At 72.2% G+C, this 115,343-nt stretch carries 85 protein-coding genes, 1 tRNA gene and 1 pseudogene (2 of these 87 running past the window's edge); 34 read left to right on the forward strand and 53 right to left on the reverse strand.

Features of this window, described 5'->3' with window-relative positions; all coding sequences use genetic code 11:
- Positions 1 to 666 carry the end of a sugar transferase gene (locus tag ACGFYP_RS02120; protein ID WP_393485372.1) on the forward strand. It extends 810 nt beyond the left edge of the window, so the window shows 666 of its 1,476 coding nt (coding positions 811-1,476); its start codon lies beyond the left edge, outside the window; the stop codon is at positions 664 to 666.
- A 21-nt stretch (positions 667 to 687) separates the two neighbouring features.
- Here ACGFYP_RS02120 and ACGFYP_RS02125 read toward each other — a convergent pair whose 3' ends face one another.
- The gene (locus tag ACGFYP_RS02125) at positions 688 to 1,656 is read right to left on the reverse strand and encodes a GDP-L-fucose synthase family protein (RefSeq protein ID WP_393485374.1); all 969 of its coding nucleotides are present in this window, start codon (positions 1,654 to 1,656) and stop codon (positions 688 to 690) included.
- Positions 1,657 to 1,781: 125 nt separating this feature from the next.
- Between ACGFYP_RS02125 and gmd the strand changes: the two genes are divergently transcribed.
- The 3 genes from gmd to ACGFYP_RS02140 all read left to right on the forward strand — a co-directional run bounded on the left by gmd (position 1,782) and on the right by ACGFYP_RS02140 (position 6,465).
- Positions 1,782 to 2,795: a GDP-mannose 4,6-dehydratase gene (gene gmd / locus ACGFYP_RS02130; RefSeq protein WP_393485376.1), complete on the forward strand. Its 1,014-nt coding sequence runs from the start codon at positions 1,782 to 1,784 to the stop codon at positions 2,793 to 2,795.
- A 186-nt stretch (positions 2,796 to 2,981) separates the two neighbouring features.
- Positions 2,982 to 5,693, forward strand: a complete 2,712-nt coding sequence (locus ACGFYP_RS02135; RefSeq protein WP_393485378.1) for a DNRLRE domain-containing protein — start codon at positions 2,982 to 2,984, stop codon at positions 5,691 to 5,693.
- A 79-nt stretch (positions 5,694 to 5,772) separates the two neighbouring features.
- Positions 5,773 to 6,465: a hypothetical protein gene (locus ACGFYP_RS02140; protein WP_393485380.1), complete on the forward strand. Its 693-nt coding sequence runs from the start codon at positions 5,773 to 5,775 to the stop codon at positions 6,463 to 6,465.
- A gap of 121 nt (positions 6,466 to 6,586) precedes the next feature.
- On the opposite strand, the gene ACGFYP_RS02145 is transcribed toward ACGFYP_RS02140, so the two are convergent.
- Positions 6,587 to 7,732 (reverse strand): glycosyltransferase, encoded by a 1,146-nt coding sequence (locus ACGFYP_RS02145; RefSeq protein WP_393485381.1) that lies wholly within the window; start codon positions 7,730 to 7,732, stop codon positions 6,587 to 6,589.
- Positions 7,729 to 8,265 (reverse strand): WcaF family extracellular polysaccharide biosynthesis acetyltransferase, encoded by a 537-nt coding sequence (locus tag ACGFYP_RS02150; protein WP_361965210.1) that lies wholly within the window; start codon positions 8,263 to 8,265, stop codon positions 7,729 to 7,731. Before ACGFYP_RS02150 ends, ACGFYP_RS02145 begins: the two co-directional genes overlap by 4 nt.
- Before the next feature lie 158 nt (positions 8,266 to 8,423).
- Between ACGFYP_RS02150 and ACGFYP_RS02155 the strand changes: the two genes are divergently transcribed.
- Positions 8,424 to 9,929, forward strand: coding sequence for a hypothetical protein (locus ACGFYP_RS02155; RefSeq protein ID WP_393485384.1), 1,506 nt, complete (start codon positions 8,424 to 8,426; stop codon positions 9,927 to 9,929).
- Here ACGFYP_RS02155 and ACGFYP_RS02160 read toward each other — a convergent pair.
- Genes ACGFYP_RS02160 through ACGFYP_RS02170 form a run of 3 tightly spaced genes read right to left on the reverse strand, consistent with a single transcriptional unit; the run spans position 9,902 to position 14,072 of the window.
- The gene (locus ACGFYP_RS02160) at positions 9,902 to 11,143 is read right to left on the reverse strand and encodes a hypothetical protein (RefSeq protein WP_393485386.1); all 1,242 of its coding nucleotides are present in this window, start codon (positions 11,141 to 11,143) and stop codon (positions 9,902 to 9,904) included. The genes ACGFYP_RS02155 and ACGFYP_RS02160 overlap by 28 nt on opposite strands.
- Complete coding sequence (locus ACGFYP_RS02165) at positions 11,140 to 12,870, reverse strand: lipopolysaccharide biosynthesis protein (protein WP_393485388.1); 1,731 nt, start codon at positions 12,868 to 12,870, stop codon at positions 11,140 to 11,142. The genes ACGFYP_RS02160 and ACGFYP_RS02165 overlap by 4 nt, the downstream gene beginning before the upstream one ends.
- Positions 12,867 to 14,072 carry a glycosyltransferase family 4 protein gene (locus ACGFYP_RS02170; protein WP_393486011.1) on the reverse strand — a complete coding sequence of 402 codons (1,206 nt, stop codon included), beginning with the start codon at positions 14,070 to 14,072 and terminating at the stop codon, positions 12,867 to 12,869. Before ACGFYP_RS02170 ends, ACGFYP_RS02165 begins: the two co-directional genes overlap by 4 nt.
- 197 nt (positions 14,073 to 14,269) lie before the next feature.
- Between ACGFYP_RS02170 and ACGFYP_RS02175 the strand changes: the two genes are divergently transcribed.
- On the forward strand, positions 14,270 to 14,782 hold the full coding sequence (locus ACGFYP_RS02175) for an adenylyltransferase/cytidyltransferase family protein (RefSeq protein WP_393485390.1): 513 nt from the start codon (positions 14,270 to 14,272) through the stop codon (positions 14,780 to 14,782).
- On the opposite strand, the gene ACGFYP_RS02180 is transcribed toward ACGFYP_RS02175, so the two are convergent.
- The 4 genes from ACGFYP_RS02180 to ACGFYP_RS02195 form a co-directional block, all read right to left on the reverse strand.
- Positions 14,763 to 15,491, reverse strand: a complete 729-nt coding sequence (locus tag ACGFYP_RS02180) for a CDP-alcohol phosphatidyltransferase family protein (protein ID WP_393485391.1) — start codon at positions 15,489 to 15,491, stop codon at positions 14,763 to 14,765. The genes ACGFYP_RS02175 and ACGFYP_RS02180 overlap by 20 nt on opposite strands.
- Positions 15,492 to 15,609: 118 nt before the next feature.
- Positions 15,610 to 16,308, reverse strand: a complete 699-nt coding sequence (locus ACGFYP_RS02185) for an ABC transporter ATP-binding protein (RefSeq protein WP_393485393.1) — start codon at positions 16,306 to 16,308, stop codon at positions 15,610 to 15,612.
- Positions 16,309 to 16,356: 48 nt separating this feature from the next.
- Positions 16,357 to 17,841 carry an ABC transporter permease gene (locus tag ACGFYP_RS02190; RefSeq protein ID WP_393485395.1) on the reverse strand — a complete coding sequence of 495 codons (1,485 nt, stop codon included), beginning with the start codon at positions 17,839 to 17,841 and terminating at the stop codon, positions 16,357 to 16,359.
- A 169-nt stretch (positions 17,842 to 18,010) separates the two neighbouring features.
- Positions 18,011 to 19,270 carry an ROK family protein gene (locus ACGFYP_RS02195; protein ID WP_393485397.1) on the reverse strand — a complete coding sequence of 420 codons (1,260 nt, stop codon included), beginning with the start codon at positions 19,268 to 19,270 and terminating at the stop codon, positions 18,011 to 18,013.
- A gap of 163 nt (positions 19,271 to 19,433) precedes the next feature.
- On the opposite strand from ACGFYP_RS02195, the gene ACGFYP_RS02200 reads away from it, so the two are divergent.
- Both ACGFYP_RS02200 and ACGFYP_RS02205 read left to right on the forward strand, forming a co-directional pair.
- Positions 19,434 to 19,997, forward strand: coding sequence for a winged helix-turn-helix transcriptional regulator (locus ACGFYP_RS02200; protein ID WP_393485399.1), 564 nt, complete (start codon positions 19,434 to 19,436; stop codon positions 19,995 to 19,997).
- Positions 19,994 to 20,920 carry a ketopantoate reductase family protein gene (locus tag ACGFYP_RS02205; protein WP_393485401.1) on the forward strand — a complete coding sequence of 309 codons (927 nt, stop codon included), beginning with the start codon at positions 19,994 to 19,996 and terminating at the stop codon, positions 20,918 to 20,920. Before ACGFYP_RS02200 ends, ACGFYP_RS02205 begins: the two co-directional genes overlap by 4 nt.
- A gap of 46 nt (positions 20,921 to 20,966) precedes the next feature.
- Here the strand turns inward: ACGFYP_RS02205 and ACGFYP_RS02210 are convergent, their stop codons facing one another.
- Positions 20,967 to 21,539, reverse strand: coding sequence for an antibiotic biosynthesis monooxygenase (locus ACGFYP_RS02210; RefSeq protein WP_361965188.1), 573 nt, complete (start codon positions 21,537 to 21,539; stop codon positions 20,967 to 20,969).
- Between the two features lie 324 nt (positions 21,540 to 21,863).
- Here ACGFYP_RS02210 and ACGFYP_RS02215 point away from each other — a divergent pair, with 324 nt between their 5' ends.
- Positions 21,864 to 22,865 (forward strand): LuxR C-terminal-related transcriptional regulator, encoded by a 1,002-nt coding sequence (locus ACGFYP_RS02215; RefSeq protein WP_393485404.1) that lies wholly within the window; start codon positions 21,864 to 21,866, stop codon positions 22,863 to 22,865.
- A gap of 55 nt (positions 22,866 to 22,920) precedes the next feature.
- On the opposite strand, the gene ACGFYP_RS02220 is transcribed toward ACGFYP_RS02215, so the two are convergent.
- The gene (locus ACGFYP_RS02220) at positions 22,921 to 23,181 is read right to left on the reverse strand and encodes a hypothetical protein (RefSeq protein WP_393485406.1); all 261 of its coding nucleotides are present in this window, start codon (positions 23,179 to 23,181) and stop codon (positions 22,921 to 22,923) included.
- Positions 23,178 to 24,410, reverse strand: coding sequence for an amidohydrolase (locus ACGFYP_RS02225; protein WP_393485408.1), 1,233 nt, complete (start codon positions 24,408 to 24,410; stop codon positions 23,178 to 23,180). Before ACGFYP_RS02225 ends, ACGFYP_RS02220 begins: the two co-directional genes overlap by 4 nt.
- A gap of 348 nt (positions 24,411 to 24,758) precedes the next feature.
- On the opposite strand from ACGFYP_RS02225, the gene ACGFYP_RS02230 reads away from it, so the two are divergent.
- Positions 24,759 to 24,935, forward strand: coding sequence for a thiazolylpeptide-type bacteriocin (locus ACGFYP_RS02230; RefSeq protein ID WP_015609023.1), 177 nt, complete (start codon positions 24,759 to 24,761; stop codon positions 24,933 to 24,935).
- A gap of 92 nt (positions 24,936 to 25,027) precedes the next feature.
- On the opposite strand, the gene ACGFYP_RS02235 is transcribed toward ACGFYP_RS02230, so the two are convergent.
- From ACGFYP_RS02235 to ACGFYP_RS02290, 12 genes are all read right to left on the reverse strand, one after another.
- A complete protein-coding gene (locus tag ACGFYP_RS02235) occupies positions 25,028 to 27,013 on the reverse strand; it encodes a TOMM precursor leader peptide-binding protein (RefSeq protein ID WP_393485411.1) in 1,986 nt (661 codons plus the stop codon).
- Positions 27,010 to 27,765: an ABC transporter permease gene (locus tag ACGFYP_RS02240; RefSeq protein ID WP_393485414.1), complete on the reverse strand. Its 756-nt coding sequence runs from the start codon at positions 27,763 to 27,765 to the stop codon at positions 27,010 to 27,012. The genes ACGFYP_RS02235 and ACGFYP_RS02240 overlap by 4 nt, the downstream gene beginning before the upstream one ends.
- Positions 27,766 to 27,829: 64 nt before the next feature.
- A complete protein-coding gene (locus tag ACGFYP_RS02245; protein ID WP_393485416.1) occupies positions 27,830 to 28,816 on the reverse strand; it encodes an ABC transporter ATP-binding protein in 987 nt (328 codons plus the stop codon).
- A 14-nt stretch (positions 28,817 to 28,830) separates the two neighbouring features.
- A complete protein-coding gene (locus tag ACGFYP_RS02250; RefSeq protein ID WP_393485418.1) occupies positions 28,831 to 29,949 on the reverse strand; it encodes a metalloprotease in 1,119 nt (372 codons plus the stop codon).
- The gene (locus tag ACGFYP_RS02255; protein WP_393485420.1) at positions 29,946 to 31,013 is read right to left on the reverse strand and encodes a lantibiotic dehydratase C-terminal domain-containing protein; all 1,068 of its coding nucleotides are present in this window, start codon (positions 31,011 to 31,013) and stop codon (positions 29,946 to 29,948) included. The genes ACGFYP_RS02250 and ACGFYP_RS02255 overlap by 4 nt, the downstream gene beginning before the upstream one ends.
- Positions 31,010 to 33,814 (reverse strand): lantibiotic dehydratase, encoded by a 2,805-nt coding sequence (locus ACGFYP_RS02260; RefSeq protein WP_393485422.1) that lies wholly within the window; start codon positions 33,812 to 33,814, stop codon positions 31,010 to 31,012. The genes ACGFYP_RS02255 and ACGFYP_RS02260 overlap by 4 nt, the downstream gene beginning before the upstream one ends.
- Before the next feature lie 13 nt (positions 33,815 to 33,827).
- Positions 33,828 to 35,423 carry a SagB family peptide dehydrogenase gene (locus tag ACGFYP_RS02265; protein ID WP_393485424.1) on the reverse strand — a complete coding sequence of 532 codons (1,596 nt, stop codon included), beginning with the start codon at positions 35,421 to 35,423 and terminating at the stop codon, positions 33,828 to 33,830.
- Positions 35,424 to 35,544: 121 nt separating this feature from the next.
- Positions 35,545 to 37,491 (reverse strand): TOMM precursor leader peptide-binding protein, encoded by a 1,947-nt coding sequence (locus ACGFYP_RS02270; RefSeq protein WP_393485426.1) that lies wholly within the window; start codon positions 37,489 to 37,491, stop codon positions 35,545 to 35,547.
- A complete protein-coding gene (locus ACGFYP_RS02275; RefSeq protein WP_393485429.1) occupies positions 37,478 to 39,880 on the reverse strand; it encodes a TOMM precursor leader peptide-binding protein in 2,403 nt (800 codons plus the stop codon). Before ACGFYP_RS02275 ends, ACGFYP_RS02270 begins: the two co-directional genes overlap by 14 nt.
- Before the next feature lie 5 nt (positions 39,881 to 39,885).
- On the reverse strand, positions 39,886 to 41,724 hold the full coding sequence (locus ACGFYP_RS02280) for a BTAD domain-containing putative transcriptional regulator (RefSeq protein WP_393486013.1): 1,839 nt from the start codon (positions 41,722 to 41,724) through the stop codon (positions 39,886 to 39,888).
- Between the two features lie 220 nt (positions 41,725 to 41,944).
- The gene (locus tag ACGFYP_RS02285; protein WP_393485431.1) at positions 41,945 to 42,286 is read right to left on the reverse strand and encodes a hypothetical protein; all 342 of its coding nucleotides are present in this window, start codon (positions 42,284 to 42,286) and stop codon (positions 41,945 to 41,947) included.
- 204 nt (positions 42,287 to 42,490) lie between these two features.
- Positions 42,491 to 44,311: an ABC transporter ATP-binding protein gene (locus ACGFYP_RS02290; RefSeq protein ID WP_393485433.1), complete on the reverse strand. Its 1,821-nt coding sequence runs from the start codon at positions 44,309 to 44,311 to the stop codon at positions 42,491 to 42,493.
- A gap of 280 nt (positions 44,312 to 44,591) precedes the next feature.
- Between ACGFYP_RS02290 and ACGFYP_RS02295 the strand changes: the two genes are divergently transcribed.
- The 3 genes from ACGFYP_RS02295 to ACGFYP_RS02305 are packed head-to-tail and all read left to right on the forward strand — an operon-like array spanning position 44,592 to position 53,650.
- The gene (locus ACGFYP_RS02295; protein ID WP_393485436.1) at positions 44,592 to 45,461 is read left to right on the forward strand and encodes an alpha/beta fold hydrolase; all 870 of its coding nucleotides are present in this window, start codon (positions 44,592 to 44,594) and stop codon (positions 45,459 to 45,461) included.
- Positions 45,458 to 48,610 carry a caspase family protein gene (locus ACGFYP_RS02300; protein ID WP_393485438.1) on the forward strand — a complete coding sequence of 1,051 codons (3,153 nt, stop codon included), beginning with the start codon at positions 45,458 to 45,460 and terminating at the stop codon, positions 48,608 to 48,610. The genes ACGFYP_RS02295 and ACGFYP_RS02300 overlap by 4 nt, the downstream gene beginning before the upstream one ends.
- 33 nt (positions 48,611 to 48,643) lie before the next feature.
- The gene (locus ACGFYP_RS02305; RefSeq protein ID WP_393485440.1) at positions 48,644 to 53,650 is read left to right on the forward strand and encodes a hypothetical protein; all 5,007 of its coding nucleotides are present in this window, start codon (positions 48,644 to 48,646) and stop codon (positions 53,648 to 53,650) included.
- A 54-nt stretch (positions 53,651 to 53,704) separates the two neighbouring features.
- On the opposite strand, the gene ACGFYP_RS02310 is transcribed toward ACGFYP_RS02305, so the two are convergent.
- On the reverse strand, positions 53,705 to 55,906 hold the full coding sequence (locus tag ACGFYP_RS02310; protein ID WP_393485442.1) for a discoidin domain-containing protein: 2,202 nt from the start codon (positions 55,904 to 55,906) through the stop codon (positions 53,705 to 53,707).
- A 224-nt stretch (positions 55,907 to 56,130) separates the two neighbouring features.
- On the reverse strand, positions 56,131 to 57,519 hold the full coding sequence (locus tag ACGFYP_RS02315) for a GH1 family beta-glucosidase (protein WP_393485444.1): 1,389 nt from the start codon (positions 57,517 to 57,519) through the stop codon (positions 56,131 to 56,133).
- Here ACGFYP_RS02315 and ACGFYP_RS02320 point away from each other — a divergent pair.
- On the forward strand, positions 57,488 to 57,664 hold the full coding sequence (locus ACGFYP_RS02320) for a hypothetical protein (RefSeq protein ID WP_393486045.1): 177 nt from the start codon (positions 57,488 to 57,490) through the stop codon (positions 57,662 to 57,664). The two genes, ACGFYP_RS02315 and ACGFYP_RS02320, sit on opposite strands and share 32 nt — an antisense overlap.
- Here the strand turns inward: ACGFYP_RS02320 and ACGFYP_RS02325 are convergent.
- From ACGFYP_RS02325 to ACGFYP_RS02335, 3 genes are read right to left on the reverse strand one after another with little or no spacing between them, the layout of a single operon-like run.
- Positions 57,657 to 58,556, reverse strand: a complete 900-nt coding sequence (locus ACGFYP_RS02325) for a carbohydrate ABC transporter permease (RefSeq protein WP_393485446.1) — start codon at positions 58,554 to 58,556, stop codon at positions 57,657 to 57,659. The two genes, ACGFYP_RS02320 and ACGFYP_RS02325, sit on opposite strands and share 8 nt — an antisense overlap.
- Complete coding sequence (locus tag ACGFYP_RS02330) at positions 58,549 to 59,547, reverse strand: carbohydrate ABC transporter permease (RefSeq protein ID WP_393485448.1); 999 nt, start codon at positions 59,545 to 59,547, stop codon at positions 58,549 to 58,551. Before ACGFYP_RS02330 ends, ACGFYP_RS02325 begins: the two co-directional genes overlap by 8 nt.
- A 13-nt stretch (positions 59,548 to 59,560) precedes the next feature.
- Positions 59,561 to 60,877 (reverse strand): extracellular solute-binding protein, encoded by a 1,317-nt coding sequence (locus ACGFYP_RS02335; protein ID WP_393485450.1) that lies wholly within the window; start codon positions 60,875 to 60,877, stop codon positions 59,561 to 59,563.
- A 186-nt stretch (positions 60,878 to 61,063) separates the two neighbouring features.
- On the opposite strand from ACGFYP_RS02335, the gene ACGFYP_RS02340 reads away from it, so the two are divergent.
- Both ACGFYP_RS02340 and ACGFYP_RS02345 read left to right on the forward strand, forming a co-directional pair.
- Positions 61,064 to 62,377, forward strand: a complete 1,314-nt coding sequence (locus ACGFYP_RS02340; protein WP_393485452.1) for an ROK family protein — start codon at positions 61,064 to 61,066, stop codon at positions 62,375 to 62,377.
- Positions 62,378 to 62,536: 159 nt separating this feature from the next.
- Positions 62,537 to 62,830, forward strand: a complete 294-nt coding sequence (locus ACGFYP_RS02345; RefSeq protein WP_361965164.1) for a DUF2188 domain-containing protein — start codon at positions 62,537 to 62,539, stop codon at positions 62,828 to 62,830.
- Between the two features lie 107 nt (positions 62,831 to 62,937).
- Here ACGFYP_RS02345 and ACGFYP_RS02350 read toward each other — a convergent pair whose 3' ends face one another.
- The 10 genes from ACGFYP_RS02350 to ACGFYP_RS02395 all read right to left on the reverse strand — a co-directional run bounded on the left by ACGFYP_RS02350 (position 62,938) and on the right by ACGFYP_RS02395 (position 73,966).
- Positions 62,938 to 64,050 (reverse strand): agmatine/peptidylarginine deiminase, encoded by a 1,113-nt coding sequence (locus tag ACGFYP_RS02350; RefSeq protein WP_393485455.1) that lies wholly within the window; start codon positions 64,048 to 64,050, stop codon positions 62,938 to 62,940.
- Entirely contained in the window at positions 64,047 to 64,880 is an 834-nt protein-coding gene (locus ACGFYP_RS02355; RefSeq protein WP_393485457.1) for an ABC transporter ATP-binding protein, read from the reverse strand. Before ACGFYP_RS02355 ends, ACGFYP_RS02350 begins: the two co-directional genes overlap by 4 nt.
- A complete protein-coding gene (locus ACGFYP_RS02360; RefSeq protein WP_393485459.1) occupies positions 64,873 to 65,898 on the reverse strand; it encodes an ABC transporter ATP-binding protein in 1,026 nt (341 codons plus the stop codon). Before ACGFYP_RS02360 ends, ACGFYP_RS02355 begins: the two co-directional genes overlap by 8 nt.
- Positions 65,895 to 66,755: an ABC transporter permease gene (locus ACGFYP_RS02365; RefSeq protein ID WP_393485461.1), complete on the reverse strand. Its 861-nt coding sequence runs from the start codon at positions 66,753 to 66,755 to the stop codon at positions 65,895 to 65,897. The genes ACGFYP_RS02360 and ACGFYP_RS02365 overlap by 4 nt, the downstream gene beginning before the upstream one ends.
- Positions 66,752 to 67,720, reverse strand: a complete 969-nt coding sequence (locus ACGFYP_RS02370; RefSeq protein ID WP_393485463.1) for an ABC transporter permease — start codon at positions 67,718 to 67,720, stop codon at positions 66,752 to 66,754. Before ACGFYP_RS02370 ends, ACGFYP_RS02365 begins: the two co-directional genes overlap by 4 nt.
- Positions 67,717 to 69,426 (reverse strand): ABC transporter substrate-binding protein, encoded by a 1,710-nt coding sequence (locus ACGFYP_RS02375; RefSeq protein ID WP_393485466.1) that lies wholly within the window; start codon positions 69,424 to 69,426, stop codon positions 67,717 to 67,719. The genes ACGFYP_RS02370 and ACGFYP_RS02375 overlap by 4 nt, the downstream gene beginning before the upstream one ends.
- A 77-nt stretch (positions 69,427 to 69,503) precedes the next feature.
- Positions 69,504 to 70,517, reverse strand: coding sequence for an agmatine/peptidylarginine deiminase (locus ACGFYP_RS02380; RefSeq protein WP_393485468.1), 1,014 nt, complete (start codon positions 70,515 to 70,517; stop codon positions 69,504 to 69,506).
- Positions 70,518 to 70,644: 127 nt separating this feature from the next.
- Positions 70,645 to 72,414: an urease subunit alpha gene (locus ACGFYP_RS02385; protein WP_393485470.1), complete on the reverse strand. Its 1,770-nt coding sequence runs from the start codon at positions 72,412 to 72,414 to the stop codon at positions 70,645 to 70,647.
- Positions 72,411 to 73,127: an urease subunit gamma gene (gene ureA, locus ACGFYP_RS02390; protein ID WP_393485473.1), complete on the reverse strand. Its 717-nt coding sequence runs from the start codon at positions 73,125 to 73,127 to the stop codon at positions 72,411 to 72,413. The genes ACGFYP_RS02385 and ureA overlap by 4 nt, the downstream gene beginning before the upstream one ends.
- Positions 73,128 to 73,381: 254 nt before the next feature.
- Positions 73,382 to 73,966 (reverse strand): TetR/AcrR family transcriptional regulator, encoded by a 585-nt coding sequence (locus tag ACGFYP_RS02395; RefSeq protein WP_393485475.1) that lies wholly within the window; start codon positions 73,964 to 73,966, stop codon positions 73,382 to 73,384.
- A 111-nt stretch (positions 73,967 to 74,077) separates the two neighbouring features.
- Between ACGFYP_RS02395 and ACGFYP_RS02400 the strand changes: the two genes are divergently transcribed.
- Both ACGFYP_RS02400 and ACGFYP_RS02405 read left to right on the forward strand, forming a co-directional pair.
- The gene (locus ACGFYP_RS02400) at positions 74,078 to 74,740 is read left to right on the forward strand and encodes a TetR/AcrR family transcriptional regulator (RefSeq protein ID WP_393485477.1); all 663 of its coding nucleotides are present in this window, start codon (positions 74,078 to 74,080) and stop codon (positions 74,738 to 74,740) included.
- Between the two features lie 252 nt (positions 74,741 to 74,992).
- Complete coding sequence (locus ACGFYP_RS02405; RefSeq protein WP_393485479.1) at positions 74,993 to 76,156, forward strand: agmatine deiminase family protein; 1,164 nt, start codon at positions 74,993 to 74,995, stop codon at positions 76,154 to 76,156.
- 96 nt (positions 76,157 to 76,252) lie between these two features.
- Here the strand turns inward: ACGFYP_RS02405 and ACGFYP_RS02410 are convergent, their stop codons facing one another.
- The 3 genes from ACGFYP_RS02410 to ACGFYP_RS02420 form a co-directional block, all read right to left on the reverse strand.
- Complete coding sequence (locus ACGFYP_RS02410) at positions 76,253 to 76,690, reverse strand: hypothetical protein (protein WP_393485481.1); 438 nt, start codon at positions 76,688 to 76,690, stop codon at positions 76,253 to 76,255.
- A 16-nt stretch (positions 76,691 to 76,706) separates the two neighbouring features.
- Positions 76,707 to 83,540 (reverse strand): RHS repeat-associated core domain-containing protein, encoded by a 6,834-nt coding sequence (locus tag ACGFYP_RS02415; RefSeq protein ID WP_393485483.1) that lies wholly within the window; start codon positions 83,538 to 83,540, stop codon positions 76,707 to 76,709.
- Between the two features lie 112 nt (positions 83,541 to 83,652).
- Entirely contained in the window at positions 83,653 to 83,850 is a 198-nt protein-coding gene (locus tag ACGFYP_RS02420) for a hypothetical protein (protein ID WP_393485485.1), read from the reverse strand.
- 226 nt (positions 83,851 to 84,076) lie between these two features.
- Between ACGFYP_RS02420 and ACGFYP_RS02425 the strand changes: the two genes are divergently transcribed.
- Together ACGFYP_RS02425 and ACGFYP_RS02430 are read left to right on the forward strand one after the other, a co-directional pair.
- Positions 84,077 to 87,649, forward strand: coding sequence for a DNRLRE domain-containing protein (locus ACGFYP_RS02425; RefSeq protein ID WP_393485487.1), 3,573 nt, complete (start codon positions 84,077 to 84,079; stop codon positions 87,647 to 87,649).
- Between the two features lie 98 nt (positions 87,650 to 87,747).
- A complete protein-coding gene (locus ACGFYP_RS02430; RefSeq protein WP_393485489.1) occupies positions 87,748 to 88,086 on the forward strand; it encodes a thioredoxin family protein in 339 nt (112 codons plus the stop codon).
- A 64-nt stretch (positions 88,087 to 88,150) separates the two neighbouring features.
- On the opposite strand, the gene ACGFYP_RS02435 is transcribed toward ACGFYP_RS02430, so the two are convergent.
- From ACGFYP_RS02435 to ACGFYP_RS02450, 4 genes and pseudogenes are all read right to left on the reverse strand, one after another.
- The gene (locus tag ACGFYP_RS02435; RefSeq protein ID WP_393486047.1) at positions 88,151 to 88,282 is read right to left on the reverse strand and encodes a hypothetical protein; all 132 of its coding nucleotides are present in this window, start codon (positions 88,280 to 88,282) and stop codon (positions 88,151 to 88,153) included.
- Positions 88,283 to 88,370: 88 nt separating this feature from the next.
- A pseudogene (locus ACGFYP_RS02440) lies at positions 88,371 to 88,508 on the reverse strand (cytochrome P450); the annotation flags it as partial.
- A complete protein-coding gene (locus ACGFYP_RS02445) occupies positions 88,487 to 88,648 on the reverse strand; it encodes a hypothetical protein (RefSeq protein ID WP_393485491.1) in 162 nt (53 codons plus the stop codon). The gene ACGFYP_RS02445 and the pseudogene ACGFYP_RS02440, both read right to left, overlap by 22 nt.
- Before the next feature lie 139 nt (positions 88,649 to 88,787).
- A tRNA-Pro gene (locus ACGFYP_RS02450) sits at positions 88,788 to 88,861 on the reverse strand.
- Between the two features lie 131 nt (positions 88,862 to 88,992).
- Between ACGFYP_RS02450 and ACGFYP_RS02455 the strand changes: the two genes are divergently transcribed.
- The gene (locus tag ACGFYP_RS02455; RefSeq protein WP_361968581.1) at positions 88,993 to 89,472 is read left to right on the forward strand and encodes a DUF309 domain-containing protein; all 480 of its coding nucleotides are present in this window, start codon (positions 88,993 to 88,995) and stop codon (positions 89,470 to 89,472) included.
- A gap of 21 nt (positions 89,473 to 89,493) precedes the next feature.
- Here the strand turns inward: ACGFYP_RS02455 and ACGFYP_RS02460 are convergent, their stop codons facing one another.
- The 3 genes from ACGFYP_RS02460 to ACGFYP_RS02470 all read right to left on the reverse strand — a co-directional run bounded on the left by ACGFYP_RS02460 (position 89,494) and on the right by ACGFYP_RS02470 (position 91,912).
- Positions 89,494 to 90,789, reverse strand: a complete 1,296-nt coding sequence (locus ACGFYP_RS02460; RefSeq protein ID WP_393485494.1) for a cytochrome P450 — start codon at positions 90,787 to 90,789, stop codon at positions 89,494 to 89,496.
- 89 nt (positions 90,790 to 90,878) lie between these two features.
- Entirely contained in the window at positions 90,879 to 91,265 is a 387-nt protein-coding gene (locus ACGFYP_RS02465; protein ID WP_393485496.1) for a DUF488 domain-containing protein, read from the reverse strand.
- A 29-nt stretch (positions 91,266 to 91,294) separates the two neighbouring features.
- Positions 91,295 to 91,912, reverse strand: coding sequence for a TetR/AcrR family transcriptional regulator (locus tag ACGFYP_RS02470; protein WP_393485498.1), 618 nt, complete (start codon positions 91,910 to 91,912; stop codon positions 91,295 to 91,297).
- A 146-nt stretch (positions 91,913 to 92,058) separates the two neighbouring features.
- On the opposite strand from ACGFYP_RS02470, the gene ACGFYP_RS02475 reads away from it, so the two are divergent.
- Together ACGFYP_RS02475 and ACGFYP_RS02480 are read left to right on the forward strand one after the other, a co-directional pair.
- The gene (locus tag ACGFYP_RS02475) at positions 92,059 to 93,018 is read left to right on the forward strand and encodes a phosphatase PAP2 family protein (RefSeq protein WP_393485500.1); all 960 of its coding nucleotides are present in this window, start codon (positions 92,059 to 92,061) and stop codon (positions 93,016 to 93,018) included.
- Entirely contained in the window at positions 93,015 to 94,070 is a 1,056-nt protein-coding gene (locus ACGFYP_RS02480; protein ID WP_393485502.1) for a DMT family transporter, read from the forward strand. The genes ACGFYP_RS02475 and ACGFYP_RS02480 overlap by 4 nt, the downstream gene beginning before the upstream one ends.
- 21 nt (positions 94,071 to 94,091) lie before the next feature.
- Here the strand turns inward: ACGFYP_RS02480 and ACGFYP_RS02485 are convergent, their stop codons facing one another.
- Positions 94,092 to 94,943, reverse strand: a complete 852-nt coding sequence (locus ACGFYP_RS02485; RefSeq protein ID WP_393485504.1) for an MBL fold metallo-hydrolase — start codon at positions 94,941 to 94,943, stop codon at positions 94,092 to 94,094.
- 211 nt (positions 94,944 to 95,154) lie between these two features.
- Between ACGFYP_RS02485 and ACGFYP_RS02490 the strand changes: the two genes are divergently transcribed.
- The 7 genes from ACGFYP_RS02490 to ACGFYP_RS02520 all read left to right on the forward strand — a co-directional run bounded on the left by ACGFYP_RS02490 (position 95,155) and on the right by ACGFYP_RS02520 (position 105,147).
- Entirely contained in the window at positions 95,155 to 95,814 is a 660-nt protein-coding gene (locus tag ACGFYP_RS02490) for a MerR family transcriptional regulator (protein WP_393485506.1), read from the forward strand.
- A 52-nt stretch (positions 95,815 to 95,866) separates the two neighbouring features.
- On the forward strand, positions 95,867 to 96,874 hold the full coding sequence (locus ACGFYP_RS02495; RefSeq protein ID WP_393485508.1) for an SPFH domain-containing protein: 1,008 nt from the start codon (positions 95,867 to 95,869) through the stop codon (positions 96,872 to 96,874).
- Positions 96,871 to 97,776 carry a hypothetical protein gene (locus tag ACGFYP_RS02500; protein ID WP_393485510.1) on the forward strand — a complete coding sequence of 302 codons (906 nt, stop codon included), beginning with the start codon at positions 96,871 to 96,873 and terminating at the stop codon, positions 97,774 to 97,776. The genes ACGFYP_RS02495 and ACGFYP_RS02500 overlap by 4 nt, the downstream gene beginning before the upstream one ends.
- Positions 97,777 to 98,027: 251 nt before the next feature.
- Positions 98,028 to 98,993 (forward strand): GNAT family N-acetyltransferase, encoded by a 966-nt coding sequence (locus tag ACGFYP_RS02505; RefSeq protein WP_393485513.1) that lies wholly within the window; start codon positions 98,028 to 98,030, stop codon positions 98,991 to 98,993.
- A 76-nt stretch (positions 98,994 to 99,069) separates the two neighbouring features.
- Positions 99,070 to 99,834 carry a 2-phosphosulfolactate phosphatase gene (locus ACGFYP_RS02510; RefSeq protein WP_393485515.1) on the forward strand — a complete coding sequence of 255 codons (765 nt, stop codon included), beginning with the start codon at positions 99,070 to 99,072 and terminating at the stop codon, positions 99,832 to 99,834.
- Between the two features lie 527 nt (positions 99,835 to 100,361).
- Positions 100,362 to 102,059 carry a S8 family serine peptidase gene (locus tag ACGFYP_RS02515; RefSeq protein WP_393486015.1) on the forward strand — a complete coding sequence of 566 codons (1,698 nt, stop codon included), beginning with the start codon at positions 100,362 to 100,364 and terminating at the stop codon, positions 102,057 to 102,059.
- A 202-nt stretch (positions 102,060 to 102,261) separates the two neighbouring features.
- The gene (locus ACGFYP_RS02520) at positions 102,262 to 105,147 is read left to right on the forward strand and encodes an AAA family ATPase (protein WP_393485518.1); all 2,886 of its coding nucleotides are present in this window, start codon (positions 102,262 to 102,264) and stop codon (positions 105,145 to 105,147) included.
- A 118-nt stretch (positions 105,148 to 105,265) separates the two neighbouring features.
- On the opposite strand, the gene ACGFYP_RS02525 is transcribed toward ACGFYP_RS02520, so the two are convergent.
- Complete coding sequence (locus ACGFYP_RS02525; RefSeq protein ID WP_393485520.1) at positions 105,266 to 106,078, reverse strand: caspase domain-containing protein; 813 nt, start codon at positions 106,076 to 106,078, stop codon at positions 105,266 to 105,268.
- A 107-nt stretch (positions 106,079 to 106,185) separates the two neighbouring features.
- Between ACGFYP_RS02525 and ACGFYP_RS02530 the strand changes: the two genes are divergently transcribed.
- From ACGFYP_RS02530 to ACGFYP_RS02540, 3 genes are all read left to right on the forward strand, one after another.
- A complete protein-coding gene (locus ACGFYP_RS02530; RefSeq protein WP_393485522.1) occupies positions 106,186 to 107,082 on the forward strand; it encodes a DNA/RNA non-specific endonuclease in 897 nt (298 codons plus the stop codon).
- Positions 107,083 to 107,207: 125 nt separating this feature from the next.
- A complete protein-coding gene (locus ACGFYP_RS02535; protein WP_393485524.1) occupies positions 107,208 to 112,670 on the forward strand; it encodes a trypsin-like peptidase domain-containing protein in 5,463 nt (1,820 codons plus the stop codon).
- Between the two features lie 92 nt (positions 112,671 to 112,762).
- Complete coding sequence (locus tag ACGFYP_RS02540) at positions 112,763 to 113,833, forward strand: trypsin-like serine peptidase (RefSeq protein ID WP_393485526.1); 1,071 nt, start codon at positions 112,763 to 112,765, stop codon at positions 113,831 to 113,833.
- Here the strand turns inward: ACGFYP_RS02540 and ACGFYP_RS02545 are convergent.
- Positions 113,820 to 113,972, reverse strand: a complete 153-nt coding sequence (locus tag ACGFYP_RS02545) for a hypothetical protein (protein ID WP_393485528.1) — start codon at positions 113,970 to 113,972, stop codon at positions 113,820 to 113,822. The genes ACGFYP_RS02540 and ACGFYP_RS02545 overlap by 14 nt on opposite strands.
- A 9-nt stretch (positions 113,973 to 113,981) precedes the next feature.
- Between ACGFYP_RS02545 and ACGFYP_RS02550 the strand changes: the two genes are divergently transcribed.
- Positions 113,982 to 115,343, forward strand: the 5' portion of a protein-coding gene (locus ACGFYP_RS02550; RefSeq protein WP_393485530.1) for an MFS transporter. It continues 264 nt past the right edge of the window; 1,362 of the gene's 1,626 nt are visible here — the first part of the coding sequence; it begins with the start codon at positions 113,982 to 113,984; its stop codon lies beyond the right edge, outside the window.

Raw genomic sequence — 115,343 nt, forward strand, 5'->3', positions numbered from 1 at the left:
CGTCTGGAGACCACGTCGGCGGCGGGGCTCGCGCTGCTCCGGGTCGCTCCGCCGCTGCGCAGCGGGGTCCAGCCCGTTCTGAAGTCCGTGATGGACCGGGCGGGCGCGGCGCTCGGCCTGCTTCTGCTCTCGCCGGTGTTCCTGGCGATCGGTGCCGCCGTGCGGCTCGGCTCGCGGGGTCCGGTCTTCTACCGGCAGGTGCGGGTCGGCCAGGGCCGGGTGCCGTTCGTGATGTGGAAGTTCCGCACGATGTTCCTGGACGCCGACGCCCGTAGGGCGGAGCTGGAGCGGGCCAACGAGCACGACGGGCTGATGTTCAAGATGCGCCGCGATCCGCGGGTGACCCGGGTGGGGCGGCTGCTGCGCCGCACCTCGCTCGACGAGCTGCCCCAGCTGATCAATGTGCTGCTCGGCTCGATGTCGCTGGTCGGGCCGCGCCCGCCGCTGCCGGAGGAGGTGGCGCGGTACGGGGACGTGGAGCTGCGGCGGCTTGCCGTGCGGCCGGGGATGACGGGGCTCTGGCAGATCAGCGGGCGTTCGGACCTGTCGTGGGACGAGACGGTCGAGCTCGATCTGCACTACGTGGACAACTGGTCCTTCACCAGCGATGTGGATGTCATGGCCCGTACGTTCCGCGCCGTCGTCGACGGTCGCGGAGCGTACTGACGGGCCGGCCGCCGCATGAGATCAGTGCTGTTCCCGCCACCAGGCGTAGGTGGCGGCGATCCCGTCCGACAGGGCGACAGCCGGCTTCCAGCCGAGGCCGGTCAGCCGGGACACGTCGAGGAGCTTGCGCGGGGTGCCGTCGGGCTTGCTCGTGTCCCAGGCGATTCTGCCCTGATAGCCCGTCACATCGGCGACGGTCTCGGCGAGTTCGCGGATGGTGAGGTCCTCGCCGCAGCCGATGTTGACCGGCTCGTCGCCGTCGTAGCCGCGCAGCAGGACGGCGCAGGCGGCGGCGAGGTCGTCGACGTGCAGGAACTCGCGGCGGGGGGTGCCGGAGCCCCAGAGTGTGATCTCCTCCCGGCCTTCCTCGCGGGCCTCGTGGAAGCGGCGGATCAGGGCGGGCAGGACGTGCGAGCTCTCCAGGTCGAAGTTGTCGCCGGGGCCGTAGAGGTTGGTCGGCATCGCGGAGACGTACTGCGCTGCGTACTGCTTGCGGTACGCCTGGATCTGCACGATCCCGGCGATCTTCGCAAGGGCGTAGGCCTCGTTGGTGGGCTCCAGCGGGCCCGTGAGGAGCGCGTCCTCGGTGATGGGCTGGGGGGCGAGCCGGGGGTAGATGCAGGAGGAGCCGAGGAAGAGCAGGCGGCGGACGCCTGCGGCGTGCGCGCCGGCGACGACGGCCAGCTGGATCCGGAGGTTCTCCTCCAGGAACTGCACCGGGTAGGTGCTGTTCGCCATGATCCCGCCGACCTTCGCGGCGGCGAGCACGACGGCGTCGGGACGGGTCTCGGCGAGGAAGGCGGCGGTCCGCTCGGCGTCGCGCAGATCGAGCTCGGCGCGGGTCCTGGTGATCACCTCGTGCCCGTCGGCGGTGAGCCGGCGGGCGATCGCGGAACCCACGAGACCGCGGTGTCCCGCGACGAATATCCGGGCCCGCTCGGGCAGGTACGACATCGATGCGCTCACGGAGGCGCTCGTCGACTGAGTCATGGCCCGGATCATGCCAGGCCGACGGCGACCGCAGTACAGCAGATCGGGAATTCAGGCCTGTAACACACCATATCCGCATGACACGGACCGGCTGAGGGCCGGTCCGTCAGGGAGGCGCAGCACGTATGGGCAAGACCGCACTCATCACCGGCGTCACCGGGCAGGACGGCTCGTACCTGGCTGAACTGCTGATGTCGAAGGGCTACACGGTGCACGGCCTGGTCCGCCGTTCGTCGAGCTTCAACACCGAGCGGATCGACCACATCTACCAGGACCCGCAGCAGGTGAACCGTTCGTTCGTCCTGCACCACGCGGATCTCTCGGACGGTGTGGCGCTGGTGAACCTGCTCCGCGACATCCGCCCCGACGAGGTCTACAACCTCGGCGCGCAGTCGCATGTGCGGGTCTCCTTCGACGCCCCGCTCTACACGGGTGATGTGACCGGCCTCGGTGCGCTGCGGCTCCTGGAGGCGATCCGGGCGAGCGGCATCGACACGCGGATCTACCAGGCGTCCTCCTCGGAGATGTTCGGCGCGACCCCGCCGCCGCAGAACGAACAGACCCCGTTCCACCCGCGCAGCCCGTACGGCGCCGCGAAGGTCTTCGCGTACTGGGCGACGGTCAACTACCGCGAGGCGTACGGGATGTTCGCCGTGAACGGGGTGCTGTTCAACCATGAGTCGCCGCGCCGGGGCGAGACCTTCGTGACCCGCAAGGTGACCAGGGCCGTCGCGCGGATCAAGGCGGGTCTGCAGGACCGGCTCTATCTGGGCAACCTCGACGCCGTACGCGACTGGGGATACGCCCCCGAGTACGTCGACGCGATGTGGCGGATGCTCCAGCGGGACGATCCGACCGACTACGTGGTGGCGACCGGAGTCCCGTCGACCGTACGGCAGTTCGTGGAGACGGCCTTCGCGCACGTGGGGCTCGACTGGGCCGAGTACGTCCGGTACGACCCCAAGTACGAGCGGCCCAGCGAGGTGGACGCGCTGATCGGCGACGCGAGCAGGGCGCGGGACCTGCTCGGCTGGAAACCCGCCGTCCAGGTGGAGGAGCTGGCCCGGATCATGGTCGACGCCGATGTCCGGCTCGTGGAGGACCAGTTGGCCGGCGCCACGGTGCGTATCGACCGCTGAGCTGCGGCTTCAGGACCGGCAGGGGCGCACGGGGCGGTGGCGACCCGGGCGGCTGTGGGGCCGGACGGTACGGGATTCACCAAGTGGCCTTTTCCGGTTGTCAGTTCGTCGTACAGTTCGCATTCATCAGATGGCAGTTGCACCACTTCACGCCACATTGACTGGGCTATCACGCCTGGGGGGAACATGCGTAGATCCTGGGGGCTCACCGCTGCCCTCGTCCTGACCGTCGCGGCCGGAGCCGGAGGCTCGTTGGCCCCGACGGCCGCGGCCCTGACGCCGCCGGTGGCCTTCACCGCGGACGATCTGCCGACCTGGCAGACCAACGGTGTCGTCTGGGCACTGGCCGAGACGAACGACACCGTCTTCGTCGGCGGCACCTTCTCCGAGGTGCGCCCGCCCGACGGCGTCACCGGCGCTCCGAAGAGCGCCGTCAACTTCGCGGCGATGGACGCGGCCACGGGCGCGCCCACCGACTGCACCCTCTCCTTCACCGTCGGCAGCGGCACCGCGACCGTGCGCACGCTCGTGGTCTCGCCGGACAAGAAGACGCTGTACGCCGGTGGCTACTTCGGTGCCGTGAACGGCACCCCGGTCTCCAGCCTCGCCGCGATCGACATCGCCACCTGCGCGCCGAGGCCCGCCTTCACCCCGAGCTTCCCCGCGACCGTGCGGGCGCTCGCCGTCACCGACACGACGATCTACGCGGGCGGCGACTTCGGGACGGTCGAGGGGCAGACGCGGCAGCGGTTCGCGGCCATCACCACGGCCGGTGAGCTGCTGCCGTTCACGGCCAACGCCGACGAGCCGGGCCGGGCCGTCGAGGTGACGCCGGACGGACAGCACGTCCTGCTCGGCGGCGACTTCTTCACCGTCAACGGTGCCAACTCGCACGCCCTGGCCGTGGTGAACGCCACGACCGGCGCCGTGACCAAGGCCTACCCCGGCTTCATCCAGACGAGCTCCGTCGTCAAGGACATCGAGACGGACGCCACCGGCTTCTACACCGCCAACGAGGGCACCGGCGGCTTCGACGGCCGCATCGCCCTGAACCTCTCGAACTTCGAGCAGCGCTGGCGCGACACCTGCCTGGGCGCCACCCAGGCCGTCCGCTCCTACCAGGGCGTGCTGTACAGCGCCTCGCACGCCCACGACTGCTCCAGCGTCGGCGAGTTCCCCGACGGGCGCCGCTACCACCTGCTCGCCCAGCCGACGACGTCGACCGGCAAGCTCGGCTGGCTCCCCGACACCAACGACGGCATCGGCGAGGGCATCGGCCCGCGCGTCTTCACCATCTCGGGCACCGGAGCCACCAAGTACCTCTGGGTGGGCGGTGAGTTCACCACCACCAACGGGGCCCCGGCGCAGGGTCTGACCCGCTTCGCCTCCGGCCCCGACACCGGCGCGCCGACCGTTCCGGTCGCGAGCGCCGCCGCCGTCGGCCCGAACGCGGTCCAGATCCGCTGGCGATCGAGCCTCGACCTGGACGACTCGAAGCTGACGTACAAGGTCTACCGCAACGGTGGCGCGACGCCGATCGCGACCGTCCAGGGCGACTCGCTGCACTGGTCGCGCCCCCAGGTGTCGTTCAAGGACACCGGCGTCACCCCGGGGCAGACCTACAGCTACCGGGTGACGGCCGAGGACGCGGTCGGCAACACCAGTGCCCTGTCCGCGAATTCCACCGTGACCGTGCCGACCTCGCCCGAGGCGTACGCCTCCCGCGTGATCGCCGACGGCGCCTCGCTGTACTGGCGCTTCGACGAGTCGACCACGCCGTACGCGGCCGACTCCTCCAACGGCGACAACAGCGGTCTGTACGTCAACGCCCCCGCGCTGCGCCAGACCCCGGGCGCCGTCTCCGGCGCCTCCACGGCCGTGGCTCTCAACGGCACGGACGAGCAGATCCACAGCGACCGGCGGCAGTCCGTCAGCGGCCCCTTCACCATCGAGACGTGGTTCAGGACGACCACGAACCGCGGCGGCAAACTCATCGGCTTCGGCAACAACACGACCCGTAACAGCACCAGTTACGACAAGCACCTCTACATGACCAACACCGGCAACATCGTGTTCGGCGTGTACACCGGGTCCACGCGCACCCTCACCTCCTTCGGCTCGTACAACAACGGCGCCTGGCACCACGCCGTGGGCACCCAGGGCCCGGAGGGCATGCGGCTGTACGTCGACGGCAAGCTGGTCGGCTCCAACAGCGTGACCACCAACCAGAGTTACGACGGCTACTGGCACGTCGGCGCCGACAGCCTCGGCAGCTGGCCCCTGCGCCCGACGAGCACCTTCTTCGCCGGCCAGCTCGACGAGGCCGCCGTCTACCCGTCGGCGCTCACCGGCACGCAGGTCGCCCAGCACCACAGCCTGGCCTCCGCCCCGGCCGACACGGTCACCACCGTCGCGGCCTCGGAGGACACGTACGCCAACGCGGGCGCGCCCGGCACGAACTACGGCACGTCCAGCTCGCTCGCGGTCCGGGGCACCTCGGCGTACGAGTCGTACCTGCGGTTCCCGCTGCCCGCCGCACCGGCGGGCAAGGTCCTCAAGAGCGCCCGGCTCGCGGTGAAGACGACCACGATGACCGGCGCGGGCTCGACCGACTCCGTGTCGGTCGTGCCGGTAACGGGGACATGGGCCGAGGACACGGTGACGTACAACAACCGGCCCGCCCTCGGCTCGGGTCCGATCGGGTCGCTGCAAGGCGCGGTGGACGGCTCGACCGTCTACTCCGCCACGCTGAACACCTCGGCGGTCTCGGCGGCGCTCGGCGGCTCGTACAGCCTGGCGCTGACCAGCGCCGGGACCGATCCGCTGTGGCTCTGGTCGTCCGAGGCGACGGCGGCGGAGGGCACTCCGCAGCTGGTGCTGACCTTCGGCGCGCCGTAATCGGTCACCGCCCCTCCACCACCGGATGCGGGGCCCGGCCGACCGGGCCCCGCATCCGACGTACCACGGGAGTTCCCTCATGCGTCGACCTCTTCACCGGCGCCGGGCAGCGGCGGCGGCCGTGTTCGCCGCGCTGCTCGCCCTGACCGCCTGCTCCTCCTCCGACGGCAAGGGCGGGGGCGCGGACGGGCCGCCGAAGGCCGCCGGTCCCTCCCGCTCCGCGACCGTGCCCGACCGGCAGGCCGAGGCGGCGGAGACCGCGGGTCCCACCGCCTCCCCGACCAAGGGGCCGGTCGTGCCCGACTCGGAGCTGAAGCCGGTCACGGGTTCGTTCACGGAGAAGGAGAAGAAGTACCTGAGCGGGCGGGTGCCGCAGAACACGGACCCGGCCGCCGTGCTCCAGACCGGGCAGGAGTCCTGCCAGCGCCTGGAGCGCACCGCCAAACGGGACAGGGACGCGGCCGTCGGCGCGATCATCGCCGGGGACGTCCCGGACGCCGAGGCCGTGATCGCCCACCTGTGCACCGCACAGAAGCCGCTCCTCACGACCGCGAAGACCGGCTTCGGCGAGGGGACCGTGAGCAGCCCGAAGCCCGGTGGCTACCGCGCCCTCACCACGAACCCCGCCTGCACGTGGCAGGCCCTCGGCGCGGACGGCACGGTCCTCGCCTCCGGCCCCGCGACCGGCTCCGAGGGCAAGGCGCGCGCCGACATCCCCGCGGGGACACGGGAGTTCACCTCCAGCGCGTGCTACGCCTGGCTGCCCGTCTAGGGCCTCTCGTTTGGATCATGCCGGGCCTGATCCAAACGAAAGACCTTAGCGCCCGTACGAGAGAGCCCGGTGTCGGTCCGACGACCGCACCGGGCTCTCCCCATGAGGAGCCTGAGCCGGGTCAGCGCACGTCCGACGCCCGCTCGTACACCCCGAGCAGCGTGTCCAGGACCGCGTCCATCGAGAACGCCTCCGTGGCCAGCTTCCGGGCCGCCGCCGACGCGGAGTCGTTCATGCCCGGCTCCAGGAGCGCGCGTACGGCCGGGGCCAGGCCCGCCGCGTCCTCGACCACCCTGCCGGCCCCCGCCTCCGCGATGTCCCGGGCGAGCCCGTTGGAGGTGGTGACGACGGCCGGCGTACCCACCGACAGGGCCTCCAGGACGGACATCGGGAAGGGCTCGTCGACCGAGGGCAGGACGTACACGTGCGCCCTGCGCAGCTCGTCGAGCATCCGCTCGGAGGTCAGCGGCCCCGGCAGGCTCACCCGGTCGCCGACGCCCAGCTCCGCGACGAGCGCGTCGACGGCCGCCCGCTCGCCCTCGTCGGGTCCCGCGAGGACGAAGGTCGCGTCCGGGTGGTGGCGCAGGATCTCCGGGACGGCCGCCACGAAGTCCGTCGGCCGTTTGCGGGACTGGAGCCGGGCCGCGTACAGGATGCGCGGCGGCCCCGTCGGTGCCGGGCGCGGCTCCTGGGCCGGTACGCCGTTGACCAGGCGTACGGCGCCGGTGAGCGGGCCGCCGACGACGGCGTCCAGGTCCCGGCGCTCGCGGTCCGTCAGGTACAGGACGGCGGAGGCTCCGCGCAGCACGCGCCGGACGGCGACCGCGTCGAGGAGCTTGGCGAGCGGCTTGTCGCTCGGGTCGACCATGCCGTGCGTCTGGAGCACCAGTGGGCGGCCCGCCCGGAGCGCGGCGAGGGCGACGGGCAGGGTCACGAGGTCGCGGGCGAGGTGGACGTGGACCACGTCGGCGTGTTCGACCAGTGCGCCGGCCCCGGCGAGCAGGGCGGGCGAGGTGATGCCGCTGAAGCCCAGCGGGAGGACGGAGCGGGCCCGGTAGAGCCGGGCGGGCACGCCGTCGACGTCGGTCGGCAGGGGGCCGGGGAAGCCGTCGCCGAGGGCGGTGAGCCGGACCTGGTGGCCGCGTGCGGCGAGCCCCCGGGCGAGGTTCACGGCGACCCTGACCGGTCCGCCGAAGGCGTGGGTGGGGCTGTGCAGCGTGACCGCGTGCAGGACCTTGAGGCCGCTCACGCCCCCGAGGCCGCTCACGCGGGCACCGGTACGGGGCGGCGGCCCTCGGCCGTGTGCAGGGTGAGCTCAGGGAGGTCCTTGTGGAGCGTCGTACCGGCGGCGACGACGGAGTGCCTGCCGACGGTGACTCCGGCGAGGACGGTGGCGCGGGCCGCGATCCAGGCGCCGTCCTCGACCGTGATCGGGGCGTTGCGGTAGCGGAAGTCGGCGGCCCGGTGGTCGTGGCTTCCGGTGCAGAGCAACGCCTCCTGGGAGACGCAGACATGGGCGCCGAGGGTGATGGGCTCCAGGTTGAGCAGCCAGGCTCCCTCGCCGATCCAGGTGTGGTCGCCGACGGTGAGCTTCCAGGGCCAAAGGACCCTGACCCGGTGCCGTACGAGCACGCCGTCGCCTATGGTCGCGCCGAAGGCCCGGAGCAGCGCGACCCGCAGCCGGGCCGGGCAGAACCACGCCATGAAGACCGTGTTCATGACCGCGAACCAGAGGGCCTGTACGAGTCTGCCGCGGCCCTTGTCGTATCCGGCCAGTGTGAAGGCCGGTAGATTCCGCATGAGTTCACCCCCACCGGCGCCTCCCCAGGCGCCCGGCGTTCAGACTAACGGTTGACGCGAGGTGAAAGGCGGGCGTCGGTAGACTGGCGTGAAGTGACGGTCAGGGGTGGGGACTTCGACGTCCGGGGAGCCGTGGCTCCCGGGCTTCAGGGGGTGCGATGACGACCGAGGTGCGCGGTACGGAAACCCCGGAGCGACCGAAACCCGCCGTGCCGGCGCCGCTGCTCCTCGCACCCGCCGTGTCTCCGCGCACGCTGCTGTCGCGGGCCCTGTCGATCCCGCTCGTGCTCGGTTTCACGGTGTTCCTGCCCCTGCTCGTGGCGATCCAGCCCGGCGCCGGCGTGCACGACGCCGCGTACTACCTCCAGATCGCGCTGACCATGTACGCCGGGGCGCGGCTCTCGGCGATGATCCTCACCAACCGACGTAAGTTGCTTCAGGGTTCGTTCTGGCTCTTCGTCTACATGGCGATGGGTGTGGCGCCGCTCGCCCAGGCCGTCCTGGGCCGGGTGCCGACGCCGGTGGTGGGTCCGCGCTCCGATCTGACGACGGCGGTGGCCCTGGTCCTGGTCGGCTGCGCCGCGTTCGACGTGGGTTCCCTGCTGGCCCGCGGCCGACCGGGGACGTCCCGACGGGCCGAGGGGCGACCGGCGTTGGTGCACCGGCGCCGGCTGTATCTGCTCGTGCTGCTCGCCTTCGCGTGCAGTGGTCTTTTCGTCATGAAGCTCGGCGGGCCCGCCGTGTTCTTCTCCAGCCGTCAGGAGATCATCGCGGGGATCGAGGAGGCGGGCGTCTCCCAGGCGGACTCGCAGGCCGGTCAGGCGTTCCTGCGCGGCTTCGGGACCGTGCCCGCGCTCTTCGCCCTCCTGGTGTACTGCCGGTGGCTGGTCACCTCGCGGCGGGCCCGGCGCCGCCCCACGGTGGTCGCCGTCTTCCTGGCCCTGGTGCTGCTCAACCTGGTGGTGAACAACCCCATTTCGAACCCGCGGTACTGGTTCCTGACGGTGATGTTCTCGCTGCTGTTCACCGCCTTCCCGGTGAGCGCCGCGATGTACCGCTCCGCGCTGAGCCTGGGAGTGGTCATGGCGCTGATCGTCTTCCCGTTCTCCGACCGTTTCCGGTACGACGAGAAGAACTACCGGCCGGTCGAGACGACGTCGGTCCTGGAGCCGCTGGCGCTCAAGGACTACGACCAGGTCGGCATGTTCGCCAACACCATCACGCTGGTGAACTCGGGCAGTCGGCACCGGTACGGCCGTCAGCTTGCCGGGTCCGTCTTCTTCGCGGTGCCGCGTTCGGTGTGGCCGGGCAAGCCGCGCGACACGGGGGTGATGGTCGGCCAGTGGATGGGGACGGTGAACACCAACCTCTCCTCCCCCGTCTGGGCCGAGCTGTGGATCGACTTCGGGGCCGTGGGCATGGCCGCCGGGATGACGGGCCTCGGCTACGCGGCGGCCAGGGGCGACGGGCGGTTCGCCCGCCGGGGCACGCGCAGGGCGCCGCCGGGCAGTCTGATCTCCCTGGTGGTGCCGCTGGTGGCGGGCTACTCCTTCATCCTGCTGCGCGGCCCGCTGCTCCAGGCCTCGGGCCGGGTGGCGATCGCGCTGATCTGCATCGCCCTGGTCACCACCTGGCGTCAGGACAAGGGCGCGGCGCTGCGCTGATCCTCCGGGCTCGTGGCCACGGGCTCCGGGCGGGTGCGCTTCACCCGGATCCATGCGGCCAAGGCCTTCAGCGCCGAGCCGGCGGCCAGGCCCCAGGCCGCCCCGGGGGCGCCGCCGAGGACGTATCCGACGAGCATGAGGGCGACGGAGAGCAGGGAGAAGACCACCTGTACGGAGAGGGTGGCGCGCGGGCTGAGGACGCGCAGGGTGACCAGGGCGCAGGTGCCCGCCGCCATCACCGCGTACTGGCTGCCGGTGGCGGGGAGCAGTTCGGCGGTGGACTGCCAGGTGGCGCCGAGGAGTTGGCGGCCGACGCGGTCCGGGAGCGCGTACAGGACGGCGGCCCAGCCGAGTGCGACGACGGCGAGGACGGCGGCGAGCGCGGCGGCGGCCCGTACCGTCGCGCGGCGGGAGCCTGCCCGGCCGAGCAGCGGCGGGCCGAAGGCGTTGACCGAGGTGAAGAGCGTGTTGAGCGGGCCGAAGAGGGTGGTCGCGCCGCGCAGCGCGCCGACGACGAGCGGGCTCGCGAGGAGCCCGAGGCCGAGGACGGCGAGCTGGCTGGAGCCGCTGCCGACGACGAACTCGACGACGAACCGCCGGCCTAGGTGCTCCCGGCGCAGATACCGGCGGGGCGACCAGGGCCGGTTGCGTACGTACGGGTGCAGCAGGGCCAGCCCGAGCAGGGTGGCGGGCAGCGCGGAGAGGCCCCAGACGAGGACGAGGCGGGCCGGTGAGCCGCCGTGCGGCTGGAGCAGCAGCGCCGGTACGACGCAGCCGAGCCGGAGCAGGTCGGCGGCGAGGGCCAGGTGGGGCCGGCGCAGCGCGGAGAAGCCGTAGCGCAGGCCGTCCTGGACGAGGACGACCGGGAGGACCGCGCCGAGGGCGAGCACGGCGAGGCCGGTGGGACCGCCGATGGCGGCGCCGGCGCCCAGGAGCAGGACTCCGGTGGCCGTGGAGGCGGCGGCGGTGAAGGTGACGGCGGCGCGGACCGCCGCGCCGACCTCGTGGTCCTCGCCCTTCTCCAGGACGACGCTCTGGCCGACGAAGGCCGCGCCGAGGCCGAGGAGCACGGTGAAGACGATGTACACCATGGAGAAGGCGGCGAAGCCGTCCGCGCTGGAGGCCCGTGCCGCGATCACCAGGACGGCGATGTTGGTGAGACTGGCCGCCGCCTGGTCGAGGACCGAGGCGGCGACGGTCACGGCACGTCTCAACGGTCGCCCGCGCGGATGTCGCCGGTGCGCAGGTCCTCCGGGCGGAGCGAGCGCAGGGCGACGGTGTCGGAGCCGTCGCCGAGGAGGATCTGTTCGGGTTCGGCGGCGAACTCCTCGGTCCTGGGCGGCGGCGCGTACCGTCTGCCTCCGCTCGACCCGCGACGGCCGTCCTGTTTGGACGCGCGGCGGCGCCGGCCCGAGGTGTGCACGACGGCGCCGAGGACGGTGCCGCCCGCGCCCGCTATCAGCTCCCGGATGCGCTGGAGGTCCGTACGGTGGACACCGCGCGGGTCGCAGACGACGAGGACGCCGTCGACGCGGTCGACGAGCGCGAGGGCGTCCGCGTAGTTGAGGACGGGCGGGGCGAGGACGACGACGGTCGCGTTCGGCGAGTCGGCCTCGGCGATGAGCCGGGAGACCCGGGGCCCTGTCAGGGCGCGCGCCACGTTCCGTACCCGCTCGCCGGGCACCAGGCCGAAGGAGCCCGACTCGCCTGCGTCGACGGAGAGTTGGCGCCTGCTGGGCCAGCCGCCCTCCTCGTTCTCCTTGTTCTCCACCGGGCTGCTCCAGCGGGGCGCGGCCGCCGCGTGGGCGCGCAGCCGCCCCTTGAGCGTGGGGTCGCGCAGGTCGGCCTCGATGAGCAGGACGTCCTTGCCGGTCTCCGCGAAGGAGGCGGCGAGGTGGGAGGCGACGGCGACGGCGGCCTCGTTCGAGCCGCGCGGGGCGACGACGAGGAGGCGCCGGCGGTCGGCGAACCGCTGGTCGTAGGCGAGCCGGAAGGCGACGGAGCGGTACTCCTCGGCGACCCGGGCGTCCGTGTGGTCGTCGGCGAGGAGGACGTCGGTGGCGCCTTTGGGCAGGGTGCCGAGGACGGGGGCGCGGACCGCGCGGGCCACGTCGCCCGCGGAGCGCGGCGCCGGATCGAAGACGAGCCGGACCCAGGCGGCGAGCAGGCCGAGCGCCACGCCGACGAGGGCGCCGAGGCCGATGCTCATGGGGAGCCCGGGGCCGTCGGAGTAGCCGGGGGCGGTGGCGACGCGGATGACGGTGCCGGGGGACATGTCGAGCGACTTGAGCTGGCTGATCCGGGCGTCGAGCTCGTTGATGCGGTTGAGCAGGTTGGTCTTGACGCCGTACTCGGCGTCGCGGGCCGCCCCGTCGGGCATCCGGTCGAGTTCCTTGGTCTTCTGGTCGTGCTTCTTGGCCACTTCGTCGAGCTGGCGCTGCTGCCCGGCGAGCATGGTGGCCCGCACATCGGTCCACTGCTTCTGCCGCAGGGCGAGATAGGCCTGGGTGACGGCGTTGGCGCGGTCGGCGGCGGCCTGGGGGGTGTCGGCGGTGTAGCTGAACTGGAGGACCTGGCTCTGGGGCGGGTTGGTGACCTGGAGGTCCTTCTGCAGCCGGCCGATGGTGCCGGTCCAGCCGAGTTTCTTCGCGGCCTGTTCGGCGACGCTGCTGCTGAGCGCGGTCTGCCGCTCCGACCCCATGTTGAGGGTCTTGTCCTGGGAGATGCTGGGGTTGAAGGGGTCGTTGACGGGGGCGCGCAGCACGACCTGGCTGGTGGCCACGTAGGTGTCGGCGTTGGACATCCCGAACCAGACGCCGCCGAGCAGTCCGATGCCGATGCCGGCCGTGATGATCGCGCGGTAGCGCAGGAGTTGTCGGAACTGGTCGCGCAGCAGCTCCGGTTCGTCGTCCTCCACCGCGGTGACGTGCGAGTGTGTCACGTGCTCGGACCCCCCAGAGCCTCGTCGATGAGTGCGTCGATCCGGGCGAGACCGGCCGCTCGGGTCAGATGGGCCTCGACGTGAAGGGGCCCCTGGGCGCCGAGCGCTTCGGCGGCGGTCGGATCCTCGCCGAGTCTACGGATTTCGGCCAGCAGCGCGTCGGGGTCTTCCGGAGGTACGAGCACTCCGGCGCCGGAGCGGAGCACTTCCTGGGCGGTGCCGCCCTCGGCGGCGACGGAGGCGAGGACGGGGCGTCCGGCGGCGAAGTACGAGGTCAGCTTGGACGGCACGCTCATGTCGAGGACCGAGGCGCGCTGGGTGACGGCGAGGACGTCGGCGGCGGCGAGGGTGTCGGGGAACGCGTCGTCGTCGACGGGTGCCATGAAGTCCAGGTTGGGGATTCCGCTGCCCAACTGCTCGAGATGGGCTCGCTGGTTGCCGTCGCCGAGGAGGACGATCCTGATCTTCGGGTCGCGCCGGGCCGCTTCGACGAGGACATCGAGCCCCTGCTTGAGCCCCATGTTGCCGGAGTGCAGGACGACGGTCTCGCCTTCGCCCCAGCCGAGCCGCTGCCGGGTCTCGTCGCGGGGCGCCGAAGGGCGCGGCACATGGGACCAGTTGGGGACGAGCCGGATGCGGTGTCGGTCGACGCCCATGGCGGCGACCTTGTCGACGAAGGTCTCGTGGATGACGCCGACGAGCACGGCGCGGCGGAGGGCGTACGTCTCCGCGCGGGCGGCGAGCGCGGCGGCGCGGTCACCGCCCCTGATCCCGCTCTGCGCGGCGGCCGCGCCCATCAGGTCCTGGACGACGGGAACGTACGGAACGCGCCAACGGGCCGCGAGGCGGGCGCCGATGACGCCGCCTGCGAGGCTGGGCATCTGGGCGAGGACGGCATGCGGCCGGGACATGCCGGGCGGGGCGAGGAGTCCGTGGGCGAGCACGCTCGCCTCGAACGCGGCGCGCTTCAGGGCGGTTTGGCGGGCCGGGACGGTGTGGCGTCGGCGGTGGACGACGACTCCGGCACGCTCCTCGGTACGGCGCCAGGCCCCGGCGTAGGCCGGGTCGAGGGACCAGGAGGGGTAGTGCGGCATTCCGGCGAGGACGTGGGTCTCGTGGCCGCTCGCCGCCCAGTGCTCGGCTATCTGGGTGGCGTAGGGGCCTATCCCGGCGTGTTCCGGGGCGTAGTTCGTGGACACCATCAGCAGGCGCCTGCGCGCGCCCGGCTTTCCCAAGTCGCCGCCCTCCGCCGTCACTTCGCCCACGCGACCGCCCCTCTCCCCCAGTGACGCGAACCGGACTTCACCCTAGTCGTTCACCCACTCTCAACGGAACGTGCACGCTATCGTCGGAACTCCTTCGCGCTGGGGAGCGCGAACGCACCTGGGGGGTTTCACATATGACCGCAGGAAGGCCGTACCGCGTCGGCTACGCACCAGGGGCCTACGACCTCTTCCACATCGGACACCTCAACATCCTTCGCCACGCGCGCAGTCAGTGCGACTACCTGGTGGCGGGGGTGGTCTCGGACGAGATGGCGGAGCTCGCCAAGGGCCGACGGCCGGTGATCCCGCTGGTCGAGCGGCTCGAGATCGTGCGCAACGTGAAGTACGTCGACGCGGCCTTCGTGGAGACGGTGCCGGACAAGCTGGAGACCTGGAAACAGGTCCGGTTCGACGTGCTGTTCAAGGGCGACGACTGGCGCGGTACGCCCAAGGGGGAGCGGCTGGAGCGGGACTTCGCGGGGGTGGGGGTGGAGATCGTCTACTTCCCGTACACCATGCACACCTCCAGTACCCAACTCCGGCGTGCGCTCGACCTCCTGACGCAGGAGGCCGAGCCGGGCACGGGCGCCGGAACGGGCGTGGGCGGGATCGGCGGGATCGGCGGCGTCAGCGAGGGGCTGCGCTGAGTTCCCGGAACCACTTGGCGAGGAAGGCGAGGAGGAACAGGGCGCTCGCGGCGCCGAGCGCGGTGTAGCTCCAACGGAACGCGGTTCCGCCGCCGAGGAGCAGGAAGACCAGGCAGAAGACGCCGTGGTCGACGGGGAGCAGGGCCACCGCGCGGAGCGTCGAGGGCTGCGCCGCCGGGGTTCCGGGCGCGGGGCGGGGCTTGAGCTTCTCGGTCAGCAGGCCGCCGAAGAAGGTGACCACGGCGGCGAGTTGGAAGCCGAGGGGGACCAGGAGCCAGCCGTCGGCGTCGGTACCGAAGTGGCCGGGGTGGCGGTAGAAGGCGATCAGTACCGCGAGGTGCAGCGCGGTGATCTTGGCGCAGTCCACGACGTGGTCGAGCCACTCTCCCGCCGGGCTGCCGCCGCCCCGCAGCCGGGCGAGCTGCCCGTCGGCGGAGTCGAAGGCGAAGCCCACGGCGAGACCGAGCCAGACCAGCAGGCCGAGCGTCCAGGACGGGGTGCCGAGGGCGAGGCCGGCGACGGCGGCGAAGCTGAACACCGCGCTGACCATGGTGACTTGATTGGGTGTCAGCCCGGCCGCGTACGAGCCGGCTGCGAGGAGGCGCCCCACCGGGCGGTTGACGAACCGCGAGTAGAGCGAGACCCCCTTCGCGGACTTCTGGGCCGATCTCAGCTCGGTCAGCGCGGTACCGATCGTTCCCGTTCCCACGAACCCCCCCGGGTCATGTTGCGTACGGTCGTTCGCCGCACACCTGTGCGTGCTGGTGGCGCACATCATGACAGGACCCGGGGGGCCGTGGTCCGCGACCGATCCGGTCAGGCCGGACTCAGGCCTGACCGACGTCCGCGTGGCGGTTCTCCTTGATCGTGATCCGGCCCTTGCGGATCGTCGCGAGGCGGGGGGCGCGGCGGGCGATGGCGCTGTCGTGGGTGACCATCACGAAGGTCAGGCCGTGCTCCTTCCAGAGCCCTTCGAGGAGGTCCACGATCTCGTCGCGCATCGACTCGTCGAGGTTGCCGGTCGGCTCGTCCGCGAGGAGCACCTTGGGCCGCTTCACCAGGGCGCGGGCGATCGCGACGCGCTGCTGCTGACCGCCGGAGAGCTCGGACGGCAGATGCGCCCGGCGCTCGCCGAGGCCGACGGACTCCAGCGCCTCCGCCGCCAGGCCGCGCCGCTCGCCCGCCTTGATGCCCAGGGGGACGAGCGCGGTCTCGACGTTCTCCTGGGCGGTGAGCGTAGGGATGAGGTTGAAGGACTGGAAGACGAAACCGATGTTCTGGCTGCGGACGGCCGTCAGCCGGCTCTCCGGCAGTTTGGCCAGATCGACACCGTCGAGGACCACGCTGCCGGAGGTGGGCCGGTCGAGGCCGCCCAACATCTGCAGCAGCGTGGACTTGCCGCCGCCGGTGGGCCCCTGGATGACCAGGCGGTCGCCCTCCCTGATGGTCAGGTCGATGCCGTCGAGCGCGTCGACTCTCTCCTGGCCCCTGCGGTACTGCTTGGTGACGCCGGTGAGTTCGTACATGGTGCAACTCCTGCGATACGTGAAGGGGTTCGGGCTGCCGGCCGGCGGCTACTCGACGCGGCGCAGCGCGTCCGCGGGGCGCAGGCGCGAGGCGCGCCAGGCGCCGAAGCCGCCCGCGACGAGCCCGCCGCCGAGGGCGAGCAGGACGGCGAGGCCGACGGTGGTGACGTTCACGGGTGCGGTGAGGGCGATGTCGAGGGTGTTGCCGCCCGCGGCGCCGTCACGGACCGCGCCCATGCCGGGTCCGCCGAGCATCCGCCCGCCGCCGGGGCCGCCGCTCGTCAGCGCGCCGCCGCCGAGTTCGGCGGTGAGGGTGGGGCTGACGGCGGTGACCAGGTACGCGCCCGCGAGGCCGACGGCGATGCCGAGGGCGCCTCCGATCAGGCCGTTGACGAGCGCCTCGCCCATGACCTGCCGGGTGACCCGGCCGCTCTTCCAGCCGAGCGCCTTGAGCGTGCCGAACTCCCGCACGCGGCGGCTGACGGCGGAGGAGGTGAGCAGTCCGGCGACGAGGACGGCGGCGACCAGGACGGCGTACGAGAGCCACTTGCCCACGTTGGTGGCCAGGTTGGCGGCGGTGTCGAGGGAGCCGGAGACGGTCTCGGCGAGGTCGGCGGATGTGGTGACCGTGGTGCCCGCGACGTTCTTCTGGATGGCGGCCTTGACGGCGTCGATCCGCGTCGAATCGGTCGCCTTGACGTAGACGGTGGTGATCTTGTCCTTGGAGTCGGACAGGGTCTGCGCCTGCTTGAGCGGCAGGTAGACCTGGGCGGCCGCCTGACCGCTGTCGGCGGTGGCGATGCCGATGACCTCGAACTTCACCGCCTTGACCGTGAGGGTCTCGCCGACGTCGAGGCCTTCCTGCTTGGCGTAGGCGCTGTCGACGACGACGGACTTGGCGTCGGTCTCGGTTGCATGGAAGGTACGGCCCTTGGAGATCGTGGAGGTGGTGAGGGGGCCGAGATCGGGGGCGGTGACGTCGGTCCCGTAGAGACTGAAGGAGTTGACGTCGAAGGCGGCGCCTCCGCCCTCGACACGGCCCCCGCCGCCGCTGTTGCCGCCGCCACCGCCGGCGCCGCCGTTGCCGCCGGGCTGGGCGGGCTGCGTCTGCTTGAACTCCCCGCGCTTGAACTCGCCGTCGATCTTGAGGTTGGTGAGGCTGAGGCCGCCGACGGCCTGGGCGACGCCGTCCTGCTTCGCGACGGTGGTGACGGTGGAGGCGGCCAGGGTCTGGAACCCCTGGACCATCAGGCGGTCGCTGCTCTGCTCCTCGCCGTCCTCGTTGGCGTCGAACTCGAACCGCGGCCGCTGCGCCTGCTGACCGGCCTGGGGCTCCTCGCGGGCCTTGGTGACGGTCAGATCGGTGCCGAGACCGTAGAGGGACTCCAGGACCTGGGTCTGGGCCTGCTTCATGCCGGCGGCCACTGAGTTGACGACGATGACCAACGCGATCCCGAGCGCGAGCCCGGAGGCGACGACGAGCGCCGCCTTTCTGCGACGGCGCAGCTCGCGCCGGAGGTAGGTGAAGAACATGTGCGCGAAGCTAGGGGCGCGCGGTGATGGCTGGATAAGGCCTACGTGAGAGTGGGATGAGAGTCGGGGCGGGCGCGGAACGGACGGCTACGGAGGCGGCGGGGACGGGGGCGGGGGCGAGAACGCGCCGGCGCCGTCGACTGCGTGTCGGCGGTCGGCCGGGAGGGCGTCAGGTCGTGTACGCGAGGGGATCCATCAGGACCTGGCGGATCACGTACGCGGCCGCGCCGCGCGACGCCGGGGTCGCGGGGGAGGCTGCGCGGAGGCGGCCCGCCGCCGGGGTCCAGAGGCCGGAGACCACGCGGCGGGCGAGTTCGGCGTCGACGGCCGGGCCGAGACGGGCCATCAGCCGGGGGTAGATCCCACCCAGGACGACAGCCTCGGGGTCGAGCAGGTTCACGGCGCCGGAGAGCGCGAGGCCGAGCATCCGGCCCGCCTCCTCGACGGCGGCCACCGCCCGGGGCTCCCCCGCGTCGGCGGCGCGCGCCAGTTCCTCGACCCCGGCGGCTCCCGATCCCCGCAGCAGCGCGGACTGGCCCGCGTACTGCTCCAGGCACCCGCGCGAGCCGCAGCGGCAGAGGGGGCCGTCGGCGTCCACGGGCAGGTGGCCGATCTCGCCTGCGAAGCCGTGGGCGCCGCGCAGCAGTTCGCCGTCCACGACGATCGCGCCGCCGACCCCGATCTCGCCGGTGAGGTACAGGAAGCTCCGTACCTCGGCGAGGGCGCCGAACCACAGCTCCGCCAGCGCGGCGGCGTTCGCCTCGTTGTCCGAGGCGACCGGGAGCTCGGGGGACGGCGCCCCGGCGGTGCCGGGCGCCCCCGTCATGCCTGGCGTCCCCGTCCGCCCCGCCCGCAGCGCGGTGAGTGCCTCGCCGAACAGACGGTCGGCGGGCACCCGGTTCCAGCCGAGGTTCGGGGCCTGGTGGACCGTCCCGTACGAGACGAGGCCCGGCAGGGCGAGCCGTACACCGGCCGGGCGCAGGTCCCGTTCCGCCGCGCTCCGCAGGGCCTCCGCCGCGAGCCCGGCGGCGCGCGCGAGCACCTCGGCCGGCTCGGCCGCACGGTTGTCGAGGGGTTCGGTGACCCGGACGCGGTCGGCTCCCGCGAGGTCGACGACGCAGACGGACACGTAATCGACGTTGATCTCGACCCCGAGCCCGGCCGGACCGGTGTCGGCAGGCTTCAGGACCGTCCCCGGCCGCCCCGCCTGCCCGCTGAAGGTCTTGCCCGACTCGACCAGGAAGCCCTGCTCCAGGAGCTGTTCGACCAAGGAGGAGACGGCGGCGCGGGTGAGGCCGACGTGCGCCGCGACGGCCGCGCGGGTCGTCTCGCCCGCGTCGTGGACGGTGCGCAGGACGAGGCTCAGGTTGTGCCGTCGCACGCTCGCCTTGTCGGCCTTGGGCTCCCGGGTCGGTGGAGTCGTCTTCATCGTGAGCCGAGCCTAATCCCCCGCCGCTCCCATCTCCTTCATCCCCCTCGCCCCTTCCGGCATCCCCACCTGCCCCTCCCTCCGGCATCCCCGTCCGCTGTCCCGCACCCCCTTTCCGGAAATCAGTTCAACCACCGAACTCTTTTGCGCTACCGTCTGCCGCATGCCACTCCCCCGTGACTACGGCGGCCAGACCTGCGCCCTCTCGCGCTCCATGGAGGTCGTCGGAGAGCGCTGGACCCTCCTGATCGTGCGGGACGCCTTCTTCGGGGTCCGTCGGTTCGGCGAGTTCGCCGCCCATCTCCGCCTCCCCCGCGCCGTGCTCGCCGACCGGCTCGCCATGCTCACGGAGTCCGGCGTCCTCACCCGGCTGCCGGACACCGGACGCCGCGAGGTCTACGCCCTGACCGCCAAGGGCGTCGCGCTCTGGCCCGCCGTCCGCGCGCTCACCTCCTGGGGCGACGCGTTCTACGGGGCGGGCGGCGGCCCGCGCCGCGTGTTCCGCCACGCCGACGACGACGCGCCGCTCGCCGAGGACGGCCGCTGTACGGGGTGCGGGGCCCCGGTCCCGATCGGCGACATCCTCGTGGCGCCCGGACCCGGCCTCGCCCCCGCGGCCGAGGACGACGACCCGGTGACGGCGGCCCTCGCCCGCCCGCACCGGCTGCTCCGCCCCCTGCTCGTACCGTCCACCACGCACCGTTCCCCGAGAGGTCCGCACTCATGAAGATCCTGGTCGTCGGCGCCGGAGCCACCGGAGGCTATTTCGGCGCCCTGCTGGCCCGTTCCGGACAGGACGTCACCTTCCTGGTCCGTCCGCGCCGCGCCGCCGTGCTTCGCGAGCGCGGTCTGCGTCTCGTCGGCCGGGGCGAGGAGTGGTCGTTCGCGCCCCGACTCGTCACGGCCGACGAGCTGACCACGCCGTACGACCTGGTCCTGCTCTCGGTGAAGTCCACCGCCCTGGAGCAGGCGGTGGAGGACGTCGCGCCGGCCGTCGGACCGGACACGGCGATCGTGCCGCTGCTCAACGGCCTGGCCCACATCGACGCCCTGAACGCCCGCTTCGGCGCCGCGCGGGTCCTCGGCGGCGTCGCCAAGGTGGTCACCACGCTCGACGACGACGGGGACATCGTCCGGCTCGCGCCGCTCGCCCATCTGACGATCGGTGAGCAGGACGGCGTCCCCACCGCGCGCGTGGAGAAGGTCCGGTCCGTGCTGACCGAGGCCGGCATCGACGTCCTGGTGCCGGAGGACGTGCTGACCTCCATGTGGCACAAGTGGGTGTTCATCACCACGTTCGGCGCGGTGACGAGCCTGATGCGCGGCACGGTCGGCGAGGTCAACGCCGTGCCCGGCGGCGTGGAGCTCGGCCCGGCCGTCCTCGCGGAGGCGGCGGCGGTGGCAGGCGCCGCGGGGCATCCCGTACCGGAGCCGGAGCGGGCGGCGACGCTGGGCATCGTGTCCGCGACCGGGTCGCCCATGGTGCCCTCGCTCTACCGGGACCTGGTCGCCGGACGGCCGACGGAGGTCGAGCACCTCTTCGGCGACCTGGTGGCACGCGCGCGTGCCCTGACCGTACCCACCCCACTCCTCGACCTGGCCACCCTCCACCTGCGCGTCCACCAGGCACGGGTCACGGACGCCGCCTGAACCCGGTGCCTCCGGCCCTGATCCGCCGGACGGCCCCACAGGCCGCTCAGCGGGTGAGCCAGCCCCTCAGGACTCTGCTGACGGCCGGCATCGCCACGTACGTCATCAGGACGTTGAAGACACAGGCGATGACCGCGCTGCTCAGCACGAGCGGCAGCGCGGTCAGCCGCGGCACCAGGAAGTAGCTGCCGAGGAGGGAGATCGGATAGATCGCGAGGGTCGCGCTGATCGCCATCTTCCACCGCGGCGGCGCGGGCCGCGTCGAGCCCGGCTTGGCGAACCAGGTCTCCATGCCGGTCAGTTTCCGCCGGGCGATCTCGGTGTGGTGATGCCCCTGGCAGTCGGCGAACCAGGCCGCGCGCTCCGGCGACTCCTGCCAGATCCTGCAGGCCTCCGCGTCCCGGAACCGGTGGACGAGGAACCAGGGGGCGTCGCCGCCGGACGAACGGAAGAGCCCGTACCCGAGGTGGCCGGGAAAGGCGGCCGCGCTCTCGAGAATGCCCTTCGCCCACCGCTCGAAGACGGCTTCGTGGCCGGGCTCCACCCGGCGCGCTATCAGCAGGGTCACCTCGCCGGTGTCGGCGGGGACGGTGGTGTGCTCAAGACTCACCGCGGTCACTCGTACTCCTCGTGATCACGCCGCGCCCGCCCCCACTGTACGCGGCGCCGGGACACGACCGGGTGGCCGGAGACGTCCTGGGCGGACTCCTGGTCGGACTCCTGGGCGGACTCCTGGTCGGCGTGGTCGCCGGCCCCGCCTCTCCGGCCCCACGGGGGTCCACAATGGTGGGAACCACCCACAATTCACCGACGCTTCGTACACGCTCCGGTCCGAGCCGGTCACGGTTCGCGGTGCGATCATCTAGTGTTCCCACGACCACACCGGTGGCCCGCGAGATCCGCACACCGCCACCGTGGATCAGCGACAGGGGGCGATGCGCACGTGGCCGAGAACGAGATGGCCGTGTTCGGAGTGTCGGCTCTGGAGGAAGAGCTGTACCGGCATTTCCTCCGCAACCCGGACACCCCCGCCGACGACGTCCATCTGCTGCTGCACACCGACCCGGACGAGACCCGCGCCTGCCTCGCGCGGCTGCGGGCCCTCGAACTGCTCCACCCCGAGCGGGCCGACGGACGGGTCTCCCCCGCCGAGCCCGAGGCGGCGCTGACCCGGCTGACCGACCGCCGGCTCACCGAGCTGCACCGGGAGTTGCAGCGGGTCACCCGATCCCGGCACGTCATCGACGGGTTACGCGCGGAGACCTCGGCCCGCACCGAGACCTCCGTCGGCATCGAGCAGTTGGACGGCCTGTCGAACATCCGCAACCGGATCGACGACCTCGCCTTCTTCGCCCGCGACGAGATCCTGGCCGTCGAGACGTCTCCGCGACTCTCCCCCGAGAACATCGCCCGCTCCCGGCCGCTCGACCTGCGGTGCCTGCGACGCGGCGTACGGATCCGCAACGTCGTCGTACGCGCCGCGCTCGACGACCGGCCGACGGCCGACTACCTCCGCGAACTGGCCGCCCACGGCGCCGAGATACGGGTCACCGGGGACACCGCCGAGCGGATGATCGTGTACGACCGCAGCACCGCGCTGGTGCCGCTCGATCCCCGCAACACCGCACGGGGCGCGCTGCTCGCCCACCAGAGCGGCCTGGTCACCAACATCATCGCGCTGTTCGAGAAGATCTGGGAGGGCGCCGACGACCTCGGCTCCTCCGCGGGCCCCGACGGCTCGGGACCGGGCGGCCAGGAGCTGACCGAGCGGGAGAGACAGGTGCTCGCGTTCATGTGCACCGGCGCCAAGGACGAGGCGGGAGCACGCGAGTTGGAGGTCTCGGTCCGCACCTACCGCCGCTATGTGGCCGAGCTGCTCCAGACCCTCGGCGCCAACAGCAGGGCCCAGGCCGCGCTGCTCGCGCGCGAGCGCGGCTGGATCTGACACCGGGGGCACCGCGTACGTCGGAAGGGCCGTCAGAGCCACGGTGCGTACGTCGTCAGCCCGGCACCGACCAGCCGTCCAGCGCGGCGTCCGCAAGAACGGCAACCACCGTCCCGTACACGGCCGTACGGTCGACGTCCTCGTCCAGGGTGATCCGCAGCCGGATGCGGTCGGCGGCCACCTCGGGGGCGCAGTGCCAGTGCCCCGGCAGCAGGCAGAGGAGGCGGACCACCGTCGTCGGTCCGGCGGGGGCCGTGCCGTCGTGGCGTACGGCCATGACGTCGACGAACCGGATCGCGTGGTCGGTCACGATCATGTCCCCTCTCCCACCGTGAGGACGTGCAGGGCGGCCGCCGCGAGGGCCGTGATGCCGGTCGGCAGGGCGGTCCGTACGTCGGGGGCGAACTCCGGCGCGTGGTTGGGCGGGACCGGCTCGCCCGACTCCACCGCCCGGCGCCACCGCGCCGCCCCGACCGTACCGAGCAGCCAGTACGCCAGCGGGACGCCGCCCGTGCCGAAGGCCGCGTAGTCCTCGGTCGCGGTGAGCGGTGGCGTGAGCGTCACCCGGCGCGCGCCGAGCGCCGCCTCGTGGACCCGACGCAGGGCGGCCGTCGCGGCCGCGTCGGGCACGAGGACGGGCGAGCGGGCGGTGACGCTGAACTCCGGTTCGCTCGGGCAGCCGGAGGCCGTGCACTCGGCGCGGACGATCCGTTCGACCGCCGCGTCGACCCGGGCGAGCGTCGCGTCCCTGAACGCCCGGGTGGAGACGCTCAGTTCGGCCCGGTCGGGGATGACGTTGGCGCGGTCCCCGGCCCGCAGGGAGCCGACGGTGAGGACGACCGGCTCGGCGGGCGCGGTCTCGCGGGCGACCACCGACTGGAGCCGTACGACGGTGGCGGCGGCGGTGAGCACGGGGTCGACGGACAGGTGCGGGGCTCCGGCGTGGCCCCCGCGTCCGTGGATGACGACCTCCAGGGAGGTGCTCGCGGGCATCAGCGGCCCGGGCCCGGCGTGCGCGACCGTCCCGGCGGGCAGCGGGGCCGCGTGCTGGGCGAGGACGAGGTCCGGGGTGCCGAACCGCTCGTACAGCCCGTCCGCGACCATCGCCCGCGCGCCCTGGAGGGTCTCCTCCGCGGGCTGGCCGACGACCAGGAGCGTGCCCCGCCAGGCGGTACGGGAGCGGGCGAGGCGGGCGAGCGCGCCGGCGGCCGCCGCCAGGTGCAGGTCGTGACCGCAGGCGTGCATCACACCGGGGACGGTGCTGGCGTACCGCAGGCCGGTGCGTTCGGTGACGGGCAGGGCGTCCAGTTCGGCGCGGAGCATCACGGTGGGTCCGGGGCCGTTGCGCAGGACGCCGACGACGCCGTGGCCCCGGCCCACACCCCGGGCGACGGTGCAGCCGTGGAGCTCCAGCCAGGTGGCGAAGCGGTCGGCGGTGCCTGCCTCGTGGCCGGAGAGCTCGGGGTGGGTGTGCAGGTCGAGGTAGAGCTCGAGCGCGGGCCGCAGCTCCTCCTCGGGCACCTCGGTGGCTGGCGTCGTGTCCATGTCTGTCTCCTGCCGGGGATGCGGACGGCCGGGCGTCCTGGTGCGGCTGGGTCTTCTCCTGCTGAGGCTCGATCTCCTGGTACGGCTGGCTCTTCCACTGCGGCTCGGTCTCGTGCTGCGGCCGGCTCCTCCACCGCGGCTCGGTCGCCCGCCGCGGCTGGGCGTGCCGCTCTTCGCGAGGGTGCGGTACGGGCCGGTCAGCGGGGCCTTCGGGGCGCTGTCACCGGGTGACAGCGAACTGACAGTGGCACGACGGCCGATCTGACAGCGGGCCCGGCTGGAATGAGGCATCGCAAGGGAGTGCCTCCGGATCGGCCGGCGGACCCCTGTGACGCGAAGGAGAACACCATGGCGCCCAAGACGGAGCTCGCGACCCTCGCCGACGAGATCCTGGAGCTGGAGTCGGAGACCTTCGAGATCTCGGACTACTCGGACGCGGTCGAGGTCGTCCTCGCCGGGTGCACCTCGTCCTCCTCGACCTCCACCTGCTCCAGCACCACCAGCACCACCTCCTGCAGCGCCTGATCTCGCGGATCCCGCGACCGGCAGCCCCCTCCCGGCGGAGAACTCCTCCCGGGTGGGGGCTGTCCCTCGTTCCGTGGCCGTACGGAGGCGGCTCACGGGAACGGGTGCGGCACGGCCTTGATCTCGTCCTCGCGCAGATCGGTCGCCCGTCTGCCGGACGTCCGCAGGGCGGTGCGGAGGCGGGGCATCAACAGGGCCCGCTGGCGGGTCCAGCCGAAGTCGAGGGGCAGCAGGCCGGGCACGATCGCGGCGACCGTGTGCAGGCCCATCCGGCGCTGCTCGGGGGTCGTCTGGTCGACGGCGATCACGTCGTGCCCGGCGCGGACCAGGTCGTCACGGAGCAGCCGCAGGTCGTCCATCAGGTCCCCGGTGCGGGGCCGCAGCGGCTCCCAGTCCCGGAACGCCTCGTCGAGCGACAGGACTCCGTCCGGCTCCAGGTACTCCCGGGCGTGGACGGTCATCGAGGGCAGCCCGTAGAGCTGGGCGTGGTCCTTGAGGTGGCGGACCTGGGTGAAGTCCCGTGCCATCTCCTCCAGTTCACCCTGGCGTTCGGCGACCTGGTAGGGCAGGTGCGGGATGTAGGTGAGGACCTCGGAGAGGGCGGAGTCCACGGTGCCCTCGGGGTCGAAGCCGGCCGCCGCGGCGAAGGAGAGCGCACCGGGGCCGCCGTCCCGGCGGACGGCGAGCGCGGTGACGACGGGGACGGCGAGGTCCATGCGGGTGTCGTACGCGTACACGTCGTAGCCGTGCAGCGCAGCCCGGTCGATCATCGAACGGATCGCGGGGGCACGGCAGGTGCCGAGGTCGATCCGGGTGAGCCGGGCGCGTCCGTACCAGGCGAGCAGGAAGGCATCCCGCTCGATCAGCTCCAACAGGCCGAAGAGGACGGCCTCTTCGAGACTCCCGCCCGTGGCACAGCCGTTGGAGCACTCGAAGACGAAGTTGTCGGCGTCGACGCCCGCGCTGTAGTGCGCCAGGCGGGCCGGTACGAGGACGGGCGCGTCGGAGCGCAGCGAGTGGCCCCACACCCAGGGGATGGCGCGGTCGGGGTCGAACGGGCTGACGAGGTGGTCGCGTTCGTACGTCTCCGGGGCGTAGAGGCCGCACTCGGCGGGGTCGAGGACGGGCGTGCCGGCCGCGACCAGTTCGTGGTACGAGGCGGAGACGGGCGCCGTGCCGCGTCGGCGGTGCGTGCCCGCGTAGCGCTCCAGGCCCTCCAGATGGGCCAGCGTGCGGCTGGTGCCGTAGCTGTTGGCCTGGCCGCTCCAGGTGACGTCGTTGAGGCCCGCGTAGCCCCGGACGAAGTGGGTGCCGGCCACCGGGGCGGTGGTGGTGGAGACCGGGTTGATCCAGACGTCGGAGCCGAGGGCGCCGCAGACCGGGTTGGCAAGGGCCGTGGTGGGCAGCGGGTACGAGCCGAGGGACCGCAGCCGGTACCCGGACGGGTCGGGCTTGGGTGCGGGGCCGAACGTCATCCGGGCCGACTCGGCGGTGTCGGGGCGCTCGCGCACGCAGGAGGGGCAGAGCGGTTCGGGCAGCAGCGGGAAGGTCGCGGTGGCGAGGGTTACGAGGTCGACCCGGGTGACCTGGGGCAGGTCGCCGTCGGGCGCGGACGCCGTGGGGCGGCCGCCGGGGAGCGTCGCCCGGTACGCGGCCCAGACGGCGTCCAGGGCGTAGTCGGTGAACACCGGCCAGGCGGCGGCCCCGTGGGGTTCGTGGCCGAGCTCGAGGGCTTCCCGCTCGGAGCGGCTGCGCAGCCGCTGCCAGCGCATGGCGAGGCACTGCCCGCAGGCCCGCGCCTCGCCCTTTTCGTCCGGGTCGCCCCGGCCGCCCCAGGGGCCGAGCAGCACGGCCCGTGAGGTGAGGTGGACGGTGGCCTCGGGCCGGATCCGGGCGTACGGGTCGGGGCGGCCGAAGCCGAGGGTGTCGGCGGCGCCGAGCGGAACGACCAGCGGCGCGGGCAGCCGCTCCTCCCCGGCGTTGCGGGCGGTCAGCGCGCGCTGGAGCAGCTCCCTGGCCGCTTCCAGCGGTGCGCCCGCGGGGGCGGCGGACTGTGTGCTCGGCGCCAGGGTCGTCATGACTTGTCGCTCCAGCGGAAGGTCTTCAACGCGACGGCGCCGAGGACGACGGCGACCCCGGCGAGGACGGCGCACGCCACGGCGATGTCGCCGCCCGAGCCGCTGCCGGTGAGCGCGGCGGAGACGCCGTCGTTGAGGTAGAAGAGCGGCAGGGCGTGGGCGAGGCTCTGCATCCACTCGGGCATCGCGTCCAGCGGGAAGAAGGAGCCGGACAGGAACGCCATGGGAATCATCAGGCAGTTGGCGACCGCCGCGACCGCCTCGGGCGTCTTGGCGAACGAGCCGACGATGACGCCCAGCGCCAGGAACGCGGTGATGCCGAGGACGAGGACCGGCAGCACGAGCGGCCAGGACCCGGCCGGCTTCAGCCCGAACCAGGGCAGCAGTGCCACGCCGACGAACAGCGCGGTCTGCACGATGCCGATGGCGACGGCGAGCCAGTAGCGGGAGGCGAGCACGGCGGGCAGCCGGACGGGTGTCATCCGGATGAGCCGCAGGATGTCGTCGCGGCGCCACTGCATGAGGACGAAGCCCACCCCGAAGACGGCCGCGTTGGCGACGCCCCAGGACAGCACGCCGGGGGCGATGTAGTTGATGTACGGCTGGCCGCTCTGCTCGACCTCCTTGCCGTGGAAGATCAGCCCGAAGACGACCAGGAAGAGCAGCGGGAAGGCGAAGGTGAAGAAGAGGGTGGTCTTGTCGCGGGTGTAGGCCCGGTAGCCCGCGCGGGTCAGTGCGGCGTATGCGCTCATGCGGTGTGTCTCCGTGTCCGTTCTCTGAACTCTGTCCACGTCCGGTGGACCGGGCGGGGCGTGGCTACGGCTGCGGGGTGGCGTCGCCGGTCAGTTGGAGGTAGACGTCCTCCAGGCTCGCGGTGCGGGTACGGATGCCGTGGAGACCGGCGATCTCGCCGACCGCCGCGAGGACGGGCCCCGCGTCCAGGGTCTCCAGGACGACCGCGTCCGGCTCCTCGGTGACGCCGAGGACGCCGGGGATGGCCCGCGCGGCCTCCGGCGAGAGCCGCCCGGCGGGGACCACCAGGCAGGTGGTGGGGCTGCCCGCGGAGACCAGCCGCGCCGGGGTGTCGAGCGCGCGCACCCGCCCGTCCACGATGATGGCGACCCGGTCGCAGAGCGCCTCGGCCTCGTCGAGGTGGTGGGTGGTGTAGACGATGGTGCGGCCCGCGCCCTTGAGATCGCGCAGGACCTGCCAGAGCGCGCGGCGGGCCTGCGGGTCGAGGGCGGCCGTCGGCTCGTCCAGGAAGATCAGTTCCGGCTCGTGCACCAGGGCCGAGGCGATGGCGAGCCGCTGTCGCTGGCCGCCGGAGAGGTCCTCGACGCGCACCGTGCCGTGCTCGGTCAGGCCGACGGAGTCCAGGGCCTTGTCGACGGCGTCACGGCCGGCGCCGTAGAGCGCGGCGACGGTCTCCAGGTGCTCCCGGGCCGTCAGCCGGACGAAGAAGGCGGACGTCTGGGTCTGCACGCCGATCCTGGGCAGCAGGCCGACGTTTCGGGGCCAGGGGTTCTCCCCGAACACGGCGACCGTGCCGGAGTCGGCGTGCCGCTGCCCCTCCACGATCTCGATCAGGGTGGTCTTCCCCGCGCCGTTGGGGCCGAGCAGGCCGAAGAACTCGCCGCGCGCCACGGTCAGCGAGATGCCGTCCACGGCCTGCTTGGAGCCGTACCGCTTGTGTACGGAGTCGAGCACGATCGCCGCGTCCCGGCGCTCCGCGCCCCGGCCCGGCTCGGTCGTCTCGTGCGTCGCCGCGCTCTCCTGCGCGGGAGACGGGGTGGTGGGGGGCATGGTGCGCTCCTTGTTCACGCGGCTCGGGCCGCCGTCAGCAGGTGGTGGACTAGTGCCGCCGCCGAGGCGGCGAGGACTCCGAGGACGAGCAGGGTGCCCAGTCCGTAGGCGGTGTAGACCGTACGGGCCCGGCCCGGGTAGGCGGCCGCCGCCGGGTCGCGGCGGACGGCGAGACGGAGGTATTCGCGGCTGGAGGCGGCGAGTTCGGTGGCCCCGGCCCACTGGCTGACGATCTTGTAGCCGTCGAGCGGAGGCAGCGGGACCAGCATCGCGTACGCCTGCACGCTGCCGAGCAGCAGCAGTCCGGTCAGGGCGTCGTGCGTGGCCTCGTCCAGCGGAGCCCAGAGCAGGAGGGCGCAGAAGGGCAGCAGGAAGAGGAGGTTCATCACGGCGCCCGCGGCGGCGGTCGCGATCCGGTGCCAACGGGTCCGGAGGTAGAGGTAGTTGTCCACGGTGCAATACATGATCACCACGGGGAGCCGCCAGCGCAGCCCGATCTCGCCGACCCGTCCACCGAAATGACGTGCGACCACCCCGTGAGCCAGTTCGTGCAGTGCGGTGCTCAGCCAGAGGAGGACGCCGGTGGCCGCGAGCAGCACGGGGTTGAGGAACAGGTCCCGGGCGGCGAGCACCGCGTCGCCCAGGCGCAGGGCGAGGACGGTCTCCATGGCGAGGACGGCGGCGAGCAGCGGCACCATGCACACGGGACGCAGCAGGAATCCGACGGCGCGGTGCAGACGGGCGGTGGTGGCGTCGGCGTCCGCGACGAGCCGGACGCTGCCGGCGAGGAGGCGCCGCGTGGGCGACGCGTCGGGGGCGGCCACCGGGGTCGGGGCGGCGGTCGGGGCCGAGTCCGCGAGCAGGCCGCGCGTTCCCAACATGCCCAGGAGCTGGCGCCAGTTGGCGTCGCCGAGCCGACGCCCGTACTCCCGCGCGTACGCCTCGCCGAGCTGGGCGAGCGTACGGCTGCCGTCCATCCGGGAGATGAGGAAGGACTCCTTGGCGCCGACCTTGAAGGACTGGCCTCCGACGGTGTCCTTGATCAGGTGCACGGTGGCCGGGCCGCGCAGGAAGGGGTCGCTCACGAGCACGCCCGCGCGGAGCTCCGGCCGGTACTCGACCTCCGCCGTCACGGGGACTCCCGCAGGCAGCGGCCCAGGACGTGGGAGAGGTACGCCTCGTCGCGGATGGTCACGTGCAGCCGGTTGTTGGTCATGTGCATGTACGGGGAGAGGAGGAGCGGCAGGGCGACCGCCGGGTCGGTGACCCGCTCGTCGCGCTCCCCGTCCCAGGAGCGGAAGACCAGCTCGCCGTCGCGCGCGAGCCGCTCCGCGCGGTCGCGCAGTTCGAGGCAGTGGTCGGCCCAGCCGCCGAGGAACGCGGGCAGCCGCCCCGGCCGCCGCCCGCCCGCCGCCACGGCGGCACGGACGGCGGTGAATCGGGCGGTCAGGTCGGGGGCCATGGCGGCGTAGTTCCGGTCGTACTCCTCGCTCCCGATGAAGCCGGTGCCGGGGAACGCCTTGTGCCAGAACTCGTAGTAACTGTCCAGGTAGTCGACCAACGTCCCCTCGTCCGGCAGGAAGGCCGAGGACATGACCATCATCAACTGGGCCGAGGTGCCGAGCAGTACGGTCCGCAGATGCAGGTTCTTGGTACGGAACGCGTCCACGACCAGCTCGCTGGAGTGCCGGAAGTGCCACTCGGCCAGCTCGATCCCGGCAGGGCCCCCGTACTTGCCGAACTCCGGCTCGTACGGCTCGGCGCTGCGCGAGTTGTTGGGCCGCAGCATCATCCGGCCGTCGTCGTCGACGTAGGGCGCGCGCTCGGCGCCGGGGAACTCGATCTCGAAGAGCGTGTTGTAGAAGTCGTGCAGGAAGCCCGAGTCCACCTCGTACAGCGCCGGCCGCTCGGCCAGGAAGGTGTCGATCGCCCGCTCGGTACGGCGGCGCACCTCGGCCTCGACGGCGGGCGAGGACGGTCGGATCCGGAGCCGGACGTGCGGGCCCTGGAGCCAGTAGTTGATGAAGAACCAGTTGCCGAGCAGCCCGTCCGCGGCGAGCTCGGCCACCAGCGGGCGCACGCACTGGATCAGGAAGGGCCGGGGGTTGGCGGCGTAGAAGACGTGCGTGGCCTGCCAGGCGCCCTGCGCGGCCGCCGCGACGGACGGCGAGGTCGCGGGTGGGGTGGTGGACGTCATCGTGAGTTCCCCTTCCGGGTCTGCGGGGACGGCGATGCCTCGGCGGTGGGCGGCGAGGACCACGGGGGCGGCGACGCGTCGACTCCGGGCGGCGAGGACTGCGGGGAAGGCGACGCGTCGGCGGTGAACGGGAGGGTTTCCACGGACAGTTCGGCCACATGGCGACCGCGCCCGGTCGTGACGTGCAGCTCGCCCTCGTCGGGCAGGGCCTCGCGGAAGACCACGCGGGCCTGCTCGCTCTTCAGCAGCGCCTCGAACGCGGCCAGCGAGAGTGCGCTGTCGAAGTCGACGTACTGCGGCTTGGCCCCGGTCGCCCCACGGGCGCCGCTGTCCGAGACGGTGGCGAACACCCGGTCCGGCAGACCGTGCGCGCGCCGGAAGCGGTGCCAGCCGAGGAACCGGTCCGCGTCGGCGGCGGGCCCTTCGCCCTCCCCCGTCGCCCCGATCGCGCGCGGCGGAAGCGCGGAGGCGGGCGCGCTCCAGCTGCGTCGGGCAAGGACCAGGCCGCCGTGGCGGACGCGGGGGCGGGAGGTCACTCCGTCGGTGGGCTCTCCCTCGGGCACACCGCCCCACACGTTCAGCGGCGCCATGGAGGTCGGCGAGAGCAGGAGCAGGGTGCGGGCGAGCTCGGGCAGCGCCAGCGGGACGAGGTAACCGAGGTAGACGGGGACGACTTCCCGCCCTAGACGGGTGGACCGGAGGACGAGCCGGTCGGTGGTCTCGTCGTGCTCCATGTACAGGTCGTCGAGGTCGATCCGGCACTCCGGTTCCAGGGTGCCGGTCTCGCCGGGGCAGACGATCTCGTACGGGACGAGTCGGCCGTGCAGGTTGAGGTTGCTGGTCACCGGGCCACCGGTGACCTCGGCGAGGACCGCGCCCGGCGGCACCACGGCGGCCGAGGCGTCGAGCAGGCGCTCGGCGAGCCCGTCGAAGAGCTGCGTGAAGCGGCTGAAGGGGAAGGAGAGGCCGCCGTAGGAGCGGTTGAGGACGAGGAGCGGGGTGTCGTCGGGCCGGTCGGCGAGCTGGAGGTGGTGGCTCATGGGCGCGAAGTGCGGGGCCACGCCGTCGAGTTCGGCCGCGACCTCCGCCATGAAGACTTCGTCCAGGAGGATTTCGTCCGCGCCGGTGCCGGTGGCCTCCGCCCACAGGGACCGCATGCGGTCGACGAAGGCCAGGCGGGCGGTGTCGAGCGCCTTCAGCTCGGGCTGCCCGAGCCAGTTCTCCTCGGGGACGTACCGACCGTCCGCGTCGAAGGGGGTGCGCTTGGCGGTGAACGACATGTACTGCTCGAAGAAGTCCTCGTGGAAGTCGTGGACCAGCTTGAGCAGGTCCTCACAGCGGCCGCCCTTGCCGTACCGGGCGAGGAAGAAGCCCTTGAGGATGAGTCGTTGAGGGAGCGTCAGATCGAAGGCGGGCAGGACGCGTACCACCGCCGCCAGCGGGCCGTCGGCGAGCCGCGCCCAGGCTCGGGCGTCGGGTCCGGTCGCCGTGCCGGCCGCCGCGTCCTCGTAGAGCACGGTCTGCGGGACGCGGCCCTCCTCGGCCCCGAGCGCGCGCTGGATCTCCCGCAGCCGCTCGCGCAGCGCGGCGAGCACGGCCGGGCGTTCGGCCGGGGCGGCCCGCCCGAACCGGTCCACGAGAGAGACCGTGCCGTCGAGCTCGGCGGCCAACGCGTCCGCCCATGGGCGCCCGACGGCACGCAGGGACACCTGGAAGGCGCGGAGCGGATCGGCGTCGTGAACCTCGGTGCGCAGGACCGGCACCTGGAGCATGCCGACGTCGAGCAGGGCGCCGAGATACCGCTCGACGTCGGCGTCCGACGCGTGCTCGGCAGCCAGCCAGGCGGCGAGTTCGCCGTGGCGCAGCGTGCCGCGCTCCTCGAAGAGGCCGAGCAGTCGTTCCAGGGTGCCGCTGCGGCGAAGGAAGAACAGCCGGTCCTGTACGGCGTCGAAGGTGACGGCGGCGTCGTCGTCGCCGGCGGTGACCCAGCGGCGGACGTAGCGGACCCGGTCGTCGTCCCGGCCCCAGCCGCCGGCGAGTGAGACGGGCAGGTCGGCGCGGCGGGCCGGGTCGGCGGCGATCGTCTCGGCGAGCCGGCCGAGGGCAACTACGTTCAGCCGGGCGTGCCCGGTCCACTCGTCGTCGACGCGGACGGCGAAGCCGTCCTCGTGCGCGGAGAACTCCCCGAGGGCGACCCCGGTGAACGTGGAGAACGGGCTGGTCTTGCAGACGGTCCGATAGAGGTACGAGAGCAGCGAACGCTCGATCTTGCGCTGCTTCTTGCCCAGGGCACGGGTATCCGCCACACCCACCGCCCGTACGTACGCGTCGAGTTGGCCGTGCAGTACGGGTGAGGCAAGCAGCAGGGCCTTGCGCAGCCGTTCCTCGTCGGCGAGGCGGCCGAGCGCGGCCCGGGCGCGACCGGTCTCCTCGGCGAGCAGCGCCGCGCCCTCCGCGCGCCGGTCCGCGAGCCGGTGGTGGTCGGCCAGCCAGGCGTCGAGCGCGCGGGCGGTCTCGGCGTCGAGGGAGGCGACCAACTCCCGTGCGCCTTCCGGGTCCTGCGGGGGACGGCCGTTGAAGACGGCGCGCCGGAGCGCGAGCAGCCGCCGACGGACTCCTTCCTCCCCGTCCTCGGTCCGCCCGACCAGGTCGTGCAGCCGATCGCCGACGGCCTCGCCCGCCGCGCGGAGCGCGTCGGTCGCGGCGGCGACCTCGTCGGCCCAGCGGCGGCTGTCGGGGCAGCGCAGCTCTCGCACGGTCTCCACGGGCAGCCCCGCCACCCGGATCACGAACGGCGCCATGGTCTCCTCCCCCTCAGGCGATCTCGTAGCGGAAGTCGGCCGGGAAGGGCCGCTCGTTGCCGATGAGCATGATCAGCAGGGGGGACTCACCCGTGCCGTCGAGGCCGAGCTCCTCGATGTACGAGATGTTGTCGAAGCCCAGGGCCACACCGCATCCGAGGTCCATCGCGGCCGAGGCGGTGTAGACGGCCTGGGACACGGCGCCGATGGTCGCGCCGACCAGGCGGTAGCCCCGGTCACCCACCGCGTCGAGGACCGCCGAGGTCCGCACGGCCGGCACGAGCACGGCCCCGGCCTGCTCCAGGTTGTAGTTGGCCAGGAAGTAGTTCTTCTGGAGGAAGGCGCCGGGTCGGCCCTCCTTCACGAGCCGCAAGGTGCCCGTGTCGGGGTCGTACGCGTAGCTGCCCGGGGCGAGCCCCTCGACGTGGTTGACGAACACGTACAGCCGCGCCGGCGAGGGGGCTCCGGCGCCGGCCGTGTCGCCGCCGAGCCGGGACGCGGAGGCCGCAGCGGCCAGGCACGCGGCCAACTGATCGGCTGCGACAGGTTGTTGGGCGTCGAAGCGGCCGAAGCTGCTGCGCCGTCGGCGCAGCGCGGTGCGGACGTCCGCCGTCAGGGGGCGCGGTGCGGGCAGCGGGATCTCGGCCAGGTCGGCGCGCGGGGGCGCCACGGCGGCCCGGGCGAACGCCTCGGCGTCCGGCCGGTCGGCGGCGTTCCGGGAGGTGGCGGCCTGCATCCCGGTCACCGCCTCGAAGGTGAGGACGGTACGGGACCGCTCGACGTCGGCGCGGCGCACCGAGGCCTCGACCGGCTCGGTCGCCCTCGGCGTGCCCGTCCAGCGCAGCGGCACGACGGCGAAGACGGCCTCCTCCTCGGTCCGTACGCCGAGGAGCCGGGCGAGCCGTTCCTCGTCGAACCAGAGGGCCGGCTCGATCTCCAGGCCCCGGGCGCGGGCCCACATCCGCCAGGTCTGGAGCACGGTCCCGATGTCCATGCTCACGGCGTGGAAGGAGAAGCTGTTGTACTTGAAGGCGTTCTGCCAGTACTTGATGCCGAGGACCAGGTACTGGTCGGTGAGGCCGGGGCCCGGCGCCCCCTCGCCCAGCGCCGCGCTCACCTCGCCTGTGACGTCGCCGGTCAGCAGGCGCTGCATCGCGTGGTGGCGGGTCGCGTAGTAGTGCACGCCGGGCGGGACGGGGCCGCTCGCGCCGGACACCCAGTAGACGCTGACCGGGTAGAGGCCACCGCCGGAGGCGGTGCCCCGGGACCAGTTGGCGAGCGGGTACGAGGGCAGGGCGCTCAGGTCCGTGTTGGCCTGGACGCCGAGCCTGCGCCCGGTCAGCCCGTAGGAGTCGCGCAGCATGCCCGAGAGCGCTCCGAGATCGAACTCTCCACCCTCACCGGGGAGTTCGGTCCAGGAGAGGCCAAGGCCGAGGTCGAGAGCCGCGTCGGCGGGGTAGTCGGCGTCGGGCAGGGGGAGGCTGTCGACGCCCGGGTAGAACTTCGTCTTGCGCGGGGCGTCGGCCCAGTTCGGGACGTGATCGGCCGGGGGCATCGGGACCCGGCCGCGCCGCATGATGGCGGCGGCGTAGTCGTGGGCGTACCCCATGGGTCACTCCTTGGTCGCAGGTCGCGGGGGCTGTCTCGGGTCTCGGTGTCGGGGTCTGGTCGCGGGTCTCGGCGTCGGGGGGCTGGTCTCGGGGCGGTGGGAGCGGCGCAGCCCCCTCGACTCAGGGGAAGGGGTGCGGCGCGGGGTTGAACTCCGCCGGAACCAGGTCGTGTTCGCGAATGCCCGCCTCCCGGAGCGCGGTGCGCAGCCTCGGCATCCCGAGCGCGCGTTGACGCGTGTGGCCGAAGTCGATCGGCAGCAGGCCCGGCACGAGGACGCTCACCGTGGTCAGGCCGAGGCGTCGCTGCTCGGGCATCGTCTGGTCGACGACGATCGTGTCGAATCCGGCGGCGGCGACCGCGTCCACGCACACCCGGAGGTCCTCGCGCAGGTCGTCGGAGACGGGCAGCACCCGGCCGTCCCCGTACACCTCGTCGAACGACCGCTTGGGCGGGCGCGGCACGCCCGGCTCCCCGAGCAGGAAGTGGGCGTGATCGCCCATCTCCGGGATGCCGTACGCCAACGGGTGGTCGTGCAGGGCCGCCACCTTGTCGAAGTCGTACGCCATGGCCCGCAGCCGCTCCTCGTCGCGTTCGGTGCGGCCCTGGAGGTTGACGGAGTCGGTGGCGATCTCGCAGAGCGCGCCCGCCAGCGCGGCCTCCGGGTCGAGCCCCGCGCCCGCGCCGAAGCACATCCGGCCGAGGCCGCCGTCGGGGCGGACGGCGACGCCGGTGACGACCGGCACGGGGAAGGTGATCCGGGTATCGAAGAACCGGGCCTCGTAGCCGTACATCGCCAGCCGGTCGACCATCTGCCGGGTGGCGCGCCGGGTGCTGGTGCGCGGGTCGATCTCGGGGAGCGCGACCCGCCCGTACCAGGCGAGGAGGAAGGCGTCGCGTTCGACGATCTCCATCAGGCCGAAGTAGACGGCCTCCTCCAGACTCCCGCCGGAGGCACAGCCGTTGGAGGACTCCTGCACGAAGCGGTTCTCCAGACCGGGTGCGTGATAGTACGTCAGCACCTCGGGCACGAGGACGGGTTCGCGGTCGCGCAGCGAATAGCCCCACACCCAGGGGATCGTGCGGTCGGAAGTGAAGGGCCGCACCCGGGGGTTGGCCCGGTGGAAGGCCTCCGAGTAGAGCCCGCAGACGCGCGGGTCGAGGGCCCGGACGCCGCGCTCGGTGAGCCCGTCCAGCGAGTCGCGGACCCCGGCGCGCTTGGCCCGGGCGCGCATCCCCGCGTACCGTTCAAGCCCTTCCAGGACACCGATGCGGACGCTCTCGGCGAAGGTGTCGGCATGGCCGCCCCAGAAGGTCTCGCGCAGGTACTCCCCCGAGCGCATCGAGAAGCAGCCGATGGTGGCGGAGGTGGAGAGCGAGGCGACGTCCTGGACCACGGAGGGGCCGAGCGAACCGCAGACGGGGTTGGCGTACGGCTCGACGGGCAGCTCGTAGGCGCCGATGTCCCGGACCCGGAAGCCGCCCGGGCGGTGCTTGGGCGCCGGGCGCAGGTCGAGGACGGCGCCGGACGCGGTGTCCTCCTCGATCCTGCCGCACTCCGGGCACTCGGGGTCCGGTACGAGCGGATAGTGGCGGACCTTCAGGGTCATCAGGTCGACCAGGTGGACGGCGGGGAAGACCCGCTCGCCGGGGCCGGCACCGGCGAGCCTGGCCGCGATCAGACCGGCGATCGCGTCGGCCGCGAACGGCGTGACGTAGGGGGACTCACCGGCCGCGCGGGTGCCGGAGCCCAGCTCCAAGGCCTCGCGCAGCGCGACGGAGCGGACGGCCTGCCAGCGGCGCTCCAGGCAGCTGGCGCAGGCCGGCCGGCCGCTCGCGCCGTCGGGGAAAGGGCCGACGACGGCCTGCCGTCCGTAGATGCGGACCGGAACACCGGCCGTCGGCGTCCCGTCGCGGTCCCGGAAGGCGTCACGTACGCCGATCGGCGCCACGTCCACGGCCTGCTGCGGCGCGCCGTGGCCCTGGAGCGTCCGCCGTACGAGCCGCGCCAAATCCCGGGCGGACGGCGCCCATACGTCGTCGGGCGCGATCGGGTCAGTGGTGGGCATCGGCGGTGCCGTCCTCGGTGGTCGGCACGGTCACCAGGACGCGGGCCGTGCTCACGCCGCAGGCCGCGAGGTCGGCCGGGGTTGTCGCCACGTACAGCGCGTCCCGTCCGGCCGCCCGCAGCCGGTCCAGTACGGCGTCGAAGGTGGTGGCCGCGCCCTGCGCCGGGCGTTCCCCGGCCTCGGTGACGGCGATCGTCCCCGGGGCGAGGTCGATCACGAGCGGCAGCCCGAGGTCGACGTCCTCGCTCTCGTTCTCGGTCTCGGAGGGGTCCTCCGCCGAGAGCTGGACCTGCCCGACGAGGTCGCGCAGCGCGTCGCAGGCCGCGTCCCTGCGCGACAGGCCCGCGCCGAGCGCCCAGCGACGACGGCCACCAGGACTGGCGGAGGAGCCGTCCGGGATCTCGCGGGCCAGGACCGCGTACGCCGAGGAGCGCTCGTCCTCGCCGAGGTCGAGGAGCTCCACGGTGACGCCGAGGTTGGCGGCGGACCGGACCAGGAACACCAGCTCGGGGTCGTCCGCGCCGACGGGATCCGTGTCCACGGACGGTAGATCCACGGGCGCAACCCGGGTGTCCCCGCGTACCGCCCGCACCAGCGCGTCGTGGGCGAGAGCCGACAACAGCCCCCGGCCCGCCGCCTCCTGGGCCGACGCGCCCGCGCCGACGCCCGCGCCGGTCGCCAGGTGCGACCGGTCCCGGTTGGCGGGCCCGAAGGTGCGCACGGCCGCCTCGGGGACGTCCACGCTCTCCTTGGTGAGCAGCGAGGTGGCGGTCGTCCACGCCGTGACGCCGTCGGCGCCCGTTCCCGTACCGCCGCCGGTGGTCAGGGCGTCGGGCAGCAGGCGGACGGCGCGTGCACCGGCCGACTCCTGCGCGCCACCGGCGGTCGCGGCGCCGGGCAGGGCGACGTGCTCGGCGTACGCCTCCGCCGCCGCGTACAGGGCGCGGGTCCGCGCGCCCGCCAGATGGTGCACGTCGAAGGCCGCGATGCGGCGGTGCACGCCGTGGCCGAGGGCGAGCTCCAAGCGGCTGATCTTCAGCGGGGTCTGGGTGAGGTCCTCGTCGTCGTAGCGACGGAAGACGCCGGTGTGCGGACGGACGAGCGCGGCGCTGAGGGCGTTCAGGCGCTCGACCTCGTCCTCGGCCTCGCGCGCGGTCCGCACGCTCGCGGTCTCGGGCAGGGCCAGCGTGGCGGGCACGGCCTCCCGTTCCCGGCCGCCGGCGGCCGTACCCACCTGGGTCTCCGACAGGGCGAGCGTGGCACAGCGGCGACAGCGCGGGTGGGGGTGGAGCGGTTCGGCGACGACGTCCAGGGACGCGAGGTCCTGGAGCAGCACCTGCCCGGCGGTCTCGGCGGGCAGCGCGCCGGTGGTGAGGCGGAACACCTCGTACCCGAGCAGGTTGCCGGTCATCGCCGCCACCGGCCCGGTCAGCGGCCCGCCGCCCTTCATGGACGCGCCGGAACCCGAGACCGAGCCTCGGGCCACCTCCGCCCACAGCTCGGCGGCGGCCGCCGCGTCCGTGTTCGCCCCGAGCCGGAGCACTGCGCAGGACCAGCAGCCGGTGGAGGAGGCGGTCGCGAGCGGCCCGATGACGGACCGTTCGCCGAAGGTCCAGGCCGGGATGAGGGTACGGCCCTCGGGCACGCCGGAGCCGAGGAGCCCGTGGATCCGGCCGGTGGACCCGGCGCCGGTGACGATCACGACGTCGTACCCGGCCAGATCCGCCCAGTCGGCGTCGGGAGCGACGCGCTCGACCCCTACGGGGCACCCCCGTGCTCCGGCCTCCGCCGCCTCCTCCGTGACCTCCGGGAACTCCGCGCCGACACCGATGCGGGCGCAGCCGTTGCGGACCAGACTCAGCGCGCACCAGCGGGCGGTCTCGTCGTCGCCGAGCACGGCCACGCGCGTGTGGCGGAAGCGGGCGAAGCGGGCCGGGGCGCCTTCGACGTAGTGGTCGACGTACGCGATCTGGGCCGCGAACTCCCGCAGGACGGCCTCCGCGTGCGGGTCCGCGCCGAGGCCCTCGGTCTCCGTCTCGGGCACGTCGCGTGCGAAGGAGCGCTCGTAGAGGGTGCCCACGAGGACGGCGGCCATCGCTCGTTGGGCGGGGCCGAAGCCCGCGCACAGCTCGGCGAGCGTATGACCGCCCGTCAGGTGGGGGGTCACGAGGGAGGCGAAACGGTACGCCGTCCTGCCCGTGAGGTGGAAGCCGCCGTCGGCGTTGTGGAAGAGGACTCCGCCGGGCGTCTCGGTGAAGAGCACGTCGCGGCGGATGCGCGGACGGGTCCCGGCGAGCGCGTCGAACGCCGCGTCGGGGGCGGGGGCGGGCCGGGGGACGCCGCCGGGAGCGGCCGCCGTGCGAGCCATCTCAGCCTCAGCCTCAGCCATGTGCGTCACACCTTCTCTGTCGGTCGCGTACGGTCGGCATTACGTTCGACACTGCGTTCGGCCGTGCGTTCGGCCGTGCGTTCAACGCTGCGTTCGGCGCTGCGCCGTGCGTATCTGCGCAGCAGTCCGTGCATCCGGTACGGGCCGGGCGGCCCGGCCTCCAGGAGTCCCGAGTCCGCGAGCCGCTCCAGCGTCTCCTCGGCCTCATCGGCCCCCTCGATCCCCTCGATCCCCCCGCAGTCCTCGGCGCGGAACTCCGGTGGCAGCGCGCCGAGCCGACCGAAGACCTCGGCCAGGCGCGGGTCGAGCCTGCCGAGCGCGCCGGCGAGGACACGGTCCACGGACATGTCCGGGGAGTCCGGCAGTGCGAGGCGGGCGACGGGGTCGCCGGCGAGCCAGTCCGCGCCGTCGGCGAGCCGCAGCTCGGGCCGGGTGAGCAGGCGGGCCGCCGCGATGCGCAGCGCGAGGGGGAAGTGCCCGCAGAGCTCGGCAAGTCGGCGAACGGCGTCCGGCTCGGCCCCGGCGCGCTCGGGGCCGAGGACCGTGTGCAGGAGCTGGTGGGACTCCTGGGGGGCGAAGACGGAGAGCCGGTGGACCCAGCCGCCGTGGGTGGCGATGAGTCCGGCGAGCCCCATGCGGCTGGTGACGACGGCGGCGCCGCCGGGGCCGACCGGCAGGAGGGGGCGTACCTGTTCGGCGTCGGTCACGTCGTCAAGGACGAGCAGCGCACGGTCCTCCGCCCGCCTGTCGCGCAGGGCCGCGGCGATCTCGGCCGCGACCTCGCCCGGTGCACGGGGCGCGCCGTGCGGGTCGGTCATGCGCACCAGGAGGCGGCCGCCGGGGAAGGCGTCCCGCACGAGGTGGGCGACGTGGGCGGCGAGCGCGGACTTGCCGATGCCGGGCGCTCCGGAGAGGAGCACGGTGACCGCCTCGTCGCGCGGCTCGGTGAGCCGGGCGGTCATGGCGGCGACCTCGGCGGCGCGGCCGGTGAAGGAGGGGACCACGGGCACGGGTGCGACGAGCGGTGACCTGGGTTCGACGGCGGCGGGCGGCGGAGCCGGGAGGGCGAGGCGTCCGGGTGCGCCCTGCCCGGACCGCGCGGGGCCGAGGTCGTCGCCCCGGAGGATGGCCAGCTCGAGCCGGCGCAGGGCCGGGGAGGGGTCCACGCCCAGCTCGTCGAGGAGGTACTCCTTGATCCGGCGGTACTCGGCCAGCGCCTCGGCCTGCCGTCCGGTGCGGTACAGGGCCTCGATCAGCTGCTCGTGGAAGCGCTCGTAGCCGGGGTGGGCGCGGGTGACGTCCCAGAGGTCGACGAGGGCGTCGCCGCAGCGGTCGAGGGCCAGGTGCAGGTCGCAGACGCGCTCCACCGCGCGCAGGCGTTCCTCGACGAGACGGGGCACGACGTCTCGGTGGAGCACGTCGGAGCGCACGTTGGCGAGGGTGGCGCCCTGCCAGAGCGACAGGGCGTCCTTGAGCAGGTGCAGTTCGGCCTCGGGCTCGTGCTCGGTGGAGGCCCGCGCGACCTGGTCGCGGAATGCGATCAGGTCGAGGGTGCGCGGGCCCGCGCCGATCCGGTAGCCGCCGGGTACGGCCTCGATCGGGGTCTCGGTCACACCGTGCTTGACGAAGAGCCGGCGCAGCCGCATCACACAGGTCTGGAGGGCGGCCTTGGCGGTGGCCGGCTGTTCCTCGCCCCAGATGGCCTGCTGGAGGTAGTCGGCCGAGACCACGCCGTTCGCGTGGAGCAGCAGCGCCGCGAGGAGGTTGGTGGGCCGGGACGGGGCGAGGACGACGGTCTCGGTGCCGTCCGCGAGACTCAGCGGCCCGAGCAGCTGGAACCGCATGGTGATGTCCAGGGCCTTTCGTTTGGCGAGCCCGGCATGATCCAAACCACAGGCCCTAGGGCCTGTCCGGCGGATCAGGGTCGGATAGGGCGCGGCGTCCGGTGCGGTCCGTCGCAAGGCGCCGGAGCGTCTCGATAGCGGAGCTATCGGGGCGTTTCGGCAACGCGGCGAGGGGCCGTGCCAGGCGTCGCGGCCCCGGCCATGATCCGCCGGACAGGCCCTAGTCCCAGCCGTTGACCAGCTTGCACACCGGCGGCGGTTCGACGGTGAAGGGCAGCGAGGCGGCGAAGGCCTCCCACTCGGCGCAGAGCGCGGCGACGGCCTCGTTCGGGGTGTGCGGGAGCCCGGCGCCGGGGCCGAACGGACCGGGACCGTACGAGTCCGTGCCGTACGAGTCCGTGGCCTGCGGGGCGGACCGGGCGGTGGCGATACCGGTGGGCTCGGCGACCTGCCCGGCAGCGGCGGTTCCGCTCGTCAGGGTGAGCGCGCCGAGCGTCAGGGCGAGCGCGGCAGCGGCCCGCGTCCAAGCGCCGGGCTTTTTCGTACACGGATGTGCGTCCATGGATCCCCCTGGGCCTGTTGGTGGATTCCTCCGCCTCGCACCGGAGCGGATCCGGCGGTCCCGACGATGCCAGCGGACCGGGCCCGATGGAGCGCCCCCGCGTGACAGCAAGCTGACGCGCCCTGTCAGCTTGGTGTCACGTACCCACGGAACCCCACGGAGCGCGCCCCACCAGGCCCGAAGGTCCGGACCAGGGCCCTGCCGTCAGTTCACTTCGGCCCCCGCGGGACTGTCGTCGAGGAAGCCGCCCGACTGGTGCTGCCAGAGCTTCGCGTAGGCGCCGCCCGTGGCGAGCAGCTCCTGGTGCGTGCCCTGCTCGACGATCTGCCCCCGGTCGAGGACGACGAGCCGGTCCATGGTGGCGACCGTGCTGAGCCGGTGCGCCACGACGAGCGCCGTCCGCCCCTCCATCAGCCGCCACAGCGCGTCCTGGACGAGGATCTCGCTCTCGGAGTCGAGGGCGCTGGTCGCCTCGTCGAGCAGCAGGATGGGTGCGTCCCGCAGGATCGCCCGGGCGAGGGCGACCCGCTGGCGCTGGCCGCCGGAGAGCTTCACCCCGCGCTCGCCCACCATCGTGTCGAAGCCCTCGGGCAGGGCGTCGGCGAACTCGGTGACGTGCGCCGCCCCGGCCGCGCGGCGGATCTCCTCCTCGGTGGCGTCCGGCCGGGCGAACGCGATGTTGTCCCGGAGCGAGCGGTGGAACATGGCCGGGTCCTGCGGCACGTACGCGATCTGGCCGCGCAGTTCGGCCTGCCGCAGCCGGCTGATGTCCTGTCCGCCGATCAGGATCCGGCCGTCGTCGATGTCGGTCATCCGCAGCAGCAGCCGGGTGAGCGAGGTCTTGCCGCCACCGGACCGGCCGACGAGCCCGAACTTCGCCCCGCTGGGCACCGCCAGGTCGAGCCCCTTGAAGAGCGGCTCCGCGCCCGCGTGGGAGAAGGTGACCCGCTCGAAGCGCACGTCGGCCGAGTCGGCGAGCAGCGGCTCCGGGGTGGGCGGGTCGAGCACCGTGGGCGGCTCCAGGAGCAGTTCGGTGAACTGCGCCGCCTCCGTCATCGAGCTCTCCAGACGCCGGTAGATCTGGTTGAACTCGAACATGATCCGGGTGGCGCCCGCGTAGTACGTGAAGGTGACGATGAGCGCCTCCACCCCCAGCTCTCCCCCGCCGAGGGAGAGCGCGAGCAGCAGCCCGAGGACGTTGGTCAGGACGGACATCGGCGCGACCAGGGTGTCGATGCGCAGGTTGCCGTAGTCCCAGGAGCGCAGCGTGAGGCGGCGCGACTCGGCGACGCGCGACCGGTGTTCGGCGGCCTCGCGTTCCTCCGCGGCGAAGGACCGGACCGTGTCCATGTTCATCAGGCTGTCGGCGACGTGCCCGGAGACCCGGGCGATGGCCTGTTCGCGCTGGGCGACGAGGGCCTGACGGCGCCGGATCAGCGGGGCCACTCCGATACCCGTCACGAGGATCATCGTCAGCAGCCCGACCACGAGCAGCGGGTCGTACTGCCACAGCACCACCGACGCGAACGCCAACGGGACGAAGCTGCCCATGACCGAGAAGGTCAGGGTGTCGACGAACTCCTCGAAGCGGGAGGCGAAGCTGAGGACCCGCTTGGTCAGCGACCCGGCGAAGTTGTCGTGGAAGAACGAGGTGTCCTTGGCGAACAGTTCACCCATTCCGACGACGTACAGGTGCTCGATGCCCCGGGCGTCGAGACGGTTCAGGCAGTGCAGGCCGACGCGCCACAGCGCCTCGGAGAAGAGCAGGACACCGGCGAAGGTGAGGACGTACGGCAGCATCGGGCCGACGGCGAGCGCGGCGCTGCCGTCCCCGGCGATCCGGCCGACGAGCTTGGCGACGACGAGCGGCGCGATGTACTGGATGCCGACGTTGCCGAGCGCGGGCAGCAGCATCGCGGGCAGGGTCAGCCATCGAAGACGGGCCAGTTCCCGTCCGTAGTAACGGAGTGCGAGGAAGACGGAGCCCCTGCTCGGGGGCCCTTCGGGCGATTGTGGAGGTCCCATCCCAATCCTGTAATTTCGGAACCAACGGGTGAGCCCGAAAGTCTTCCGTGCGGACCTCCACGCGGTCCACGTGTTTTACGGCCCCGGGAACCGCCCCGGGCCACCCTGGCCCCGCCCGTCCACCCACACGTTCGACCGCCCCTCACGGCGGTGGCAACATCCCGCCCTTCGCCGCCAGTTGGTCACCCGTAGCGGTTATCCGGTCACGCGACATGCGGCATGATGGTTCCTCAGGTCTTCAGCGGGGGAACAACCTCGGTCGAGGTCATAGGGGGGCACAGTGTCGCGAGTAGTCATCTGCCACGGCATCGGATACCAGTACAAGCACGCCGAGACGATGCTGACCGAGTGGTACGAAGCCCTCCGGGTCGGCATGACGGACGCGGCGCACCCGGTGCCGGACGCGGCGGACGTGGCCGCCGTGTACTACGGCAGCTGTTTCCGCAGCCGGGACACCAAGGGCGGCGGTGTGGAGGACGAGCTGGACGACATCCCGGCGTTCCAGATCGGCGACGTGCGCGACCCGTTCGAGCTGGAGTTGCTGGAGGCGTTCGCCGAAGGGACCGACGCTCCCCCGGACGACGCGAAGGGACTCGGCCAGATCGCCCTGCGCCGACTGGAGCGGAACGAAGGGCTCGGGAAGCCCATGGGCCGCACGGTCATCTGGATGATCCGTCAGGTACGCCGGTACCTGGACGCGTCCGACACCGTGCGGGAGTGCGCGCAGAAGCGCTTCGAGCGGGTGGTGACCCCGGAGACGAGGGTCGTCATCGGCCACTCGCTGGGCTCCGTCGTCGCCTACGAGGCGCTCCGCGCCCACCCCGAGTGGAACGTGCACACGTTCATCAGCGTCGGCTCCCCGCTCGGCCTGCGCGCCGTCCAGGACCGTCTGCTGCCGACTCCGCCCTCCGCGGGCAACGCTCTTCCCCCCGTCGCCCGCTGGGTCAACGTGGCCGCCAAGGACGACCCCATCGCACTGGTGAAGCACCTCGGGCCCGCCTTCGGCGACGTCGACGACCGACCCGTCGTCAATATGCCCTGGCACAAGCCCGGCAAGTACTTCTTCGGCAGCCACTCCGTGCTCCGCTACCTGACCACCGACGAGGTGGCCGAGGCCGTCGCGTCCGGGCTGGCGGCCACCGAGCGGTGACGGCGGCTTCCTACCCCGTCGGCAGGTCGACGGAGCTCGTCCGGGTCGCGCTCGTCTCCGGAAGCAGTACCTTCGGCGACGGTTTCAAGCCATTGCCGCGCGTGCCGGACGAGCTGCGGATGATGCGGGCCGTCCTCGCGGAGGCCGGATTCACGATCCATCACGGCTCACGGACCAATCCCGAGGTCAAGGACCTGAAGGCCGGCTTCGAGCAGGCTCTGAACGGCGAGGACGGCACGCCCCCCGACGTTCTGCTGTTCTACTACTCGGGGCACGGCGTCGACATCGGGGACAGGGACATCCTGCTCGCCGCTCATGACAGCGAGAAGGCCGTGCGGTCGAGCATGCTCGACGTCGCCGAGCTCATGTCGCTCATCATCCCGGGCACGAAGGCCGCCCGGCCGCGCGAGGTGGTCATCCTGTTCGACGCCTGCCGCTCCGGCCTTGCGATCAACCGGCTGAACGCGGAGGTGAACGCACAGAACGCCAAGGCGACCGACCTGCCCCTGCTCACCCTGATCAGTTCCACGAACGGGACCACCGACGCGCAGCAGATGCACTTCGCCGACTCCTTCGCGGCCGCCCTGCGCAACACCCGCGCCGGCGAGGACGACCAACACCTCGACGCCCACAAACTCTTCGCGGAGCTCCAAGTCCGCATGGAGAAGGGGTCCGAGAACCCCAAGGAACCCCAGTTACCCGAATTCGTGCCCCCTCGGGGGCAGATCCGGGCCTTCCCCAATCCGCGCTACAACCCGCCTCGCCAGGTACGCCGGCCACCGGAGGCCAACGACGACAGCGGATGGGCGTTCTGCGGACGCGTCGAGGCCGTACGGGACGTCGTCTCCTACCTGGCCGAGGCGCCGCCGCCGGAACCGGGAGGCCCGCTCGTGGTCACCGGAAGGCCCGGCTCGGGGAAGTCCGTCCTGCTCGACTGGATCCACACCTCGTCCTCCCCCGAGCGGCCGCTGCCCACCGGGACACGCGCGCCCTCGGCCGCGCCCGACACATGCGTCGACCTGCTGCTGGACGTCCGCGGCCTGCGGGTGGACCTGATCGTGTCCAAGTTGGCACGCCGCTACGGCACGGGGCAGGAGGACTGCCCGGCCCTGGTGGACGCCATCGGTGACCGAGGACTGCGCCTCGTCTTCGATTCTGTGGACGCGAGCGAAGAGCCCGAGCTCCTCTACGGCGCGCTCCTCGCGCCCCTGGCCGCCCAGCCGCGTACCCATGTCGTCATGGCCACCAGTGAGGTGCCGGACGGCTTCGAGGGACGGATCGTCGACCTCGACGCGGACGAGTACTTCCACGAGGCCGACATGGTCGGGCTCGTGGAGCACGTCCTCAGGAACCGTAAGAGCACGCGATGGTCGACCACGAACGCCCGGTCGATACGCGACATCGCGCTCGCCACGACCGCGGCGGCCGGTCGGTCCTGGCTCCGCGCCTACCTCTTCGCCGTCGACACGTGCACCCAGGACCCCGCGAACGCCAAGGTCCAGGCCGAGCGGTCCAACGCCGACCTCTTCCTGGACACGCTGAAGCGACTCAGCCGCGACCGGGACGACGACGATCCGCAGTGGGCCCGGGACATGCTCCTCCCGGTGGCCCTGGCCCAGGGCGACGGACTCCCGGCGGACGGGCGGCTGTGGGCCGCGGTGGTCCGCGCGGCGGGCAGACCCGAAGCGGGCCCCTCGGCCATCATCGACGTGTGCAGAGAGGCAAGGGACTACCTTGATGTCCCGGAGGACGGCATGAACGGTCACGGATGGAGGCTCACGCACCCTCCGACCGCCGGCTACCTGGCCGATTCGGACGAGGCGCGCAGATACCACGAGCTGTTCGTCACGGCCATGACCGAACAACTCCCCGTGCTGCCGTCCGGACAGCGCGACTGGTCCGCCGCCGACCGGTACACCCGGGAACACCTTCCGCACCATGCCCGGCTGGCCGGCGTCCTGGAAACCTACCTGGACGATCCGGAGTTCCTGCTCGCCATGAACGGCGAGACGCTGTACCGAACCCTCGGTCTCCTCCAGGAGTCCACCGACGACCGGGTGGCCAACGTCCGCGCCCTCTGCTGGCAGTTGATGGGGACACGCTGGCGGCCCGACGGGCACACCCTGGCGCGCCTCGCACTGCACGCCCAGGTACGAGCCCTGGACGAACTCGCCCGGCGTGCCCGTGCGTACGCCTCGGGCTGGCAGGCCGTGGCCGTCGATTGCCGCCCGCCTTCCGCGCGTCCCAAGGCGGAGGGCCGTCGCCTTCCGGAGGACCGCGACCTCCCGGAGGACCGGAGCGTCAAGAGGGTCCACTGCCTGCCCGACGGCGGTGAACTGGCACTGACCGGGAGCAGGGTCTTCCACCGTCCGGGAGACGCCGACGACACCGGCTGGACCGAGTTCGACCCCGACACCGAGCAGGTGAAGAGTCGCGAGGGCGACCCGCCACGGATCACCGCGTCCTCGGTCATCGACTATCAGGGTGAGCCCGCGCTGTTCGCGGGGGACATCAACGGCGCGGCCTGGGTCGCGCTCCTGGACGGCAGGGGGATGGAGATCCCGTCATTGGATCTCCGCTGCCCCCTCAGCACCTGCGTCAAGGTCGGGCAGACCCTGCTGATCGCGGGGAGCGAGGGGTGGCACTGGCGGCGGGCGCGCGTCACCGGCGAGCGCGTCGACAAGCCGGGGCTGCGTCTGGGCGAGGCCACGGCCGCGGTGACCGCGGACGGGCTCCGGGTGGCGGCGCGCACGGCCCGGGAGGTGGTCGTGTGGGACGGCGAAGGCGACCGCCTGCGCGCCTTCGAACCGCCGCAGGAACGCGGCCTGGTGAAGATCACATCCAACGCCCACGGCATCTACACGGGAGCCGGCGACGGTTCCGTCTGGTGGTCGGACTGGAACGGGCGCAGCCATCGATGGATCACGAAGCACGCGAGGGGCATCAGCGAACTGCGACTGTGCACCGTGGGTGACACGCAGGTGCTGGTGAGCGCGGGCGTCCACGGCGATATCCGGCTGTCGTCCCCCACCCCTTCCGGTCGGGCCCGCCACTTCGACATCGGGCTCGACGTCCACTCGGTGGACCTGCACCACAACGGCCAGATCGTCGTCGGAACGGACGAGGGCCTGGTCCGCATCACGCCATGAACAGCACGCACACGGGGAGTCGAGGAGTCGAGCGTGAGCCATGAGAACCCGATCTCGTCCACTGTGGGCAGGGAGTCGTCCCTGACCCACGAACTGCACATGGCGCTCCACGCGCTCGCCACGGATCTGATGGGTCCGTCGGCCGACCGGGTCCGCGTCGAGTCCCGGCTCCGCACGGTCATCGGCCTCGGGCAGAGGGCCCTGGACAGAAAGATCCCGCTGCCTCGACGCCCCTTCGACTTCTCGGACGAGAGAAAGCCGATCGGCCCCGGCGCGCTCCTCTTCGAGTACGCGGAGGAGGGGGCCACGGACCTGGGGGACCTGCTCGGCGAGCTCGACACCGAGTTGCTGACCGAGCTCGACCAGCTGGTGACCCGAGCCGAGGGCGTGGGGACCGCTGGCGGCGACGCGCCCAAGCCCGCGCCGGTGGGTGGGGTGCCCCTTCTGCTGGCACCGGTGGACGACTGGTACGTCATCGCCGGCGCGGACATCGTGCTCGATCCCCGCGACGGCGCCCTGCCCTCGTCGCCGCTGCCCGATCCCGCCGCGATCGACCGGGGTCTGCAGGCGGCACGGCCCCTGGTGGCGACCGTGGGCCGCAAGCTCTCCGCCGAGGTCCACCCGCGCGTCGACGCGCCGTACGTCCTCAGCCCCTCGACGGTCGCCCCCGACTCCGCCCCGGCCGCTGTCGCCCTGTCCTGGCTCGCCGCCGAGGGCGGTCTCCCGGACCTCGGCAGCCTGGGCGTGCTCGCCCTGGCGGGCATCTCGCAGGACGGCGACTGGCTGCCGCCGACCGTGATCGAGCAGGCGATGGAGGCCGCCGCCGAGGCCGGACTCGACGTCCTGTGGCGGGACACCGACGGCTGGCGGCTGCGCCGGGACGGGACGGACGAGTCCGATGCCGAGCCGACCCTGCTCGGCGCCGCCCGCCTGCTCTGGGGGGAGCAGTGGGATGCCGCGGTGGGGCGCAGGGCCGCGAAGACCCTCGACGAGGAGGAGTGGCGCATCCTCCACTCGACCGCGGCCGGCGACTCCGAGCCGGGGTGGAGCGGACCGGCCGACAAGAGCGTGGTCGACTTCGAGCGGTCCTCCTTCCTCTTCAAGCGGTACCACCAGCGACCCCTGTCCCGGGTGATCCAGTCGGGGCCGCGCAACAGCGGAAAGACGGTGTGCGCCCAGCAGGTGGTGCGGAAGCTGGAGGCCGCCGGCTGGCAGACCCTCGTCCTGTCCCCCGACAGTCGCCAACTGCCCTCGGACGGCGACCTGCTGCCCGTGGTCCGCGCCGCGCTCACCGCCACCGGTGTCGACCCCACGCGCCGGAAGGTGCTCGTGGTCCTGGAGGACCTGCAGGCCTTGGAGGACGGCAACGTCGGCGAGGCGCTGGAGTGTCTCGGTGAGCTCAAGGTGGGCGTGCTCGCGCTGACCCGCTATGTCGACGGGGCCACCAACCGATGGGAGAACCACGGGGTGACCGCCTACGTCACCCTGGTTCCGCCCGAGGAGGTCCCCGACCTGGCCCGGCGCATGATCCGCCAGGCGCCCGGGGAGTACCGGGTCCGCGCCGACGACTCGGCGGCCGTCGGCCTGGCCGTCGAGGCGTGCCACGGGGATCTCGGTCTGCTGGCCGATCTGCTGCGCGAGGAACCCGCGGCCAAGCCGGCCGCCGCGGGGACCCTGCCGGACAGGGGTCTGGGGGCCGACCGCGTACGGGCACGGGCACAGGCCGTCTGTGACGCCCTCGACCCCGATGCCCGCGCCGCGATGTACCTGCTGGCGGCGGTGTCGTGGCTGGACGACGGGGTCCCGACCTCCCATGTGCGGGTCATCCCCGAGGAGACGCGCAAGGCCCTCGGTGTGGTCGTCCACCACGGGCTCGCGCGCATCCCCAGCACCATCCGGGCCGAGGCGTTGATCGTTGCCGCGAGCCCCCATGGGCTGGACGACTTCCCCTCCCAACTCGAGCCGTACGTCCTGGGGCTCCTCCGGGACGACAACCGGCCGCGGCTCGACGCGCTGCTGCGCAAGTGCGCCGCCTACGCGCCCGAACGGCTCGCGCTGCTGCTCAAACTCACCTCGATCCGCGAGGCGATCACGGTCTGGGCGGCCAAGGCCCACCCCCGTAAGGCGCTTTCGGTACTACGGCTGTGCCGGCGCAACAGTGACGCCGAATGGACCGCCGCCGCCCTTCCGGCCGTGCTCGAACACCTCATGAGCGTCGACGATCTGACGGTCCGTGACCTCACGTTCGGGCTCACGGCGCTGTGGGACGACGAGTTCCGACTGTCCGAGACGAACATCCTCGCGGACCTCGTCGCATGGGTCGGACAACCGGAGGGTGGCCTGGACACGGCCCTCGGCAGGCCCTCCAGCGTCACGGACCGGTACCACCTCGTCAACGCCCTGCTCAAGCTGGCGGGTGAGGGCACCACGCCCACGGCGACCGTCTGCGACTGGTTCGAGCAACGCACGAACGAACTCGTCCGTGATGCCGATCCCGCGAACCACCGCGACCTCATCGCCGTACGGCGCATGGACGATCTGATCTTCGCCAAGTCGCGGCAGGCGGCGAGCGCCCGGGAGGACAGTCCCGCCTCGGTGCTGCGCCCCCTGTTCAAGCCCGCGCAGCTCCTGATCGAGTCCGCTCCCACGAAGGACAGGTCCCTCGCCGCCATCCTGTCGTGGATCTCACTGCGGCTGCACTTCGACGGCACGGGCGACTGGGACCAGATCATCGAGCAGTACAAGTCCCAGCTCCAGGCCGCTCTGGCGCACTCGGACGCCATCCAGATAAGCCAGGCCCTGTTCGACCTGGCGCAGAGCAACCGCGGACTCTGCAACCGGTTGCTCAACCATCTGAAGTTCGGGCGCACCCTGGTGCCCGTGGTGAAGGCGGCACCACCCGCCGAGGCGGCCATCCTCATCTCGACGGTCCGCAACATCCACGGCGGCACGCTGAGGACGCTGCTGTACCAGGAGACCCGGGACAACCGGGAGACCGACCTGGTCGCCGATGCCGGGCTCGCCCGCGAACTGGCCAAGACCGTCCGCAGCTTCGAGGACGCGCGGGGCGCCGGAATGCTGCTCAGCGCCGTCAGCCGGGTGGACGACCTCTACTGCGCCACCAAGGACCGGTTCAGCTATCGGCTCGCCATGGAGATAGGGCAGGACTTCGTCGAGAACGTCATGCGGCGGGAGCGCCGGCCGGCCATCGTCTACCACCTGTTGCGCGGTCTGTGGGAAGCGGGCGCGGACTACCGGCAGGACATCGAGGAGGGGGCGCTCGGGCTCGTCGTCTCCAGCATCCACACCCAGCGCGGCACGGCCCGGCCCTGGGGTCCACGCCTGGCCATGCTCCTGATCCAGGACGAGTACTTCGGCCAGAGCTTCCTCCACAAGCTGGCCGCGAAGCTGGACCGGAAGGTCCTCTGCGACCGGATGTCCCAGATCGGGCTCGACCCGGAGAGCATGGTGCACACCCACCGCCTTGGTCTCGCACTCGTGCCCGACATCGGAGTCGACTACGCGAACCGGATCAAGATGGACAAGGCCGTGCACGCTCCGCTCCTGAGCAGTGCGAGCAACGTGGCGCAGAAGCTGCATGTGATGGCCGACACCCTGCGGGCCGGAGGCGAGGTCGACGCGACCCGGATCGTCCTGCGCTACTTCAAGGACGAGCACCCCCAATGGGACTGGGCCGAGCGACTGCAGGTCGGCCGCAGCATCGGCGCCTTCACCACCACCCTCGGCCAGCTCCGTACGCTGGAACCGAGCAACGCCGCCACGGCCGTGGACGCCCTGAGTCGGCCGCACGCCGGACAGGACCTCTCCCACCTGCGGGAGCTCGTGCTGCGCAGCGTCGTGCATCCACCGCTCACCGCCGAGCTGCTGAGCGAGGTGGAGCGCTGCGTGCCGGGGCTCGGCAAGTCGGAGCTCGCGGCCCTGCGGAAGGAACGGCGGCGCTGGCTGACGCTCGTCGAAGCCTTCAAGTTCGATCAGGACCCGCTGACCCAGGGCCATGTGGGGCGCGCCCTGGCCCGGCTCGGGGTGACCAACCGCACCGAGGAGACCGAGTGGATGCACACCTTGGTCACCAACCGGCTGGAATCCACCATGCACCTCTTCGCCAGCCCTCGGGCGGTTCTGGAGGTGCTGACGCTCGCCCACATGTGGGAGCCGCAGTGGGGTGAGCAGCTGGCCGCGAGCGTCAACGTCAAGCGGTTGATCAACCGGCTCCGGCTGGGCCTGCGGTCGGACATGCAGGAGATCCCCGGACTGCTCCAGGCCCTGTGGCTGACCGGTGCGGGCAAGGCGTTCAACGACATCCTCGACCATGTGCTCGGGGTGAACGCCGACGTCCTGGCGAACGCGCTGGGGCCCCACCAGGCGAGCAAGCTCCTCAAGGTGGTCCACCGGGCGAACAGGTCCGCCGACGCTCTGGCCCAGGCGGTGGGGCGGCTCATCGAGCAGGTGGCCGGGCGCCACCTGGTCGTGGACGCGGAGGCGCACTGGCTCGGCATCGGGTGGGCGGCCCAGGCACTCCACGAGTGCTCCGCGCAGCGCTACCTCCCGGGCGTCGTCCCGACGCTGCGGCCCAACGTGGTGGCGCACACGTCCGCGGTGGCCTGGGCTGCCACCTGGCTGCCCCGCACGGACTGGTCCGTGTCGACGGTCACGGAGGCCGTGGACCTCTTCGAGCGGTCCGGCTCCCAGCAGTGGCACCCCCAGGCGACCGGCCGGGTCCTGATCGCGGCCGTACGGGCAGGCCTGCTCCCGACCACCGGCACGCTCGACACCCAGTGGTACGAGGCAACCTCGGCCAGCCCTGAACTCGTCACCCTGCTGACCCGCGAGACGAAGAACTCCACGATCCTGCGGGACTACTTCGCCGACCCTCTGATCGCCCCACGCCTGTGGAAGCGGATCGAGGGCTCGGGCCTCTCCCATCACCCCTGCGAACCGGAACTCCGCGCCGCAGTGAAGCGCCTCTGCCCCAAGCCGCCGAAGCCGGGTCCGGCCCCGGCCGGGGCGATCGACCTGTAGAGGGGCGGCGCGGTGTCCGCCCGCGGTGGCGGCGGGCGGACACCGGTGGGTGGGTCAGGGGAAGGAGACGACGGTCGAGGGGATCGTTTCGGTGCCCGCGGTGGGCGCCCCGATGTCGTTGATGACGTGGTCGAAGTGGCCGTTGCCGCCGAGCGAGACGGTGAGCAGGCTGTGGAACCTCACGCCCGGTTTGACCGGGGCCTTGAAGCCGTGTGCCTGACGGATCGTCGGGTCGACGTTGTAGTAGCAGTAGCTGCCGAGGCCCCAGCCCTCGTGGGTGTTCACCGAGTCGTCCACCCGGTAGGCGGCGTACCCCTTGGTGCTGCCGTTCTGGATGGCGGCCTGGTTCGGGGCGTCGTACGCCTTCTCGTTCTGGAAGAAGATCGTGCGGCCGCGCTCGCCGTACCACTCCACGTCGTACTTGTTGAAGTGCTCGACGAACAGGCCGGTGGCGAGCACGTCGTCGCCGTTGACGCGGACGCCGTAGTCGGCCCGGTTGGTCTCCCAGCCGACGCCCTCGCCGTGGTCGGCGCGCCAGACCCAGGTGTGGTCGATGATCGTGTCGTCGCTGTTGACGACCATGCTGGTGGTCGCCTTACCGGCGCCGGCCCCGCCGATGCGGATGTAGACGTCCTGCACGGTGGTGGGGTTGGCGGCGTGGTCGGCGGAGGCGTTCTGCGGGCCGACCTCCAGGAGTGTCGGGGAGTTGACGGGTCCGGCGTCGATGAGGAAGCCGGCGAGCCGGACGCCGTCGACGTCACCGACGCGCATGGCGGTCACGCCGTTGTCCGGGATGATCGTCGCGAGTCCGAGCCCGAGGACGACGGTGTCGGCCCGGTTGATCTCGATGGTCCGGTCGACGTGGTGGACGCCGGGCGTGAAGAGCAGGTGCAGCCCCTGGGCGACGGCCGCGTTGATCGTGGCGGCGGTGGCACCGGGCTTGACGACGTAGAACTGGCCGAGCGGGATCGCCGTCCCTTGCCCGGTGCCGTTCGCCCAGGTGGTGCCGCGCGCGCCGGTCCGCTTGGCGGGCGCGAAGACCTTGAACTCCCCGCCCTCCCAGAAGAGGAAGGGCTTCTCGCGGGAGACCGGGGTGGTGTCGAGGGTGGTGTAGCGGGGCTCGGGGAAGCTGGTGGCGGGGGCGCCCTCGACGCCGGAGAAGACCTGGTTCCAGACGGAGTTCGACCAGCCGCCGATCGAGCTGTCGCGGGTGTACCACTGCTGCTGCGAGTAGTTGCCGATCTGGCCGTCGATCTTACTGTCGGCGATGTAGCCGCCGCTGGCCCAGCCGTAGCCGTTCGGGGCGAGGTTGAGGCCGCCCTTGACGTGCATGCGGCGGAAGGAAGCGGCCTGGGAGACCGCCCAGCGGTTGGTGCCGCTGACCGGGTTGAGGGCCAGATTCTCGGCCGAACGCCAGAAGTTCTGGGTGGCGTTGCCGTTGAACCAGCCCGCGTCGACGGTCACGTCGCCGTTGATCGACGTGTCGTCGGGGCGCAGACCGAGCCCCGCGATCTGGGTGTAGAAGCCGATCTGCGCGTTGAGCCCGTTGTAGGTGCCGGGCTTGAAGAGGAAGGCGTGGCGCCCGCTGCCGAACTGCGCCGACTCCTGCTGCTTGAAGACCTCGTCCAGCTTGGCCTGGATGCCGGGTGTGGACGGGTCGAAGACGTGGACGTTCGGCCCGAGGTCGCCGCCGCCGGGGATGACCGGGCCTCCGTCGGTGCCGTACACCTGGAACTCCCAGAGCGAGTAGCCGTATCCGGTCGCGCGGGTGACGCCCTGCAGGCGGACGTAGCGCGCCGTGCCGGAGACGGGGACGACCTCCGTGCCGCCGGCTCCCGTGGTCGTGGAGTGGGCAGTCGTCCAGTCGGTGCCGTTCGTGGACAGCTCGATGCGGTACGCCGTGGCGTAGGCCGCCTCCCAGCGCAGTTCCACCCGGGCGAGCGCGGTGGGCGCGCCGAGGTCGACCTGGAGCCACTGGGTGTCGGAGAAGGCGCTGGACCAGCGGGTGCCGAGGTCGCCGTCGACGGCCGCCGCTGCGGCGGTGCCGGGCTGCTCCACGCTGGAGGCGGTGACGGGCTTGCCCTGCGAGGCCGGCAGGGGCGCCGCCTGCGCGCCGGTGGCCGGGGTCAGCGCGAGCAGCGCGCCGGCCAGGGCCGTGGCCACGGCCGCGGCGATTCCGCGCCGGGCCGGTGCGGGTCCACGGCTGCGTCCGCTTCTGCGTGACGTGAGGGGTGGGTGTTGCCCAAGGGGAGACATGCGGGGCTCCTTGTAGGGAACGGAAGCGGGAGAGCGCTCTCCCGACACCTTGCAGGGCCTCGAATCTGACGGTCAATAACTCTGACGGCACTTTTCTTTCGACTTGCCTTAAGCCTGAGAGCATGGCGAACACCCGGACCTGGACGGCGTGTTCGCCGCGAACGGCCTGATGGCCCGGGGCGCGGGCCCCCCCCCCCCGGCGGGGGCCCGCCACGGGGCGCCGGTCAGGCGGTCAGGCCCCGGTGGGCGCGGATGATGGCCGCGTACCTGAACCCGCTCCCCTTCGTCGTCCGCCGCTGCGTGGCGTAGTCGACGTGGACGAGGCCGAAGCGCTTGTCGTAGCCGTAGGCCCACTCGAAGTTGTCGAGCAGGGACCACGCGTAGTAGCCGGCGAGCGGCGCGCCCTTGCGCAGGGCGCGGGCGCAGGCGGCCACGTGTTCCTCCAGGTACGCGGTCCGCTCGGGGTCGTCGACCGTCCCGTCCGGGCCAACGCTGTCGGGGAAGGCGGAACCGTTCTCGGTGACGTACAGCCGTCGGGCGCCGTAGTCGTCGGTGAGCCGCATCAGGAGCGCTTCGAGCCCGTCGCCGTCGATCTGCCAGTCCATTCCGGTGCGCGGCACGTCCGGCAGACGCACCTCGCGGGCGTACGGGACGGGTCCGGCGGGGTCGTCGGCGACGGTCACCGGGAAGTAGTAGTTGACGCCGTGCCAGTCGAGCGGCGCGGCGATCGTGGCGAGGTCGCCCGGCCGTTCGGGCAGCTCGACGCCGTAGAGCTCGCGCATGTCGGTGGGGAAGCCACGGCCGTACACGGGGTCGAGCCACCAGCGGTTGGTGTGGCCGTCCATGCGGGTGGCGGCCGCGATGTCCTCGGGCCGGGTGGAGGCGGGCGCGACGGTCGAGTGGTTGGTGACGATGCCGACCTGGGCGGCGGGGGCGGCCGCGCGGACGGCCTGGGTCGCGAGGCCGTGGCCGAGGAGCAGGTGGTAGGAGGCACGGACGGCGGCGGTGAGGTCGGTCAGGCCGGGCGCCATGCGCCCTTCGAGGTGGCCGATCCAGGCCGAGCAGAGCGGTTCGTTGAGGGTGGCCCACTGGGGAACCCGGTCGCCGAGGCGGGCGGCGACGATCTCGGCGTACCGGGCGAAGTGCTCGGCGGTCTCCCGCTCGGCCCAGCCGCCGCGGTCCTGGAGCGCCTGGGGCAGGTCCCAGTGGTAGAGGGTGACCGAGGGGGTGATCCCGGCGTCGAGGAGGCCGTCGACGAGCCGGTCGTAGAAGTCGAGCCCCGGCGTGTTGAGCGGCCCGTCGCCGGTCGGCAGGATGCGGGGCCAGGCGATGGACAACCGGTAGGCGTCGACGCCGAGGTCGCGCATCAGGGCGATGTCCTCGGGCCAGCGGTGGTAGTGGTCGCAGGCGATGTCGCCGTGGTCGTCGTTGTCGATGGCGCCCGGGGTGTGGGAGAAGGTGTCCCAGATGGACGGGCCGCGGCCGTCCTCGGCCACGGCGCCCTCGATCTGGTAGGCGGAGGTCGCGGTGCCCCAGGAGAAACCGGCGGGGAAGGCGCCCAGGTCGAGCGTGCGGGCGTCGGTGGAGTCGGACACGGAGGACCTCTCTGACATCGGTGGGGACGTCTGCGCGGACGTCGCTGGAAGCATCGGCGGAGACATCTGCGCGGCTGTCGCCGGAGACGACGGCGCGGACATCTGCGCGGACATCTGCGCGGACATCTGCGCGGACATCTGCAAGAAGGAAGGCGTCACTTGACCGCACCCGCGGTCAGGCCTGCGACGAGGTAGCGCTGGAGGAGGAGGAAGCCGGCGACGACGGGGACGCTCACGACGAGGGAGGCCGCCATCACCTGGTTCCAGTACACGTCGTTCTGGGTGGCGTAGCCCTGCAGGCCGACGGCGAGGGTACGGGTGGTGTCGTTGGTCATCACGGAGGCGAAGAGGACCTCGCCCCACGCGGTCATGAACGCGTAGACGGCGACGGCGACGATGCCCGGTGTCGCCGCGGGGACGATCACCCGGAACAGGGCGCCGAGCGGCCCGCAGCCGTCGACCTTGGCCGCCTCGTCGAGGTCGCGCGGGATCGAGTCGAAGTAGCCGATCAGCATCCAGATGGAGAACGGCAGCGAGAAGGTGAGGTACGTCAGGATCAGCCCGCCGCGCGAGCCGAAGAGCGCGATCCCGGTGGCGTTGCCGATGTTGACGTAGATGAGGAACAGCGGAAGCAGGAAGAGGATGCCGGGGAACATCTGCGTGGACAGCACGGTCACGGTGAAGACCCGCTTGCCGCGGAAGCCGTAGCGGCTGACCGCGTACGCCGCGAAGACCGCGACGACCACGGAGCACACGGTCGCCGCGCCGGCCACCACGAGGGAGTTCACGAAGTAGTCGGCGAGCGGGACGGTCTGCCAGATGTCGACATACGGCCGGAGGGTGATCCCCGAGGGGAGCCACTGGAACTTCCCCGAGACGTCCTCCAGCGGCTTGAGGGAGCTGGAGACCATCACGTAGACCGGCAGCAGGACGAAACCGGTGAGCAGGGTGAGGAAGATCCGCCGGGTCCACAGGAAGGAGCGGGGCGGGGCCATCGGGGAACGGGGCGCGGCCATCGGGGAGCGAGGGCTCCGCCGCAGGGCGGGCTCAGACATCTCCGGCTTTCCTTCCTCGGCTGGTGAGAAGCAGGTAGACGCCCGTGACGAGGAGCAGGAAGAGCAGCAGCAGGACGGACATCGCCGAGCCGGTGCCGAAGTTCCAGGTCTGGAACGAGGACTGGTAGATGTGCAGGGAGATCAGGTCGGCCGCTTCGGGCGCCGCCTTGCCGAAGAGCACGAACGGCGTGTTGAAGTCGTTGAAGGTCCACAGGAACAGCACGAGGACGAGGACCTGGTTGACCGGTCGCAGCGAGGCCAGGGTGATGTGCCTGATCTGCCGCCACACCCCGGCACCGTCCAGTGCGGCGGCCTCGTACAGGTCGCGCGGGATGTTCTGCAGGCCGGCCATGACGGTGAGGAAGGCGAACGGCCAGCCCTTCCAGACGGAGACGATGAGCAGGGCCCAGAAGCTGTTGTCCCCGATGAGCCAGAAGGCGGGGCTGTCCCCGATGCCCAGCTGGTCGTGCAGGACGTGGTTGATCAGTCCGTTGTCGCGCTGGAACATGAACGCCCAGGTGATGACGGCGGCGTAGACGGGCAGGGCGTACGGCACGAGGAAGAGCGCGCGCAGCAGGCCCCGGCCGCGGAAGGTCTCCTGGAGGAAGACGGCGGCGGCGGTGCCGAGGAGCCAGCACAGGCCGACGGACGCGACGGTGAACAGACAGGTCGTCACGAAGGACTTCAGGAGGGCCTGCCCGACGGGGGCGTCGAAGTCGATCGCGAGCGTGTAGTTGTCGAGGCCGGTCCACGGCGCGTCGCCCCAGCTCCGGATGGTGAACTGGGTGAGCGCCTTGAAGCTCATGCCGATGCCGATGAGCATCGGCACGAGGTGGACGAGGAGTTCGAGGGCGAGGGCGGGCAGGAGCAGCAGGTACGGCAGCGAGATGCGGCGCAGCCGCCCGGAGCGGCGGCGCGGGGTGCGCGCCTCTCCGGGCGGGGTCTTCCGCACCGTCCGCGGCCTTGCCTGGTGCGTGACGGTCGATGTCATGAGGGGTCCGTGCCTACTTCTTGGGCATCTGCTGCTGGGCCTTGTCGAGCGCGGCCTTCACCGACTCGGTGGTGACGGGGCGGCCGGCGGCGGCGTCGGCGAACAGCTCCTTGACCGCGGTGCCGACGACGGTCTCGAACTGGGACTCCTCGGGGACCTGCGGCAGGGCGGAGGCGCTGGTGGCGAGCGTGTCCCTGATGACCTTGAGCGACGGGGTGTCGAAGGCGGGGTCGGCCTGCGCGGTCTTGACCGGCGGGACGGAACCGTAGGCCTTGTTGAGGGTCTTCTGCTCCTCGTCGCTGGTCATGAACTTCACGAACTTCGTGGCGCCGTCGAGGTTCTTGGTGTTCTTGAAGACGGCCATGTTGATGCCGGCGACCATGGAGTTGACGGAGGTGCCCTGGCCGGGCGCGCCGGAGGGGACGGGCGCGGGGGCGACGCCCCACTCCTCCTCGCTCATGCCCTGGGAGGCGAAGGTCTGGGAGGGGGTCTGCCACAGGACCATGGCCGTCTTGTCCTTGGCGAAGTCGCTGAGCGACTGGTTCTGGGCGTACTCCGCGTTGCCGGGCGCGACGATCTTGTGGGCGGCCATGAGGTCGACGTACTGCTTGACGGCGGCGACGGCGCCGTCGGAGGTGAAGTCGGCCTTGCCGTCGGCGGTGAAGAAGTCTGCGCCGCGCTGCTTGCCGAGGACGAAGACCTGGTGGATGTTGTTGGAGAGGTTGGAGCCCTCGACGCCGATGGCCCACTTGCCGTCCTTGCTCAGGAGCTTGCCCGTGGCGGCGAGTTCGTCCCAGGTGGCCGGCGGCTTCTCGACACCGGCGTCCTTGAACATCTTCTTGTTGTAGTAGAGCGCGTACGCCATGGAGTACAGGGGGACGGCGGCCGGGTCCTGGCCGGGGGCGCCGGTGGAGCCGAGGGCGGAGTCGACGAAGCGGTCCTTGCCGCCGATCTTCGCGAAGGCCGCGTCGTCCCAGGGCAGCAGGGCGCCGGTGGACTGGAGCGAGGCGCTCCAGGTGTTGCCTATGTTGAGGACGTCGGGGCCCTGGCCGGAGGTGGTGGCGGTGAGGATCCGGTTGAGCAGGTCCGACCAGGGCACCACCTCCAGCTTCACCTTGATGCCCGTCTCCCGCTCGAACTGGTCGAGTTCGGGCTGCAGGACCTTCTTGTCGACCTCGATGCTGGACCCTTGGTTGGAGGCCCAGTACGTGAGCGTCTTCGGCTGGGAGTTGGAGCCGGAACCGCCGGAGGTGCCGCCCCCGCATGCGGCGGCGGTGAGAACGAGGGAGAGGGTGACGGCACCGGTGACCGCGGCTCTGATTCTGCGCATGGCTCCTCAAGGCCCTTTCGGGGAGTGACGGAGTCCGGGGAGGAGGTGGGGCGGGCGAGACGTCCCGCGCTCGCCCCGTGCACCCCCGGCTTATTTTAGGACGTGAGTTAAATACCGAGAGAAGGTCGCGTCAAGGGCCCCGACAGGGGTATCTTGCGAGCAGAGACTTCAGGAACAGGGGGCAGAGTGCGAGCGAAGAGCAGCCGTACGGTGCGTGACCTGCGGCGGGAGAACCGCACCGCGGTCCTGCGACGTTTGTACTTCGACGGGCCGCAGAGCCGTCTGACGCTCGGCCCCGCGACCGGCCTGAGCTCAGGATCGGTCAGCAACGTGGTCGGCGAGCTGCTGGCCGAGGGCCTCGTGGAGGAGGCCGGCAGCGTCGACTCCGCGGGGGGCCGCCCCCGCACCCTGCTCCGCGTCAGCCCGGGCAGCGGCTGCATGATCGGCATCGACGTCGGCGAGACCCGCATCAGGGTGGAGCTCCTCGACCTCGCCCTGACCGAACTCGCGCGCGTGGAGCGGCCGTTGGCGAACGACGGCCCGGGCCCGCACGGCCGGTACGAGGTCGGCATCGTGGTCGGCCACGTACGCGACGGCATCGCCGAGGTGCTGCGCGCGGCGGACGTGCCCGCGGAGCGGCTGCTCGGCGTCGGCATCGGCGTCCCCGGCATCGTCGCCCACACCGCCGAGGACGGCGCCGTGGTGCACGGCCAGACCACCGGCTGGGACGCCGTCCCCCTTGAGCGGCTGCTCCGGGAGACGGACGCGGTGCCCGAGAGCGTGCCGTACCTCATCGACAACGGCTCCAAGACGCTCGGCCAGGCCGAGATGTGGTTCGGCGCCGGTCGTGGTGTCGCCGACGCGGTCGTCGTGCTCTTCGGTTCGGGTGTCGGCGCGTGCGTGATCGGCGAGGGCAACGAGTCGGGCCGGGCGATCGAGTGGGGTCATCTGACGGTACGGGTCCGGGGGCGCCGCTGCCGCTGCGGTTCCCAGGGCTGCCTGGAGGCGTACGCGGGCGCCGAGGCGCTCCTGGAGCGCTGGCGGGAGGCGGGCGGCAGGCCGCCGACAGGGGCGGACGAGGAGACGGCGCTGACCGCGATGCTCACGGCCGCGTACCCGCCGGAGGGCTCGGACGTGGAGCCCGACGCGACGGCGCTCGCCGTCCTGGAGGAGACCGCCGAGTACCTGGGCGCCGGCTTCGCCGACCTGATCAACCTCTTCCAGCCCGAACGCATCCTGGTCGGCGGCTGGGCGGGCCTCCAACTCGGCTCCCGCTTCCTGGAGACGGTCAAGCCCCACGCGGCCGCCTTCGCCCTGCGCTACCCGGCCGGCAGGACCCGGATCGAACTGGGCACGCTGGGCCCGGACGCGGTCACCGTGGGCGCGGCGATCCTCCCCCTGGAAGCCTTCTTCGCCCGGGGCGGCCGCCGCACGGAGGCCCCGCCCGAGGAGCCGATCCCCACCTGGCAACCGGCCCTGCAACACCGCGTGACGTCCTGAGCGGCCGGGGCCACCGCCCTGACCGACGGGCCCCGGGAAGGCCGGCGCGGGGACCGGCGCCCGCAGGCGTGCGATCACGGTTGAAGCCTGTATAGCCTGGCTTCAGGATCCAGGGTGATCCGGACGACCCGGGCGAGCTCGTACCGGGAGGAGACGATCATGGCAACGAAGCGGACCGTCTACCACGTCGCACCGTCCGGCGAGCGGGCGGCCGCCGCGGGCGTGAAGTGGCAGGTCGAGGGCAGGGAAGGCCGGCGGATCCTGCACGAGCCGCACCGTACGCAGCAGGACGCGATCGAAGCCGCCCGGCAACGGGCCAAGGAGCACACCCCCGCGCAGGTCGTCGTCCACGCCCGCGACGGACACGTCCGCACCGCGTACACCTACGGCGACGCGGCCACGGCCCCGGACGAGCGCGGCCGCAGGGCGGGCGAGCACGGGGGCGTCTTCTAGGCATCGCTCCCGGACAGCAGGGAGCGAAGAGGCCTCGCTCCCTGCCGACCGGGAGCGCCCGTCCCCCGGTACCACCGGAGGAACGGGCGCGGGTCGGGGCCTGAGTCTCACACGGCGGGCTGCTGCTGGGTGACGCAGTGGATGCCGCCGCCGCCCGTGCCGAGGCGGTCGATGTCGATCTGTTCGATGACGCGGTCCGGGTAGAGGCGGGCCAGGGTCGCCTTCGCCGCCGCGTCCGCCCTCGTGTCGCCGAAGTGGGCGCTGATGACGGCGCCGTTGCAGAGGTAGAAGTTGGCGTACGAGGCCAGGAAGTCCGGGTTCGTGGAGCGGATCTTGTTGTAGTCGGGGCCCTGGAGGCGCATCGCGTCCATGGGGGCTCCGGTGGCGGTCGTCGAGGTGGACAGGATGCTGTACTGCTGGCGCGCGTCGCGGGCGTAGGCGTCGTTGTCGGTGGAGAGGGGCATCTGGACGAGGGCCTCCCCCGGGGCGAGGAAGCGGGACGTGGCGTCGACGTGGTCGTCGGTGATGTCCTGGCCACGCACGCCGTCGAACCAGATCACCTTGGAGGCGCCGTACGCCTGGCACATCGCCGCCTCGATCTGGCGCTCCGACCTCCCGGGGTTGCGGTTGCGGTTCACCAGACTGCTCCGGGTCGCCATGAGGGTGCCGGCCCCGTCCTGCTCGATGGCGCCGCCCTCGCCGACCAGGGCGGCGCGGGTGAACGGCACGCCGACGTAGGCGGCGATCCGCTCGGCCACCAGGGCGTCCTTGGCGTGGGTCTGCTTGTTGCCCCAGCCGTTGAAGTTGAGGCCCACGGCGTCCAGGCCGCCCTGGCCGTCCGTACGGAAGACGGGTCCCGAGTCACGCGTCCACGCGTCGTCGACGGGGATGGAGGTGATGACCGTGACCGTGGAGCCGCACATCGAGCGCGCCTTGGCGGCGCTGCCGGAGTTGGCGCACATGACGACCGGTTCGTACTTCGCGATCGTACGGGCGATCAGGGCGATGTCCGCCTGGATGCCGCTCAGCTTGTTGCCCCAGATGGACGTGCTGTCGGGCCAGGCCATCCATGTGCGGGTGTGGCGGACGTCCTCGACCGGTACCTGGAAGGTGCCTGCGGCCGCGCGGGCCCTGCCCTCGGTGGTCGTGGCCAGTGCCGCGCCGGCGGCGGTCAGTCCGGCCGCGACGAGGAACCCTCGCCTGTTCAAGCCTCGGGTCACTTCTGCCTCCTGAGTGGGGGTGACTGCGGGGACGACAGCTCCAGGCGGGCCGCCACGATCCGGTCCGGGTTCCAGCCGGGACGCGGTACGGAGTCCAGGAGCAGCCGGGTGTACGGGTGTTGCGGCGCGGCGAGCACCTCGCTGGTGGGGCCCGCCTCGACGACGCGGCCGCGGTGCATGACGAGGACCTCGTCGGTGACGCACCGGACCACGCCGAGGTCATGGGTGATGAACAGGTAGCCGATCGTGGTCTGTTCGCGGATGTCGGCGAGCAGGTTGAGGATCTGGGCCTGTACGGACACGTCGAGCGCGGCGACCGCCTCGTCCAGGACGAGGACGGCCGGTTCGACGGCGAGGGCGCGAGCGATGGCGACGCGCTGGCGCTGCCCGCCGGAGAGCTGCCGGGGCAGGGCGTCGCCGGCGCGGGTGCCGAGACCCACCTGATCGAGGAGTTCCCGGATGCGCGGCTCCGGGTCGCGGTCGGGGAAGTGCAGGCGCAGGGTCTCGCGCAGCACCCGTTCGACGCTGGTCCTGGGGTCGAGGGAGAGGTACGGGTCCTGGAAGACCATCTGCACCTCGCGCGCTCGGGCGAGGCGCTGGGCCCGGCCGCGTACCCGGGCGGGCCTGGCCCTGCCCCGTACCCGTACCTCTCCGGCGTCGGCACGCTCCAGGCCGACGACGACGCGGGCGGTGGTGGTCTTGCCGGATCCGGATCCGCCGACGATGCCGAGGGAACCGCCTTCCGGCAGGGTGAACGACACGTCGTCCACGGCCCGGAGCGTGGCGAAGGATCTGCTCAGGCCGACGGCTCGCAGCAGGGGTTCAGGCATCGGCGACCGCTCCTTCTTCCGCGAGCCGGAGCCGGTCGCTGTGGTGGCAGGCGGCGACATGCTCGGGACGGCCCTGGGCCGGCCGTGCTTCCGGGACGGACTCCCGGCAGATCCCGGTCGCCAGGGAACAGCGGGCCGCGAAGGCGCAGCCGGCCGGCGGGGTGCGCAGGTCGGGCGGCTGCCCGGGGATGGCGGAGAGTCGGCCGCCGGGAGCCGTGAGGCGGGGCGTGGAGGCGAGCAGCGCCGCGGTGTACGGATGACGGGGATGCTCGAACAGGGCGTCGGCGGGGCCGGTCTCGACGATCCGTCCTGCGTACATCACGTACACGCGGTCGCTGATCGCCGCCGCGAGGTCGAGGTCGTGGGTGACGAACAGCAGCCCCGTGCGGAAGGTCGCGCGGAGCCGGGCGAGGAGGGCGATCACCTCGGCCTGGGTGGTGACGTCGAGCGCCGTGGTCGGTTCGTCGGCGAGGAGGAGCGCGGGATCGCCCATCAGCGCGGCGGCGATCACCACTCGCTGCAGCATGCCGCCCGACACCTGACTCGGGTATGTCCCGAGGGCCGTGTCGTCGAGGCCCACCGCCCGGAGCAGCTCGACCGCCCGGGCGGTGGCGGTGGGCCCGTCCATGAGCCCGGTAGCCCTGACTCCTTCGGTGAGGAAGTCCCCGATGCGGCGCAACGGGTTCAGGGTGGCCCGAGGGTCCTGGAAGATCATGGCGACCGTGCCCGCGCGCAGGGCGCGCAGGCGCTCGGCGGACGCGGCGAGGACGTCGTGGCCCTCGACCCGTACGGCGCCCTCGGTGGCGGCGCCGGGCGGCAGCAGGCCCAGGGCGGCGCGTGACGTGAGGGACTTTCCCGAGCCGGACTCGCCGACGAGGGCGACGGTGTCCCCCGGACCGACGGTGAGGTCGACCCCGTCGAGCACCGGGCGGGCGGTACCGGGGAGGGTCAGGCGCAGGCCCCAGATGTCGAGGGCGGGCGCCGGAGACGCTGAGGTGGGTGGGGGCATCGGGCTCATCGGGCTCTCCTGGCTACGCGGTCGGCCCAGCGCTCTCCGACCACGTTGAACGCGACGACGGTGAGCACGACGAGGGCGCACGGCAGGATCGCGGAGAGCGGGTAGCCGTGCTGGATCGCGGTCTGGCCGTCGAAGACCATGCGGCCCCAGTCGGGCGTGAGCGGGGGCACGCCGAGACCGAGGAACGACAGGCCGGCGAGGTCCATGAGGGCGTAGCCGAAGTTGATGGTGGACTGGGCGAGGACGACGGGGGCGATGTTGGGCAGGATGTGGCGCAGGCAGATCTGGAAGGCCGAGTGCCCCTGCACCTGATGGGCGCTCACGTACGGGCGGGCACGTTCGGCCAGGACGAGCGAGCGCGTGAGCCGGCTGACGTACGGCAGGTAGGCCACGCCGAGCGCCGCGACGGGTGCGAGCAGCCCCTCCCCGTACACGGACACGACGAGGATCGCCAGGAGCATTCCGGGGAAGGCGAAGACGAGTTCGGTGGACCGGGAGAGGACGGAGTCGAGCCAGCCGCCGCGCCAGGCCGCGGCGGTGCCGACGGCCACTCCGGCGACGGTCGAGAGGGCGACGACGCCGAGCGGGCCGAGCAGGGAGGTGCGGGCGCCGAGCAGCAGCCGGGAGAGGGTGTCGCGGCCGGCGGTGTCGGCGCCGAGCGGGTGGTCGGCGGAGGGCCCGGCGAGCGCGGCACCGAGATCGACCGCGTTGGGCTCATGGGGCGCCAGCCAGGGGGCGAGCAGAGCGGCGAGGACGACGAGTCCGACGAAGCCGAGGCAGACCAGGTGGAGCGGCGAGCGGCCCGAGGTGGCCGTGAGCTTGGACAGGCCGGGGCGTCGGGTGAGGACGGCGGTCATGCGGTGGCCCCTCTCGTTCCGAGGGTGATCCGTGGGTCGACCAGGGGCAGCAGGAGGTCGACGATCAGGTTCACGGCCATGAACAGGGCCACGACGATCAGGGAGACCGCCTGGACGGTCGGGAAGTCCTTGGTCGTGGTGGCCAGTTCGAGGAGCTGCCCGATGCCGCCGATGCTGAACGCCGTCTCCACGAGGATCGTGCAGACCAGCAGGGTGGAGACGATCAGACCTCCGGTGGTGAGCACGGTCCCGAGCGAGTTGCGCAGCACATGGCGGCGGATGACCAGGCGTTCGGGGACGCCCCGGCTGCGCGCCACGGTCACATGCTCGCCTTCGAGGGCTTCGAGCATGGCGGTGCGGGTGACGCGGGCGAGCATCCCGATCAGGTAGAGCGCGAGGGCGATCGCCGGCAGGGTCAGGTGCCACACCATGTCGAGGAAGCCGTCGCCCGCGCCGCCGCTGGGGAACCACCCCAGCCTGACGGCGAAGAGCCCTTGGAGCAGGACGGCCGCGACGAAGGACGGGGTGCCGACGGCGAACGCGGTGGCGACGAGGACGGCCGTGTCCGTCCTGCCCCCTCGTACGGCGGCGATCCGGCCGAGCACGAGTCCCACGACGAGGACGACGGCGAGTGCCATGGTGATCAGCAGCAGGGTGGTGGGCAACCGGTCGGCCAGGAGCCGGGAGACGTCGGTGCGGTACGTGAGGGACCGTCCGAAGTCGCCCTGGAGCACGTCGCCGAGCCAGCGTAGATAGCGCTCGGCGAACGGGGCGTCGAGGTGGTGGCGGGCGTTGACGGCGGCGAGCGCCTCCGGCGAGGCGGAACGGCCGGAGAGCAGGAAGCTCGCGGGGCTGCCGGGCGCCAGGTACATCGCGGCGAAGACGACGAAGGAGGCGACGAGGAGGGTGGCGCCCATCTCGGCGACCCGTCGTACGGCGAATCTCAGGAAGCCGACGAGACTCATGGCGCGGCTCCCGGCTCGGTCCGACCCGCGCTGAGGGATCCGGTGTCCGCGGCGCCGACGTCCGCGGCCCACGGGTAGTACATGTACGCGATGGTGGTCGGGGCTCCCGTGATCCTCTTGTTGAGGAAGAGGGCCGTCGGCCACTCCGCCACCGGGATCCAGGGCAGCCGTTCGGCCGCGTGCCGCTGGAGCGCGGTCTCGATGCGCAGGCGCTGGTCCTTGTCGTACGTCGAGGTGGCCCGCTCGACCAGCGCGTCGTACTGCTTGTCGCTGTACCCGGCGAAGTTGAGGTACGCGCCGGTCTTGAAGTTCGTCAGGAGATCGAGCGGGTCGGTGATCGAGTCGTAGTAGGTCACCGGGAACATGTCGATGCCCTCGCGCGCCTCGGGGTCCGTGAAGAGCGCCGTGAAGGCGTTCGGGGCGACGGACTTGAGGTTGATCCGCAACCCGATCTCGCTGCCGGCGGCCTGGACGGCCGTGGCGAGGAGGGAGACGTCCTGGCCGATGGAGCTGGTGGCGACGGTCAGGGTCTTGCCGGTGGCGCCGGCCTCCTTGACGAGCGCCTTCGCCTTCTCGACGTCCCGCGTGGTGGGCGGCAGTCCGGCGAAGGCCGCCTCGCGCACGTCCGGGGAGGCTCCCGCCCACGCGGCGCGCGTGGTGAGGGAGCTGGTGGCGGTCCCGGCGCCGCCGAGACCTGCCTTCACGAACCCGGAGCGGTCCAGTGCGAAGGAGAGCGCCTGCCGTACGCGGACGTCGCCCAGCGGGCCCCGCATGTTCGTGATGCCGAGGTTGACCGTACTGAGGCCCTCGCCGAACCAGAGGGTGCCGACACCGCTCTCCTTGAGGCGTCCGTAGCTCTCGGTGGGGATGAGGTAGCCGCCGTCGGCCTCTCCGCCGAGCAGCGCGTTGGTACGGGCCGAGGGGTCGGTGAGGAAGCGGAAGACGACCTTGCCGGCCTTGGCGCGGGTGCCCCAGTAGCCGTCGAAACGCCGCAGTTCGACCGACTGTCCTTTCTGCCAGGCGCCGAGGGTGAACGGGCCGGTGCAGGCGAGGCCGCCGGAGGTGCCGTAGTCGGCTCCGGCCGCGGTGACCCCCGCCTTGGAGGCGACGACACCGGCGGCGGTCGCCATGTACTGGGGGAACTGCGAGTCGGGCTTCTTCAGCGTGACGGTGACCTGGAGGGGGCCGGTCGTGCGTACGGAGGCGACGTTCTGGAAGTTCTGCGCCCAGGCGGCGGCGTTGTTCGGGTCTCTCTGCCGGCCGAGGCTGAAGACGACGTCGTCCGCCGTCATGGTCCGGCCGTCGTGGAACCGCACCCCGCCCCGCAGGTCGTACACCCAGGTCGTCGGGTCGGGGTTGGTCGCCTTCTCCGCGAGTCCGGGTTCGAGGGTGAGCCCGGGTGTCCAGCGCATCAGGCTCTCGCAGACGTTGGAGAGGATGGTGTTCTGCGGGTAGTCGAACGCCATCGTGTGGTCGAGCGTGGGCGGTTCCGCGTAGACGGCCCAGGTGAAGGAGTCGATGTCCCCCTTGGGCCTGGGCGTACCGGCCGAGAGCGCGAACGAGGCACCGGTTCCGTCGGCCCCGCCTCGGGGCGGGCCGGCGCAGGCCGGGAGTGCGGTGAGCACGGCGACCGAGGTGAGGGCCGCGAGCGCGGTCCTGACCGGGCGGCGTCTCGGGACGCGGGGCGGGGGCGGTGCGGTGCTCATCGTCGCGCTCTCTTTCGGTACGGCAGGTGGGAGGGTGCCGAGGGGCACGGAGGGGGTTGCCGAGGGGGGTGTCGGGGTTACGCGCCGGAGGGGACCGCGGGGATCTGCTGGGTGATGCAGTGGACACCGCCGCCGCCGTACGCGATCACCGGAGCCGGTACGCCGACGACCTTGCGGTCCGGGTACGCGGCGGCGAGCACCTCCATGGCGGCCAGGTCCTGCGACCCTCCGGCCACCGGGACGACGACACCGCCGTTGGCCACGTAGTAGTTGAGGTACGAGACCTCGACCCGGGCGCCCGCGACCTCGCCGAAGGCGGTCTGAGGAACGTCGACGATCTCCAGGGCGCGGCCCCGGGCGTCGGTCGAGACCTCGAGGACCGCGCGGTTGGCGCGCATCCGGGCGAAGTCGGGGTGCTCGGGGTCGTCGGGCAGGGAAACGACGACCTTGCCGGGAGCGGCGAAGGCGCAGACGCCGTCGACGTGACCGTCGGTCTCGGTGTCGAGCAGTCCGCCGTACGGGAGCCAGATCACCTTCTCGACACCGAGCCGGGCCTTGAGCTCGGCCTCGATCTGTTCCCGGGTCATGTCCGGGTTGCGGTTGGGGTGGAGGAGGCACTGCTCGGTGGTGATGAGGGTGCCCTCGCCGTCGACGGTGAGCGCCCCGCCTTCGAGGATCATGTCGGAGGCGATGCGGTCGACGCCGAGGTGCTCCAGGAGCAGGGCGCTGATCCGGTCGTCGGAGTCGTACGGGTGGTGCTTGCGGCCCCAGGCGTTGAAGCGGAAGTCGACGCCGGCCCGGTTCCCCTCGCCGTCCAGGACGAACAGGGGCGCGGAGTCACGGAACCAGGAGTCGTCGAGGGGCAGTTCGAGGACGGTGACGTCGTCACCGCAGTGGGCGCGGACGTCGTCGCCGAAGCCGGGCGGGGCGACCATCGTGACGGGCTCGAAGCGGGCGATCGCGCGGGCGACCTCGGAGTACTCCCACTTCACGGCGGAGAGGACGCCGTTCCACAGGTCCTCGCGGGTGGGCCACGCCATCAGGCAGCCCTCGTGCTCGTCCCACTCGGCAGGCATACGGAAACCGGTCATTGGGGGTCTCTTTTCGGTCGATGGAAGGGATCGTGGACCTAACTGAATTTTCAGTCAAGGCTTTGGGTGCAAGAAGACGCGGGGAACGCCGGAGGAACCGGACGAACCGGGGGAACAACCGGGGCGATCAGAGGAAGTAGAGGCGGCTCAGGGAGACCTCGTGCGTCGGCTCCGAGCGCAGCGGCGCCCCGTCGAGCGTCACGAGGCCGGTGCGGCCGTCGACCTGCACGTCTCCGGTACGGGAGTTGAGGAGCAGGTCGGCCGGTCCGATGCCCCGGGTGCCGCGCACGGCGACCCGGCGACGGCGGGTCGCCAGCGCGTCGTACGGGCGACCGAAGGAACCGGACTCGGCTGCGGCGCGGCTGACGAAGGCCACGGAGAGGTCCGCGGGTGTGGCGCCGTGGGCTCCGAACAGCGGTCCGAGGACGAGGGGTTCGCAGGTGTCGGTGGCCGCGTTGGGGTCTCCTGTCACGCCGTAGGCGGGGAACCCGTTCTTGATGACCATCTGGGGCTTGGCGCCGAAGTACTGCGGCCGCCACAGCACGATGTCGGCCATCTTGCCGACCTCGATCGAGCCGATCTCGTGCGCGAGGCCGTGGGCGATCGCCGGGTTGATCGTGAGCTTGGCCATGTAGCGCATTACACGCGCGTTGTCGTCGTGCGCGCCGTCGCCCTCCATCGGGCCCAGCTCGGCCTTCATCTTCCCGGCCATGGCGAAGGTCCGGCGTACGGTCTCGCCGGCCCTTCCCATCCCCTGCGCGTCGGAGGAGGTGATCCCGATCGCGCCGAGGTCGTGCAGGACGTCCTCCGCCCCCATCGTCCCCGCCCGGATCCGGTCCCGCGCCATCGCGGCGTCGCCGGGCAGGTCGGTCTTCAGGTCGTGGACGGAGACGATCATGCCGTAGTGCTCCGCCACCGCGTCACGCCCGAAGGGGAGCGTGGGGTTGGTGGACGAACCGATGACGTTCGGCACACCCGCCATCTTCAGGACGTTCGGTACATGCCCTCCGCCACAGCCCTCGATGTGGAAGGCGTGGATGGTCCGGCCGTCGAGCACCCGCAGGGTGTCCTCGACGGACAGGCACTCGTTCAGACCGTCACTGTGCAGGGCGACCTGCACGTCGTGCTCCTCCGCCACCCGCAGCGCGGTGTCCAGGGCCCGGGTGTGCGCGCCCATGTCCTCATGGACCTTGAAGCCGGACGCCCCGCCCTCGGCGAGCGCCTCCACCAGCGGGGCACCGTCCGAGGAGGAGCCACGGGCGAGGAAGCCGATGTTGACGGGCCAGGCGTCGAACGCGTTGAAGGCAAGTCGGAGCGCCCAGGGCGAGTTGACGCCGACGCCCCAACTCGGGCCTATCTCCTGCCCGATGATCGTGGTGACACCACTCGCGAGGGACGCCTCCATGATGCGGGGCGAGAGCAGATGGACGTGGGTGTCGACGGCTCCCGCGGTGGCGATCATCCCCTCCCCCGGGATCATCGTCGTCCCCGTACCGACGACGACGTCGACACCGTCGAGGGTGTCGGGGTTGCCCGCACGCCCGATGGCGTGGATCCGGCCCTCGCGAATACCGATCGACACCTTGCGGATGCCCTGGACGGCGTCGATCACCAGGACGTTGCTGATCACCACGTCGCACGTCTCGCGAACGGCCGCGGCCTTCAGATGCATGCCGTCACGGGCGGTCTTGCCGAAGCCGGCGAGGAACTCGTCGCCGGGCTTCTGCGAGTCGGACTCCACCCGCACGACGAGCCCGGAGTCGCCCAGGACGACCCGGTCGCCCGCGCGGGGCCCGTGGACGGAGGCGTATTCGTACGGGTCGATGTGCCGACTGCCTCCGGGGGCGCAGTGGTCGCCGTGGCTGGCGTGGCCGCCGTGCGGGGTCGGCCGGCTCATGCCCGTACCCCTTCCACGGCGTCCCGGAGCGGGGTCGCACCGAGATAGCCGCAGGCCGCGGCCCGCGCCAGGGCGCGGAGCTTGGCGCCGGGCGCGTCGAGCGGGCCGTCGACGAGCCCGGCGAAGCCGGTGACGACACGCGCCCCGCCGATCGGGAGCAGGCCGACGTCGACGGCCTGCCCGGGGTCGAAGCGGATGGACGAACCGGCGGGGGCCGCCAGGCGCATCCCGTAGGCGGCGGCCCTGTCGAAGTCGAGCCGCGGGTTGGCCTCGAAGAAGTGGAAGTGCGAGGTCACGCTGACCGGGACCGTGGCCGTGTTGCGCACCCTGAGCGTGACGACCGGTTCGGGCGACGGAAGGACCTCCGGGCCGGGCAGTACGGCACCGGGGGCGCCGTCGTTCCGGTCCCGGGCCCCGAACGGCTCGGCGACGGCGGCGAGCCGGGTGCCGTCGTCGAAGACGGCCTCCACCTGGATCTCGGTGACCACGTCGACGACGCCGGGCAGCACGTCGTCCGGGCCCAGGACCGAGCGACCCCGCTCGATCGCCTCGGCCAGGCGCAGCCCGTCGCGGGCGGCCTCGCAGACGGTGTCCGCGACGAGCGCGGTCGCCTCGGGGACGTTGAGCCGCAAGCCCCGCGCGTGGCGGGCCCGGGCGAGTTCGGCGGCGGTGAACAGCAGCAGGCGGTCCCGCTCGGTGGGCGTCAGCGGCATGTCGACCTCGTGTACGTGACGTACATGGGTGCTTCCTTCCTCCCCTGCGAAGACGGCGGGGAGAGAGCGAGGGAGTCGGGGTTCCGAGGCCCGGCTCGACATGGGGTGCGGCCGGGCCGGGCGGAGCCCTGCGATGACCTCACTGTGGCACTGACTGAAATTTCAGTCAACACTTTGAACACAGCTTGCCGCGGCTCTGTACGAGAGGACAGAGGACGCGGCTGAGGCCTCGGAAAGCTGCGAGCGCCGCCCGACTACGGCTGCCGCAGCCGGGTCAGCTCCACCTCGACGGCCTCCGACATGAGGGTGCGCGCATGCCCGACGGCGAGCCCCCCGCTGAGCCAGCGCATGCTGAGGCCCTCCAGCAGAGCCGTGAGCCGCTCGGCCGCCGCGGCGAGGGTGGCCGCCGGCGCAAGCGGCTGCACCTGCCCCAGGAGCGCGGCGACCTCCTGCACCCACACCAGGGTCGCCCTCGCGAGGTCCTCGCGCAGAACGGGGTCGAAGACGGCGCTGGCCCGCAGCTCACCCCAGGCCGTGCTGTTCTCCCGCACCTCCGGGGTGTCCTGGAGCTCCAGGAGCAGGACCTGGTCGAGCTCCTCGCGGGGGCTCAGCGGTTCCGTCTCCCCGTCCAGTGCCGCCGTGGTGTACCTCTCGGCGCGGTCGTTGATGAACTCCAGCGTGTGGCGCAGGATTCCGGTGCGGTCCTTGAAGTGGTAGTAGATCAGGCCGGTGGAGACCCCGGCCTCCTCCGCCAGTTCCTCCACGCGGAGGCCGCGGACCCCGCGCCGGGCGATGACCCGGGCGGCCGCTTCCAGGATCTGAGTACTGCGAGACGCCATGCCACGAACCCTATCCGCACCGGCGGGGTCCGCCACGACCTGGCTGCCCGTTGACTAAAGTTTCAGTCAACACCGAACCGAGCCGCACGAGGCAGCGTGACGGAGTACGGCATGACGGAGTGCAGGGTGAAGGAGTGCAGGGTGAAGGACCGGAAGACGGCGATCCTCGAGGCCGCCGCCCGGGTGATCGCACACCACGGGGTGCGCGGACTGCGGGTGGAGGAGCTTGCCGCCGAGGCGGGCGTCTCCAAAGCCCTCGTCTACTACCACTTCGGCGACCGCGCCGGCCTGCTCCGCCACACGCTGCGCTTCATCGGCGACCGCGCGGAGCGGTACACCGGAGGCGGCCCGCCGGGCCCACCCGGAACTCCCGGCCCGCCACGGGCGCCGAAGGACGCGGCCCTGGAGCTGGAGCGCAGGCTGCTGCTCGAACTGCGGGACACCCCGGAGGTGCGTGAGAACAGCACGGCGTGGGGCGAGCTCCGGGCCAGCGCCGTCTTCGAGCCGGAGCTGCGGGAGGAGCTGGCACGGGCGGGGCGGCAGTGGGTCCGGGAGATCGCGGACCTCCTCGGCCGGATCGATCCGTCGCCCCCCGACGCGGCCCTCGTCGGCGCGGCCGAGCGGCTCACCGTGCTCCTGGAGGGCCTGAGCACCCGGTGGCTCATCGGGGTGCTGCCCGTGGGCCACGCCTCGGAGCTGATGCGGGGCGCGATCGCGGCCGAGGTCGAGGCGCTGCGCCTGCGGGAGCCACGTCAGGCCTGCGCCGTCGCCTGAACCGGCGGACGCCGCACGACGCCCGACGCAGCGACACGGGACACGCCACACGCCACACCGACGGTTTGACTGAAAATCCAGTCAGTGCCAGAGTGGCGTCACGGCCATCCCCACTCACGCCACCGCCACCGCCGTCTCGCCACGGCAGCCGTTCGCGTGAAGCCAAGGCCCGCGATTCCGCCGCCGCGCCGCGTCACCGCGACCCACCGACCGCCGCCGGATAATCTCGCCAGCCCACGATCGGAGCACGTTGTGTCCCACCTCCTCCCCTCTCGCCGCAGCACCTTGCGCGCCTTCGCCGGCATCGGCGCCGCCCTCGGTCTCGGCGCCGCCGCCTGCGCCCCCGAGGAGTCCGTACGCGGAGGTACGACGACCGCCCCCGCTCGTACCCCGGCGGCCGGCGGGGATCGTCGCTTCGGCGCCGAGTGGGAGAGCCACACCCGTACGTTCATGTCCTGGCCCGCCCTCGCATCCGTCTGGGAGGACGACCTGCCCTACGTGCGGGAGGACATCGCCCGCATCGCACGGGCCGTCGGGGAGTACGAGGCGGTCGTGATGACGGCCCGCCCGGAACAGGTGGCGGCGGCCCAGCGGGCCTGCGGCAACCAGGTCGAGGTGATCCCGCTCGCCGTCGACGACCTGTGGGCCCGCGACACCGTTCCCGTCTTCGTCGAGGAGGGGGGTGAGGTCGTCGGGGTCGACTTCAACTTCAACGGCTGGGGCAACAAGCAGGAGCACACCAACGACGCCCAGGTCGGCCGCAAACTGCTCGCCAAGTACGGCATCCCCCGCGAGCAGGCGCCGCTCGTCGCCGAGGGAGGCTCCTTCGAGACCGACGGCGAGGGCACTCTCCTCATCACCGAGAGCTCGATCGTCAACGACAACCGCAACCGCGGGAAGAGCCGGGACCAGATCGAGGACGAGCTCATCGAGACCCTCGGCGTGGAGAAGGTGGTCTGGCTGGCGGGCGTCCGCGGCGAGGACATCACCGACGCGCACGTCGACAGTCTCGTACGCTTCACCGCGCCCGGTGTGGTCCTGCTCGACCAGGCGTTCCCCGGTACTCCCCCGGACTCCTGGTCCCGCTCGGCCGACCAGGCACGGTCGGTGCTCAGCAAGGCGACCGACGCGCGGGGCCGGCGCTTCGAGATCATCGACCTGCCGCAGCCCGACCTCGACAGGATCACCGGCGAGGGCGACGACTTCGTCTCCACGTACGCCAACTTCTACATCGCCAACGACTCCGTGTTCCTGCCCAGGTTCGGCGACCGGAAGGCCGACGCGCGGGCGAAGGCGATCCTTCAGGAGCACTACCCCGATCGGGACGTCGTGCAGGTGCAGATCGACACCATCGCCTCCGGCGGCGGCGGGATCCACTGCTCCACGCACGACCAGCCCGGCAAGCCCGCCGCCTGACCCTGTGAACAGCCGGAAGGGCCCGCACCTCCCACGAGGTGCGGGCCCTTCTTCCGTTCCCGCTGTGCGCGGCCGGGGCGCAAGCCACGGGCTTCTCTACGAAGACGTCCAGTCGGCCGGGACCGGCAGGCCCCAGTTCTCGCAGGCGCGGACCATGACCGCGCGGACCTCCGGCCCCGCGTGGGCGTAGGAGAGCGGGCCGTCCTCGCCGATCAGGTAGTCGCCGGTCAGACCGCCGAGGAACTCGCGGATGACCGGCTCGGGTGAGGCGGCGACCCGCTCCAGGAAGGAGAAGGAGCGCCCCAGCACCTCCGACCGCTCGGGGCCCGGCTCCGCCGCGAGCGCCGGCAGCAGCACGTCGTTGAACAGGTCCCAGAGCCGGCCGTACACGTCCGTCCTGACCGTGTCCCCGTCCTCCGGGTCGCCGGTCAGCTCGACGGCCGCGCGGACCTTCTCCGCGACCGGCTCACGCATCTCGGGGAAGACGTCCAGCAGCTCCCCGAGAAACGTGCGCGATGCGATCGGTTCCGTCACCACGTGCTCGATTCCCTTACGCGATACAGGCGGCCGGGTTGGCACACGGATCGGCGTTGGCCGCGTCCTCCACCCCGAACGGGTCGACCATATCCTCGAAGGTCTCCTTCAGGCCGTCCTTCACTCCGTGTTCCTTGATGTTCCCGGCCGCCCCGCCCACGCCGGTCAGCGCGCCGCCGGCGATGCCGAACGACTTCATGAAGCCGCCCAGTCTGCTCGGGTTGCCCGTGGCCCTCGGCTTCGGGTTGGGAGACCGGTCCTTGGGATGGACCTCGAACTTCTGGCCGGTGATGTCCGACATGGCCTCGGCGCTCACGGCGGTCTTGCGGCTGGCGATGAGGTTCTTCTCGATCGCCGGGTTCGCCTTCACGTGCGCCGTCATCCTGCCGTCGATGTCCCTGAGGTTCATGGCGTGCCAGAGTTCCTTCGACTCGGCCCTGGCGAGCTTGAGCTCGGAGTCCGTGAGGACGCCCTTGCCGCCGTCCATCCGCGCCTTGCGGTCCTCCTCCAGGAGGTTGGACAGACGCGTCATCAGGTCGGGGACCTTCGGGACGTGCCAGCTGCCGTTGACGGGCTTGCCGTAGTTCAGCTCGTGGATGAACGCCGTGCCGGCCTTGCCGTCACCGGTGACCTTCGCCCCGGGCCTGACATTGCGGAGGTAGATGGCGTTCAGGATGTCCTGGAACTTCGTGTGCTTCACCACCGGAGGCTTGGCGACCGGCTTCTTCAGACCCGGGTTGGCGTGCAGGCCGATGCCGGTGAGCTGCATGAACATCTTCTTGATGCTCGTGAAGATGCCGAAGAAGAACAGACCGGTCGGGTCGCTGTTGGTGATGGGGCTGTTGTTGCTGTACGCGTACCCGTTCATCTGGAGCGGGTCGGACAGGTCCACCACGGGGTCCGCGGAGATGAAGCGGCCGGTGGACGCGTCGTACTCGCGCGCCCCGATGTGGGTGAGGCCGCTCGGGTCGTCGATGCCGACGCCCAGGTACGACCGCCTGTCGACCCAGGCCGGCTTCGGTCCGCGCACCTCCCCGTAGGGCTTGAAGGCCCTGCGGGTGATGGGCTGGTTGGTGGTCTGCTCGACCGCCGTGGTGGCGGTGCCGAGGTGGTCGGAGAGCAGGACGGTGAGCTTGTGGCCGGTGGTGGCGCCGTTCACCGTGGACCGGACGACCGTGGGCGCGCCCTGCTGGGCGTAGCCCCGCGTCGCGCGGGTGATCTTCCCGGCGGCGGTGGTCAGTTCGGTGCCGTCCAGGTTCAGGACGCTCCCGGAGGGGGTGTTCTCCAGGATGCGGTTGCCGTCGGCGTCGTAGACGTACTTCGTCGTGACGCCGTTCTCGGTGAGCGTCGCGAGCTTGTTCTCGCGCGTCCACGTCAGGTCCTGCGTGGTGGTGGCGAGGTCCCGCTTGGTGGTGTTGCCGTGGGCGTCGTTGACGTACGAGCTGCCGCCGCCGGCCGGGGCCGTCGAGACCCAGGACAGGGTGTGGGGCTGAGCGGTGTACGACGGGGTGGTGCCGTTGCCCGTGACGGTCTTGCCGTACCCGTAGGTGAACGTCACGTCCTTGGTGGCGTCCTTGGTGTTGTGCTCCACCAGCGAGGCGCGGTTGCCGAGCAGGTCGAACCGGAACGACTGCCAGTAGGAGGTGGTGCCGGTGTCGAGGGTCCCGGTGGCCGGGGCTCCGGCGGCCAGCGAGGCCGTCAGCACGCTGTCCGGGCTCTCGCCGTCGGTCACCTGGTCGGGGGCCTCGGCCACCGGACCGGTGGAGGGCCAGCCGTCCGTGCGCGGTCCCCAGGCGGCGCCGTTCGCCGCCTTGCAGCCCGTGCCGTCGCCCTGCGGGGTGATGTTGGACGTCCAGGCCTGGGTGAGCTCGCCCATGGCGTCATAGGTGAAGCACTGGGTGTCCCTCGTCGTGACCGTGCCGTCGGTCAGCTTGCGGGCGTAGCCGGTGATGTGGCCGGCGATGTCGTACGCGTAGGTGCTGTCGGAGATCCGGTGGGAGTTCGCGGTCTCGCGGTCGGCGACCGTGCGCTGGACGCGTCCGGTGTGCTGGTCGATGAAGTTGGTCGTCCACACGCGGTAGGGCTGCGGCCCGGTGACCGTGCGCAGCGGCTCCCCGTACGGCGAGTAGGTGATGTCCGAGGTGTACCAGGTGTGCCCGGAGGTGGTCTCGGCGAGGCCGTCGCTGTTGTAGCGGGTGATGACCTTCTCGGTGGAGAGGCCGCCCGCGGCCGGCAGGGTCACCGACAGCGGCTTGCCCGTCGGGGTGTAGCTGTAGGCGTAGCCGTACGTGCCCGAGACGCCGGTGGTCATGGCGTTGGCGGGAATCACGACCTGGCGGCCGGTGGGCCGGTAGCGCGCGTCGAATCCGGTGACGCGGGTGATGTAGTCGCCGCTCGCGTCATGACGGATCGAGGAGGTCCGCTGGCCGATGCCGCCGGTGACGTCGTCGTACGTGTACTCCCTGACGGGCGCCGAGCTCGTCGTGCCCTCGCGGACCGCGACGACGCGGCCCAGCTGGTCGTACGAGGTGTGGATCGCGCCCCGGAGGTCGGTGGCGCTGGTCTGGCGATCCGCGCTGTCGTAGCCGTAGGCGATGTCCCCGGTGTCCGGGTCCTTGGCGGAGACGGTCCGTCCGCGGGCGTCATGGGTGTAGGTCCAGACGTTGCCCGCCGGGTCGGTGACCTTCTCGCGGTTGCCGCGGGCGTCGTAGCTGTAGCGGGTGTCGCGCCAGCGGCTGCTGGCGTTGTTCGTGTAGTGCTGGATCAGGGTGATCCGGCCGCGGGCGTCGGTCCAGGTGTTGGTGGCCGGCACGGCTCCGCCGGAGGGGCGGCTGTAGGTGTTGGTGTCGCCGTAGGTGGTCGTCGACCAGAACGCGGTGTCACCGCTGTGGTAGGTCGTCGCCCGGACCGGGCGCTCCAGACCGTCGTAGCGGGTGCGGACCAGGCTGGGGACGAGCGCGTCGGAGACCCGCTTGAACTGGGCGGCCTCCGGCTCTCCCTTCGCGACGTACGCACCGGTCTGCTCGCCGACCAGGCCGTGGTCGTTGTAGCGGGTGTCGACGATGATCCGGCCGGGGCCGTGGGCCTCGCGCTGGGTCTGTACGGCGCGCATCAGGCCGTCGTAGACGGTGACCTGCTTGGCGTAGGTGCCGTCGTCCTTGAGGCTCTGGGCGATCACGGCCGTCGGCCTGGTCACCGTCGGGGTGGACTCGGCCATCTGGTAGCCGAGGATGACGTCGGGCGTCTGGGTGCCCGAGGAACGGCCCGTCGACCAGCCCTTGACGAGCCGCCCGAAGGCGTCGTACTCGCTCCGGACGACCTTGCCGTTGGGGTCGGTGACGGTGAGTTCCGAGCCGCGGCCCGGGTCGAAGGTGCGGACGGTCGCGTGCCCCTTGGGGTTGATGACCTTGACGCTCGTGACCGCACCGCCCGTGTCGCCGGGGGTGTACTGGGTCTCGGTGGTGCCCACCACGGGCTCGGTCACCTTGCGGGTCCGGCCCAGCGGGTCGTACGTCTTCGTGGTGACGACGGAGTGCGAGGTGCCGGCGCCGTCGATCTCGGCGCTCGAGGTGACAAGGCCCTTGACCGGCGGGGCTCCCCACGCCTGGTCGTCGTACGACATCCGGACCGAGCTGATCAGCTGCGTCGCCGGGTCGGCGGACGCCTGGTTCGCGCACGAGGTCGCCGTCTTACGGGTCGCCGTCGGCGCGCCGATGATGTGGGCCGTGGTGTTCTGGGCCAGCGTGGTCGTGGTGCAGTTGTAGTCGCTGAGCGTCTCACCCGTGCCGTTCGGCTTCACGACGGCCGTCTGCATCTGGACGGGGATGCCCGAGTCGGGGTCCACCTCCGTCTCCGTGCGGACCGCCTGCCAGCTCGTGCCGACGGTCTGGATCGCGTCCGAACGCTTCACTCCGGCGCGGTACGCCTTGAGCGGCGGCAGGCCGCCGTCGCGGGTCCGCGACGCGGTCTCCTTGGACCAGGGGAACGTCAGGGTGCGCTTGACGACGCGGCCGCCGGATCCGTCGTACGCGATCGTCTCGGCGGGCATGCCGGCGTACTGGGCGGCGTCGTCCGCCGCGAGGGTGACGGCGCCGGTGGAGTCCTTGACCGCGCCGCCCGCACCGCGGAAGTAGCGCACGACGGAGCGGGACTGGGTCTGCGGGCTGCCCGTGGAGGGGGTGTTCTTGCTGCCCTTGACCGTGGAGACCTGCCGGTAGCCGCGCCATTCGCTGTAGGTGCGCAGGGCGGGCTTGGTGAACTCGTCGTCGCTCTTGGTCCAGGCCGCGTCGCTGTAGTCGTAGCGGTGGGTGATCCGGTCGGAGACACCGGTGATGCGGTCGGTCTCGGTCACCGTGTGCACGACGTACTTGTTGAACCAGGCGAGGGCCGGCTTCTCCACCTCGCCGTCGGGGGACCAGCGCATCGGGAAGCAGGTGCCGTGGTTGTCCTCGGGTGCGACGGTGGGCTGGACCTTGCAGCCGCCCTTGTACGTGACCTCGATGTCACCGCCGTGCTCGGTGGAGACGGCGCCGATGCGCGGGCGGGTGAAGCCGGGGCGCGCGTCGGTGCTGCTGCGGGGGACGAGGTTGGGGAGCTGCTTGTCCTTCAGGTAGCCGGTCAGCGGGTGGGCGGTGCCGGTGCCGACGACGTACGGCTTGAAGGAGACACCGGCCTTCGTCAGCAGGGTGCCGCTGGTGTCGCCGGGCTTGAAGCCGTAGCGGGTCACCGAGTTCAGCCACAGGCCGGGCGCGGTGTCGTACCAGTCCCGGGGGAACGAGTGGTTGAGCAGGAAGGTGTCCACCTTGGCCAGGCCCGTGGTGCCGGGGCGGTGGGCGTAGGTGGTGATGCCGCCGAGCCGCAGCCGGTTCCAGAAGGAGGGGAAGCCCGGGCACAGCTTGGAGCCGGACTTGCAGTTGAGGTTGCCGGGGCTGTCCCACCAGGGGCGGTAGGAGGCGGGGTTCTTGGTGTCGTCGAACTTCTCGGAGGCGCAGACCGTGTCGTCCTGCACGCACCGCTGCCACAGCAGGAAGTCGATCTTGGCTGCCGGCTCCGCGCCGAGCGCGCCCGCGCGCAGGCCGTACTCGATGGAGTCCGGGAGGCCGCCGCGGTCGTACTTCTCCGGGGTCTTGAACTTCTTGTTGACGGCGTAGTAGTTCGTCGACTTGTGCCAGTTGACGATCATCACGTTGCCGTGGACGTCGATCACCTTGTCCAGGCCCCAGTGCCAGGCCTGCTGCTTGGTGGCGTCGTCGTTGCAGCGGGAGGCCGCGAAGGTCTCGGCGTGGCACGGCTCACCGGGGTGGTTGCCGAAGACGGGCACCGTGAAGACCGACTGGGTGTCGGCGTGACCCTCACCGATCTTGTTCAGGCCGTAGAAGTACTGGGTGCCGTCGGTCGCGGTGACGACCCAGTACTCGCCGTTGTTGTCACCGTTGGTGCCGCCGGTCTTCAGCTCGACGCGGGTGCCGTCGTCGTGCTGCGGGCGGTAGATGTTGCTGGTGCCTTCTCGGACCAGTTCGAGCGTCCGGCCCTGGTGGGACATGACGGCGTTGTACGAGACCCAGCACAGGTCGGAGGTCTTGGCCTTCTTCGCCGTGTTGTTCGGCTCGCCGGTCGAGGTCGCCTCGCGGTCGTCCTTGCAGGTGCGGTAGCGGCGCTCGATGTGGCCGGGGTCGTAGTCCCAGCCCTCGCCGAGCCAGGAGGCCTGCGGGGAGGAGGTGGCGGTCCTGCCGTCCACCGCCTGGGAGTTGTAGTCGAAGGAGATCTCCGGCGAAGGGCCGGCGGGCGCCGACGGCACCTCGACGGGGTACGACCAGGTGAACGCGCCGGAGGAGGTCCCGGCCTCCCACTTGCCGTTGGAGATCAGGGGGGTGGCCCGGAAGGAGCCACCCTCGCCCATGCCGGAGTCGACGGCGCCGACGACGGCCCTGTCACCGCTGTCGGCGACCTGCCGGACGTCGGCGGAGCGGACGTAGGAGGCCTGGAAGATGCCGGACGGCGGGGTCGTGGTGCGCGGGGCGACGGCCGGGGTGACGGTGCCGTCGGCGGCCGTGTCGACCGTCGCCGTGATGGTCCTGGTCTTCGTGTCGTTGACCGTCTCCAGCTCGTCGTAGGTACGGCACTCCTCGAGGTCCGGGGTGGTCAGGTAGCACTCCGGGAACTGGACGAACGTGAGCCGGGAGGCCCAGTCGGCGCCGTAGAGGTTCTGGTACGCCTTGTAGTCGAGCTGTACGGAGACGGGGACGGAACCGGTGGAGGGCGCGGTCACGGTGACGACCGCGCCGTCGACGCTGTCGGCCTCCGGCGCGGTGCGCGGGTAGACGCCGACCTGCCAGGTGCCGGTGGGCGTCGCCGCGCCGGGTGCCTGGCCGAGCTTCACGGGCAGCGTGCCGACCGGCTCGAGCTCGGCCGGGACGGCGTTGGTGGCCGCAGTCGTGGCCCCGGCCGTCGTGGCCGTGGCCATGGTGGAGCGGCCGGTGGTGAACGCGGCCTGCCGCACGGCGGTGTTCCCGGAGGTGGCGGAGGCCTGCTGGGGGGCGGGGGCGCCGAAGGTCACGGCGGCCGTGCCGCCGGCCGGCGGGGTCGCGGTGCCCGCCGGAGCCTCGTCCTGGTCGGCCGGAGGCTGGGCCGCGATCGTGTCGAGGCCGGCGTTACGGGTCGCCCCGTCCACCGGCTTCTCCTCGGGGAGGTTCTCCAGGACGAGTTCCTCGCGGGGCACTTCGTCCTTGGCCGGATCGGGCGGCAGGGCGGCGGCCTGCGTCGGGAGGAGCGTGAGCAGCAGAGCGGCACCGACGGCCGGAACCACTGCGGTACGCAGGCGCTTTCGGCGCGCGGACAAGAAGGCAGGCACGGGTGGGGTCCCCCCGGACGACATGAAGCGGCGCCTGGGCGGACCGCAGGTGAGGCCAGTGAACGCGGCAATTCTGTGTGTGAGTTGCGCGTAAAGACCAGGTGGAAAGTGATCAGGTGGCGATGATCACATCCATACATCGGTGGAATGCGACACGGTTTGTCTCGAATCCCTCCAGGAACCCTTCAATCACCGTGCCGACCAGGAAAAGCGCTGTTGCCTGCCAAATGGGATGAACTATTGTCAACTGCTGCAATTCCACGCGCTTTTCATCCCGAAAGCAGGCAGGAACATCCCATTCGTCTGCCACCGAATGCTCCCCTGGCGCGGCGGAACGACCGGGCCTGCCTTAAGAAAGGCGTCCGGCTCGGCGTGGAGAATTCGTGGCCGCCACGTGACGGCTGATCCCCCGTAAGCCATGATCTGCAGGCATCCGTTACGCCGAGGCGTGTACCGCCGCGCCCGCGTGACCAGCCACAGGAGCCCGGTCGGCCGTCTGCCGTAAGCCGGTTCTCGAGGGGGAAGGAACCTCGCTCATGACGAGCAGATGGCGCCGCATGCCCGGGCGTCGACCGGTCGCGGCCGTGGCGGCCGCCGTCGTCGTGGCCTCCGGCCTCACGTACGTCGGTCTCGCCGGCGGTCCCGAGGACCGCCAGGACGCCGCCGGGCCGCGCACCAGGAACAGCGCTCCCCTGAGCGAGTCCGATGCCGGCGCGCTGGCCCGCAAGACCGGCAAGGCCGTGGAAGCCACCGCGATGCGCACGGCGTACTCGACCACGTGGGCCCGGCCGGACGGCCTGATGCAGCGGCGGATCCACGCCAGCCCGATCCGCGCCAAGGTCGACGGGGTCTGGAAGGCCATCGACACCGATCTGAAGCGGGTCGACGGCGGCTGGGCGACCAAGGCCACCAACGTGGGTGTCCTCTTCTCGGCCGGCTCGAAGGGCAAGGGCGCACCGGAGAAGGGCGCGCAGGGCACGGGCGCTCAGGGGACGGACGCGCAGGACAAGGGGGACGGTCGCGCGTCACGGGCCGGTGCGCAGCGCGTCTCGCTGCTGCCGGGAACGGCGGTGGCCGGCGCCCCCATGGCGACCACGGCCACGGGCAACGTCCTCGCCACCCTCACCGTCAACGGTCACGACATCGTGCTGACCTGGCCCGACGCCGTGCCCACCCCGATCATCGACGGCTCCAGGGCGCTCTATCCGGAGATCCTGCCCGGCGCCGATCTCGTCCTCACCGCCGACGACGCGGGCTTCGCCCAGCTCCTGGTGGTGAAGAACCGTCAGGCCGCGGCCGACCCGCGCGTCGCCCGACTCGCGTACGGACTCTCCTCCCCGGACCTCAGCTTCAAGCTGGACCCGACCACGGGCGTCGTCTCCGCCACCGACATCGGTGGCCAGGACATCGCCGAGTCCCCCACGCCGCTGATGTGGGACAGCTCGGGCACCCCCACCTCCACCGACGGCGGGGGCGGCACCAGCGCCTCCCCCACCGCCCCCGAGGTGATCCCCTCCGAGTCGCCCGTTCCGTCCGGTGAGCCCGAGGAGACGCCGACCGCCTCGGCCGAGCCGACGGACGGCATGAACGACGGCGACCAGGGCGACACGTTCAACGAGGTGCTGCCGGAGGCGACCGACGAGGCCGCCGACCCCTCCGTGATCGGTGAGATCGAGGGTTCCGCGCCGCCCGTGCCCGCGGAGCCGACCCCCGAGCCGTCGCAGACCGGTGCGGCGGCGACGCTGTCGCTGCCCGGAGTGAACGGCCCCCAGCCCGACTCCAAGGGCACCCTGGTCGGGACGGACCTGGAGGGCTCGGACTGGGTGATGACCCCGGACCAGGACTTCTTGAACGACCCCGGCACCGTGTACCCGGTCTTCGTCGACCCCTCGGTCAAGAAGCACACGAACGACTGGACGACGGCCTACAGCCGCCACCCGAACGCGAGCTTCTACAACGGCAAGAACTTCAACAAGGGCGGCACGCACGAGGCCCGCGTCGGCTACGAGTCCGACACCTGGGGCACCTCACGGTCGTTCTTCAGCATCGACTGGGACCCCGACCTGAAGGGTTCCACGGTGCACAGCGCGAAGCTGCGCGCCCTGGAGACGTACTCGTGGTCGTGCAGCGCGCGCAGCATGACCGTGCACCTGACCGGCACGATCAGTTCGAAGACGAACTGGAAGAACGCGCCGTCCATGAACAGCGGCAACAAGATCGGCGGCGGCAGCTTCGCGCACGGCTGGAAGTCCTCCTCCTGCCCCGACGAATGGGTCGCGTTCGACGTCAAGTCCTCGGCGAAGAAGGCCGTCGACGGCGGCTGGAAGACGATGACCATCGGGTTCAAGGCCTCCGACGAGGGGTCTCAGTACTCCTGGAAGAAGTTCCAGGCGAACGGCGGTCAGGACCCGTTCGTCGACCTGTCGTACAACCGTCCGCCGACGACCCCGACCAGCCTGGTCCTCGACCCGAACGACGTGCGCTGCGACACCACGTCCCCGTACCTCAACGTGGGCGCTTCCTCGATCACCCTCTGGGCGAACAGCACCGACAAGGACAGCAACCTCCAGTCGGTCCACTTCGAGCTGTGGCCGACCGGCGGCAGCACCACCAACCTGCTCGGCAGCAAGGGCAAGGTGTCCGTCGGCAGCCAGACCGGCTCGGCGAAGGTCCACACGGACCCCTTCTCCACCAGCGGGCTGAAGAACGGGACCACGTACTCGTGGCGGGCCAAGGCCGTCGACAAGTTCGGCGCGACCTCGTCGTACTCGCCCGGCAAGACGCCGTGCCGCTTCGTCTTCGACAACTCGAAGCCGTCGTCGCCGACCGCGTCCTCTGCGCAGTTCCCGGACGCCGACGCCAAGGACAACGGCTTCGAGAACGACTCCGAGGACTCCAAGTGGAGCACGGTGAAGTTCGGCACGGCCGGCTCCTTCACCTTCAAGGCGGCCCAGACGGACGTGGTGAAGTTCGAGTACGGCTTCAACCAGGCGGCGTACCCGTTCTCGGTGAACCGGACGAACGGCGCGCCCGTCACCACGACGACCACCGTGAACAACGTGAAGCCTCCGCTCGCGGGGCCGAACGTGCTGTACGTCCGGGCGGTCGACGACGCGGGCAACCCGTCGCAGCCGACGAAGTACCTCTTCTACGTGACCCCTCGGGACCAGGCGGACCACCCCGGTGACTTCACCGGTGACAAGCTGCCCGACCTGATGGTCGTGGACGGCAACGGCAACCTGCGGCTCTACCCGTCGGAGGCCACCACCGACCTGGTGAAGGGCACGGGCGACCTGGACTACTCGATGTCGGGCTCCTACCGCGGCAACCCCGCCAAGGACCCGAACGGAGACGACGGCCTCCCGCAGTACGTCTCGGCGCCGTCCGGCTACTGGAAGAACACCCTGATCACCCACCTCGGCGACATCTACGGCGGGGACGGTCTCCAGGACCTCGTCGCACGCCGTGAGGGCAAGCTGTGGGTGTACCCGGGCGACGGGTACGGCGGGGTGAACATCGACAAGCGGCAGGAGATCCTGCTGCCGTCGAACGCGCCGGCGCCGGACACCATCACCCAGATCGTCTCCGCGGGAGACGCCACGGGCGACGGGAAGACGGACTTCTTCCTGAAGGTCGGGGACGCGCTGTGGGCCCTCGTCGGCTACAACGGCGCGAGCATCGAGACGGCCGTCCAGCTGTCCAGTTCGCCCTGGCTGGAACGCGACATCGTCACCGTCCAGGACATCACGGGCGACGGCGTGACCGACCTGATCTACCGCACCGACGTCTCGGCCCGCCTGCTGCTCCGCACCGGCAAGAAGGACGCCGACGGCAGCGGGGTGGACCTCACGTCCCTGGCGTCCGCCGCCAACTCCGCGACCGGGGCGGACGCCCAGTACGGCGCCTCGGGCTGGGGCCGCAGCAACATCCGCCTGTTCTACGGCACCCCGGACGCCAACGGCGACGGCATCCCCGACATCTGGACCCTGCGGGTGGACGGAGCGGTGCGCTTCTACGCCGGCAGCCGAGGGGAGATGGCGGGCAGCGGCGTCGAGATCATCGGCAACAGCGACGGCGTGGGCTGGAAGAACAAGCTGGCCATCGGGTGACGTAACACCCCTCTCCACCCCAGCGGGGCCCGGCCGATTCGGCCGGGCCCCGCTGGATGATGGGGGTGGAAAGACGGAACGCGAGGTAAGGAGCTTCCATGGCGAAGCGAATTCACCAACCCCGTGAGGACGCGGAGTTCGATTTCATCCTCGGGATGAGCGGAGTCCCGGTCCTCGCCTACTTCATCGGGACATGGCCCAAGGCAATCGAGCCCTGCCGGGCGATGGACCTCGTCGTGAACGGCATCGCCGACGAGTACACGGGCCGCCTGACGACGGTCCGCACCGACATCACGCGCTGTCCGGCCGCAACCGAGCGATACGGAATCACCGGAGCCCCGTCCTACGTCCTACTGAAGGAGCGAGAGCCGGTGGCACACGCCACGGGCCCCATGACCATCGCCGAGGTACGAAATTTCCTGGACGACCACCTCTGAACGGCCGCCGCGGCACTGCGGCCACGACCTCCGTCACGACGCTCGCGAGACGGCACGCGTCTGCTCAACCTCGGCCGTGCAGCCGTACCGGTATCTCCCGCCAGCCGAGGGCGACGAAGGAGGCCACCTGGTGCAGCTCGTCCGGGTCGGTCGCGAGGCTCATGTCGGGGAAACGCTCGAACAGGGCGGGGAGCACGGTCCGGGCCTCCATCCGCGCCGGGCGGAGCACCGATGCAGCGGTGGACGCCGATCCCGAACGCCATATGGTCCTCGCCCTCGCGGGCCGCGTCGAACACGTGCGCGTCCTGGCCATGGCGGTCGGGGTCCCACCCGGCGGCGCCGTACGTCGTGATGATGGCGTCGCCGGCCGGGACGGTGACGCCGCCGACCTCCAGATCCTTCACCGCGAACCGCAGCGGCACCGCGGCCAGGGGCTCCGGCGTGCCCCCACGACGGCGTTCATGAGGCGGCGGACCGCATCCACCAACTCGTCCGGAACGCCCACCAATTCGCAGATCACCCGCAGCGGCAGCGGATACGCGAGCCCCTCGATCAGGTCCACCACCACCACCTCGCGGGCCGCGAGCCGACCGAGCAGCGCGCCGGAGACCGCCTCGACCTTGGAGCGCAGCTCCCCGGAAACGACTCAGAGGCCGTTCCAGATTGCTCTGAAACGGCCTCTGAGCTGCGACTCTTTCGAGTCGGGACGACAGGATTTGAACCTGCGACCCCTTGACCCCCAGTCAAGTGCGCTACCAAGCTGCGCCACGTCCCGATGCCCGTTCCCCCGGTTTGTCCCCGGCGGCTGCGTGCAAGAGAACATTACCTCACTCCGTGCGCCCCCGGGACGCACCCCCGGACACGTGGCGGGAGGCATCCGCGCAGGCCGGACGGGTCGGAGGGAGAATGGGAGGCGTGGACAGGATGCCGAGGGACCGGGACGCCGAGGGGCGGGCGCGTAGTGAGCGGCCCCGGGACGGGTTGGGGCGGCCGTTGCCGTACGGCGCCGAGGGTGTGCCGAGACAGCCCGAGGGAGTCGTACGGGCGCCCGCCGAGACCGTGCGGGAGGCGCAGCGGCTGCTCGACGCGGGAATGCCGTTCCACGCGCACGAGGTCCTCGAGGACGCGTGGAAGAGCGGCCCCGCCGGGGAACGGGACCTGTGGCAAGGGCTCGCCCAGCTGGCCGTGGGGCTCACGCACGCCGCCCGGGGCAACGCGGCGGGCGGCGCACGGCTGCTGCTGCGCGGCGCCGCCCGGATCTCCGGGCAGAGCGATCCGTACGGGATCGACATCGACGGACTCGTCCGGTGGGCGCGCGCGTTGGCGGACCGTGCGGACGAGGTGACGGACGCCGCCGCCGAGGCGCCACGCCTGCTCGGGGAGTGACACGGCGCCCCTGACGGCGGGTCACCAGGTGAGCGGTAGCTCCAGGGGCGAGCGGTGGATCAGGGTCGGCCGCATCACGACCTCCCGGTCCTCGGCGAGCCGCAGCCCGGGGAAGCGGCTCGTGAGCAGCTCCAGGGTGAGCCGGAGTTGGGTGCGGGCGAGCTGGGAGCCCGGGCAGCCGTGGGCGCCGTGGCCGAAGCCGACGTGGCGGGTGGGGCTCGCGGGCCGGGTGATGTCGAATGTGTCGGCATCCCGGTGGCGTGCCTCGTCGCGGTTGGCGGAGCCGTAGGCGACGAAGACGGTGGCGCCGGCGGGCAGTTCGGTGCCCGCGAGCACGACCGGCCGGGTGACCGTACGGCGGAATCCCTGGACGGCGGTGTCGTAGCGGATCGCTTCCTCCACCGCCCCGGGTATGAGGTCGGGCCGGGCGCAGAGCAGCTCCCACTGGTCGCGGTGGCGGAGGAGGTGGAGCACCGTGGTGCCGATGAGGGCGGTGGTGGTGAGGTGCCCGGCGATGAGGAAGTTCTGCAGGTTGGCGACGAGTTCTGCGCGTTGGTCGAGGGTGAGCTCGCGGGGGCTGGGCCGCGCCGGGTCCGCGGCTGAGGCCGGGGCCGGGGCTGGGGCTGGGGCTGCTGCCGTGTCTGCGGTCAGGGCCTCGACCATCAGGGAGCAGAGGTCGTCGCGAGGGTGGGCGTGGCGGGCGCGGGCGTAGCCGTCAAGGAGGTGGTGGAGGGCGACCACGTCCTCGGCTGCGGCGAGTTGTTCGTCCTCCGCCATGGGGCGGAAGAGGAGTTGCTCCGCGCGGTGGCCGCCGTGCACGGCGGCGGGCACGTCCTCGGGCGACAAGCCCAGGAGCCGGCCGATGACGGCTCCTGGCAGCCGGCCCGCGTAGGACGTCATCAGTTCGGTGTGACCGTCGGCTGCGAAGCCGTCGACGAGGGCGGTCGCGATCTCGGTGGCGTACGGCGTGAGGGCCGCGACCCGCGCGGCGGAGAGGCCCCGGTTGATCGGGGCGCGGTGGCGCCGGTGGGCGGCGCCGTCGGTGGAGACGACGGTCGGGCGCGCGGCGAAACCCCGGGCGAGGACGCCGAAGGCGGCGGGCACCGGCAGGACGTCGGGCCGCAGGGAGTGGGCGGAGGAGAAGTCCTCGGGCCGCAGCAGCACCTCGCGGACGTCGGCGTCGCGGCCGACCAGCCAGGCGTCGAGCTCGGGGACGAAGGTCAGACCGTCGGTCTGTCGCGCACGGGCGTAGAGGGGGTACGGGTCGCGCTGCAACGCGTCGAGCAGCTCGTGGGGTGCGTACGTCGTCGGGTCCACGCGGCGCCTCCGGTACGGGAAGGTGCGGAACGCGGGCGGCCGCAGGGTGCCTGCCCTCCCCCATCGTGACCGGCGCCGCGTGCGCCTGGCTACGGCCCGGTGGCGGTCAGCGCGCGCTCCAGGACGGACGTGTGGCTGACGGACGGGTCCTTGGCAGCGGTGAGGAGGGTGACGCGGCCGCTCGCGGCGAGGCTCCGCAGCCGGTCGAGGGCCTCGGCGGCGGCGGGTTCGGCGAGCTCTTCCTCGTACCGTCGGCAGAACTCCTCGTACGCGCCCTCGCCCTCCGAACCGTGGTACCAGCGGCGCAGTTCGGTGGAGGGGGTCAGAGCCTTGGGCCATTCGTCGACGCGGGCGTCGATCTTGGCGAGGCCGCGCGGCCAGAGGCGGTCGACGAGGACGCGGACGCCGTCGTCGGGGGCCGGGGGTTCGTAGATCCGTCGGACGCGTACATCGGGCGAGGCGGCGCGGGAAGGCATGGGTCCAGGGTGCCGGAGAGTGCGCGCGCTCACATGTCGGCGACCCGGCCCGCCGGCATGAGCGCGGGCAGCAGGACGGAGTCGACGAAGACGCGCATGGTCGAGGCGTCGGCGAACCGCTCCTCGAAGAGCCGCTCGATGCGGAGCATGCCGAGGAAGCAGGGGGCGACGAAGCCGATGGCCGGGTTGTCCCCGTCGATCTCGCCGCGCTCGACGGCCCTGCGGAGGATCTCGTCGAGCGCCGCGACCTCGGGGCTGATGACGGTCTCGCGGAGCGCCGCGCGCAGGTCGGGGTACTGGACGTACGCCTGGCTGACGGCCTCCATCAGCTCCGCGTCGTGGTCGCGGCGGGTCGCGGCGAGGTGGGCGGCCTCGCGGAGGTCGCCGGCGAGGCTACCGGTGTCGATGCCGGCGAAGAACGTGCAGCGCTGCTTGGCGAGGGCGGCCGTGACGAGCTGCGGCTTGGTCCCCCACTGGCGGTAGAGGGTCGCCTTGCCGCACTTGGTACGGGCCGCGACACCCTCCATGGTCACCGAGTCGTAGCCGCCCTCCCGGAGCAGGCAGAGCACCGCCTCGTACAGCTCGGTCTCCCGCTCGGGGGTGATCTTGCTGCGGCGGGCGGCGGCGGTCGCGGCCTGCGTGGACATGGCTTCCTCCCGGACAGCTGTCTGCACATACGAGAGTAGGGGGTGCACAATCGAGACGCAAACGTATCGAGACGCTTGCGTCTCGATGAATTCGGATCTAGGCTTCCTCCGTTTGTTGCCGATTTGACTGATAAAGGGGCCGCGCCATGGCTGCCGGGACACGCGGGATACCGGGGACACGTCCCGCCGGACCGGAGCCGATCCCTGCCGGACCGGAGCCGACCGGCACCCGGAAGTCGAGTCCTGACGGCTCCGAGCCGCCCGGCACTCCGGAGCCGAGTCCTGCCAGACCGGAGCCGACCACCGCCGTGGAAGCGACCGGCACCCCGCGACCCGCGCTGCTGCGCGAGCTGCTGCTCGTCACCGCGCTCTTCCTCGTCTACAAGTTCGGGCGGCTCTTCGCGAACGGCCACGAGCTGCGGGCCTTCCAGAACGCCGACCGGATCTGGGACGTCGAGCGGGCCTTCCATCTGCCCGCCGAGGAGTCGGTCCAGGCGCTCCTGATGCACGGCGACCAGCTCGTCCGGGCCGCAAACACCTACTACGCGGCCGTGCACTTCCCGGCCACCATCGGCTTCCTCGCCTGGCTCTACTGGCGTCGGCCCGCCCACTACCTCTGGTCCCGCCGGGTTCTCGCGCTCCTCACCGCCGCCGCGCTCGCGCTGCATCTGCTGATGCCACTGGCGCCGCCCCGGATGCTCGCGGCGACGGGGCTCGTCGACACCGCGCAGGTGTACGGACCTTCGGTGTACGGCGCGACGCCGGAGACGGACTCGATGGCGAACCAGTTCGCCGCGATGCCCTCGCTCCACTTCGGCTGGGCACTGATGGTCGCGATCGGTCTGATCGCGGCGGGTCGCGCGCGGCTGCGGTGGCTGTGGCTGCTGCACCCGGCGGTGACCCTGCTGGTCATCGTCGGCACGGCCAACCACTACTGGTTCGACGCGCTCGCGGCGGCGGCCCTGCTCGGGCTCGCGCTCGCGGTCGTACGACCCCCGGGCGCGGCCCCCGACGCCCCCGACACCCCCTCAGCTTCGGGCGCCGTGCCGCGCGCCAGGGCGCCGCGTCCGGCGGAGGCGCCTCGCCCGGCGGAGGCGCTGCGATGAACGCCGTCGACGGAACCGTGCTCGCCGTACTGCTCTCCCTGGTCTCCGCCGCCGGGTACGCGCTCGCCGCGGTCGCCCAGTCCCGGCTTGCCTCGGCCTCCGACGGCGGCCGGGGCGCGCTCCGCGCGCTGCTCGCGCGGGGCCAGTGGTGGTGGGCGGTCGGCCTCAACGCGGCGGGCGCGCTCGCCCACGTGGCCGCGCTCCACTACGGCCCGCTGACGCTCGTTCAGCCGCTGGGCGCGCTCACCCTCGTGGCGGCGCTGCCCCTCGGCGCGTACTGCGCACGGCGCCGGGTGACCCGCGCGGAGTGGCGCGGTGCGCTCCTGACCCTCGCAGGACTCGTCGCCCTCATCTCGGTCACCGGCCCGGCAACCCCCGGCGACGCCCTGACGCTCCGCGAGGCCCTCGTCGTCGCGGCGGCGACGGCCTTCCTGATCGCGGCCCTGACGTCGGGCAGCCGGTACGGCGCGCTGCGACGGCGGCGAGGCGGGGGCCTCACGGGCGGGGCGACGGAGCGGCGCGGACGGGGGCTCGGCCATGCCACGGCTTCCGGGGTTGCCTCCGGGGTCGGGTCCGCGCTGACGCAGACGCTCACCGCCGCGCTCGCGCGGGAGTTGCCGGGCGGGGCGCCCGCCTGGTGGCAGACGGCTCTCGTCGCCGTGCTGATCTCCGCCTTCGCCGTGGGCGGGCTGCTGCTCTCGCAGACGGCCTACCGGGGCGGCCTCGCCGCCCCGCTCGCCGTCGTGAACCTCTCCAACCCGGCCGCCGCCGCCGTCATCGGCGTGGCGCTGCTCGGCGAGACGTTCCGCGCGGGCGTGTGGGGCTGGCTGGTCGCGGCCGCCGCCTCGCTGATCGCGGCACGCGGCGTGGTGCTCCTGACGGCCGGAGCGGGAACGACCCCGGCACCCTCGGCCCCGACCCTGTCCCCGGCCCTGCCCCTGTCCCCGGTCGCCGCCTCGGGGCAGCCGCTCCCCTCCCCCCGTACGGACGAAACCGTCCCTACCCCGGACCCGACCCCAACCCCGGCCCCCACCCCCGCAGTCGCCGGTTGACCGCTAGGACCGCAGCGCCGCTCACGTCCCCGACGGTCGCGGCTGCTCCGGCGGGACCGAGCTCTCGGCGACCGCCATCCACTGGTCCAGGTCGGCCTGCGTGAATTCCGTCCACGGCGGGATTCCGGGGAGCCGGCGGAGGAGGTCGTAGGCCTCGGGGATCTGGGCTCCGCGGAGGACCGGGCAGTGGCAGCCGGCGATGACCTCGGCGTCCAGGTGTTGGAAGTCGGTGACGACCGCCCCGAACTTCTCGGCGTCCAGCAGGGCGACCCAGGGGGAGACCAGGCTTCCGCCGAAGAGCTGGCCGTCACGGAATTCGTCCGGCGACAGCGCCGCCATGTCCGGCATGGGGGTCGGCACGTTCGTGGCGAAGGTGTCGACGGACCACAGGACGTTGGCCTTCGGGTCGAAGAGGGCGCGGGTGGTGGGGTTGTCGTACAGGGGCGGTCGCTTGGCGACCAGCGTGCGATCGCCCACGTCGATCGTGTCGCCGTCGGTCATGAAGCGGCACCGGTTGATGGGAGTCTCCCACTCCTCGGCCATGCGGCCGATGGAGAACCATGTCGTCAGCAGGGTCGCGTTCGGGCACTCCGCGAGGACCGCCAGGAGGTTGCCGGCGTGGTCGCGGTCGTCGTGGGTGAGGAAGATCCACCGTACGTCCAGGGGATCCACGACGGACCAGGCCGCCTCCAGCCACTGGGCGCGCACCGCGGGCGCCCCGGTGTCCACCAGGACCGGTTCGGTTCCCCGGATCACCATCGAGTTCATCGGGAAGTGGCCGACCGGCGGGGCCTCGAGGGCCCACGGGATGACGAACGTCTCCTCGGCGATCTTGTACGGCTGCAGAAGGTCGAAGCTCTCCACGGTTGCCATCGCCGCTCTCTCCCTAGGCCGGAGTCGCTGCAGCGTCCACTGAATCCAGTCCAGCCCCGCGCCGGACCGTCGTCAAACGCAGAGCTCATGACCCTATTGGATAGCTGAACTATCCTTAGAGGGGAGGGTAGAACTCCGTATCCGTATCCGCATCCGTGTCGAGACGAAACGAAACGATTGGAACGGTGAACCCCTTTTGCGCCTCTCCGAGTTGAGCGACCGCGGCGGCGTGTCCGTGGCCACCGTCAAGTACTACCTGCGCGAGGGGCTCCTCGCGCCCGGAACACCCGTCACCGCTCGACAGTCGGAGTACGGCGAGGAACACCTGCGCAGGCTGCGCCTGGTCCGGGCGCTCCTCACGGTCGGCGGGATGACGATCCAGCAGGCCCGGGACGTCCTGGCGGTCGCGGACGACCCCGCGTTCGGGCGCCACGAGCGCATCGGGATCGCGCAGTACATGCTCGGCCCGCAGATCACCCCGCCCGACGCCTCCGACCCGGAGCGCGCACGCTGGGACGAGGTCTTCGCCGAGATGCGCGGGCTGCTCACCGGGATGGGCTGGCGGGTGTACGACGAGGCGCCCGCGCTCGCCGCGCTGACCCGGGCGGTCCTGACGCTCCGCACGCTGGGCTACCGGGGCGGTGTCGAAGACATCCGGCGGTACGCGGAGGTGATGCACCCGATCGCCGCCGAGGAGTACGGGGTGATGGGCGAGTACCCGGTCCTGGAGGAGGCGATCGAGGCGGCCGTCGCGTACACGGTGCTGTACGAACCGATCATGCTCGCCCTGCGCCGCCTGGCGCACGAGGACGTCTCGGCCCACCTGTACCGGATCCCTCCACCCCCGGCGCCACCCAATTCGTCATCTTGACGAAAAAGAACTCCGCCCACTATCGTCAACATGACGACAAGGGGGAGTTCTCATGGCCGACATCACCCGCCGCACCGGCTGGCGCCACCTGCGGTCCGCACCGACCGCGCACATCCGCCACCACCGGCGCGGACGCCTCGTCCACGACGGCACGGGGCTCAGCTTCTGGTACCGCTCACTCTCCGCCGCGCTCTCCGAAGTGCCGGTGAACGACCGGGAGTTGGCGATGGCGTTCCACGCCCGCACCGCCGACTTCCAGGACGTGAGTGTGCAGTCCACCGTCACGTACCGGATCGGCGAGCCGGAGGCGGCGGCGACCCGGCTCGACTTCTCCATCGACCCGGACACGGGCGCCTGGCGCGGTGCGCCGCTGGAGCAGATCGCCACGCTGCTGACCGAGACGGCCCAGCAGCACGCGCTCGACGTCCTGGCCCGCACCCCGCTGGCGGCGGCGCTCGTCGACGGGGTGGCGGCGGTACGGGACCGGATCGCGGACGGGCTCGCGGCCGAGCCCCGGCTGCCGGCCACCGGGATCCAGGTGGTGGCGGTACGGGTGGTGGCGATCCGTCCGGAGCCGGAGGTCGAACGGGCGCTGCGCACCCCGGCGCGCGAGCTGATCCAGCAGGAGGCGGACCGGGCGACCTACGAGCGCCGCGCCGTGGCCGTCGAACGCGAGCGGACCATCGCGGAGAACGAGCTCGCCAGCAAGATCGAACTGGCTCGGCAGGAGGAGCGGCTCGTCGACCAGCGCGGCACCAACGCGCGGCGCGAGGCGGAGGAGAGCGCCGCCGCCGACTCCGTACGGGCGGAGGCGGAGGCAGTACGGAAGGTCCGGCTCGCGCGGGCCGAGGCCGAGGCGGCGCGCGCGGTCGGCGAGGCGCGGGCGGAGGCCCAGGCGGCGTGGCTCCGGGTGCACGGGGAGGTCGACGCGAGCACGCTCCACGCGCTCGCGGCGACCCGGGCTGCGGAGAACCTGCCCCGGATCGAGAGCGTGACGGTGTCCCCGGACGTCCTGACCGCCCTGCTGGGCAGGCTGGGCGGCGGCGGGACATCGTCGTGAGCCTGGCACCGCGCGCGGTGCTCGTGCACCGCACCACGGAGTACGAGGAGTTGCTCGCGCGGCACGGTACGCACGGGCAGGCGGCGTTCTTCCTCTCGAGCCGGGGCCGGAGCATCGAGGACGTACGGCAGCGGCACGAGCGGAACCGGCGGGGGCTCGCGGACGTGGCGGCGGCCGTGCCCCTGACATGGCGGCAGGCGCGGGTGGAGCGGGCGGATCTGGACCGGTTCCTCTTCGGGCCCGAGGACGTCGTGGTGGTCGTCGGGCAGGACGGCCTGGTGGCCAATGCCGCCAAGTACCTGTCCGGGCAGCCGGTCGTCGGCGTCGACACCGACCCGGGCCGGAACCCCGGCGTCCTCGTCCGGCACCGGGCGGCGGACGCGGGGGCGTTGCTGAGGTCGGCGGTCGGGGAGGCGGCGCGGACCGGGGTGGACGAGCTCACGATGGTGGAGGCCGTGACGGACGACGCGCAGCGGCTCCTCGCCCTCAACGAGATCCACCTCGGCCCGCCGAGCCACCAGACCGCGCGCTACACCCTCGCGGTCGAGGGCACGGAGTCGCCGGCCGAACCCCAGGCGTCCTCGGGTGTCCTGGTCGGTACGGGCACGGGCGCGACGGGCTGGCTGCGCTCCCTCTGGCACGAGCGCTCCAGCCCGCTGACGCTCCCCGGCCCGACGGCCCGTCGCCTCGCCTGGTTCGTCCGCGAGGCCTGGCCCTCGCCGACGACGGGCACGACGCGCGTGGAGGGCGTCCTGACTCCGGGCACGTCCCTCCGCCTCACGGTGGAGTCGGACCGCCTGGTCGCCTTCGGTGACGGCATGGAATCGGACACCTTGAACCTGACATGGGGCCAGACGATCCGCGTGGGCGTCGCCGACACGACGCTGAGGCTCGTGGGGTGAGTGCGGCGCCTTTGCGAGGCGCGGCCTGCCTGGGAGGCGCGGCCTGCCTGGGAGGCGAGTGGGCGGTGGATCCCGGGGCCGCCTCGCAGGGCCGTGAGTCCAGGGGCTCCTTGAGGCCCGGCCTCCCCTGGCTGTGGCCTGCGGCCGGAAACCGTCGCAGCGGGCTTCGGGCGGGGTGAGCCCTCGCTATGATCGGGGCGCTTTGACCGGTTTCTGATGCCCCCTCCTCTCCAGGCCGTCGAAGGAACCTCATGCCCCTCCCCTCCACCGGCTCCCTCCAGGTCTCCCCCGCGACGCTCCAGGACTGGTCCGTCGTGCGGCGATGGGCGGTCGCGGAGGGGTGGAACCCCGGACTGGCGGACGCGGCCGCGTTCTTCGCCCAGGACCCGGAGGGGTTCTTCCTCGGGCGGGTCGACGGGGAGCCGGTCGCGGCGATCTCGGTGGTCAACTACAGCGACCGGTACGCCTTCCTCGGCTTCTACCTCGTCCGCCCCGACCTGCGCGGCCTCGGCCACGGACTCGCCACCTGGCGCGCCGCCCTCGCCCACGCCGGCGACCGGACCGTCGGGCTCGACGGGGTGCCCGACCAGCAGGACAACTACCGCCGCTCCGGCTTCTCCTCCGTCCACCGCACGGCACGGTACGTCGGTGAGCCGAGCACCCCGGGCCCTCTCGGCGCAACCGGGTCAACCGGGTCAACCGGGTCAACCGGGTCAACCGATGCAAGCAGGGCAACGGGGCCAACCGACGCAACCACGACAACCAGCGCATCCGACCCCCATGTCGTCCCCGCCCACGACGTCGACCCCGCCGCCCTCGCCGCGTACGACAGTGCCTGCCACCACGCCGAGCGCCCCCGGTTCCTCGCTCCGTGGCTGGCCGCCCCCGGGCACCGGGCCCTGGCCCGGGTGGTCGACGGGCGCCTGACGGGGTACGGCGTGGTCCGACCGGCCGAGGACGAGGCGCGCGTGGGGCCGTTGTTCGCCGACACACCGGCCGACGCGGCCGCCCTCCTCGACGCCCTGGCGGCCGAGGCGCGGGCGTTCGGCTCGGCACGGATCGCGATCGACATGCCGGAGGCCAATCCGGCGGCGGCCCGCCTCGCGCTCGACCGGGGCCTCGAGCCGACGTTCGAGACGGCACGGATGTACACCGGCCCCGTCAGGCCGATCGCTCAGGACCGGGTCTTCGGCATCACGACCCTCGAACTCGGCTGACGACGTCCTCCGTGTTCTCCGTGGCCGCATTCCGGACATTGAGGCCGAGGGAAAGGCGTACGCGACCATGAGTGGCATGGACGCTCGTTTTCTTGGCATCGCCGAACTGACCGAGACCCCTTCCGTGGCGGTCGTGGTCGACGTCATGCGCGCATTCACCGTGGCCGCCTGGGCCTTCGCCCAAGGCGCGGAGAAGATCGTTCTCGCCGAGTCCCAGGCCGACGCACTGGCGCTCAAGGCCCGCCACCCGGGGTGGGCGGCGCTCAAGGACGGAGCGGCCGCGCCCGGGTTCGACATGGTCAACTCGCCGGGTCTGCTGCGCTCCGCCGACCTCGGCGGACGGACCGTCGTGCAGAAGACCACGGCAGGGACGGTCGGCGCCCTTGCGGTCAAGGACGCACCGCTGGTGCTGTGCGCAAGCTTCGTGGTGGCGGATGCGACGGCTCGGCTCCTGCGGGCACGCGGGAGCGACAGCGTCACGTTCGTGGTCACCGGCGAGGACGGGCAGGCCGAGGAAGACCTCGCGTGCGCTCAGTACATCGCCCGGAAAACCGTCGAAGCCGGGGCAAATGCCGCCGAGTTCCTCCGCCGCGCCGCCGACTCGCGTGCCGCCGCCGAGCTGACTTCGGGTGTGCGTCGAGGCTCCCACCCTGACGACGTCGCGCTCTGTCTTGAGCTCGACCGCTTCCCCTTCGCCATGGTGGCGACCTCGGAAGACGCGCTGATGGTCCTGCGTCCGTGCGCCGTACCGCCTTCGCCGACCGACGGCGCCGGCCCCGACCTCGACGCCGCCGCCGACCCCGACCCTGGCCTCGACGCCGCAGCCGACGCCTCGATCTGAACGCCCCACCGCCATCGGGCGGCCTGCCGCCCCGCCCCCTTCCCCGCCGACACCCTCCCCACTCTCCCCCCGCCCCCTCGCGCGCACTCCCCTGCCCTCCCCCACCCCCCTCGGGGGGCGACAAGGGTTTTCCCCGTATCGGGTTCATCTCGTCGTTCCCTACTGTCTGCCGCACCGGCAGATCCCACCCTCCGGTCCACCCGACTGTCAGGTCCATGTGGAGCGGTGGGTAGTGTCCGCCGGTGGCGGCCTTGACCCGGGCCGTCGCGTCGCCGGTGGCGGCGCACGGGCCCCCCAGCCCAGGGACCGACGGAAGGCAACCCCACTTCGCCCCGTGGCTCCCGCGCCGCCGCCACTGCTCCGCACCTACGTCGTGCTTGAAAGGGAACACCTTGAACAGTTCCAGGCGGAGAGTCATATCCGTCGTGGTCGCGAGTGCCGCGATCGTCGGCGCCGCTGCCACATCCGGGGCGTTCGCCGCCGCCCCGGCCGCTGTCACTCCGAAGCCGGCTCCGGCCGCACAGGCGATGACCGCGCTGCCCAGCGCTCCGGTCGAGAAGGTCATCGTCACCTACAAGTCCAAGACCGCCGAGGCCGGCTCCAACGACGCGGCCAAGAGCGACGCGGTCGCCAAGGGCGCCGCGACCGGCGAGAAGCTCGCCTTCGAGCGCCGCCTCGCCGGCGGTGCCGCCCTTGTCGACCTGGGCGGCAGCGCCAGCAAGCAGGACGTCAACGAGGTCATGGCCGCGTTCCGCGCCGACCCTCAGGTCGCCTCGGTCGAGCCCGACATCCGCGCCTACGCGATGGCGGTCACCCCGAACGACACCGACTACGCCAAGCAGTGGGACCTCTTCGAGGCCACCGGCGGCATGAACGTCCCGACCGCCTGGGACAAGACGACCGGCTCCGGCGTCACCGTGGCCGTGATCGACACCGGCTACGCGGCCCACACGGACCTGGCGACCAACGTCGTCAACGGTTACGACTTCATCTCCGACTCCGCGGACGCCCGCGACGGCAACGGCCGTGACGCGAACGCCAAGGACGAGGGCGACTGGAACGCCACCGCCAACGAGTGCGGCCTCGGCTCCACGGCCTCCAACTCCTCCTGGCACGGCACCCACGTGGCGGGCACCATCGGTGCGGTCACCAACAACACCAAGGGCATCGCGGGCATCGCGTACAACGCGAAGATCCAGCCCGTGCGTGTGCTCGGCAAGTGCGGCGGCTCCTCCGCCGACATCGCCGACGCCATCACCTGGGCGTCCGGCGGCTCCGTGCCGGGCATCGCCGCCAACGCGACCCCGGCGAAGGTCATCAACCTGAGCCTGGGCGGCGCGAGCTCCACCTGCCCGAGCGTCTACCAGACCGCGATCAACGGCGCCGTCTCGCGCGGTACCACCGTCGTCGTCGCCGCGGGCAACAGCAACGCCAACACCTCCGGCTTCACCCCCGCGAACTGCGCGAACGTCATCACCGTGGCGTCGACCAGCCGCGAGGGCAACCGTTCGTTCTACTCGAACTTCGGCTCCATCGTGGACGTGGCCGCACCGGGCGGCGAGACCCGCCGCGGTACCGACACGCCGGGCACCGTCACCACCCCGCAGAACGGCATCCTCTCCACGCTGAACTCCGGCGCGACGACCCAGTCGACCGAGAACTACGCGCCCTACCAGGGCACCTCGATGGCCGCGCCGCACATCGCCGGCCTGGCCGCGCTGCTCAAGTCGGCGAAGACGAGCCTCACCCCGGCCGAGATCGAGTCCGCGATCAAGGCCAACGCCCGCCCGCTGCCCGGCACCTGCACCGGCGGCTGCGGAACCGGCATCGCCGACGCCACGAAGACCGTGAACGCCGTCACCACCACGACGCCGCCCACGGGCACCGTCTTCACGAACGCGACCGACGTCACGATCGCCGACAACACCACCGTGTCGTCGACGATCTCCGTCACCGGCCGCACCGGCAACGCCCCCGCCGCCCTCAAGGTCGGCGTGGACATCAAGCACACCTGGCGCGGGGACCTGGTCATCGACCTGATCGCCCCCGACGGCACGGTGCGCAACCTGAAGGCCTCCTCCGGCTCGGACAGCGCCGACGACGTCGTGACGACGTACACGGTCGACGCGTCGAGCGAGGTCGCCAACGGCGCCTGGAAGCTTCAGGTCCGCGATGTGGCCACGGGTGACACCGGCTACATCAACTCGTGGAACCTGACCTTCTAGGCCCACCTGAACCACCCCCCACAACAGCATCATTGCTGGTCAGCGACGCGCTCGTGGTCTACACCACGGGCGCGTCCTGGCGTGGGGACCGGGGCGCCCTGTCCGTATGCCGGACAACGGGCCTGGACTGCGCCGGTACGCTCCGTATTCTCTGCCCCACGGGGCTCACGGGCCGGGCCCGAGTGCCGGAGGGGGTGGACAGGTGACGACAGCGCCGCACGTCCCGCTGCGCCCCACGGGCGTGGGCGGAGATCCGTCGCCGGTGGGCCGGGACGAACTGCTCTCCCGACTCGAACGCGTACTCAACTCGCGGGGCCGGGCATTCCTCACGGGCACCGCGGGCGTCGGCAAGACCGAGGTCGCCCTCGCGGAGGCGACGCGGACCGAGGCCCGCGGCGAGACGGTCCTCTGGCTGGCCACCCTGCCGGCCGACCGCGAGATACCGGGCGCGGCGGCCGCCGCCCTGGTCGCTTCGGCGGCGGCGACGGTGACCTGGCCGGGGCTCCCCGACCCCACGGGACCGGCCGAGACGAAGGCCAGGGCCGGGGAGCCACGGGTGCCCGCGCCGCGCACCGACCTGGCGTCCGGGGTGTTCGACGGGCTGCCGGGGCCCCAGCGGACCGCCGTCGCGATGCTCTGCCGGGAGGCGCCGCTGCACGACGGCGGCTGGGACCCGATCGCCCTGCGCCTCGGCATCGCACAGATCCTGCGGGCCCTCACCGCCCGGGGCCCCGCCCTGCTCGTCGTCGACGGCGTGCAGCACATCGACGCCGACAGCGCCGACCTGCTGCGCTTCGCCCTCCACCTGGCCCCGCCCGCGCTGCGCGTCATCGCGGTGGAGACCCCCGAGGCGTACGGCTCCGAGGACGGCCACGACACCCGGCTCTGGGTGCCCTCGGAGGCCGACATCCTGCTCGTGCCGCCGCTGCACGCGGACGAGATCGCCGAACTCCTCATCCACCACCGGCTGCCGTCCCGGATGGCGGGCCGCATCCACAAGGCGAGCGGCGGCAACCCGCGTCTCGCGCTCGCCGTGGGCCGCTCGCTGGCCGACGCACGCACCCCCGTCCACCACGCCGAGGCCCTGACCCTGTCCGGCCGGGCCCGCGATCTGGCGCGGCAGCTGCTCGGCACCGCGCCGCCCGCCGTACGGGAGACGCTGCTGCTCGCCGCGCTCGCGCTGCGCCCCACGGCGGCGTTGATACGGCGGGCCGGGCGGCCCAACGCGGAGGCGGACCTCGCCGCCGCCGAGCGGGCCGACCTGGTGTCCCTCGCCGAGGACGGCACGGTCGCCTTCACCGCCGGGCTGCTCCCCTCCACCCTGGTGCACGACGCCTGCTGGGCGGAGCGCAGCGCCGGGCACGCGGCGCTCGCCGGGGTCGTGGACGACTCGGTCGAGGCGGTACGGCACCGGGCCCTCGCCACCGACATCCCCGACGAGGCGCTGGCCGCCGAGGTCGCCTCGGCCGCCGATCTCGCGCGGCGGCGGGGCAACAGCGCGCTCGCCGCCGAACTGGCCCTGCTCGCCGCCGAGTCGACGCCCGTCCGGCACGCGGCGCAGCGGATCACCCGGCTCGTGGACGCGGCCGAGGAGGCCGCCCGGGCCGCGCGGGCGGACCTCGCGATGCGGGCCGCGACCGACCTGCTGGCCCGTGACGCGTCCCCGTCCGACCGGGTACGGGCCCGGCTCGCCGTCCTGGACACGGCGGGTCAGGGGCTGACTGGCCTGGACGAGATGTACGTGCACGCGATGGAGGACTCCGAGGGCGACACCGCGCTGCGGGCCGGGGTGCTCCTCCGACTGGCCGTCAAGTACGTGCTGGCGGACGGGGATCCGCTGCGCTCGCGGGCCGCCGCCGTCGAATCGGCCGCGCTGGCCGCCTCGGTGGGCGATCCGCGGACGGCGGCGCAGGCCCTGACCGTACAGGCGCGGATGGACCGGGCGCTCGGGGCGTCGGACGCGGAGTCGGTCCTGGCGCAGGCCCGGGGCCTGGAGATGGCCGAGCGTCCGCTCGGGATCCGTAACGCCGCCCAGATCCTGACGATCCGTCACGCGCTCTTCGACGACCGGCTCGTCGACGCCCGCGACCAGGTGAACGCCTTGCTGCCGCTGGTGCAGCGGCGCGGTTCGGTGGAGGACACCATCGAGCTGTTCTCCACGCTCGCCGCGATCGAGTCGCGGATCGGGGCCTGCCCGGCGGCGCTGGTGCACGCGGGCCAGTCGCTCGCGCTGACCCTGGAGGCGGGTCTCTCGCCCGGGCCCGCCTGGTACACGCTGGCGCTCGCGGAGACGGCGGGCGGCAGCTTCGCACGGGCCGCGAGCTACGCCCGGCGGAGCGTCCAGGCCTCGGAGGAGGAGGGCGACCGGGTCTTCCTCTCCCGCAGCCTCTACGCCCTCGGGCGGGTCCAGCTGGCCAACGGGGACGTCGCCTCGGCCCTGGAGACTTTGCGCCGGGTGCAGACGAACGAGCGGGCGCAGTCGACGGTCGATCCGTCGATGCTGCGCTGGCACGAGGAGCTGGCCGAGGCGCTGCTCGCCAACGACGCCGCGCAGGAGGCGGTGGAGCTGCTGGCCGAGGTGCGTCCGGTCGCGGAGGGCCTGGGCCGTACGACCGTGCTCCTGGGCTGCGACCGGGCGTACGCCCTGTACCTCGCCGGGTGCGGGCGGACGGACGAGGCGGCGGAGCTGCTCACCGGTACGGCCGAGCGGTTCGCGGAGGCGGGGCTGCCGCTGGAGCACGGGCGGGCGCTCTTCGCGCTGGCCCGGGTGGAGCGCAGGCGCAGGCGCCGCTCGGCGGCGCAGAGCGCGCTGCAGGCCGCGGCCACGGTCTTCGAGCGGGCGGGGGCGGCTCCTTGGCTGGCGCTGACGCGCGAGACCCCGGCCGGGGAGGACGCCCTGCCGGCGCTCTCCTCCCTGACCGACGCCGAGCTGCGGCTCGCCCACCTGGTCGGGCAGGGTGCCAGCAACCAGGAGGCGGCGGCCAAGCTGTATCTGAGCGTGAAGACGGTCGAGGCGCGCCTCACCCGGATCTACCAGAAGCTGGACGTCCGCTCGCGGGCCCAGCTGGCGACGGCGCTGCGCGGCTGAGTGGCCGCGCTCGGTCGAGTCGCCGCGCTCGGCTGAGTCGCCGCGCTCGGTCGAGTCGCCGGGCACCGCTGAGTGGTTCGGTGGTGCCTCGCGCGGTCGGACGTGGTGCCTCGCACGGTCAGACCGTGAAGGGCCGCTCACGCAGGAAGGTGGGGGCCGGGGTTCCCGTCGTGTAGAGGTTGGGGCTCTGGGTGGTGGGCAGCCGGCTCTGGATGGCACGGTGGAAGGAGCGGTACCCGCCGCGGAACGCGCCCTGGTTCCAGACCTCGAGGAGGGCCGCGGTGAAGGCTCCGTTGACGTCGCCGTCCATGGAGAACTGGTTGTCCTGGCAGCCCGAGATCAGGAGGGCCGCCGCTTCGGTGGCCTCCCCGTTCGGGGAGTCCTTCGCCAGGGAGCGCTGCAGGTCCTCGAAGAAGCTCTGGTCCCGCGCGTAGATCTCCTGCTGCCGGAAGAGGGGCATCATGCGGATGCCGGTCTCCGGCCGGACCTCGCCCGGCACCTCGATGGCGGTGCCGCTGTGGCAGCAGTCGAGGAGGACGACGATCCGGACGCCGTCGGCGAAGGCCCGCAGCTCCCGGTTCACCTCGTCGTCGAGGAACTGGCGGTCGTAGAGCACGAGCGTCTCGTCGAGGTCGTCCGCCTCATCGTCGTCGCCCGTGGTGTCCGGTACCTGACCCCCGTGGCCCGAGTAGGTGAAGAGCAGGATGTCGCCGGGGCCGAGTCTCCCTGCGGCCTCGCGGAGCGCGGCGGTGACCTGGTCGACGGTCCCGTCGGGGGTGAGCAGGACGGTGTCGGAGAAGCCCGCGGCGCGGGCCAGGGCGGCCATGTCCCGGGCATCGTTCTCGCAGGCCAGGAGGGCGCCGTCCCAGCCCTCGTATTGGCCGGGGTCGACCTTGTTCAGTCCGACGTGGACGGAGAGTCCGGCGGGCATGGGGTGCCTCCTTGAACTGTGTGGGGAGGGGAGCACCGGGGGCGGCTGTTCGAGTGGCCTGTGGCCCGGTGCCGAGCGCGACCCTTCATGCGCGGTACTTACATCGTATGGAACCGACCGATCCCTCGCCTTCTCCGCCGCATCCGCGCCCGGGCGGGCCGCGCAACGACTCGCTCGCCGACCGCACCGGCTACGCCGAGGACTTCCTGGGCCCGATCGTGCCGCTGCCCCTGCCCGTGCGCGCCGCGACGGAGACGGTGATCCTGCCGTACACCCATTTCACGGTGGTCTTCCGCCCCGACCGGCGGCTCGCCGCCTCGACCGCCGTCTGCATCGAGGGCGCACAGCTCGTCGAGGACGTACCCCGGGACGACGTCTGGGAGTTCGACCCGCGGCTGCCCGATGAGCAGCAGACGGGCAACGACGTCTACCGGAACAACAGTCTGGACCGGGGCCATCTGGTGCGCCGGCTCGATCCGGTGTGGGGCACGGCATCGGTCGCCGGCCGGGCCAACACCGACACCTTCCACTACACGAACGCGGCGCCGCAGTCGGACGTGTTCAACCAGGGCAAGCAGCTCTGGCAGGGCCTGGAGAACCATCTCCTGGACCACGCGGCCGAGTTCGACCGGCGCCTGACGGTGCTCACGGGCCCGGTGCTGCACGAGTCCGACCCGCCCTACCGGGGTATCCAGGTGCCGCTGCGCTTCTGGAAGGTGGCCGCGTTCATGCAGGACGGGGCGCTGGCCTCGACCGCGTACATCCTCGACCAGAGCCCCGATCTGAGCCGTGACGCGGAGCGGGCGCTCGCCGGGGCGAAGCCGGGGGCGCCGCCGCCGCTCGGGCCGTTCCGGACGTTCCAGGTGCCGGTCTCGGACGTCGCGGAGCTCACCGAGCTGGAGTTCGGACCGCTGCCGGACGTCGATCTGATGCCGCCGTTCCGGGCGCCGGAGGATCGCTGGCGGCGCCTGGAGTCCTTCGACGACATCGTCCTGCAGAACTGACCGGGAGCGGGCCGGGCGGCGGCGAGTGTGTGCGCCGCCGGCCCGGCCGTCGCCCGTTTGCCACCTCCCCCGCCCGGTGAAACGATGTGAGTCAGGGAAAGCCGGGACCGCCGGGCAGGTGCGGTATGCCGCTCACCGATACGGAGTGGGGACTCGTCACCAATTGGGTGCGTGAGTACCTCCTCGACACCCCGGATCCCTCCACCCGGCTGCGGGGCGCCGGGCTCTCACCGGAATTCGTCGCGGGTCTCGAGCTCACCCCGGACCGCGACGCGAACGCGCGCCTGGTGGTGGGTGCGGCGCGCAGGGACATCGCCCATCAGCGCGCGCTGGTCTCCATCCTGACCGGGCTCGACGCGCTCACTGCGGCCGGGAACGCCGAGGCGCGGAGCCTCCTGAGTCGGCTGCGGGAGGACGAGGAGCTGCTGCGCTCGGCGCGCGACCCGTTCGACACGCTGGTGCTCTCGAACGGGACCGAGGTGTTCATCGACCGGGCCGAGCTGCGCCAGAAGCTCCGGGGATTCGTCGCCGACCCGGAGCAGACGGTGCTCGTGGTGGACGGCGTGCCGGACAGCGGGCGCTCGTACTCGTACCGTCTGATCCGCCATCTCGGGCAGCACTGCGGCTTCCGTCCGGTACGGATCACCCTCTCGCGGACCACGACGGCGGCCCGTCTCCTGGAGCGGCTCACCGACTACGTCGCGGGACCCGGGGCGGACCGGTCGCCGTTGAATCCCACACAGTTGAACGATCCACTGCCCTCGATCGACGACGCCGTGCACCGGATCGTCAGCTGGGCGACGGCCGCCGAGGAGCGCTTCTGGCTGGTGCTCGACGAGTGCGACAAGCTCGACCCGACCTCGGACGTCTGGGACTGCGTCGGCAAGCTCGCCCTCGCCGTGTACGAGCACACGCCGGTGCGGCAGGACGCCGTACCCCGGCTCGTACTGCTCGGCTACTCCCCCACGATGCGTCAACTCCCGTACGACATACGGAAGAACGAGTGCCGCGACACGGCGCGGGTGGTCACCGAGGACGATCTGCACGGGTTCTTCCGGGAGTTCTTCACCGAGGAGCGGCCCACGCAGGACCCCACGACACTCGCGCGCCTGGTGGAGGTGGCGGTCACCGGGGTGCTGCGCGCGGTCGACACAGCCGATTCCACGGACAGTTACATGCGCCGGATCTGCACGGCGGCGGAGGAGGCGGTACGCCTCTCCCGCACCCTCGCCCCCGGCGACGACGCCCCCGAGCAGCTCCAGCAGGCGATGCAGAGCACGGCCGACCAGCCGCCGCCGACCGCACCCACGCTGCCGGAGCTGCGCAGGGCCTACCGGGAGGCGGCCTGCCTCCTGGACGAGTTCGACCCCGCCCGGCTGCTGCTGCCCGGCGAGAGCGCCCCGACCGGGCGCGCCGCGCTGGCCCTGGTCGACGACTGCACCGCGCTGGCCGCGCAGACCTGGGCCCTGAAGCGGGAGGTGCGGGAGGAGACGCTGAGCGCGTTCGCGGGACCGGAGGCCGCCCGGCGCGCCCTGGAGGCGACGCTCGGCATCGTTCCCGGCGGTCCGGGTGATCCGGGAGTTCCGGGAGTTCCGGGAGTTCCGGGCGGGCCAGGTGATCCTGGCCGTCCCGCCGAGTCCGTCGAGCCCGCCGCGCCCCGCACGGATGACGTCGCCGGGGCCGCGGGGGCCGAGCCCTGCGACGGCCCCGGCTGTCCGGGCCACGTCGGAGCCGGCACCGAACGCGCCGCGCTCGCGCTGCTGTCCGGCGCGCCTGCCGACCTCGGCACGCTGGGCGTCGAGGAGCTCTGCGACACCCTGCGGGCCGTCCTTCGGCTGCGCCTCATCCCCGGCACGGTCGGCCTGCTGCCGGAGGTCGACGACGTTCAACACCGCCTGGAGCGGGCACGGTTGCTCGAACCCCTGGAGCGGCTGATCGAGGGCCCGGTCCACGGGCGGCAGCGCGAACTCGACGCCCTGCGCGCGTACATCGCGCTGCCCTCCGAACCCGCCGAGCCGCCCGTCCTCATCCACGGCGTGGGCGGCATCGGCAAGAGCACCCTGATCGCCACCTTCCTCGTCGAGAGCCTCCGCGAATCGCCCGCCGGATTCCCCTTCGCGTTCATCGACTTCGAGCGCCCGACGCTCTCGATCCACGAGCCTTCCACCGTGCTCGCCGAGATCGCCCGCCAGCTCGGGGTCCAGTACCCGGCCCACCGTGCCGCGTTCGACGCACTCGCCGACGAGTGCGAGGAGACCGCGGCCTCCCAGCGGGGCGAACGGAACCAGCTCGACGAGCTGTACCAGCTGTCCGCCACCCGCGCGACCCTCGGCCGCGACTACTCGGCGGGATTCCACTCCCGGGCCAGCGCCCGTGAGCAGGAACTCTCCCGACAGGTGGCCGAGTTGGTCGCGGAGGCGGTCGACACACCGGCGGGCGAGGACGACCCGCCGCTGGTGATCGCCTACGACTCCTTCGAGGAGGCCCAGTACCGGGGCTCCCCGGTCATCGCCCGGATGTGGTCCATCTGGACGGCGCTGCGCGCCGCGTACCCCCGGCTGCGGTTCCTCGTCTCCGGACGCGCCCCCATCGACCACCCGGCCAAGGTGCTCGCGCCGCGCACCATGGAGCTGGCCGAGCTGGACCAGCAGGCCTCCCTCGACCTGCTGATGTCCTGCGGGGTCGAGGACGAGACCGTCGCCCGGGACCTGGTCGACCGGATCGGCGGCCATCCGCTCAGCCTGAAACTCGCGGCACGGACCACCGTCCTGCTGGGCGCCGGCTCCGAGTCGCTCGGCGACCTGCTGACCAGCCTGCCCTCGCGACGCCGGTACTTCCACCACCAGGTCGACCAGATGCTCATCCAGGGCACGCTGTACGACCGCATCCTCAAGCACATCGCGGACGACGCCGTCCGTGCCCTCGTCCAGGCGGGTCTGGCGCTTCGGGTGATCACCCCGGAGCTGGTCCGGGACGTCCTCGCCGAAGCGGCCGGTCTGGAGATCGACTCGGCGCAGGAGGCCCGTACGCTCTTCGGCCGGCTGGTCTCGCGCCTCGACCTGATGGAGTCGGCGGGGCCGCAGGCCGTACGGCACCGGGCGGATCTGCGCTCGATCATGCTGCGGCTCTCCGACAGCGCGCGAACGGACCTGATGAGTGCCGTCGACCATCGCGCGATCGAGTTCTACGCCGCCCGCGAGGGCCCCGCCGCGCGGGCCGAGGAGATCTACCACCGGCTGAGGCTCGGCCAGAACCCCCGTGCGGTGGAACGGCGTTGGGAGTCCGGCGTGGCCCCGTACCTGGTCGGCGCGGACCGCGACATGCCGCCCCGCTCGGCCGCCTTCCTGCTGGGGAAGCTCGGCGGACACGTACCGGACCGGATCATGGCCGAGGCCGACCAGGAGGACTGGGAGCGGATCGCCGCGCGCGAGGTCGAGGACCTGCTCACCCAGGGGTACGTGGAGGCGGCCGTGGACCGGCTGGCCGAGCGCCGGCCCTGGACTCCGTGCAGCAGGCTGCACGGGCTGCTCGTGGAGACCCTGGCGCGTTCCGGGCGGGTCGCGGAGGCGCGGGAGACCGCCGAGCGGGCCGTGGACCTGGCGGAGGAGGCGGGGTGCGCGAAGAACCGGCTCGAGCTGCTCCAGATCTCCGCGCGGCTCGCCCAGGACGAGGGCGACTTCACGGACGCCGACCACGACCTCCAGGAGGCGGAGGACGTGGCGGCCGGGCTCGGCCTCGCGCACGAGTCCATGGGCGTCCTGGTGGCCCGCTCGCGCCTTGCGGCGCTCTCGGACGAGGGCTCGGACGAGATGGACGTACGCCTCGCCCGTACGCTGCGGGACATGCCGGACGAGGAGCTGGCCCGGCAGCCCGCCCTGGCGCGGGCCGCGGCCGCCACGGCCTCCCGGGTCGATCCCCAGCTCCTGGAGCACACCCTGCGGCTCGTGGGGCTGCCGGCCGACGACGAGGCGGTGGTCGACGCCCTCGCCCGCTGGATCGACACGGCGATGTCCGACGAACCGCAGCTGCGCGAACCACTGACCCGGATCCTCGAGACGGCGGCCGGGACGCCCTCGACGACGTCTCCCGCCTCGGGCATGGCGCCGATTCCGGGGACGACTCCCGCCCCGGGAACGCCGACGGCGACGCGGACGTCGACGGGCAGCCACGCGATCCCGCACACGGCCGCCCGGATGACGCGCGCAGAGGTGGAGCACGCGCTGCGCCAGGCGCGCGGGCGCGGGACCCTGGACAGCGTCGCCTGGCAGACGCTCATGCTCCGCGACCGCAGCGGTGACCTGGTCGAAGGGGTCGCCGCCGCCATGGACGCGGGCACCCCGGCGCGCGGCCCCGCCACGGAGCCCGCCACCGGCGGGGACGGCCGGGGCATCTGGTCGCAGCCCCCGCCCGACTCGGCCGAGGGCTCGGTCCGTGGAGTGCCGTACCTCACCGCCGAGGATCTCGTACGGGTCCGCAACGCGGCGCTCGACGCCGGGCTCGCCGAGGACGGGGTGCGGCGGCTGCTGTTCGCGGGCACGACCGCGCACTTCCGGGCCAGCCTGCCGGCGATGGACAGTCCGCTGCGCCAGATGCACTCCGACCTGGACATGATGAACCAGGTGGAGCGGTTGATCGACGGGACGGTTCCGCTGGAGGTCTGGCTGCACAACGCGATCGCCCAGACCGTCGACGCGGCTCCGCTCGCGGTGCTCCAGCGCGCCCTGGACGACGTCGCCCGGGACGCCGCCGGGGAGCCGGACATGCCCGCGGGGCCGCTGCCCGCCGAGACCAAGGAGGAGATCATCTTCCGGGACGACACGGTGCCGTTCGAGTTCCTGCAGGGCGGCGTCCTCGCCGGAGCGTCGGTGGCCCGGCTGAAGGTCCCGCCCTTCGAGTCGGGCCGACCGCTCCAGCCCGCCTACCCGCACGCGGGCACAGGATGGCTCATCGCACCCGAGCTGCTGATCACCAACCACCATGTGGTGAACGCCCGTACGCGCTCGCCCGGGGTACGGCTCCGGGTCGCCGACGACGACCTCCAGCTCCAGGTGCGCAACTCCCGCTCGCGGTTCGACTACGGCGCCGACGAGGCGGAGACCCTGGAGGCCACGGCGGGCGCCCTCGTCGCCTGGGACGAGGCGCTCGACTTCGCGCTGATGCGGCTCTCGGCAGGGCTGCCGCCCCGCCCGGTGCTCCGCGTGGCGACCGCCCCGCTGCTCCTGACGGGGTCCGAGCCGGTGGCGGTGAACATCATCCAGCACCCCGGCGGGCAGCCCAAGCGGGTGGCGCTGCGCAACAACCTGGTCTTCGAGGCGGACGAGCAGGACCTGCGGTACTTCACCGACACCCGCAGCGGCTCGTCCGGTTCGCCGGTCTTCACGGACGACTGGACGGTGGTGGCGCTCCATCGCGGCACCCGCCGGGTCGAGGAGGTGCACTACCAGGGCAGGACGACGGCGTTCGTGAACGTCGGCACCCAGATGAGCCGGATCCTGGCCCATCTGCGGGAGTCGGCACCGGAGTTGTACGAGGAGATCACCGGCGCGCAGGCCGCGCCCGGACCCGAGACCCACATGTGGGCCGCGTGAGCGCCGAGGTGGACGTCGGCGTGAGAAGTAGCCACGAGCGTGAGAAATGGCCATGAGCGTGAGGACGAGCGGAGAGGTGGAGGTGGCGGGAGATGACGACGCGGTACGCGTACGGATCGCCGGTCGCGACCGATCCCGAGCGGGTCTTCGACGACCTGGCGGGTGTCGCCGCGCGGGTGCGCCGGAACCTGGAGGCGGAGATCGCCGAGTCGGCGGAGGAGCTGCCGCCGGACGAGGCACCGGCCGGCCAGATCTCCCGCTTCGCGCACGAGGAGCGGGCCCGGGTCCTGGAGGCGGGGGTCGCGGGGCTTGAGAAGATGGCCGCGCACCGCGCGGACGAGATCGACGAGGACGAGTACTTCGGGGTGGAGGCGATCGTCCTCCTGGAGGGCAGGCCGGCGATCCTCGTCCAGGGCCAGAACTTCGGGGTGCAGGACGGCGACTGGTCCGTCCTGGAGGCCGGGCGGGACGCGATCCGCGAGTCGATCGCGCGCGTGGGCCGGGTCGAGGTGACCGGCCACCCGAGCCTGGACTGGGTCGGTACGGCCTTCCAGGTGGGTCCGCGGACGGTGATGACCAATCGGCACGTGGCGGTGGAGTTCAGCCGCGCCGAGGACGCGGGCTGGTCCTTCCAGCAGGGCATGTCGGCCCGGGTCGACCCGGGCGAGGAGCTGGCCACGGACCCCGTGGTGGCGGGGCCGCCCGCGTACGAGGTGACCGAGGTCCTCGGCATCCACCCGGACGTCGACATGGCGCTGCTCCGGATCGCCCCGCCCGACGGGGCCGCGCTGCCCACCCCGCTCGCGGTGGCCGCCGACGCGCCCGCCGACGTGCCCGGACGGCCGGTGTACGTGGTCGGGTACCCGGCCTGGGACGGGCGGCGCAACGAGCCGGAGTCGATGCGGCGGATCTTCATGGACATCTACAACGTCAAGCGCCTCCAACCGGGCACGGCGACGGAGTTCACCTCGGGCGAGCGAGTGATGAAGCACGACTGCTCGACCCTCGGCGGCAACAGCGGCTCCCCGGTCTTCGACCTCACGGACCACCGCGTCCTCGGCCTGCACTTCGGCGGCCGCTACCGGCTCGGCAACTTCGCCGTACCCCTCTGGGAGCTGGTCGACGACCCGCTCCTGCAGCGGGCGGAGGTCAACTGGGTCTGACCGGCACCGCGCCGACCACCACGTCGGTCACCGCGCAGGCCGCCGTGCCCTGCGGTGCCGTGGCCACCGGGACCTGCGGTGCGGCGGTCAGTACGCACTGCGGCGCGTCGCGGACCCTCCGGGCCTGGGCCGTGGCCACGATGGGCCCATGGCAGAACGAACAGGCTCGGCCGACGGCACACCGAAGGCTCCGGCAGCCGCCGGACTCGTCCTCCTGACGCTCGCGTCCGGGCAGTTCCTGATGGCGCTCGACAGCTCCGTCATGAACGTCTCGATCGCGACGGTCGCCGAGGACGTCGGCACGACGGTGACCGGCATCCAGGGTGCGATCACGGCGTACACCCTCGTGATGGCGATGTTCATGATCCCCGGCGGCAAGGTGGGGGTGCTGATCGGCCGCAGGCGCGCGTTCATGATCGGCTGCGTGATCTACGGCTGCGGTTCGCTGACGACCGCGCTCGCGCCCAACCTGACCGTCCTCCTGATCGGCTGGGCCTTCCTCGAAGGCATCGGCGCCTCGCTCATCCTGCCCGCGATCGTCGGCCTCGTGGCGGGCAACTTCCCCGCGGAACGCCGTCCCGCCGCGTACGGTCTCGTCGCCGCGGCGAGCGCCGTCGCGGTCGCCGTCGGACCGCTGATCGGCGGCATCGCGACCACGTACTTCTCGTGGCGCTGGGTCTTCGCCGGCGAGGTCCTCGTCGTCCTCGGCATCCTGGTCCTCGCCCGCCGCGTCGCCGACGCGCCGACGGGCGAGCACCCCCGCATCGACCTCCTCGGGGCGGCCCTCTCGGCCCTGGGGCTCGGGGTCTTCGTCTTCGGCGTGCTGCGCTCGGGCGAGTGGGGCTGGTTCCGTCCGAAGCCCGACGCGCCGGCCTGGTTCGGAATCTCACCGGTCGTCTGGCTGATGCTGGCGGGCCTCTTCCTGATCTGGCTCTTCCTGCGCTGGGAGGCCCGTCTCGTGAAGCGGGGCGGCGAGCCCCTCGTCGCGCCCTCCCTGCTGGAGAACCGCAGGCTCACGGGCGGCCTGACGATGTTCTTCTTCCAGTACCTGGTGCAGATGGGCATGTTCTTCGTCGTACCGCTGTACCTCTCCGTCGCCCTCGGTCTGTCGGCGCTCGCGACGGGCGCGCGGCTCCTGCCGCTCTCCCTGGCCCTGCTGGCCGCCGCCGTCCTGATCCCCAAGCTGTTCCCCGAGGTGTCGCCACGGCGGGTCGTACGGCTCGGGATCCTGGCGCTGCTCGCGGGTGCGGTGGTGCTGATGGTGGCTCTGGACGCCGACGCGGGGGCGGAGGTCGTGACCGTGCCGCTCCTGCTCGTCGGCCTCGGGGTGGGAGCCCTGGCCTCGCAGCTCGGCGCGGTGACCGTGTCCGCCGTACCGGACCGGCAGACGGCGGAGGTCGGCGGTCTGCAGAACGCCGTCACCAACCTCGGCGCTTCGATCGGCACGGCTCTCGCCGGCTCGATCATGATCGCCTCGCTGACGACCTCGTTCCTGGCCGGCGTCCAGGAC

Source organism: Streptomyces sp. NPDC048370 (assembly GCF_043200825.1).
In the GTDB taxonomy this organism is placed as follows: domain Bacteria; phylum Actinomycetota; class Actinomycetes; order Streptomycetales; family Streptomycetaceae; genus Streptomyces.

Coding starts and splice junctions, on each gene's coding strand:
- ACGFYP_RS02125 (WP_393485374.1), bottom strand. CDS start 1,656: ATGACTCAGTCGACGAGCGCCTCCGTGAGCGCATCGATGTCGTACCTG.
- gmd (WP_393485376.1), top strand. CDS start 1,782: ATGGGCAAGACCGCACTCATCACCGGCGTCACCGGGCAGGACGGCTCG.
- ACGFYP_RS02135 (WP_393485378.1), top strand. CDS start 2,982: ATGCGTAGATCCTGGGGGCTCACCGCTGCCCTCGTCCTGACCGTCGCG.
- ACGFYP_RS02140 (WP_393485380.1), top strand. CDS start 5,773: ATGCGTCGACCTCTTCACCGGCGCCGGGCAGCGGCGGCGGCCGTGTTC.
- ACGFYP_RS02150 (WP_361965210.1), bottom strand. CDS start 8,265: ATGCGGAATCTACCGGCCTTCACACTGGCCGGATACGACAAGGGCCGC.
- ACGFYP_RS02155 (WP_393485384.1), top strand. CDS start 8,424: ATGACGACCGAGGTGCGCGGTACGGAAACCCCGGAGCGACCGAAACCC.
- ACGFYP_RS02170 (WP_393486011.1), bottom strand. CDS start 14,072: ATGGTGTCCACGAACTACGCCCCGGAACACGCCGGGATAGGCCCCTAC.
- ACGFYP_RS02175 (WP_393485390.1), top strand. CDS start 14,270: ATGACCGCAGGAAGGCCGTACCGCGTCGGCTACGCACCAGGGGCCTAC.
- ACGFYP_RS02185 (WP_393485393.1), bottom strand. CDS start 16,308: ATGTACGAACTCACCGGCGTCACCAAGCAGTACCGCAGGGGCCAGGAG.
- ACGFYP_RS02190 (WP_393485395.1), bottom strand. CDS start 17,841: ATGTTCTTCACCTACCTCCGGCGCGAGCTGCGCCGTCGCAGAAAGGCG.
- ACGFYP_RS02195 (WP_393485397.1), bottom strand. CDS start 19,270: ATGAAGACGACTCCACCGACCCGGGAGCCCAAGGCCGACAAGGCGAGC.
- ACGFYP_RS02200 (WP_393485399.1), top strand. CDS start 19,434: ATGCCACTCCCCCGTGACTACGGCGGCCAGACCTGCGCCCTCTCGCGC.
- ACGFYP_RS02205 (WP_393485401.1), top strand. CDS start 19,994: ATGAAGATCCTGGTCGTCGGCGCCGGAGCCACCGGAGGCTATTTCGGC.
- ACGFYP_RS02220 (WP_393485406.1), bottom strand. CDS start 23,181: ATGATCGTGACCGACCACGCGATCCGGTTCGTCGACGTCATGGCCGTA.
- ACGFYP_RS02225 (WP_393485408.1), bottom strand. CDS start 24,410: ATGGACACGACGCCAGCCACCGAGGTGCCCGAGGAGGAGCTGCGGCCC.
- ACGFYP_RS02230 (WP_015609023.1), top strand. CDS start 24,759: ATGGCGCCCAAGACGGAGCTCGCGACCCTCGCCGACGAGATCCTGGAG.
- ACGFYP_RS02235 (WP_393485411.1), bottom strand. CDS start 27,013: ATGACGACCCTGGCGCCGAGCACACAGTCCGCCGCCCCCGCGGGCGCA.
- ACGFYP_RS02240 (WP_393485414.1), bottom strand. CDS start 27,765: ATGAGCGCATACGCCGCACTGACCCGCGCGGGCTACCGGGCCTACACC.
- ACGFYP_RS02245 (WP_393485416.1), bottom strand. CDS start 28,816: ATGCCCCCCACCACCCCGTCTCCCGCGCAGGAGAGCGCGGCGACGCAC.
- ACGFYP_RS02255 (WP_393485420.1), bottom strand. CDS start 31,013: ATGACGTCCACCACCCCACCCGCGACCTCGCCGTCCGTCGCGGCGGCC.
- ACGFYP_RS02260 (WP_393485422.1), bottom strand. CDS start 33,814: ATGGCGCCGTTCGTGATCCGGGTGGCGGGGCTGCCCGTGGAGACCGTG.
- ACGFYP_RS02265 (WP_393485424.1), bottom strand. CDS start 35,423: ATGGGGTACGCCCACGACTACGCCGCCGCCATCATGCGGCGCGGCCGG.
- ACGFYP_RS02270 (WP_393485426.1), bottom strand. CDS start 37,491: ATGCCCACCACTGACCCGATCGCGCCCGACGACGTATGGGCGCCGTCC.
- ACGFYP_RS02275 (WP_393485429.1), bottom strand. CDS start 39,880: ATGGCTGAGGCTGAGGCTGAGATGGCTCGCACGGCGGCCGCTCCCGGC.
- ACGFYP_RS02280 (WP_393486013.1), bottom strand. CDS start 41,724: ATGCGGTTCCAGCTGCTCGGGCCGCTGAGTCTCGCGGACGGCACCGAG.
- ACGFYP_RS02285 (WP_393485431.1), bottom strand. CDS start 42,286: ATGGACGCACATCCGTGTACGAAAAAGCCCGGCGCTTGGACGCGGGCC.
- ACGFYP_RS02290 (WP_393485433.1), bottom strand. CDS start 44,311: ATGGGACCTCCACAATCGCCCGAAGGGCCCCCGAGCAGGGGCTCCGTC.
- ACGFYP_RS02310 (WP_393485442.1), bottom strand. CDS start 55,906: ATGTCTCCCCTTGGGCAACACCCACCCCTCACGTCACGCAGAAGCGGA.
- ACGFYP_RS02315 (WP_393485444.1), bottom strand. CDS start 57,519: ATGTCAGAGAGGTCCTCCGTGTCCGACTCCACCGACGCCCGCACGCTC.
- ACGFYP_RS02325 (WP_393485446.1), bottom strand. CDS start 58,556: ATGTCTGAGCCCGCCCTGCGGCGGAGCCCTCGCTCCCCGATGGCCGCG.
- ACGFYP_RS02330 (WP_393485448.1), bottom strand. CDS start 59,547: ATGACATCGACCGTCACGCACCAGGCAAGGCCGCGGACGGTGCGGAAG.
- ACGFYP_RS02335 (WP_393485450.1), bottom strand. CDS start 60,877: ATGCGCAGAATCAGAGCCGCGGTCACCGGTGCCGTCACCCTCTCCCTC.
- ACGFYP_RS02345 (WP_361965164.1), top strand. CDS start 62,537: ATGGCAACGAAGCGGACCGTCTACCACGTCGCACCGTCCGGCGAGCGG.
- ACGFYP_RS02355 (WP_393485457.1), bottom strand. CDS start 64,880: ATGCCTGAACCCCTGCTGCGAGCCGTCGGCCTGAGCAGATCCTTCGCC.
- ACGFYP_RS02360 (WP_393485459.1), bottom strand. CDS start 65,898: ATGAGCCCGATGCCCCCACCCACCTCAGCGTCTCCGGCGCCCGCCCTC.
- ACGFYP_RS02365 (WP_393485461.1), bottom strand. CDS start 66,755: ATGACCGCCGTCCTCACCCGACGCCCCGGCCTGTCCAAGCTCACGGCC.
- ACGFYP_RS02370 (WP_393485463.1), bottom strand. CDS start 67,720: ATGAGTCTCGTCGGCTTCCTGAGATTCGCCGTACGACGGGTCGCCGAG.
- ACGFYP_RS02375 (WP_393485466.1), bottom strand. CDS start 69,426: ATGAGCACCGCACCGCCCCCGCCCCGCGTCCCGAGACGCCGCCCGGTC.
- ACGFYP_RS02380 (WP_393485468.1), bottom strand. CDS start 70,517: ATGACCGGTTTCCGTATGCCTGCCGAGTGGGACGAGCACGAGGGCTGC.
- ACGFYP_RS02385 (WP_393485470.1), bottom strand. CDS start 72,414: ATGAGCCGGCCGACCCCGCACGGCGGCCACGCCAGCCACGGCGACCAC.
- ureA (WP_393485473.1), bottom strand. CDS start 73,127: ATGCCGCTGACGCCCACCGAGCGGGACCGCCTGCTGCTGTTCACCGCC.
- ACGFYP_RS02395 (WP_393485475.1), bottom strand. CDS start 73,966: ATGGCGTCTCGCAGTACTCAGATCCTGGAAGCGGCCGCCCGGGTCATC.
- ACGFYP_RS02400 (WP_393485477.1), top strand. CDS start 74,078: ATGACGGAGTGCAGGGTGAAGGAGTGCAGGGTGAAGGACCGGAAGACG.
- ACGFYP_RS02425 (WP_393485487.1), top strand. CDS start 84,077: ATGACGAGCAGATGGCGCCGCATGCCCGGGCGTCGACCGGTCGCGGCC.
- ACGFYP_RS02430 (WP_393485489.1), top strand. CDS start 87,748: ATGGCGAAGCGAATTCACCAACCCCGTGAGGACGCGGAGTTCGATTTC.
- ACGFYP_RS02455 (WP_361968581.1), top strand. CDS start 88,993: ATGGGAGGCGTGGACAGGATGCCGAGGGACCGGGACGCCGAGGGGCGG.
- ACGFYP_RS02465 (WP_393485496.1), bottom strand. CDS start 91,265: ATGCCTTCCCGCGCCGCCTCGCCCGATGTACGCGTCCGACGGATCTAC.
- ACGFYP_RS02470 (WP_393485498.1), bottom strand. CDS start 91,912: ATGTCCACGCAGGCCGCGACCGCCGCCGCCCGCCGCAGCAAGATCACC.
- ACGFYP_RS02475 (WP_393485500.1), top strand. CDS start 92,059: ATGGCTGCCGGGACACGCGGGATACCGGGGACACGTCCCGCCGGACCG.
- ACGFYP_RS02480 (WP_393485502.1), top strand. CDS start 93,015: ATGAACGCCGTCGACGGAACCGTGCTCGCCGTACTGCTCTCCCTGGTC.
- ACGFYP_RS02485 (WP_393485504.1), bottom strand. CDS start 94,943: ATGGCAACCGTGGAGAGCTTCGACCTTCTGCAGCCGTACAAGATCGCC.
- ACGFYP_RS02495 (WP_393485508.1), top strand. CDS start 95,867: ATGGCCGACATCACCCGCCGCACCGGCTGGCGCCACCTGCGGTCCGCA.
- ACGFYP_RS02505 (WP_393485513.1), top strand. CDS start 98,028: ATGCCCCTCCCCTCCACCGGCTCCCTCCAGGTCTCCCCCGCGACGCTC.
- ACGFYP_RS02510 (WP_393485515.1), top strand. CDS start 99,070: ATGGACGCTCGTTTTCTTGGCATCGCCGAACTGACCGAGACCCCTTCC.
- ACGFYP_RS02515 (WP_393486015.1), top strand. CDS start 100,362: ATGACCGCGCTGCCCAGCGCTCCGGTCGAGAAGGTCATCGTCACCTAC.
- ACGFYP_RS02525 (WP_393485520.1), bottom strand. CDS start 106,078: ATGCCCGCCGGACTCTCCGTCCACGTCGGACTGAACAAGGTCGACCCC.
- ACGFYP_RS02530 (WP_393485522.1), top strand. CDS start 106,186: ATGGAACCGACCGATCCCTCGCCTTCTCCGCCGCATCCGCGCCCGGGC.
- ACGFYP_RS02535 (WP_393485524.1), top strand. CDS start 107,208: ATGCCGCTCACCGATACGGAGTGGGGACTCGTCACCAATTGGGTGCGT.
- ACGFYP_RS02540 (WP_393485526.1), top strand. CDS start 112,763: ATGACGACGCGGTACGCGTACGGATCGCCGGTCGCGACCGATCCCGAG.